Genomic DNA, 115,018 nt, shown 5'->3' with positions numbered 1-115,018 from the left:
AGCACGCGCGTCGTGTCGGCCGTGTCCCGCACGGGAACCTGGCGCGCGCGGGTCTCCGGCAGGACCGTCACATCGCGGAGCTGCTCACCCGTACGTTTGAACAGGTGTTGAAAAACTGTGCCACCCGTGGTGGCCACCACGCTGACGACACCGGCACCGATGACCGTGCCGTATACACCGAGTTTGCCCGCGAGCAGCGCGGCGATCACCGCCGCCAGTGCACTACCGGACACTTGTGCGACGCTCAGATCAATCCGCTTACCCTGGGGTTTTGCCTCACTTTCGGGTTTGTCGTCCATCTCCAGCCCCTGTTGGTCCCTTCGGTACCTCTTGTAGTCAGAAGAGACATTCGAGCCTAACGAACAGTTCCGAATCAGGCGATTGTGTGAACCTCACCACCCACGGGTAGGCGCTCCGCCACAAGGGGCGCATTTCAACTCCCTTGTCGTGGGTGAACTTCACTGGCGCGCCGATCCACCCCCAGTGGCCCGAATGGAGTACTGTGACGAGCCCTGGCCCCAATATCCCGTCCGGACCGCCCGGAACGAACCGGACCCAACGGGAGGGGCCCGGGCGGCTCTGGCCCCGTCAACTCGGCAATGTTGTGGCAGGCTGCTACCCGGGCAGGCCACACTCGACTAGCGGAAGCAGCGACGCAGGTGACGTCGGCAGGCACCACCCGGGAGGTCCCCATGCCCGAACTGCGTGTCGTGGCAGTCTCCAACGACGGCACACGGCTGGTGCTCAAGGCTGCGGACAGCACGGAGTACACGCTTCCCATCGACGAGCGGCTGCGTGCCGCCGTGCGCAACGATCGTGCGCGTCTCGGCCAGATCGAGATCGAAGTGGAGAGCCACCTCCGCCCCCGCGACATCCAGGCCCGTATCCGGGCCGGTGCGTCGGCGGAGGAAGTCGCGCAGCTCGCGGGCATTCCCGTGGAACGGGTCCGGCGCTTCGAGGGCCCCGTCCTCGCCGAGCGCGCCTTTATGGCGGAGCGGGCCCGTAAGACGCCCGTACGCCGGCCCGGCGAGAACACCGGCCCGCCGCTCGGCGAGGCCGTGGCGGAGCGGCTCCTGCTGTGCGGTGCCGACAAGGACACCGCCCAGTGGGACTCCTGGCGCCGCGACGACGGCACGTGGGAGGTCCTGCTCGTCTACCGCGCCGCCGGTGAGCCGCGCGCGGCCAGCTGGACCTACGACCCGCCGCGCCGGATCGTTCAGGCGCTGGACGACGAGGCCCGGGCGCTCATCGGCGAGACCGACGACACGCCCGAGCCGAGTTTCCCGTTCGTGCCGCGCATCGCACGGCTGCCGCGCGACCGGCCGCTGGACCGTTCCCTGGACCGGGAGCGGCAGACGTCCGCCCCCTCCACCGATCCGGAGGCGTCCTCCGAGGAGGCGCCGGCGGAGGAGCCCGCCAAGGAGCGGGACTCGCTGACGAGCCTGCTCGAAGCGGTGCCCAGCTTCCGGGGCGACATGGTCGTGCCGGACACCGCCTCCACGGCTCCGATCCCCGCCCCGTCCTGCGACACGCCCGGCGACGAAGCGGATTCCGTGGAACCGCCGGCCCCTGCGGCCAGTGCGGGGTCCGCCTACGCCGATGTGCTCATGCCACGCTCGGTGGCGGGCCACCGCGACCGCCTCATCGGCACCACGGACCGTCAGGCCGAGGCGGACGGCGTCCGTCCCGGCCGCCGCGCGGCGGTCCCGAGCTGGGACGAGATCGTCTTCGGCACCCGCCGCAAGAAACAGGACTAGCCGGCGCTGACGTGCCCTCACGCGCCGGACGGCTCCAGGGAGTCGTCCGGCGCGTGAGGTTCTCTTCCGGCAGCCCGTCAGCCCGGCTGCGGACCCGTCGCCACCGGACGTGCCGGATCGGACGACCATTCGCTCCACGAACCCACGTACAGGCTCGCCGGAATGCCCGCGATCGCCAGCGCCAGCACCTCGTGCGCCGCGGAGACCCCCGAGCCGCAGTAGACGCCCACCTCGACACCGTCCGACGCGCCCAGGCCGGCGAACCGCGCCGCGAGCTCCCCGGCGGGCAGGAAGCACCCGTCCGCGGTCACATTGTCGGTCGTGGGCGCGGAGACGGCCCCGGGGATGTGCCCGGCCACCGCGTCGAGCGGCTCGACCTCGCCCCGGTACCGCTCCCCCGCCCGGGCGTCCAGCAGCAGCCCCCGGCGCGCCAGTTCGGCAGCGCCGTCCGCGTCGAGCAGCGGCAGCGCCCCCGGGGCCGGGACGAAGTCGCCCTCCGTCACGGGCGGCACCTCCGGCGTCAACCGCCCGCCCGACGCCGTCCACGCGGCGAGCCCGCCGTCGAGGACCCGTACGTCCGGGTGGCCCGCCCAGCGCAGCATCCACCAGGCGCGGGCGGCGGCCCAGCCCAGCCCGTCGTCGTAGACGACGACCGGGTGGTCAAAGCGGACCCCGGCACGCCGCATCGCCGCGCCGAACACCGCGTCGTCCGGCAGCGGGTGACGGCCCTTCGGCCCCGCGGGAGCGGCGAGCGCGCTCTCCAGGTCCACGTAGACCGCGCCGGGCAGGTGCCCGGCCTCGTACTGCGGCAGGCCGGGCGGGCCCCCGGGCCGGTAGCGAACGTCAAGGAGCGTCGGCGGTCGTTCGCCGTCCGACACGCTCGCCCATTGCTGTGCGGTGATGATGGCATCCATGCCCCCATCCTGGCGTAGTCGGCATTGCGCCGAACGGCCCCCTGGCCAGACGCCACGATGCTGATCGATACTGGACGGCAATGACGCGGGCAGGGAAGCGGAACGCGAAAGCGGGCATTCTCCTGCGGGAACCCAGGAAGTCCGGCGCGGCCGGGGGGCGTCTCACGACAGGTGGTGCAAACATCTGGTCGGGCACCGCCCTGTACCACCCCCCGAGCGCCCGGAGCGGGACGCGCGGCCACCACGAGGGTCCGAGGAGACGACTGACGATGACCGAGGTATGGGGATCCTCCGAGACCGGCGAGGAGGAGACCCGGCACGACACACCGGGCACTCCCTGCTGGACGAGTCTCCTGGTGCACGACCTGGAGGCGACCAAGGAGTTCTACGGCAGTCTGTTCGGCTGGACGTACTACAGCCCCGGTCCACGCCAGTTGGGGCCGTACGTCCGAGCCACGCTCGACGGCCGCAATGTGGCGGGGATCGGCGAGCTGCCGGCCGATCGTCAACTTCCCAACGCGTGGACCACCTATCTGGCGAGCGACGACGCGGACGTGTGCGCGGAGTGGATCCGCTGCTCCGGTGGCACGGTCGGGGTGGGGCCGCTGGCGGCCGAGGAGGCGGGACGCCTGGTGCTGGCCACGGACCCGGCGGGGGCGCCCTTCGGCGTCTGGCAGGGGAAGCGGCTGCTGGGTCCCCGCCCGACGGGCACGCCCGGCACCGAGGGCACCCCGGTCTGGCACGAACTGGTGACCCATGACGCGGCCGCGGTGCTGAAGTTCTACCGCGCCCTCTTCGGCTACGAGACGAAGGTGGCCGGAGCCGTGGACTGCGATGTGTTCACGCTGCACGTCGACGGCCGTCCGGTCGCCTCGATCCGGGGTGCCGGGCCCTCGCTGCTCCACCCGCACTGGATGACGTACTTCGAGGTGGCGGACGTGGACGCCACCGTCCGGCGCGTCGCCGAGCTGGGCGGACGTGTGCTGAGCGGCCCGCGGGAGACGCCGGCCGGCCGGGCGGCGACGGTCGCCGACCCCGAGGGCGCGGCCTTCACCCTGCGGCGGACGGGCCGTTAGCGCGCCTCGTCTAGCCCTTCCTCGGGATCCACCGGCAGCACGTCGGGCGACAGCGCGGCGGCACGGGCGGCGGCGGCCGTCAGCCTGCGGCGGTGGTGGCGGCGGCACAGCACCTCGTAACCGACGACGGTCTCGGGCTGGTTGACGTCACCGACGACGACCTGCGCGCCCTCGACGACCATTTGTCCGCCGATCGTACGGGCGTTGTGCGTGGCCCGCGCCCCGCACCAGCACAGCGCCTCGACCTGCAGCACCTCGATGCGGTCGGCGAGCTCGACCAGCCGCTGGGAGCCGGGGAAGAGCTTGGTGCGGAAGTCGGTGGTGATGCCGAAGGCGAAGACGTCGAGTTCGAGGTCGTCGACGATCCGGGCCAGCTGGTCTATCTGCTCGGGGGTGAGGAACTGCGCCTCGTCCGCGATGACGTAGTCGGCGCGGCCGCCCGCCGAGAGGTGCCCGACGACGTGCGCGTAGAAGTCGAACCCCTCCCCCGCCTCGACGGAGTCGGTGACCAGGCCGAGCCGGGAGGACAGCTTGCCCTCGCCCGCGCGGTCGTTGCGGGTGAAGATCAGGCCCTGCAGGCCGCGGGCCGACCGGTTGTGCTCGATCTGCAGAGCGAGGGTGCTCTTTCCACAGTCCATGGTTCCGGAGAAGAACACCAGCTCGGGCATGGGAAAGCCAATGCCTTTCGTTCGTAGGGCGGAGTCGGGGAGATGCGCGAGGCGGTGTGTCAGGAGCGGACTTCGAGGAGCGGCACGAGCTGCTCGACGGGCGTCATGGAGCCGTGCAGTCCGACCATGGTCGACTCGTTCGGCTCGGTCTCGGTGGCGATGATCGCGACGTCGTCCCGGGCGGCGGCGACGACGTCGCCGATGCGCCCGTACACCCGGTCGTCGACGCCCTCGCCGGGCGGGCCGAACCAGCCGGCCTCGATCGCCTCGTCGCGCCCCGCGACCCACATCTGCTCGCCGAGCACCTCACGCCACACGGCCAGCACATCGGCCGCCGCGCCGGGCACGGCGTAGACGTGCCGGGCCCGGGCCTCGCCGCCCAGGAGCGCGACGCCGGCGCGCAGCTCCCAGTCCTCGTCGAAGTCGATGCGCGACTCCGGGTCGAACGGGATGTCGATCATGCCGTGGTCGGCGGTGACGTACAGGGCGGAGCGCGGCGGCAGCTGCTCGGCCAGGCGCTGGGCGAGCAGGTCCACGTACATCAGCTGGCCGCGCCACTCCTCGGAGTCCACGCCGAAGCGGTGGCCCTTGCCGTCGACCTCGCTGTAGTAGGTGTAGACGAGGGAGCGGTCGGCGGCGCCGAGCCGGTCGGCGGCCAGGTCCATCCGTTCCTCGCCGGAGAGCCGGCCGTGGAAGGTGCCGCCGCTCAGCGCGACCTTGGTCAGCGGGGTGTGCTGGAAGTCGGGGGCCGAGACCTGGCAGGTGGCGACCCCGGCGGCGTCCGCGAGCTGGAAGACGGTCGGGTAGGGCTGCCAGGCGTGCGGATCGGTCCACGGGCGCCAGCGCAGCTGGTTCATCAGCTGCCCGGTGGCGGGGTCGGCCACGGTGTAGCCGGCCAGGCCGTGGGCGCCGGGCGGCAGGCCCGTGCCGACCGAGGCGAGGGAGGTCGCCGTGGTCGAGGGGAAGCCCGCGGTCATGGGGGCGCCGGTGCCGTTCATCGAGCTCGGCAGCAGGGAGTGCAGGAACGGTGCCTCGGCGGGGTGGGCGCGCAGCAGCTCCCAGCCCAGGCCGTCGATCAGGAAGACGCACACGCGGTCGGCGGGCGCCAGCTCCATGCCGGAGCCGAGCCCGGGCACGCCCATGCCCGCCGCGACCGTGGGCAGCAGGTCGGCGAGCGAGCCGGTGCCGTAGCGGGGCAGCGGGGCGGAGCGGGGGTCGAGCGGGGCCGGATCGTGCCAGGCGGAGCCTGCGGCCGTGGGGCCCGGGGGGTATCCGGTCATCAGCGGGTGGTCGCCGCCGTGGCCGCGGTGGCTTCGGAGAGCGCCTGGGCGAAGGCGAGGGTCTGCCGCACGGTGTCCGGGCCGTCGCCGGCCTCGCTGACGCGCAGGCTCAGGTCGTCGGCCGTGGAGGAGCCGGTGTAGCCGTGGTCGGCGTCGCAGTTGGGGTCGCCGCAGGCGGCGGGCTCCAGGTCGATGCGGGAGACCGCGCCCCAGCCGATGGTCAGGACGACCTCGCGGGGCAGGGTGCCCGGGGTGTACGCCTCGGGGTTGGCGACGACGCGGCTGAGCACGACCGAGGAGATGCGGTCGAGCTTGACCGACTCGGTGGAGGTGGTGGCGTACGGGGACGGCGACGTGCCGTCGGCGGCCTGCTCGTCGGTGTGGCTGACGATGAATCGGGTGCCGGTCAGGACGAGGACCGTCACATGGCGGCGCACCTCGTTGGAGTCGAACGTCGTCTCCTGGTGCACCAGGTACGACACGACCGGCTCCCCGCCCACGGCGGCCTCCACCGCCTCGGCCACGAGGGCCGGGTAGTAGCCGCTGCGCTCGATGGCCGCGCGCAGCCCCTGGGTCGTCGTACCGGTCTTCGCCATACGCCCATCCTACGGGGCGTACGGGGCCCGTCTGCCGCCGATCCCCGGGCGGGGCGCTCAGTACGGGGGCAGGCTGCGCGGGCCGAGGTCGGTGCGGGCCGGCGGTGGGGCGAGCCGTATGGAGGCGCCCAGGACGTGCACGCCGTGCTGGGCGACGATCACCGGCTCGAGGTCGGCGCCCACGACCTCGGGGTGATCGTCGACCAGCCGGGACACCCGCAGCAGCAGCTCCTCCAGGGCGGGGGTGTCGACGGGCGTGGAGCCGCGCCAGCCGAACAGCAGGGGCGCGGTGCGGATCGAGCGGATGAGCTCGGCGGCGTCCCGGTCGGTGGCCGGTACGAGGCGGTGGGCGGTGTCGCCGAGCAGCAGGGACGGGGCGCCGGCCAGCCCGAAGGACAGCACGGCTCCGGCGGCCGGGTCGATGGTGGCCCGGACGACGGTGTCGACGCCGCGGGGGGCCATCGACTGCACGACGAGGCGGATCTCCTCGGGCTTGCCGAGCAGCTCGGTCAACTCGGCGTAGGCACTGCGCAGTTCGGCTTCGCCGCCGAGGTCGAGGCGGACTCCGCCGAGGTCGGCGCGGTGGCGCAGGTGGGGTGCGGTGGGCTTGAGGGCGACCGGGTAGCCCAGCCGGCCGGCGGCCCGGACGGCGCTGTCGGGGTCGGCGGCGGGCAGCGCGGGCAGCACGGCGATGCCGTAGCGGGCCAGGAGGCGCTGGGTGTCGGCGGCGGAGAGGGTCACGGCCCGGGGCGCCGTCGCGCCGTGCGCCTCGAGCAGCACGTCGATGTCGGCGGCGGCGCCCGCCTCGTCGATGTCGTCGTACTCGGGCACCCGGCCGGGGTCGGCGGCCTGCCGCCGCCACTGGGCGTACCGCACGGCCTCGGCGAGGGCGCGGACGGCCCGCTCGGCGGCCGGGTAGGCGGGGATGCGGACGGCGGGGGGCGTTTCGTCCGTGGGCCCGGGCGGGGTGGGGGGCCGGTGGGGCGGGGCGGCGAGGGCCTCGGCGAGGCCGGGGATCTCCAGGTGGACGACGGCCACCGGCTTGGCGGCCGGCGCGTCGGCGACCGCCTGGCGGAGGGCGTCCGCGAGGTCGGCGGCCGTGGCCTCGCCGACCCAGGGGATGGCGGTGACGACGACGGCGTCGCAGGCCCGGTCGGCGAGGGCCTCGGCCAGGGCGGCGCGGAAGTCCCGCGGTGCGGCGGCGGTGGTCAGGTCGCGCGGCATCAGCGGATGCAGCCCGTCGGTGAGGCAGGCGTCGTAGGTGAGGAGGGCGAGGGACGCGGAGTTGCCGAGGATGGCGACGCGGGGGCCGGCCGGCAGCGGCTGGGAGGCGAGGAGCAGGCCCGCGTCGGTCAGCTCGGTGACCGTGTCGACCCGGATGACGCCGGCCTGCCGCAGCAGGCCGGAGACGGTGGCGTCGGGGATGCGCGGGGCGGGCACGGCGTGCCCGGCCGGCGCGGCGGAGCCGTGGCGCGCGCCCTTGACCACGACGAGCGGCTTGCGGGCCGCCGTGCGCTTCGCCAGGCGGGCGAACTTCCGGGGATTGCCGATGGACTCCAGGTACATCAGGGCGACGTCGGTGTCCGGGTCGTCGTGCCAGTACTGCAGGAAGTCGTTGCCGGAGACGTCGGCGCGGTTGCCGGCGGAGACGAACGTGGAGATGCCGACCAGGCCGGCCGCGCGCCGGTGGAGCCCGCCCAGCAGGGCGATGCCGATCGCGCCGGACTGGCTGAAGAGCCCGACCCGGCCGGCGGCCGGCAGCTCGGGCGAGAGGGAGGCGTTGAGCCGGACGCCGTCGGCGGTGTTGATCAGGCCGAGGGCGTTGGGCCCGATGACGCGCATGCCGTACGAGCGGGCCTGGCGGACCAGCTCGCGCTGCCGCTCGCGGCCCTCGGCCCCGCTCTCGGCGTATCCGGCGGACAGCACGACCAGGCCCTGGACGCCGTGTTCGCCGCAGTCGGCGACGACCGAGGGCACCTGCTCGGCGGGCACGGCGATGACGGCGAGGTCCACGGGGTCCTCGATCGCGAGGACGGAGCGGTGGGCGGGGACGCCCTCGGGCTCGAGCACCGAAAGGTCCTCGGGGAAGGCCCGGTTGACCGCGTGCGTACGGCCGGTGAAGCCGCCGGCCAGGACGTTGCGCAGCACGGTGCGGCCCAGGCCGCCGGGCTCGCGGCCGGTGCCGACGACGGCGAGGGAGCCGGGGGCGAGCAGGCGCTGCACCGAGCGGGCCTCGGCGCGCTGTTCGCGGGCGCGCTGGACGGCGAGGGAGGCGTCGGTGGGTTCGAGGTCGAGCTCCAGGCGGACGACGCCGTCCTCGAAGCTGCGCTTCTGGGTGTAGCCGGCGTCCGTGAAGACTTTGATCATCTTGGTGTTGGCGGGCAGCACCTCGGCGGCGAAGCGCCGGATGGAGCGCTCGCGGGCGACGGCGGCGATGTGCTCGAGCAGGGCGGAGGCGACGCCGCGGCCCTGGTGGGCGTCCTGGACGAGGAAGGCGACCTCGGCCTCCTCGGCCGGGCCGGAGGCGGGCATGCCGTGGCCGTCGATGCGGTCGTAGCGGACGGTGGCGATGAATTCGCCGCCGACGGTCGCGGCCAGGCCCACGCGGTCGACGTAGTCGTGGTGGGTGAAGCGGTGCACGTCCCGGTCGGAGAGGCGGGGGTAGGGGGCGAAGAAGCGGTAGTACTTGGACTCGTCCGAGACCTGTTCGTAGAAGCTGACCAGGCGCTGGGCGTCGTCGGGCGTGATGGGGCGGATCTGGGCGGTGCCCCCGTCGCGCAGCACGACATCGGCTTCCCAGTGGGCCGGGTACGCATGCTCGGACGGCGTCTGCATGGGGCCAGCGTAAGGCCGTCCACCGACAGCGGGTGGTGGCGTGCGGCCCCTGGTCGCGGGCCGGACGGCCCCATCCGGGCCTGAGCGGTCGCGCGCAGGGGCATCGCGCGCCCCGTGCGACAATGGTCTAGACAACCAATATCGACTTGAAGGGCAACACCATGGTTGAGCGCCGCGTAAACGTCGGCTGGGCCGAGGGCCTGCACGCCCGGCCCGCGTCGATCTTCGTCCGTGCGGCGACGGCCGCCGGCGTCCCGGTGACGATCGCCAAGGCCGACGGCAACCCGGTCAACGCCGCGTCCATGCTCGCCGTGCTGGGTCTGGGCGCCCAGGGTGGCGAGGAGATCGTCCTCGCCACCGAGGCGGACGGTGCCGAGGCCGCGCTCGACCGTCTGGCCAAGCTGGTCGCCGAGGGGCTCGAGGAGCTTCCCGAGACCGTCTGATCCACCGGGCCCGCTCCGTATACCGCGGGTGTGTGCGACGGGGCCGCGGCGGCCGACTCGAGGCAGCCGCGGCCCCGTTGTCCGCGCCGCCCGCGTTGTCAGCGGGAATGCCCGTGAATTACCCGCCGCTATTCGCACACGGATAGCGGCTCATTGTTAAGAACGCGCGCCCGCCGTGTTGACGGATTGTTTCGGGCCCGGCATCCGGTTCGCGTCCGCGGGCCGCCACTGCCGGAATGTCCCGGGCGAACGGCCGGCCCGGGCGACGGCCAGGTTCCGCGCCCGCTCGGCGTCCCCGCGGGCCACCGCGTCCACCAGCGCCCCGCACGCCTGCCAGCTCTCCAGCGGCCGGACCGGCGGCTCGGCCGCGTACACCCAGGCGATCTTGCGCCGCAGCTGGGTGAGGAGCGCCGCCAGGCTGGGGCTGCCGGACGCCTGGGCGAGGGTCTCGTCGAACCACTCGCCCAGCGGACGCAATTCACTGGCGCGGCCCGTACGCGCGCGCTCCTGGCCGAGGCGGACCAGCCCCCGCAGGACCTTCAGATGAGCCTCGGTACGCCGCTGGGCGGCCCGGGCGGCGCCCAGCGGCTCCAGCAGGGCGCGGACGTCGAGCAGGTCGGCGGCCTCGCGCTCGGTGGGTTCGGCGACACAGGCGCCGGCATGCCGCCGGGTGGTCACGAAGCCCTCGGAGGCCAGGGTGCGCAGCGCTTCGCGCACCGGCACCCGGGAGACGCCGTAACGGCGTGCCAGGAGTTCCTCGATGAGCCTGCTGCCGGGTGGAAAGGTGCCGGAGACGATGTCGTCGCGGATCGCCGTGCACACGGCGTGCGCGGAAATACCGCCCCTCTTGTGCACTACCTCGTCATCGCCGTTCACGTACGGCCCCGCATGGGTGTACCTCCGACTTATGACTTAACCCCCGTGTATCACGGCCGATTGACGCCCGTTCAGTGACTCTATGGCAACCGGGTGGGATTTCCGATGGGTCCGCCGATTCATGGATATCTTTTGGCCAAACGCGAAGGCCCCGGCCGTGGGGCCGGGGCCTTGCGCGAAGAGTGGTGCCGCGACGCGTTCTACAGGCTGACGCCGTGGGCGCTCATGTAGGCGATCGGGTCGATGTCGGAGCCGTAGGTGGCGCCGGTGCGGGCCTCGAAGTGCAGGTGCGGGCCGGTGACGTTGCCGGTCGCGCCGGAGAGGCCGATCTGCTGGCCCGGGGTGACCGTCTGGCCGACGGAGACGTCGAGGGACGACAGGTGGGCGTACTGGGTGTACGTGCCGTCGTTGTGCTTGATGACGACGTTGTTGCCGTACGCGCCGCCCCAGCCGGCCTCGACGATGGTGCCGGCGGCGACCGAGCGGACCGAGGTGCCGGTCTCGGCGTGGATGTCGATGCCGGTGTGGCTGCCGGAGGACCACAGGCCGCTGGAGGCCTTGTAGGAGGTGGAGACGTAGGAGCTGTCGATCGGGCTCACGTACGTGCCCAGGCGCTTGCGCTCCTCGTCGCGGGCGGCGCGCTCCTTGGCGGCGCGCTCCTCCTCGATCTTGCGCTTGGCCTCTTCGGCGCGCTGCTTGGCCTCGGCGGCCTTCTGCTTGGCCGTGGCCTCGGCCTGGAGCCGGATGGCGGCCTCGTCGGCGGCGCTGCGCTGGGTCTCGGCCTGGGCGTCGACGTTGTCGGCCATGACGTCACCGATGACGATGGCCTGGGTCAGGCCGGTGTCCTCGGTGCGGTGGCCGTCGTCGGTGGAGGCGAAGGCCGGGGCGGCGACGCCGGCGACCACACCCGCGGCGGTGAGGGTGGCTATGCCCGCCACATTGGCGCTGACACGCGCGGCTCGACTCGGACGACGGTGCTTACCCATGCCTGGGCGATCCTTTCCTTCCTTCTCGCCTACCGGGTTAGCTGACGGGTTCGGAGCAGGAAGGTCTCCTACGGCTCCCTCGTGAAAGGGACCCGATTCACCCCAGGGACGTTTGGGTCCCCGGCTCCCCTTGGCTGGTGCCTCGGGGACTCGGCGATGGCTGCCCGGGACCGCGGTTGCGGCTCCGATCTGACGGACTGCCGCCCTGACGCTAATCCGCGTCGGATTCGAACGGCAAACAGAACGGGGCTTTTATGACCTACGCCACACGACCAACGTGCAACCACTGCATGAAATTGGACATAAGGGAGGCGCGTGTGCCTCATCGGGCTCACGCGCCTCTCTTGTCCGCTCATATCCGGCACGGAGTACGGGAATACGGCGGCTGAACCTCCGTCAGGCAGCTCCGTCCGTCAGGCGGGGATGACGGTCACCTCGCCGATGCCCAGCGCCTTGACCGGCTCGAGGATCTCGGCGGCGTCACCGACGAGGACGGTGACCATACGGTCGACCGGGAACGCGCTGACGACGGCCGCCGTGGCCTCCACCGTGCCGGTCTCCGCCAGGCGTTCGTACAGCCGCGCCTGGAAGTCGTCCGGCAGGTACTGCTCGACCTGGTCGGCGAGGGTGCCCGCGACGGCCGCCGCCGTCTCGTACTTCAGCGGTGCGACGCCGACCAGGTTCTGCACGGCGACGTCACGCTCGGCCTCCGTCAGGCCCTCCGCGGCCAGCGTCCGCAGCACCGTCCACAGGTCCTCGAGCGCCGGACCGGTGTTGGGGGTGTCCACGGAGCCGCTGATGGCGAGCATGCCCGTGCCCGTGGCGCCCTGGGCCGGGGGCACCGAGCGCAGCACCTGGCCGAAGGCGCGGACGCCGTAGGTGTAGCCCTTCTCCTCGCGCAGGACGCGGTCCAGTCGGGAGGTGAGGGTGCCGCCTAGGCAGTACGTGCCCAGCACCTGGGCGGGCCAGACGCGCTCGTGCCGGTCGGGTCCCGCGCGGCCGATGAGCAGCTGGGTCTGGACGGCGCCGGGGCGGTCCACGATCACGACGCGGCCGGTGTCGTCCGCGGTGACCGCGGGGACGGGCCGGGGCTCGGCGCTCGAGCCGGTCCAGGCGCCGAGGGACTCGGCGAGGGCCTGGTCGAGGTCGATGCCGGTGAAGTCGCCGACGATCACGGCCGTCGCCGTGGCGGGGCGGACGTGGTCCTCGTAGAAGGCGCGCACGGCGGCGGCGTCGATGCGCTTGACGGTCTCCTCGCTGCCCTGGCGGGGGCGGGAGAGCCGGGAGTCGGCCGGGAAGAGCTCGGCGGACAGCGCCATGGCGGCCCGGCGGGCGGGGTTGGCCAGCTCGTGCGGGATCTCGTCCAGCCGGTTGTTCACGAGGCGCTCGACCTCGTCGGCGGGGAAGGCCGGGGCGCGCAGGGCGTCGGCGAGCAGGCCGAGGGCCTTGGCCAGCCGGGAGGCCGGGACCTCCAGGGACAGGCGCACGGCGGGGTGGTCGGCGTGCGCGTCGAGGGTGGCGCCGCAGCGCTCCAGCTCGGCGGTGAAGTCCTCGGCGCTGAGCTTGTCGGTGCCCTCGGAGAAGGCACGCGCCATGATCGTGGCCAGCCCGTCCAGGCCCTCGGGCTCGGCCTCCAGGGGCGCGGCCAGGCTGATCTCGACGGCGACGACCTGCTGGCCGGGGCGGTGGCAGCGCAGCACGGTGAGGCCGTTGGACAGCCGGCTGCGGTCGGGGGCCGGGAACGCCCAGGGGGTGGCCTGCCCGGGCTTGGGCTGCGGGTGGAATTCCATCGTCGCGGTGGTGGTGCTGGCGGATGCGGCGTCGCTCACCGGTCCGTCTCCTCTTCGTTCTGGTCGGCGTCGCCGTCGGACTGGGGTGAGGTCGGCTCGTACACCAGCACGGCCCGGTTGGCGGGGTGCAGCCGGGCCTTGGCGACGGCCTGCACCTCCTCGGGGGTGACCTCCAGGACGCGCTGCACGGCGGTCAGGGCGAGCTGCGGGTCGTCGAAGAGGACGGCGAAGCGGCACAGTTCATCGGCCCGGCCGCTGACGGTGGCGAGCCGGTCCAGCCACTCGCGCTCCAGCTGGGCCTGGGCGCGCTCCATCTCCTGCGGGGTCGGCCCCTCGACGGCGAAGCGGGCCAGCTCCTCGTCGACGGCGGCCTCGATCGCGCTCACCTCGACGCCGCCGGACGCCTTGACGTCCAGCCAGCCGAGCGAGGGGGCGCCGGCCAGGCGCAGCAGGCCGAAGCCGGCGGCGACGGCCGTGCGGTCGTGGCGGACCAGACGGTTGTGCAGGCGGGAGGACTCGCCGCCGCCGAGGATGGTCAGGGCGATGTCGGCGGCGTCGGCCTCGCGGGTGCCGTCGTGCGGGAGGCGGTAGGCGGCCATCAGCGCACGGGAGGGCACCTCCTCGAGCAGGACCTGGCGCAGCTCCTCGCCGATGGTGTCGGGCAGGGAGCCGTCGCGCGGGGGCTGCTTGCCGTCGTGGGAGGGGATGGACCCGAAGTACTTCTCGATCCAGGCGAGCGTCCGCTCGGGGTCGATGTCGCCGACGACCGCGAGCACGGCGTTGCCGGGCGCGTAGTACGTGCGGAAGAAGGCGCGCGCGTCCTCCAGGGAGGCGGCGTCCAGGTCGGCCATGGAGCCGATCGGCGTGTGGTGGTACGGGTGGCCGTCGGGGTAGGCCATGGCCGTCAGCTTCTCGAAGGCTGTGCCGTAGGGCACATTGTCGTACCGCTGGCGGCGCTCGTTCTTGACGACGTCGCGCTGGTTCTCCATGGACTCGTCGTCGAGCGCGGTGAGCAGCGAGCCCATCCGGTCGGCTTCCAGCCACAGGGCCAGCTCCACCTGGTGGGCCGGCATGGTCTCGAAGTAATTGGTGCGCTCGAAGCTGGTGGTGCCGTTGAGCGAACCGCCGGCGCCCTGCACCAGCTCGAAGTGGCCATTGCCCTTGACCTGCGCCGAGCCCTGGAACATCAGGTGCTCGAAGAGGTGGGCGAGGCCCGTGCGGCCCTTGACCTCGTGCCGCGAGCCGACGTCGTACCAGAGGCAGACGGCCGCGACAGGGGTCAGATGGTCCTCGGAGAGCACGACCCGGAGGCCATTGGCCAGGCGGTGCTCGGTCGCTGTCAGGCCGCCGGAACCGGCCTGTTGCGTGGCCGTGTGACCCATGGGCATGTACGTCCCTTCGATCTCTTGAGATCTCGCGGTGCCTCGCGACGACTCGCGTGATGAACAGTGCTGTCACTGTATGCAAGCGCGCTGACATCTGGCGAAGTTCCCGACCGGTCGTACCCGTCCCGGACGGGTCGCGGTAGGGGTTGTCAGTGGAGCGGTCCACAATGGTCGGCGTCAGACCCGCCTCGGCAATCGATCGAAGGAGCAGCAGCCGCGATGGCCCGCCGCAGCACGAAGACCCCGCCGCCGGAAGAGTTCGAGGAGCGCATCCTCGACATCGACGTCGTCGACGAGATGCAGGGCTCCTTCCTCGAGTACGCCTACTCGGTCATCTATTCCCGGGCCCTGCCCGACGCCCGGGACGGTCTCAAGCCCGTCCAGCGCCGCATCCTGTTCCAGATGAACGACATGGGGCTGCGCCCCGAGCGTTCGTATGTGAAGTGCGCCCGGGTCGTCGGCGAGGTGATGGGAAAGCTCCACCCGCACGGCGACGCCTCGATCTACGACGCCCTGGTGCGCATGGCGCAGCCGTTCTCCATGCGGGTGCCGCTGGTGGACGGGCACGGCAACTTCGGCTCGCTCGGCAACGACGACCCGCCGGCGGCCATGCGGTACACCGAGGCCCGGATGGCGGCGGCGACGTCGCTGATGACGGAGTCGATCGACGAGGACACCGTCGACTTCGCGCCGAACTACGACGGCAGCGAGCGGGAGCCGGTCGCCCTCCCGGCCGCGTATCCGAACCTGCTGGTCAACGGCACGACCGGGATCGCGGTCGGCATGGCGACGAACATGCCGCCGCACAACCTCGGCGAGGTCATCGCCGCCGCCCGGCACCTGATCAAGCACCCGGGCGCCGATCTCGACACGCTGATGAAGTACATCCCGGGCCCCGACCTGCCCACGGGCGGCCGGATCGTCGGCCTGGGCGGGGTGCGCGACGCGTACGAGACGGGCCGCGGCACCTTCAAGATCCGGGCCACCGTCGCCGTGGAGAGCGTGACCGCCCGCCGCAAGGGCCTGGTGGTCACCGAGCTGCCCTTCACGGTCGGCCCGGAGAAGGTGATCTCCAAGATCAAGGACCTGGTCGGCGCGAAGAAGCTGCAGGGCATCGCCGATGTGAAGGACCTCACCGACCGCTCGCACGGCCTGCGTCTGGTCATCGAGATCAAGAACGGCTTCAACCCCGAGGCCGTGCTGGAGCAGCTGTACAAGCTGACGCCGATGGAGGAGTCCTTCGGCATCAACAACGTCGCGCTGGTGGACGGCCAGCCGCTGACGCTGGGCCTCAAGGAGCTGCTGGAGGTCTATGTCGACCACCGCTTCGAGGTGGTGCGCCGGCGCAGCGAGTTCAGGCGTGGCAAGCGGCAGGACCGGCTGCACCTGGTCGAGGGTCTGCTGGTGGCGCTCGTCGACATCGACGAGGTCATCCGAATCATTCGATCGAGTGAGAACGCGGCGGCGGCGAAGGCGTCACTCGTGGAGCGCTTCTCGCTCTCCGAGGTGCAGACGCAGTACATCCTCGACACCCCGCTGCGCCGCCTGACGAAGTTCGACCGGATCGAGCTGGAGTCCGAGCGGGACAAGCTCAACAAGGAGATCGAGGAGCTCACCCGGATCCTGGAGTCCGACACCGAGCTCCGCAAGCTCGTCTCGTCCGAACTGGCGGACGTGGCGAAGAAGTTCGGCACCGACCGGCGCACGGTGCTGCTGGAGTCGGCGGGCGCCCCGGCCTCCGCGGTTCCGCTGCAGGTCGCGGACGACCCGTGCCGGGTGCTGCTCTCCTCCACCGGGCTGCTGGCCCGTACGGCCACGGGTGAGCCGTTCCCGCCGGGGGCGGGCGAGACCAAGCGCGTCAAGCACGACGTGATCGTCTCGGCGGTGCCGGCGACGGCCCTGGGCGAGGTGGGCGCGGTCACGTCGGCCGGGCGGCTGCTGCGGCTGCGGGTGATCGACCTGCCGCAGCTGCCGGAGACGGCGGCCGCCCCGAACCTGTCGGGTGGCGCCCCGGTCCCGGAGTTCCTGTCCCTGGCGGACGGCGAGCGGGTGGTCTGCCTGACGACGCTGGACGAGTCCTCGCCGGGCCTGGCGATCGGCACGGAGCAGGGCGTCGTCAAGCGCGTGGTCCCCGACTATCCGGCCAACAAGGACGAGTTGGAGGTCATCTCCCTCAAGGACGGCGACGCGATCGTCGGCGCGGTCGAGCTGCGGACGGGCGAGGAGGACCTGGTCTTCGTCACCGACGACGCCCAGCTGCTGCGCTACCAGGCGTCCCAGGTGCGCCCGCAGGGGCGGCCGGCGGGTGGCATGGCGGGCATCAAGCTGTCGTCCGGCGCCAAGGTCATCTCGTTCACGGCCGTCGACCCGGCGGAGGACGCGGTGGTCTTCACGGTGGCCGGGGCCCGCGGCGGTCTGCCGGGGGCGGCGTCGGAGGCGACGGCGAAGCTGACGCCGTTCGACCAGTACCCGCGCAAGGGCCGGGCGACGGGCGGCGTGCGCTGCCAGCGGTTCCTCAAGGGCGAGGACTGCCTGGTCCTGGCCTGGGCGGGCGCCGCCCCGGCCCGCGCCGCGGCCGCGAACGGCACGCCCGTCGAGCTGCCGGCGGCCGACCCGCGCCGTGACGGTTCGGGCACGCCGCTGCCCAAGGCGGTGGCCTCGGTGGCGGGGCCGGTGTAGGTCGCGGGCCCGGTGCGCGGTCCGGGCCGGCCCGCCGGCCGGCTCAGGACTGCGCGTACCGCAGGACGCCCCACATGCTGTGGTCGGCGTCCTCCCCCTCGGCGGGCGGGTCGGTGTCCCGGCAGGCGTCGAGCCGGTCCCGCAGGGACCGGGCGTCGATGCCGCTGCCGATCATGACGAGCTGGGTGGCGCGCTTCTCGGAGCGCGCCCATGGCGAGGGGTAGAAGCGCAGGAAGTCGCCGACGGCGTGGACCGCGTACTTGTTCCTGTGCCCGGCCACGCCGAAGTGGACGAAGCCCTTGATGCGGTAGAGCCCCTCGGGCCTGCTGTCGAGGAATTCCATCAGCCGGCGCGGGTGCATGGGGTCGTCGGATATGAACTCCACGCTCTCGTACGCGGCGTGCAGGTGGCCGTGGTGGTCGTCCTCCTCGTCCCCCGCGCACAGGTCCTCGAAGGACAGCTGGCGGATCGCCTCGTTCCGTTCCTCCCGGGGCTTGCGGTCGAACAGCAGGTCCGGGTCGACGCGCCCGTAGGACGCGCTCACGACGGGCGTACCGGGGGCGAGCTCCGCGAGCGTCGCGGTGAGGCCCTCGCGTGCCTCGTCCCCGATCCGGTCGGCCTTGTTGAGGACCACGAGGTCGGCGATGGCCACATGCCGGTCGATCTCCGGGTGGCGCGCCCGGGTGGCGGAGTACTCGGCGGCGTCGATCACCTCGACCAGGCCGCCGTAGACGATGGCCTTGTTGTCGCTGGCCAGGATCATCCGGATGATCTCCTGCGGCTCGGCGAGCCCGCTGGCCTCGATGACGATGACGTCGATCCGGGCCGCCGGGCGGGCCAGCCGGTCCAGGAAGCCGTCCAGCTCGCTGGTGTCGACGGCGCAGCACAGACAGCCGTTGCCGAGGGAGACCATGGAGTCGACCTGTCCGGCGACGTTCATGGCGTCGATCTCGATGCTGCCGAAGTCATTGACGATCGCCCCGATCCGGCTGCCCCCGCTCCGCCCGAGAAGGTGGTTGAGCAGGGTCGTCTTGCCGGAGCCCAGAAAGCCGGCGAGGACGATGACCGGGATCTGTCGCTTGGCCAAGGGAGGCGCCTCCATCGTCGGGCGGGCGGGTCGTTCGCCCGCCCCAGGATAGGGGCGCGTGACCCACCGGCCCCGGGCGCCCGTCCCGCCGCACCCGCTCGGCGCGGTTCCGCGCGCGACACCGTCACCGGTCAGGTTAGGCTTACCTACGTGAGCACGTGCGCGACTGCCTCCCGCCTGTTGACCGAGCCGCTGGCCGGCACCGCCGCGACCGCGCGGACGTGGCTGCTGATCGAGCAGCCCGGCCCGTGGGGCAGCGACGCCCTCACCTCCAGCCATCTCGACCCCGCCGTCGGCCGCGCCCTGGAGCGGGCGGCCGCGGGCACCGGCGTACGCGTCGCGCTGATCCGCCGCCCGGGACGGCACGCGGACTGCCACGGGCCGTCCGCGCAGCAGGTCTTCGTCGCGCACACCGCGCCGGGCCGCTCCTGGATCCGTACGACCGTGCTCCCCGACCCCGCGGCGCTGCTGGAGCTGGACCTCGCGGCGCTGGGCGCGGGCGAGCACGCCGGGCTGTGGGAGGAGTACGACGGCGATCCGCTCGCCGTGGTGTGCACCAACGGCAAGCGCGACCGCTGCTGTGCGCTCCTGGGGCGTCCCCTCGCCGCGGAGCTGGCCGCCGCGGGCGGTAACGAGGTCTGGGAGGTCACCCATATAGGTGGTCACCGCTTCGCGCCGACCCTGTTCGTGCTGCCCTACGGCTACACCTACGGGCGGGCCACCGCACAGGCCGTCAAGGAGGCGCTGGAGGCGGCGCGCGACGGCCGCGTCGCCACCGCCAACTGCCGGGGCCGCTCGGCGTGGGAGCGCCCCGGCCAGGCCGCCGAGCTGGCGGTGCGGGCCCTGACCGGCGAGGAGGGCGCGGACGCCCTGGACGTCACCGCGACCGAGGGAGCGGCGCCCCGCTGGACGGTGACCGTCTCGCACACCGACGGGCGTGCCTGGCGGGTCGAGGTCGGCCAGGGCGCGGCGGAGCCGCCCCGCCCCGAGACCTGTGGCATGGCGCTCGGTACGCCCTCCCGCATGGACGTGTCCGCCATCACCGCACTGTCGTGAACCGCGGGCTCCGCGGCCCGCGGAGCCGTCAGCCCTTCTTCTTCACGTTCTTCACGAACTCGGTGGTGTAGGTCTTGCCGAGGTCCACCGAGGCGCTCTTGAGGTTGGGGTTGAAGGACTTGAGGACCTCCAGGACCGTCTTGGGCCCGTCGGCGGGCATCACGCCGTCCTTGGTGAACATGGGCAGGGTGTTCTCGATGGCCTTCGCGTAGAGCTCCTTGCCGCCCTTGGCGTAGTCGGCGGGCATCTGCTCCATGATCTCCTCGGGCGTGTGCTCGGACATCCACTTCAGGGTCCTGACCATGGCGTTGGCGAGCTTCTGCACGGTCTCCTTGTGGCTGTTGACCCACTCGGTGTTCATGTACAGGCTCGACGCGGGGTAGAGACCGCCGAGCGCGGCTCTGGACCCCTCGGGGGTCCGCATGTCGACGAGCACCTTGCCGAGGTCCTTGGCGAGGATCTGGGCGACGGTCGGGTCGGTGGTCATGCCGCCGTCGATGGCCCCCTTCTCGAGGGCGGAGATGAAGGTCTGGCCGGCGCCGACGGCGACGGGCGTGAAGTCGCTGACCTGGACGCCGTTCTTGACCGCCAGGTACTTCGTCAGGAAGTCGGTGGAGGAGCCGAGCCCGGTGACGCCGAGCTTCTTGCCCTTGAAGTCCTTGGGCGAGGCGAGGCCGGACGCGGCCTGCTTGGAGACGATCTCCACCTCGCCCGGCGTCTGGGCCAGCTGGACCACGGACTCCACCTGCTTGCCCTTGACCTGCAGGTCGAGCGTGTGGTCGTAGAAGCCGACGACTCCCTGGACGTCGCCGGAGACCAGCGCGGTGGTGGCCTGCACGCCCGCGGGCTCGCTCAGGAGCTTGACCCGCACGCCTTCCTTCTCGAAGTAGCCCAGTCGCTGGGTGAGCACCGCGGGCAGGTAGATGACCTTGTCCAGGCCGCCGACCATGATCTTGACGGTGTCGCCCTCGAGCGATTCGCTCCCCGCGTTGCCGGCCGAGGAGTCGTCGGCGCATCCGGAGAGGGACAGGCACATCACCCCCGCGACGGCCATTGCGGAGACCTTGGCGATCTTGCCGAACGTACGCATGATCCGTTCCTTACGGTGGAGTGGGGGGTGAGGGTCGGGTGGTGGGGAGGGTCAGCGCTCGCCGCCGCGCGCGGCGGGCTTCCAGCGGAAGAGCCGCTTCTCCAGGAAGGTCAGCAGCCCCTCGGCGAGGAGGGCGACGACGGCGAGGATGACCATCGCCGCGTACACGCCGGCCGAGTTGAACGTGCCCTGGGACTGGGCGACGAGCAGGCCGATGCCCTTCTCCGCGCCGATGAACTCACCGACGATGGCTCCGATGAGGGCGAAGCCGAAGCTGACGTGCAGGCTGGTGAAGATCCAGGAGGTGGCGGAGGGGACGACGACCTGGAGCGTCACCCGCCGGTTGCTGGCGCCCAGGATGCGGGCGTTGGAGACGAGATTGCGGTCCACTTCGCGGGCGCCCTGGAAGGCGTTGAAGAAGACGGGGAAGAAGACCAGGACCACGGCCGAGGCGACCTTGGAGGCGGGGCCCAGGCCGAACCAGATCAGGAAGATCGGTGCCAGGACGATCCTGGGCACCGCGTTGAGGACCTTGATGTACGGGCCGAAGACATCGGCGAGGAAGGGCACGCGGCCCAGCACGATGCCCAGCACCACGCCGGCGCTCACGCCGACGCCCCAGCCGATCAGGGCCTCGTAGAGCGTGTACCAGACCTGTTCGCCGAGCGAGCCCTGGGTGGTGCCGTGCATCGTCCACTGCGCGATCTGGTCCCAGATCTTCGAGGGCATCGAGAAGTTGAAGGGGTCGATGGTCTTGGTGCGGGCCATGACCTCCCAGGCGGTCAGCAGTGCGACGAGCAGCAGCACGCGGGCGCCGAGGACGGCGAACCGGCGCTTGCGCGCGGCCTTCGCCCGGCTCTCGGTCCGGTTCTTGCCCACCTTCAGTGCGGTGGTGGCAACAAGTGACTCGGCGGACTCAAGCGACACGTGAGGCACCCCTCTCGCGGGTGATGCGGACTTCCTCGCCGAGGGAGGACCAGATTTCCCGGTAGATCTCGATGAACTGCGGCTCCAGGCGCACGGATTCGACCTTGCGCGGCCGGGGAAGGTCCACCGGGAAGACCTGCTTGACGGTGGCCGGGCCGGCGGTCATCACCACGACCTTGTCGGCGAGCGCGATGGCCTCCTCCAGGTCGTGGGTGACGAAGACGACGGAGGCGGCGGAGGTGGCGCCGGAGGCGGTGCCGCCGCCCCACAGCTCCAGCAGCTCGTCCGACATCAGCGCCCTGGTCTGCACGTCGAGCGCCGAGAACGGCTCGTCCATGAGGAGGATCTCCGGCTCGTTGACGAAGGTCTGCGCCAGCGCCACGCGCTTGCGCTGACCTCCGGAGAGCTGATGCGGATAGCGGTCCTCGAACGCGGCGAGCCCCACCCGTCCGAGCCAGTCGCGGGCCCGCTCGCGCGCCTGCGCCTTGGGCACGCCGCGGAAGCGTGGCCCGGCCATGACGTTGGAGAGCACCGTGCGCCAGGGGAAGACGGCGTCCTGCTGGAAGACGAAGCCGACGTCGGGCCTGATGCCGCTCACCGCCTCGCCGCCGACGAGGACTTCGCCCTCGGTGGGCTCCTCCAGGCCGCTGACCAGGGTGAGCGTCGTGGACTTCCCGCATCCGGTCGGGCCGACGACCGCGACGAACTCGCCCCGGGCCACGGTGAGATCGAGGTCCCTCACGGCCGTGTGCGCCGCCCCCGAGGGCGTGCGGAACACCTTGCTCGCACCCCGCAGTTCGATGGCCGCCACACCACCCGAGGGCGCGTCCGGGGAGGTATCACGTGGGGTGCCGCTGTTCATCCGTCCGCCTCCGGTGCCCGGGTCTTCGGTGTTCGGCCCCGCGGTCCGGTGCGGGGCAACCGGTGCTGGAGGTTAGGAGTGGCGCAGGCCACAGGGGCAGTCTTGTGAGCGCTGTGCGGCTTGAGCGCACGAAGCCTGTTCTGCTCGTTTTGCTCGCGATAGAACAACAAATACGACACGGGGGCGACACAAGAGGCCATCGTCCGGCTACGTTCGGTTCACATCGACGGCGTTCGTGATCATGCAGCGGTCTTGTGTGCTGGTGGCGGGCCGCCGTTCGTCGGTGACGGGCGTTCGCGCCGGCCGGCGGCCCCGGACGACGAACCGAAGACGAAAGGGACACGCATGCGCCTTTGGTGGCCCCGGCGCGTCTTCGCGCAGGTCCTCTCCGTCCAGCTCCTGATCACCACGGGCGTCATCGCCCTCACCGCCGGGCTCTTCCTGCGGCCGCTGGGCGCCCAGCTCGACGAGCAGGCCGAGCACCGGGCGCTGGCCATCGCCCAGGCCACCGCCGCCCAGCCCGGCATCGCCCACGACGTCCTCGCCGGCCGGCCCGTCCCCGACGGCCCGGTCCAGGTGGCCGCCGAGCGCATCCGCCGGGCCACGGACGCCAGTTACGTCGTGGTCGTCGACACCCAGGGCATCCGCCACTCCCACACCACGCCCGCCGAGATCGGCCGGCACGTCAGCACCGACCCCGGCGCCGCCCTGAGCGGGCACGAGTGGACGGGCATCGAGAACGGCACCCTCGGCCGCTCCGCCCGCGGCAAGGTGCCCCTGCGCGACGGCGAGGGAGCCATCGTCGGCGCCGTCTCCGTCGGCATCGCCTACGACGACGTACGCGACGTGTTGCTGCACGCCCTGCCCGGACTGCTCGTGTACGCCGGTGCCGCGCTCGCGGCCGGCGCGCTGGCGGCCTTCGCCGTCTCGCTGCGGCTGCGCAAGCGCACCCACGGCATCGAACTCTCCGAGATCTCCGCGCTCCTCGACGAGCGCGAGGCGATCCTGCACGGCATCCGCGAGGGCGTCGTCGCGCTCGACCGGCGCGGCCGCGTACGGCTGGTCAACGACGAGGCCCAGCGCCTGCTCGGCCTCGGGCCGGACGCCATCGGGCAGCCGCTGGACGCGGTCCTGCCGCCCGGCCGGACCACGGACGTCCTGGCGGGGCGCGTGACGGGCACGGACCTGCTGACCGTCCGGGACGGCCGGGTGCTGGTCGCCAACCGGATGGACACCGCCGACGGCGGCACCGTGGCCACGCTCCGCGACCGTACGGAACTGGAGCAGCTCGGCCGGGAACTGGACGGTACGCGCGGGCTGACCGAGGCCCTGCGCGCCCAGGACCACGAGCACGCCAACCGGCTGCACACCATCGTCGGGCTGCTGGAGCTGGAACTGTACGAGGAGGCCGTCGAGTTCGTGGCGGAAGTGACGGGTGCCCACCGGGCCACCGCCGAGCAGGTGACCGAGCGGGTGCACGAACCGCTGGTCAGCGCGCTGCTGGTGGGCAAGAGCGCGGTCGCGGCGGAACGCGGCGTGGCCCTGCGGGTCAGCGATCGCACGCACCTGCCCGACGGGGTGGTGGACCCGCGGGACCTGGTCACCGTCCTCGGCAACCTCGTCGACAACGCGCTCGACGCGGCCGGCCGGCACCGCGCGGACGCGTTCGTGGAGGTCGACGTGCGCACGGTGGGCACCACGGCCGTGGTGAGCGTCTCGGACAACGGCCCCGGCGTGCCGGCCGAGGCGCGGGAGCTGGTGTTCGCCGACGGCTGGTCCACCAAGAAGGCCGAGTCCCCGCACCGGCCCCGGGGCCTGGGCCTCTCGCTCGTGCGGCGGCTGGCCGAACGGTACGGCGGCTCGGCCCGGGTGACGGAACGGGAAGGCGGTGGAGCGGTGTTCACGGTGGAACTGCCGGAGGCGCTGCGTCCGGCGGGCCGGGCACCGCACGCCTCACGATCCCTCGAAGGAGTGAGCAGGTGATCGAGGTCATGGTCGTGGACGACGACTTCCGCGTCGCCGAGATCAACGCGGCGTACGTGGCCCGCGTGCCCGGCTTCCGGGTACGGGCCACCGCCCACAACGCGGCGCAGGCACTGGCGCTGCTGGAGCGCGGCGGCATCGATCTGATGCTGCTCGACCACTATCTGCCCGACGAGACCGGCCTGTCGCTCATCCGCCGCGTCCGGCAGCTGGGCCATCACACGGACGTCATCATGGTCACCGCCGCCCGCGACATCACGACCGTACGCACGGCGATGCGCTACGGCGCCCTGCAGTATCTGGTGAAGCCGTTCTCCTTCGCGGGCCTGCGGGTGAAGCTGGAGGCGTACGCGCGGCTGCGCCGGACGTTCGAGGGCGCCGAGGAGGCGGAGCAGGACCAGGTCGACCGGATCTTCGGCGCCCTGCGCACGGCCTCGGCCGCCACGCCCCTGCCCAAGGGCCACTCGGCGCCGACCGCCGAGCTGATCCGGCGGGTCCTGTCGGACGCGGCGCGGCCCCTGTCGGCGCACGAGGTGGCGCAGCGGTCGGGGCTGAGCCGGTCGACGGCCCAGCGGTATCTCAAACGGCTGGAGGAGTCGGGCCGGCTCAGCCTGACGCTCAAGTACGGCGAAACGGGCCGCCCGGAGCACCGCTACGCCTGGTCGGGGCGTAACTGACCGCTTCCGGGCGGCGATCGGTCAGATACGGGCGCAGCTCACGATCTGTATGCCCCGGTTGCAGGCGTGGATCGTCGCGAAGCACTTGTTGCTGAACGTTCCCGTGGAACCGTCCGAGAATCTGCAGCGCACCGGCTCGTACACCGTGGCGCAGACGTCCGGACATGTCGTGGCCACCGCGATCTCCGGGGCCTGCGGGGCGGCGTGGGCGGGGGCGCTGAAGGTGAGGGCTGCCGCGCAGGTCAGCAGGAGGGTGGCGAACGGTGCGGCAAGCTTGCGCATGAGTGACTCCTTCGCTGGGTGTGCCACACGTCTATCACCGGCTTTCTCCCGGGCGTAAGCCGGTGGCCGGGCTTCCGCCCGCCCGGAACCGGCCATACCGTGCCCGCCGCCGTGCGGCACCGCCGTCCCCGGCTCAGGCGGCCCCGGCGCCGGTGAGGGAGCGCACCTCGGCTTCCGCGTAGCCGGCCTCGTCGGCGGGTTCGGGCGAGGTGACGGTGCCGAGCCAGCCGGCGAGGAAACCCAGTGGCACGGAGACCAGGCCCGGGTTCTCCAGGGGGAAGAGCCGGAAGTCGGCGCCGGGGAAGATCGCGTCGGGGGTGCCGGAGACGACCGGGGAGAGAAGGACGAGCGCTACGGCGGGGATCAGCCCGCCGTAGACCGACCAGACGGCGCCCCGGGTGGTGAATCGGCCCCAGAAGAGCGAGTAGAGCAGCACCGGGAGGTTGGCCGAGGCGGCGACGGCGAAGGCGAGGCCGACCAGGAAGGCGACGTTGAGGTTCTGGGCGAGCAGCCCGAGCCCGATGGCGACCAGTCCGGTGCCGGCCGCGGCCAGCCGCGCGACGGCGACTTCGCCGCGGGGGCCGCGGCCCGGCCGGGCGCGGCGCGTCGGGGCCGTACGGCTCGCGCGGCGGCTCAGCGTGGCGTAGAGGTCATGCGCGACCGAGGCGGAGGAGGCCAGGGTGACCCCGGCGACGACGGCGAGGATGGTGGCGAAGGCGATGGCGGCGACCACGGCGAACAGGATCGTTCCTCCGGTGGAGCCGGCGCCGCCGCCCAGCTCCAGGGCGAGCAGGGGCACGGCCGTGTTCCCGGCCGGGCCGCTCGCGCGCACCGCGTCGCTGCCGAGCACCGCCGCCGCGCCGAAGCCGAGGACGATGGTCATCAGGTAGAAGCCGCCGATGAGGGCGATGGACCAGACGACCGACCGGCGCGCGGCGCGGGCGGTGGGCACGGTGTAGAAGCGCGCGAGGATGTGCGGCAGCCCCGCGGTGCCCAGCACGAGCGCGAGACCGAGGCTGATGAAGTCCAGCCGGGAGGTCAGGTCGTGGCCGTACTTCAGGCCGGGCGCGAGGAAGTCACGGCCGTGGCCGCTGCGGTCGGCCGCCGTGGTGAGCAGTGCGCCGACGTCGCCGTGGAAGCGGACGAGCACGAGGACGGTCAGCGCGATCGTGCCGCCCGTCAGCAGCACGGCCTTGACGATCTGGATCCAGGTGGTGGCCCGCATTCCGCCGAGCGTGACGTAGACGACCATCAGGGCGCCGACGACGACCACCGTCCAGCCGCGGGCCCGCTCGCCGGTGCCGCCCAGCAGCAGGGCCACCAGGCTGCCCGCGCCGACCATCTGGGCCACGAGGTAGAGGACGGAGACGGTGATGGAGGAGATGCCGGCGGCGGTACGCACCGGGCGCTCGCGCAGCCGGGCGACCAGTACGTCGGCGAGGGTGAACCGGCCGCAGTTGCGGACGAGTTCGGCGACGAGGAACAGCACGACGAGCCAGGCGACGAGAAAGCCGACAGAGTAGAGCATTCCGTCGTAGCCGTAGAGGGCGATGAGGCCGGAGATACCGAGGAAGGAAGCGGCGGACATATAGTCGCCGGCGATGGCGAAACCGTTCTCCAGGGGCGAGAAGAGCCGTCCTCCCGCGTAGAACTCCTCGGGCGAGCCCTGCCGTTCACGCCCCGCCCAGGTGGCGATGGCGAGCGTGCCGAGGACGACGGCACAGAAGAGGAGGAGCGCGAGGCCCTGATGGGAGCCGGTCACCGGGTCTCACCCCGGCCCCGCTCCGGGCCGCTCTCGCCCGCCGGGCCGGCGGTGAGCGCGAGCCGCCGCTCCCGCCCGCCGCCCTGCAGTGTCTCCAGGGTGACCGCCCAGCGCAGTTCCATCGCCGCCGGGTCACGGCGCAGCCGGGCGTGGCGGGCATAGGCCCAGGTCAGCAGGAAGGTCGTGGCGAACTGGGCGAGACCTGCGACCATCGCCACATTGAGCGCGCCGGCCACGGGCCGGGCCATCATCCGCGGCGCGGCGGTCGCCGCCAGCACATACGCCAGGTACCAGCCGAGGAACGCGGCGGTCGCGGGAAAGACGAAGCGGCGGTAGCGGCGGCGCACTTCCCGGAACGCCGCGCTGCGCTGGACCTCCCGGTAGATGCCGGCCGCGTCCCGTGCCCGCTCCGCCCCGGCCGTCCGCTGAACCGTTACACCAGCGCGCCCGTCGCTCTCTCTCACAGAACTCTCCTTGGTCGCCGACCCCGTTGGCCGCGTGCCCAAGAATGGACAGACCGGAAAGATCCAGCCCCGCGCACGAGCGGACGTTCACACCATCGGGTGATGGCGTGCGCCGCTGCGGCGCGGGGCCGGGGAGGCTGTGGGAAGAGGCGGGGAAAGGGGGGAAAGGCAGGAGGGGACGGTCAGGCGTCGATGCGCGAGCGGTCCAGCGTGGCGGCGGAGTTGGTGATGAACTCCTTGCGCGGCGCCACCTCGTTGCCCATCAGCAGGTCGAAGGCGCGCTCCGCGGCCTCCAGGTCGCTGATGTTGATCCGCCGCAGGGTGCGGTGGCGCGGGTCCATCGTGGTCTCCGCGAGCTGGTCGGCGTCCATCTCACCGAGACCCTTGTACCGCTGGATGCCCTCCTTGTAGGGAACGCCCTTGCGGTCCAGCTCCAGCAGCGTCTGCCGCAGCTCGCTGTCGGAGTAGGTGTAGATGTACTTGTCCTGCCCCTTCTTGGGGCGGGTGAGCTCCACCCGGTGCAGCGGGGGCACCGCCGAGAAGACCCGGCCCTCCTCCACCATCGGCCGCATGTAGCGCTGGAACAGCGTGAGCAGCAGGCAGCGGATGTGCGCGCCGTCCACATCGGCGTCGGCGAGGAAGATGACCTTCCCGTACCGCGCGGCGTCGATGTCGAAGGTACGGCCCGAACCGGCTCCTATCACCTGGATGATCGCGCCGCACTCGGCGTTCTTGAGCATGTCGGAGACCGACGACTTCTGGACATTGAGAATCTTGCCGCGGATCGGCAGCAGCGCCTGGAATTCGGAGTTCCGCGCGAGCTTCGCGGTGCCGAGCGCCGAGTCGCCCTCGACGATGAACAGCTCGCTGCGCTCGACGTCGTCGCTGCGGCAGTCGGCGAGCTTGGCCGGCAGCGAGGAGGACTCCAGCGCCGTCTTCCGCCGCTGGGCCTCCTTGTGCTGGCGGGCCGCGATGCGGGTGCGGGCGGCGGCCACCACCTTCTCCAGCACGGCCCGGGCCTGCTGCTTGGCGTCGCGCTTGGTGGAGGTCAGGAAGGCCTTGAGCTCCTTCGCGACGACGTTGGCCACGATCCGGGAGGCGGCCGAGGTGCCCAGCACCTCCTTGGTCTGCCCCTCGAACTGCGGCTCCGCCAGCCGTACGGTCACGACCGCCGTGAGCCCCTCCATGGCGTCGTCCTTGACGACGTCGTCCTCGGCGACCCGCAGCAGCTTGGTCGAGCGCAGCGCCTCGTTGACGGTCTTGGTGATCGACCGCTCGAATCCGGCCACGTGCGTGCCGCCCTTGGGGGTGGCGATGATGTTGACGAAGGACTTCACCGTGGCGTCGTAGCCCGTGCCCCAGCGCAGCGCGATGTCCACGCCGAGCTCACGGGTGACCTCGGTGGGGGTCATGTGGCCGCGGTCGTCGAGGACCGGCACGGTCTCCTTGAAGGTGCCCTGGCCGCTCAGCCGCAGCACGTCGCAGACGGCCTTGTCCTGGGCGAGGTACTCGCAGAACTCGCTGATGCCGCCGTCGTAGCGGAAGGTCTCCTCGGTGCTCTCCTGGCCGTCGAGACCGCGCTCGTCCCGGACGACGATCGTCAGGCCCGGCACCAGGAACGCCGTCTGCCGGGCACGGCCGTAGAGGTTCTCCAGGGAGAGCTTGGCGTCCTTGAGGAAGATCTGCCGGTCCGCCCAGTACCGCACGCGGGTGCCGGTGCGGGTCTTGGGGACCTTCTTGCCCTTGAGGAGGCCGTTGGCCGGGTCGAAGGGGGCGTCCGGGCCGGACTCGGTGAAGATGCCGGGGACACCGCGGCGGAAGCTGATCGAGTGCGTCCGGCTGTTCCGGTCGACCTCGACGTCCAGCCGCGACGACAGCGCGTTGACGACGGAGGCGCCGACGCCGTGCAGACCGCCGGAGGCGGCGTACGAACCGCCGCCGAACTTGCCGCCCGCGTGCAGCTTGGTCATCACGACCTCGACGCCGGACAGGCCGGTCTTGGGCTCGACGTCCACGGGGATGCCGCGGCCGTTGTCCCGGACCTCCACCGAGCCGTCCTCGTGGAGGATCACCTCGATGCGGTCGCAGTAGCCGCCCAGGGCCTCGTCGACGGAGTTGTCGATGATCTCCCAGAGGCAGTGCATCAGGCCACGGCTGTCCGTCGACCCGATGTACATGCCGGGCCGCTTGCGGACGGCTTCCAGGCCCTCGAGGACGAGCAGGTGCCGCGCGGTGTAGTTGGATCCGTCCCGGTCTGCCCCGGTCAGCAATGCGGTGGACGGCACGGACGTCTCGGCGGTCACGCGGTTCGCTCCTCGCTGAATTTCTTGTCTGCCCCGACTGCGGGCACATGGGTGGCTCGGTTGCCGTTCAGAGGGTACCGAGGCCTGGTAGAGCCTTTGTGCCGCCACCCTCGGGAACAACCGCCCTCATCGAGATTAGATCACGTGTTCGATACCCCGATGGGGTGACGTGCACATCACGTTCCCTTCGAGGCATGAACCATTTAGGCTCCGGGCACGTCCTCAAGAACAACCCGGCAAGCCGGCCGGGAGGACGATCCCCCAGCGACGTGAAACCGTAAGCCCACGCAATACGGCTCATTCGCCGCCAAACGTCAAGATCCGGCTCACTCGGAAGGAAGTTTCGAGGAAAAGCCACGAGCGGGAACGTTTTCGGCCTGGTTGGATGTTGACCCTGGTACGACAGCTCGTCGAGCTAGAGAAGAGGCGACGTGACTACTGTTCTGACCCCCGCGAGCCCGCTGACGGCCGCTGACCGCTGCGACCGGTGCGGCGCTCAGGCTTACCTGCGCGTCGTTCTCATGAGCGGCGGTGAACTGCTCTTCTGCGCCCACCACGGCCGCAAGTTCGAGCCAGAACTCAAGAAGATCGCCGCGGAGATACAGGACGAGACGGAGCGGCTCACCGCCGTCCCGGCGTCCGCGTCCGATGAGGACCGCTGAGTCCGCAGCGGAACGCTGACACATCGCATCCCACGACGAGCGAGGTCCCGCCATCCAGGGCTGGACAGCCGCGGGCGGCTCCCCCACCGGGGAGGCCGCCCGCTCTCGTACCCTCCTCCGACCACGGACGGTCGCAGCGCCCCGGGCTGGCTCATTTCGCTCCCCGGTGATGGGGCCGCAGCGCCGCGTGCGGCTGCCGGACCGGCGGCGCGCTGGGCTGTGAGGTGGCCGGCGGAAGAGGCGGCTGCCGCGCCGGAGGAGCCTTCTCCGGCAGGGCGTCGGCGCTGTGCGCCCGCACCAGTGCGGCCACCGCCGAGATCCGCGTATAGACGCCCGGACGCCCCGGCTGGGCACAGCCGCTCCCCCAGGACACCAGCCCCACCAGGCGCCCCCGTGCCACCAGCGGTCCCCCGCTGTCGCCCTGACAGGCGTCCCGCCCGCCCAGCGGCAGTCCGCCGCAGAGCATCGTCGCGGGCTGGTACGTGCCCTCCGGCCCGCCCGGATATGCCTGCCGGCACAGCGCGTCGGCCAGCACGAGCACCCGGGCACCCCGCAGCGTCTGCGCATAGGTGCCGTTGCCGGTCAGATCACCCCAGCCGTAGACGCCGGCCGCCGTACCCGGCTCGTACGCCGCGTCGCCCGTCGGCGCCATGGGGATCGCGCGCGCGGCCGGCACCGGCTCCGCCAGGGTGAGGACGGCCACGTCCCCGGCGTTGGTCTCCATGTTGAAATCCGGATTGACCCAGACGGCGCGGACCGGCATCTCCGTGCCCGCACTGCCGCGCAGATCGTCCCGCCCGGTGATCACCCGCAGGTCCCTGGCCTCCGCCACATCGACCCCGAGCACCTCACGGCTCAGACAGTGCGCGGCGGTCACAACCGTTGTACGGCCCACCAGGGCCCCGCCGCAGAAGTGCCCGGACCGTACGCCGCCGAACCGGTCCCGGCTCGCCAGAGCCACCATCCAGGGCGCGTCGGACACCTTCACGACCTGACCCCCGACGACCCCGCGGTCCACCGCCCGTACCGGCGGGCCGGGGACCGCCGCCAACAGCAGCACGACGGCCGCGGCCAGCGGGTACCTCAGGGCGCGCATACACACTCTCCCGACACAGCGGAGTTATTTGCCTACCCAGCGTCACCCCGGAAGAGCGTCCGCGCATCCGGAAGCCCTAGGGCCCGGCCCCTCCGAAGAGGAACCGGGCCCTTAAAGGATCGACTGTCATCGACCGTCGCGGTGGGTGATGCCCCAGGATCAGTCGAGGTAGTCGCGCAGAACCTGCGAGCGCGACGGGTGACGCAGCTTCGACATGGTCTTGGACTCGATCTGACGGATCCGCTCACGCGTGACACCGTAGACCTTGCCGATCTCGTCGAGGGTCTTGGGCTGACCGTCGGTGAGACCGAAGCGCATGGAGACCACGCCCGCCTCACGCTCGCTGAGCGTGTCCAGGACGGAGTGCAGCTGCTCCTGCAGAAGCGTGAAGCTGACCGCGTCGGCCGGCACGACCGCCTCGGAGTCCTCGATGAGGTCACCGAACTCGCTGTCGCCGTCCTCACCCAGGGGGGTGTGGAGGGAGATCGGCTCACGGCCGTACTTCTGGACCTCGATGACCTTTTCGGGGGTCATGTCGAGCTCCTTGGCCAGCTCCTCCGGGGTGGGCTCACGGCCCAGGTCCTGGAGCATCTGGCGCTGGACGCGCGCGAGCTTGTTGATGACCTCGACCATGTGCACCGGGATACGGATGGTGCGGGCCTGGTCGGCCATCGCGCGGGTGATGGCCTGGCGGATCCACCAGGTCGCATACGTGGAGAACTTGTAGCCCTTGGTGTAGTCGAACTTCTCCACCGCGCGGATCAGACCGAGGTTGCCCTCCTGGATCAGGTCCAGGAAGAGCATGCCGCGGCCGGTGTAGCGCTTGGCCAGGGAGACCACCAGACGGAGGTTGGCCTCCAGCAGGTGGTTCTTGGCGCGCCGGCCGTCCTCGGCGATGATCTCCAGCTCGCGCTTGAGCTTCGGGGCCAGCTTGTCGGAGTTCGCCAGCTTGTCCTCGGCGAACAGACCGGCCTCGATGCGCTTGGCGAGCTCGACCTCCTGCTCGGCGTTGAGCAGGGGGACCTTGCCGATCTGCTTCAGGTAGTCCTTGACCGGGTCGGCGGTGGCACCGGCCACCGCGACCTGCTGCGCGGGAGCGTCGTCCTCGTCCTCGTCGGACAGGACGAAGCCCTTGGTCTCGCCGCTCTCGTCCTCGTCGTCACCCTTGCCCGGGGTGGGAGTCTCTTCGAGAAGCTCGTCCTCGAGGATCTCGTCGGCGTCCTTCTTGGCGGCGGTCTTCTTGGCCGTCGTCTTCTTGGCGGTGGCCTTCTTGGCCACCGTCTTCTTGGCGACCGCCTTCTTGGCGGCGGTCTTCTTGGCGGGCGCCACGGCCTCGTCGCCCTCGGCGTCGTACGCGCCCTGGGCGGACGTGCCGGACGTCGAGGAAGACGACTGCCGGGCCGTGACCGTCTTGGAGGAAACGGCCTTGGTGGCGGTGCGCTTCGCCGGGCTCTTCGCTGCGACGCTCTTGCGGGTGCGCTTGGGCGCCTCTGCGGCACTGACCATCAGCGTCACACCCTCCTCGTCGAGGACCTGGTTGAGGCTGCGCAGAACGTTCTTCCACTGGGTTGGCGGAATCTGGTCAGCCTCGAAGGCCCGACGCACGTCGTCGCCGGCGATCTGCCCCTCGGCCTTTCCCTGCTCGATGAGCGCCATCAGAGACTCGGATTCGGCGATCTCCGGCGGGAGCGTACGGGATGTGCTGGCCGACACGAACAACCTCTCGGAACGATGGAAACGGCTTCCGGCCCCGGCCGGCCCTGGAGGGGCGACCGGTTCCGACGACCGTCGGCAAAGGATGAACCGACGGCGCGGGCGATAGTGCAGAGCAACACAGCACCTCGAACGAGGCCTGTATTCCCTCCGCAGCCACCACCTCTTTAGTCATCGCGCTGCCTCAAGGAGCGTTACGCCCAATCCTCGTGGCCCGAGTCACACCGCATAACGGAGTGAATAGCCACTGAAGTGGACAGATCGCCGACTCGGTCGCCGTCTGCGGCCGCGCGGAACGGCCCATCCGGCTCGCGCGTACGGCCGTACGCGCGCGCTGGACGAGCGGTCCCGCACGTACCGCCCCCGTCCGGTGCCCCGCCGTGCTCAGTGCTCGCGGGGCGCGGGCACCACGCGCTCGACCTCCGGGTGGGCGACGAGCAGTTGCCGCATCGCCGCCTCGGCGCCGGCGGCGTCGCCCGCGGCCACGGCGTCGACGATCCGCAGGTGCTGGCCGACGCCCGCCTCGGAGGGGCGGTCGCAGCCGCCGGCCGAGGCGCCGGAGACGTGCAGGGCCGCGGAGACGATGCCCGAGAGGTGCTCGAGCATCCGGTTGCCCGCGACCTGCAGGAGGAGGGAGTGGAACTCGGCGTCGGCGCGGGCGAAGGTGAGGGAGTCGCCCTGGGCGAGGGCATGACCCATGATCTCGGCCATGTCGGCGAGCCGCTGCTGGACGTCCTCGCGGCCGTGGCCCGCGGCCAGCCGGGCGGCCAGCGGCTCGATGGTCCAGCGCAGCTCGCAGAGCTCACGGCGCTGGTCCTCGCGCTGCGGCCCGAAGGCCCGCCATTCGATGATGTCGGGGTCGAGCAGGTTCCAGTCGCTGACGGGGCGGACGCGGGTTCCGACGTTGGGCCGGGCGCTGACCAGGCCCTTGGCCTCGAGGACGCGCAGGGATTCGCGGACGACGGTGCGGGAGACCTCGAAGCGCTGTCCGATCTCCTCCGGGACCAGCGGGCGGTCGGCGCCCAGGTCACCGGAGACGATCATCTGGCCCAGCTGCTGTACGAGCTGGCCGTGCAGCCCGCGGCCACGGCTGCCGGCGGCGCGGCGGCCGGCGCGGCTCAGCTCCGCCTCGCCGTCCCAGGCGGGCGAGGCGACGCGGTCGGGCCCGGGGCCCTCCGCGTAGGAGTAGCGGTCTAGCTCGCCCGGGCCGGCGAGGCCGGAGTCGGCGGGGCGAGCCGCGGTCATCATGGTGTGCGCAAGGGTACTCACGCTTCCTTTGTCGGCGACACCTCGAAGCCCCTTGAGGTCTTTGGTGAAAAGCACACGAAAGGGTGATCGCCCATTACCTCGCAATTGACGTCCAAACGGACAGAATCGGGCACCCTGCGAGAACGGGGGGTTGCGCAGCGTAATGGCCGTGGGTGTTTTTCTCCCACCCCTTCCGACCGATTGTCACTCTGCGTTCGCTGCCGCCCGGCATGGCGCAATAGCACAGCCATCACCTCGGCCGGCCACGGAACACGGTGAGGACGTAGGCGCCGAGCAGCCCCGTCAGCGCCAGGGCCAGGGCCCAGCCGATGGGCTGCGACATCAGCCGCAGCGCTGCGGAGATTCCGGCATCGAGACCTGACGGCCACTGCACCACGGCCGCCGAGCGCAGCCGTTCCGGAAGCCCGATCAGCGAACGGGCGGCCGGCCGCGAGAGCAGTCCGCCCAGGACCGGCACCACCAGCGTGGGCACCGCCAGCACCGCCACCAGCCCCAGGGCGGTGGACCGGAAGAGACCCGCGGCGAGCAGCCCCGCCCAGGCGCATCCGAGGCTCAGCCCGCTCCAGCCGGCGAGCGCGGTGGCCCAGCCGTCGGGGAAGAGGGCCACGGAACGGCCGAAGAGGAGCCGCAGGACGGCGCCGTCGAGGACGAGGCACGCGAGGGCCAGAAGCAGCGCGGCCACGGCCGAGACGGCGAGCTTGGCCCCCAGCAGGCCGAGGCGGCGTGGCACGGTGCCCTGGTCGGGCGCGAGCGCCGGATAACGGAACTCCTGACCGAAGGCGAGCGCCCCGAGCAGCCCGGCGGCGAACGCGGCCGGGGGCAGCGGCAGCCAGACCGGCCAGCCCGTGAGCATCCGCAGGGCCGGAGGGGCACCGGTCCGGGCGAGCAGGACGGAGGCGACCAGCGAGGCGGCGAGGGCGGCGGCGGCCACGTTCCAGGTGGTCCTGATGCCCGTGGCCCGGCGCAGCTCGTAGCGCAGGGGCCAGGCGGGGCCGGGCGCGGTGAGGCGGCCGCTGAGGCCGGTGCGGGCGGCGGGCACGGGCTGCGGAGCGCTCTCGTCCGGCTCACCGGCCTCCGGTTCCGGGGCGTCGGTGCGCCGGCCGTCGGCGCGCTGCAGGGGGGTGACGGGCCCGGTGTCGCCGCTCTCCTCGGTCAGACGGTGCACGAGGATGCCGTGGCGGTAGGCGGTCTCGCCCACGGCCGCGCAGCTGCTGCCGTAGACGGAGATGCGGCTGCCGCCTTCGTGCACCACCTCGATCGGAGGGCCGCCCGTCACTTCGCTCTCCTTGTCGGCCTCCGCGGCGAGGACGTGGGCGAGGCGGTTCGCCAGCGGTGACCGGACGGCGACGCGGGGGCGCAGCCGGCAGCCGGCGAAGGCGGCGGCCTCCTGGTCGGCGATGAGGCGGCCCTGGTCGATGGTGACCACCCGGTCTGCGATGCGGCCGGCTTCCTTGGCGTCGCGGGAGGTGACGAGCACGGCGCCGCCCTGGGCGGCGTAGCCGCGCAGCAGTCCGTGGAGCCAGGCGGTCTCGCGGGGGGAGAGCCCCTCGGCGGGGTCGTCGAGGACGAGCGTGTGGGGGTCGCCGAGCAGGGCCGCGGCGAGGCCGAGGCGGCGGTCCATACCGAGCGAGAAGTCACCGAGGCGCTGGTCGGCGAGGCCGCTGAGGCCGACGACCTCCAGGACGTCGTCGGCGCGCTCGGCGGGGACCCCGGCGGCCGCGCTGAGCATCCGCAGGTGGCCTCGGGCGGTGCGGGCGGGGTGGCCGGGGACGTCGCCGAGCAGGACGCCGATCTCGCGGGTGGGGTGGGGGATCCGGTCCAGGGTGCGACCGCGGAAGAGGGCGACGCCGCGGCCCGGGTCGAGGCGCAGCATCAGGCGCAGGGCGGTGGTCTTGCCCGCTCCGGGCTCGCCGAGCAGGACGGTGACGCGCCCGGGGCGGGCCTCGAAGGTGAGGTCGTCGACGACGGGAGGCTGTTGGCGGCGGGGGACGCTGGTCAGTCCGATGGCCTGAATCATGGCTTCACTCGCGGGACGGCGGGACCGTACCGCAGCACCGTAACCCGATATGTCCTATTTGCTACGCAACGTAGACACCTTCAGGCACGCGTGTCACATCCGTGCGGGCGAGTCCTTACGGGCCGGACCCACGAGCCCCCGCCCCCGCCCGCCCGGCCCCCACTAGGCCTCGGGCCGGAGCATGGGCGGGTTGAGCAGAGTGGCCCCGCCCGCCCGGAAGAGTTGCGCCGGGCGCCCTCCCTGGCGTGTCGTCGTCCCGCCCGTCGGCACCAGGAACCCTGGCGTACCGGTGACCTTGCGGTGGAAGTTGCGGGGGTCCAGCGCCACGCCCCACACCGCTTCGTAGACCCTGCGCAGCTCCCCGACGGTGAACTCCTGAGGGCAGAAGGCGGTGGCCAGCGAGGAGTACTCGATCTTGGAACGAGCGCGCTCGACGCCGTCCGCGAGGATGCGGGCGTGGTCGAAGGCCAGCGGCGCGGCCTGCTCGTCCTCGCGGCCGTAGCCGACCTCCTGGTCCAGCAGATCCTCCACCGGCGCCCAGCGCACACTGCGCGCGTCGCCACCCGGGCGCGGGGCGGGCAGATCGGGCGCGAGCGCCAGATGCGCGACGCTCACCACCCGCATGCGCGGGTCGCGCTTGGGGTCGCCATAGGTGGCGAGCTGCTCGAGGTGCGCGGCGTTGGCGATCGCGGGCGCCGCGGGGTCGTGCGCGTGCAGCCCGGTCTCCTCGGCCAGCTCGCGCGCCGCCGCCGTCGCCAGGTCCTCGTCGCCCCGCACGAACCCGCCGGGCAACGCCCAGCGGCCCTGGTACGGCGGCTCGCCACGCCGTACGGCCAGCGCACACAGCGCGTGCCGCCGCACGGTGAGCACGACCAGGTCGACGGTGACTGCGAAGGGCGGGAAAGCCGACGGGTCGTAGGGCATGACGCGATCATAGTCGTCTTCCTGACGATAAACAGGCTCTTGGCCGCTGCCCACCAGGGGGCTGTCGGACGACCTCACACGCATGACGCTCACGCCCCCAACTGCAGGCCATCGGCGGCCTCCTCGACCATGCCCAGTCCGAGCCGGCTGATCCGCACAGCGAACGGCTGCTCCGCGACGCGGAGCCCGGTGAAGCGCAGCTCGCCCAGCGGCGCGGTGCGCGGCGGCCGGACCGCCACACCGCCCGCCGGAACATCGGGGCGCACCCCCGCGAGCGCGGTGAGCAGCTGGACCGCACCGGCCGCCGCGACGGCCGCGGGCCGGCATGCCGCGGGATGCGGCAGGGGCGCGCTGCCGGTGGTGCGCTGCTCCCCGGCGTACATCTCGGGCAGCCGGTGGCCGAAGGCCTCGGCGGCGTCCAACGCCCCGCGCAGCAGCCCGCCCGCTTCCTTCTCATAGCCGGCCACCACCAGCCCGGCCACGGCGACGGCCGTCTCATGGACGCGCACGGCCCCGCTGCGGTGCCCGAACGGATTGTGCCCGGGCTCCTTGGCCCCCAGGCTGCGCAGTCCCCAGCCGGAGTCGAGCGCGGGGCCGCCCAGGAGCCGGGCCAGCTGCTCGGTCTGCACCCTGTCCAGCAGCCCCGCGGCGTAAGTGCCCCCGCCGAGCAGGCCCGTGTCGAGCAGGTGGGCGGCGGCGCTGCCGAGGTGAGGTATCCGCCGGCCGTCGGGCGTGCGCGCCGCCACGGGCCGGCCACCGCCCAGGTCGTCGGTCCAGAAGTCCTCCCGGAAGCGGCGGCGCAGACCGGCCGCCCACTCCCGCAGACCCCCCGCTCCGGGGCGGCCGTAGGACTCGAGCAGGTCGGCGCCGAGCAGAGCGGCCCGGTGCGCGTGCGCCTGGACCTCGCAGCGGTAGGGGCCTCCCGGCGCCGGGTCCGGGAGGTACACCCCCTCCCGGACCGCGGCCCGCAGCCACTCCAGACACCCCTCGGCCGCCGGCAGCAGCCCCTCCGCCTCCTGGTCGGCCAGGCCCCAGCGCCTGGCCTCCGCGAGGACGACGGGGAACAGCAGCGTCGCCTCGACGCCCGTACAGCCGGGCGGCAGGTGAGCGCCCGAGTGCCGCAGCGCACCGGGAATGCGGCCGCGGTCGGGCCCCGGCCCGGACAGCTGCGTACGGGCCAGGGTGCGCAGCGTGCCCGCGGCCAGCCGGACCCCCAGCGGCAGCGTCATGCGGGCGGCCCACAGCGCCTCGGCGGGGGCGAGCTGACCACAGCGCCAGGGGATGCCGGCCGCGAGATGGACATCGCCCGGATGCCCGGGGTCGCGTACGAGCAGGGCTCGGAGGTCGGCGAGGCTCGCCGCCAGCAGCGCGGCGGCCCGTGGATCGTCCCCGTCGGCCTCCGCGTCGCCCCAGGGAGGCGGCGCCCCGCCCCGGCCGTGGGCGGCCGGTTCGGGCGTGCGGGGCCTGCCCGGCAGCTCCGGCCGGACCCGCAGTTCGATGCTCCGGCTGCCGCCGGGGGGCAGCTGCATCTCCCAGCACAGCAGCCCGGCCGAGGCGAGCACGTCCCCCGGCGGGGGGTCGGCCGTGACCACCGCGTGCATGCCGGGGGCCGACCAGCGCAGCCCGGAGGCGTGCACGGCGGCCGGGATCTCGGGCCCGGCGCGTCCCGCGGCGATCGCGCCCAGCTCGGCCAGGTCCGTGCCCAGGGACACCTCGACCACCAGTCGCAGCTCCTGTACGGCCGCGCTGCGCACGGTGATCCGCTCGATGCCCTCGGCGTCCCGCACGCGCTCGACGGTCACGGCCGGGTCGGGTCCGGCCTCGGCGGGGGTCCGTACCGTGCCGACGAAGCGGGCCCGGTCCGCGCTGAGCAGGCGCCCCTGGACGGGCACCGGCTCGGCGCCGGAGACCTTCACCCGGCACCTCGCCAGCAGCCGGCGCCCGCTCCGGTAGAACCCCTCGAGCCCGGCGCCGGTGAGCTGCCCGTGCTCCCCGGAGATGGCGAGGGCGGGCAGGGCGACGCAGATCAGCGCCTGGTGCACGGGTTGCGGAGCGTGGACCCGCCCGGCCGGGGGGCGCCGTTGCTCGGGTGGGCGGTGGATCGAAGGACCGTTGGGGGCAATGCCTTGCACGTGTCTGCGCTCCCTGGGGGCATCACGGACCTGGACGACCGACAACGAGTGCGGGCCACTCAGGTGAACGGCGGCGGACCCACCGAGGTCACGGGGGCCCGCTCGTGGCGAACCTCACTGCCTTCCGCGCACCCCCCGTTGTCCCGCGCGCCGCCGCGTGCGCGCCTTCCCCGCCGGCCCGTTCGCACCGGCGGCTCCTTGCGGACGGCTCTTTGCCCCCGCCCCGCCGGGGGCGGCCGGGCTGTTTCCGCGCCGGCGTGGTCGGGTCGCAGAGGCGGTGGCCTGGGCGCGGAGCGCCTCGTCCGCCGCCTGCGCGTCGCCGGGCTCCCCCGCCCCCTTCGCCTTCTCCGGTGCGCCGGCGGAGGCCGTCGGCGCCGAGGTCCCGGGCCGGTCATCTTGGGTGCCGGCTTGGGTGCCGGCGGTACGGTGGTCGCCCGCGCGCTCGGCGCGCTCGCCGCGCAGGCAGCGACGCAGGAGCTCGGGGTCCATGCCGTCATTGCAGGCACGGTGCAGCAGCTGGGCGAAGAGGTACTCGGGGTCGGCGCTCAGGGCCCGGCTGAGGGCGACCCGGGCCTCGGGGTGGTCACCAGTGGACCAGGCGACCCAGCCCGCGAGGGTGAGTGGTGCCGCCGCGTGTTCGATGTAAGGCCCCACACAGCGCCGGGCGAGGGCCCGCCAGACGCGCAGCGCCGCCGGGGCCTGCGGCCCTTCCATCCACTCCGCCGCGCGGTCGCGGGTGGTGCGGTCCTGGAGGCCGAGGACGATGGCCGCCGCCTCGTCGGACGCCAGGAGTGCGTCGTCCCTGGCGTCGGCCTCGGGCCGGCAGGAGGCGGGTGGTGCCGCGTGGAACCGCTCCATGACCAGGCGGGCGAGGTCGAGGGTCTCGTGGCGGACCATCTCGCAGTCCGTGCCCCGGAGAATGCGCGGGATGAGGTCCGCGGCGGCCGCGTCGAGCGCCGATTCCTGTTCCTCGGCCCGCCGGCCGGTGATCGGCGCGTAGCGGGACTCCATGTCGCGCAGCGTTCCGCGCACCTGGATGCCGGCGTAGGCGGCCGCGGCGGCCATGACCGAGGTGCCGGGCATGGCCAGGGGCGTGCCGTCCGGCGGGCAGCAGCGCTCGTCGGGGCAGCAGTAGGACCAGAAGCGGCCGCCGGAGATGCACAGGGCCTCGTACACGGGCACGTCCAGCCCGCCGCACGCCAGGCGCAGGCTCTGGGCGAGCGGGCGGAGCCTTTCCATCACCTGCCGTGCGCTCTCCTCCTTCGCCGGGTCCTGGCACAGGAACAGGACGATGCCGTCGGGCCGGGAGCCCCGCTTGCCGCAGCCCGCGACGAGCGTTTCGGCGAGCTGGTCGCTGACGTCGGTCCATTCCTCCGCGTTGTCCGGGATGCCGAGCCTGAGCCGGCCGCCGAAGCGGCCGCGCTCGCCGTGCAGAGCCAGCATCACTACGGAATCGGTGGGGTGAAATCCCATCAAGTACGGGAGTGCGTCGGCGAGTTCGGCCGGGCTGCGGAGGGTGATCTGGGCCTCCTGCCGGGATTCCCACGCGGGCGTCGAGGTGGCGGACGAGGCGGATGTGCGGGCGGATTCATCGTGCTGCGTCATGGCCCGAGAGTCCCGCGGGTCCGGGAGAGCCCGCCAGCCCTGTGGATAACTCCAGGAATATTGTCGTACTAACTCTGTGGATAACTTCCTGACCGGGTTTTCCACAGGCGTCGCCGCCCATTCGCGCTTTGTCAGTGCCCTCGTGTTGCATGGGGCCATGACCAACGAAGCCCTCCGCACCTCGGCGGACACCGTTCTCGCCCGTCTCGTCGGAGACACCACGGGCACGGCGAGACTGCGCGAGGACCAGTGGCGCGCGATCGAGGCCCTCGTCGCCGACCGCCGCCGCGCGCTGGTCGTGCAGCGCACCGGCTGGGGCAAGTCCGCGGTGTACTTCGTCGCGACCGCGCTGCTGCGCGAGCGCGGCGCGGGCCCGACGGTGATCGTTTCCCCGCTGCTCGCCCTCATGCGCAACCAGGTGGACGCGGCCGCCCGGGCGGGCATCCACGCCCGCACGATCAACTCCTCCAACACCGAGGAGTGGGAGACCGTGCAGGCCGAGGTGGCGGCGGGTGAGGTCGACGTCCTGCTGGTGAGCCCCGAGCGGCTCAACAATCCCGACTTCCGCGACCAGGTGCTGCCCAAGCTCGCCGCCGCCACCGGCCTGCTGGTCGTCGACGAGGCGCACTGCATCTCCGACTGGGGTCACGACTTCCGCCCGGACTACCGACGGCTGCGCACCATGCTGGCCGACCTGCCGCCGGGTGTGCCCGTGCTCGCGACCACCGCCACGGCCAACGCCCGCGTCACCGCCGACGTCGCCGAACAGCTGGGCACGGGCGAGGGCGCGGAAGAGGCGCTCGTCCTGCGCGGCCCGCTGGACCGGGAGAGCCTGAGCCTGAGCGTGCTGAGCCTGCCGGACGCCGCCCACCGCCTGGCCTGGCTCGCCGACCACCTCGACGACCTCCCGGGCTCCGGGATCATCTACACCCTGACCGTCGCGGCGGCCGAGGAGGTGACGGCCTTCCTGCGCCGGCGCGGGCACACCGTGGCCTCGTACACCGGCAAGACGGAGAACGCCGACCGGCAGCAGGCGGAGGAGGACCTGCTCGCCAACCGCGTCAAGGCACTGGTCGCCACCTCCGCCCTGGGCATGGGTTTCGACAAGCCCGACCTCGGCTTCGTGGTCCACCTGGGCTCGCCCTCCTCCCCCATCGCCTACTACCAGCAGGTGGGCCGCGCCGGTCGTGGTGTGCAGCACGCCGAGGTGCTGTTGCTGCCGGGCCGCGAGGACGAGGCGATCTGGAAGTACTTCGCCTCGCTGGCGTTCCCGCCCGAGGAGCAGGTCCGCCGCACCCTCGACGTGCTGGCCGCCGCCGGGCGCCCCGTGTCGCTGCCCGCTCTGGAGCCCCAGGTGGAGCTGCGACGCTCCCGGCTGGAGACCATGCTCAAGGTCCTCGACGTGGACGGGGCCGTCCACCGGGTACGGGGCGGCTGGACCTCGACGGGCGAACCATGGGTGTACGACGCCGAGCGGTACGCGTGGGTCGCGCGTCAGCGCGAGGCGGAGCAGCAGGCGATGCGCGAGTACGCCACGACCACGCAGTGCAGGATGGAGTTCCTGCGGCGCCAACTGGACGACGAGCAGGCCGCCCCGTGCGGCCGGTGCGACAACTGCGCGGCTCCCCGGTTCACGGCGGATGTGTCCTCCGGCGCGCTGGACGCCTCCCGTGGCGAACTGGGCCGTCCCGGCGTGGAGGTGGAGCCACGACGGATGTGGCCGACCGGCATGCCTGCCGTCGGCGTGGACCTCAAGGGCCGTATTCCGGTGGGCGAGCAGGCCGCTCCCGGCCGGGCGCTCGGGCGGCTCTCCGACATCGGCTGGGGCAACCGGCTGCGTCCCCTGCTCTCCCCCCAAGCTCCGGACGAAGAGATTCCGGACGATGTGGCGGATGCCGTGGTCACCGTACTGGCCGACTGGGCCCGGGGGCCCGGCGGTTGGGCGTCGGGGGCACCGGACGCCCCCGCCCGACCGGTCGGCGTCGTCACCATCGCCTCCCGCACCCGGCCACGCCTGATCGGCTCCTTGGGCGAGCGCATCGCCCGGATCGGCCGCATGCCGCTCCTCGGCACGGTCGAGTACCGGCACGGGGAGGCGGACACGCGGGTGCCGCGCACCAACAGCGCACAGCGGCTGCGGGCGTTGGACGGGGCCCTGACCGTCCCTCCGCCGCTCGCCGAGGCGCTGGCCTCGGCCGGCGGTCCGGTGCTGCTCGTGGACGACCTGGCGGATACGGGCTGGACGCTCGCCGTGGCCGCGCGGCTGCTGCGGCGCTCCGGAGCCGAAGAGGTGTTCCCGTTGGTCCTGGCCGTCCAGGGGTGAGCGGGGGCGGGTAGGGGAGGCGAAGGGGAATTAGTCGACGGACCGCCGGATACCGGTCACTGGCGCCAATTGATCGTTGCCGCACGGCCGATGCGGCCGCGAGAATTGGACCGACTCCCCACTCCCGCCCGTCGGCGGCCTGCCGGGACCGCCGTCGTGGCGTGCCGCCCTGCCTGCCCTCGCCCGGACCAGCGGGCGTGCAGACGAAGGGAGAATCATGACCTTCGGCTCCGCATCGCCGCCGTCCGCCGGCTCCGCCACCCGCCTGGGCAGGCTCCTCGAGCCCGCTGAGTGGGTCGCGTCCGGCGTCCCCCCGCTACGCAGACCGCGCGAAGTCGTCACCGGCCTGTACTCCAGACACCGGCCGACTCCGCCCACGGTTGTCGTCGCCGTTTTCCATCCGGACGAACGGCTCGCGGCAAGCGCCTCTTTCACCCGGCGGGCCGTGCGGGAGGGTGCCACCGACGGCTGGGAGTTGCGCAACGCGCTTCTCTCGCAGCTCCGCCTGGTGATCCCGCACGACCTGCGCAGACGCACTCCGGCCCGTACGGCCGTACTGCTCTACTGCCGTGAGGGCGAGGCCCATTGGACCAAGGAGGACGGCGCCTGGATGTGGGGGCTACGGGACGCCTGCACGCTGCACGGGCTGCGCTGCGGTGCCTACATCACGCTCACCGGAGCCGGCTGGCACGTCCTGGGTGAGGGTCGCACAGGGCGCTACCCCCGCTCCCCCGCCCTGCCGATCGTGCCGATCGGCTTCGGCGGCGGGGCCCCCGAAGCGCATCTCCGCACGGCAGCCCGGTGACGCGTCAGGACGCGGCGGCCGGCACTCCCTCGCGGGAGCGGACGGCCACCGCGATCACCCGTCAGGCGCTCGCGGGCAGAAGGGCGTTGACGCGCTGCGGGTCACCGCAGACGATCAGCAGCGCGCCCGCGCGGGCCACGGCCGCGGGAAGCGCACCGGCCACTGCCGCGTCCGAGCCGCCGTTGACGGCGAGGACCACGACGGGGCGCGGCGAGATCCGGCCGGCGTCGGCGGCCGCGTAGAAGACGTCCTCCGCGGCGTCGTGCTGCGCCCAGTAGGACGCCTCGCCGAAGGACAGCTCGTGCGCGGCCCAGGGGTGTGCCTCACCGGTGGTGAGGACCAGGACCTCGCCGGGGGCCCGGCCGGTGTCGAGCAGCAGGTCGACGGCCTCGTCCGCGGCGTCCAGGGCGCCCTGCGCGGAGGCGGGGATCAGCTGGATCTGCGGCGTGGCCGCCTTCGCGCCAGCCGCCGCGGCGCGCGGGGCGGGAACGGGACCGCTGCGCGGACCGGGGCTGCCGGACCGCGTCGGAGCCGGGCGGGGACCAGGGACAGGGCGGGGGGTCATCGCGGGGCGGCCGGCGGCCGGAACTGCGCGGGGACCCGGGACACTCTCGTGAATCTGAGGCTCCTCGGGGATGAGAGGCATGAAGTGATGTTTATCAAACGCCGGTGCGAGTCGCGTCGGCGGGTGGCGGTTCGGGCCACTCAGAAGTCGAAGCCGAGCTGGCCTCCGGCCTCCAATGCCACGTTTTCGGGGGTGATGCGGGTCCGCTTGAGGTGCTGCCACCGGGGCAGCGCGTCCAGGTAGGACCAGGACAGCCGGTGGTGCGGGGTCGGGCCCAGCTCCTCCAGGGCGGCGCGGTGCACCGGCGAGGGGTATCCGGCGTTGTCGCAGAACCCGAAGTCGGCGTGGCTCGCGCCCAGTTCGGCCATCATCGTGTCGCGCCGCACCTTGGCGATCACGGAGGCCGCCGCCACGGCCACACAGGACTGGTCGCCCTTGATGACCGTACGGACCTTCCATGGATCGCCGAGGTAGTCGTGCTTGCCGTCGAGGATCACCGCCTCCGGCCGCACGGGCAACGCCTCCAGGGCGCGCGTCGCGGCCAGCCGCAGCGCCGCCGTCATGCCCAGCTCGTCGATCTCCTGCGGGGAGGAGTGCCCCAGGGCGTAGGCCGTGACCCACGTCTCCAGGAGCTCGGCGAGCGCGGTGCGCCGCTTGAGGGTCATCAGCTTGGAGTCGGTGAGGCCCTCGGGTGGACGGCGCAGGCCGGTGACGGCCGCGCACACGGTGACGGGTCCGGCCCAGGCGCCCCGGCCGACCTCGTCCACACCGGCGACGATCTTTGCTCCTGTCGTCGCTCGGAGCGAGCGCTCGACGCTGTGGGTAGGCGGTTGGTAGGGCATGGCGCCTGTAAGGTTACGCCCCCGCGGCCGGCGTGTCCCGCCCCGCCCCCACTCCTCGTCCTCCGGTCAGCGCGCGGCCTGGGGCAGCCAGTCGGGAAGCGCCTCGGTGTGCCGCAGCCAGTCGGCCGGCGGAGCACCTCGTTCCGCGGCGGCGACCACTCCGCCCGCGATGGCGGAGGTGGTGTCCACATCGCCGCCGGCCTGCGCCGTCGTCCAGAACGCCTCCTCGAACGAGTCGAGATGGCGGGCGGCTGCCCACAGCGCGAACGGCACGGTGTCGTGCGCGCTGGTGCGGCGGCCGCAGCCCAGGACGGCGGCGACGGTGGTCGCGTCGCCGTAGTCGAGCATGTCGCGGGCGCGGCGCAGCCCCGCCTGCACCGCACTGCGCGGCACGAGCGCGATCACGCCGTCCAGCAGGGCCTCGGGCGTGACGGAGCCGGCCGGGCCGGCGGCGATGGCGGAGGCGGCGGCCACGGCCATGCTTCCGGCGACCGCTTCGCGGTGCTGGTGGGTGGTGTAGGCCGAGATCTCCGCCTGGTGGGTCGCCTGCTCGGGGTCGTCGGCGTACCAGGCGCCGAGCGGGGCGATGCGCATGGCCGCGCCGTTGCCCCAGGACCCCTGCCCCTTGAACAGGGAGGAGGCCAGCTCCCGCCAGTCGCCGCCTTCCCTGACCAGGCGCAGCATGCGGTTGACCGCCGGGCCGTAGCCGCGGTCGAAGTCGTGGTGCTCGGCGAAGGAGCGCGCCAGGGCATCCTGGTCGATGCGGCCATGTTCGGCGAGCACGGCCAGTACGGAGCAGGCCATCTCGGTGTCGTCGGTCCACTGCCAGGGTGCGGGCGGCAGCTCGCGGCGCTTGAGCGAGGGATAGTTGGCGGGGACGAAGAACTGGGAGCCGAGGGCGTCACCCACGGCCAGCCCTCGCAGGCTCGCCAGGGCTCGGGGGAATCGGTCAGCTGTCATCGCTGCGAACTCTAACCGGTGAAGCCATACGATTCGGGGGTGCACCAGCGGTCGAACGGCCGGTCCAGGTGATACCTGCCGTCCGGTCCGAGCAGCAGCATGCGCGTCTCACCGTTGCCCGGGTTCGACAGGCATTCGAATTCGGCGACGGTCCAGTGCAGCCACCTCATGCAGAACAGCCGCATGGTCAGGCCGTGCGTGACGAGCAGGACGTTCGGCGGGTGCCCGGGGTCGTCGAAGCTGCGCCACAGGCTCTCCAGGAAGGAGCCGACCCGGTCGTAGACGTCGGCGCCGGACTCGCCCTGCGCGAAGCGGTAGAAGAAGTGGCCGTAGGCGTCCCGGTATGCCTTCTGGCGGCGGACGTCCTCCCGTTCCTGCCAGTTTCCCCAGTCCTGCTCCCTCAGGCGCGGCTCCTCCCGGACGCGGACCCGGCTCGGGTCCAGGCCGAGGGCGTGGAAGGTCTGATGGGTGCGGCGGTAGGGCGAGACGTAAGCGGAGACCCGTTCGTCCCCGAACACCTCCCGCAGGCGGGCCCCGGCTTCCTCGGCCTGCTTGCGGCCGGTCGCCGTCAGCGACAGGGCATGGTCGGGCTCGCGTTCGTAGACGGTGTCGTCGACATTGCCTTCGGACTCTCCATGGCGGAGGAGGACGATACGCCGGGGCCGGGCCATGTCGTCAACACTAGTTCGAGCCGACAGCGGACGCCTCGTCGCCCCGGGTGAGCAGCGCACGGCCAGCGCGTATTTCGCACCGGCGCCCGGTGAAGCGACGGCGCAGCGCCCGGTCGTGGGAGACGATCACCAGGGCCCCGGGCCACGCGTCCAGGGCCTGTTCCAGCTGCTCGACCAGGCCGAGGGCGAGGTGGTTGGCGGGCTCGTCGAGCAGCAGCAGGTCCGCGGGGCGGGCCAGCAGCCGGGCGAGGGCAAGGCGGCGGCGCTGTCCGGCCGAGAGCGATCCGACGGGCACATGGAGGTCGCGTTCGCGGAAGAGGCCATAGGACAGCAGGAGCGCCTCCTGCTCCTCGACCGTACCCGGCAGCCCGCGGCGGAAGGCCTCCAGCAGCCGCTCAGCGGGCCGGCTCACGGGAATCTCCTGGGCGAGGTAGCCGATGCGGCCGCTCCTGCGGACCGTGCCGGTCTCAGGTTGGGCAACCCCCGCCATCAGGCGCAGCAGCGTCGATTTCCCGGCGCCGTTGGGCCCGTGCACCAGCAGTCGCTCGCCCGCCCGCACCTCGAGCGCGTCGACGGCGAGCCGGTCGCCGACGCGTACGCCGTCGAGCGCCACGAGGGCCCCGCCGGCGGTGCCCACCGTCGGCCGGGCGGCGAAGCGCAGGGGTTCCGGCGGGCGCGGCACGGGGTTCTCGCGCAGTCTGCGGAGCCGTTCCCGGGCATTGCGCACGCGGCTGGAGACCGAGGACTGCACGCGTCCCTTGTCCCGGTCGTAGGCCATCTTGTTGCCGTCCTTGATGGCGCGCCCCGGGGCGACGCTCCGGGCGGTGGTCTCCGCGGTCTCGGTGAGCGCTTCGGTCTCCGCGCACCACCGCTCGTACGCCTCTTCCCACCGCCGGCGGGCCGCGGCGCGTTCGGCGAGGAAGCCGGCGTAGCCGCCGCCGTAGCGGACCAGGGTCCGCCTTTCGGCGTCGAGCTCGACCACGGCTGTGGCGACGCGTTCGAGGAAGACCCGGTCGTGGGAGACGGCCACCACCGTGCCGCGGTGGGCTCGCAGGGTCTCCTCCAGCCAGGCAAGGGCCGCGCCGTCGAGGTGGTTGGTGGGTTCGTCCAGCAGCATGACCTCGGGCGCGGCGGCGAGGGTACAGGCCAGGCCGAGCCGGGCCTGTTCGCCGCCCGAAAGGCTGCCCAGGCGGCGGTCCCGCGCGAGATGACCGACGCCCAGGCCGTGCAGGGCCTTGTCGACCCGGGCATCGGCCTCGTAACCGCCCCGGGCCTCGAAGGCCGTAAGCAGCTCCCCGTACTCCGAGAGCGTGCCGGGCCCGGCGGTGGCCAGCACGGCCTCCAGGTCGCGCAGGCGGCCCTCCATGGTGCGCAGTTCGTCGAGGGCGACGTCGATCGCCTGGGCGATGGTGCTGTCCGGGGGCAGGTCGGGGGTCTGCCCGAGGTAGCCGATGCCGCCGTCGGCCAAGGTCACCACCGTGCCGTCATCAGGCCGCTCGGCTCCGGCCAGGAGCTTCAGCAGGGTGGACTTTCCGGCGCCGTTCTCCCCGACGACGCCGACTCGTTCACCCGCCCGTACCGAGAGGGACACACCATCGAGGAGGAGACGGTCGCCGCGGGAGAGGGACACGTCGCGCAGGGAGAGCTGGGCAGGCATGGGCGGGACCTCCGCATACGAGCAGGCGAACAGTCAGCAAACGCAACCGCTGTTGCGTTACGCTCAGCATGACAGAGTCCGCCCGCTTAACGCAACAGGAGTTGCAGTTGCCTTCGGAGACCTCTTCCCCCAGCACCCCGGGCACCGTGCGCCCCGGCGGGCGCACCGCCCGCACCCGCGCCGCCGTACGCGACGCCGTCCTCACCGGGCTCTCCGAGCACGGCTACCCGGGACTGAGCGTCGAGTACGTCGCCGAGCACTCCGGCGTGCACAAGACCACGCTCTACCGCCGCTGGGGCAGCGTCGAAGGACTGGTGGCGGACGCCCTCCACCTCGCGGGCGAGGACAGCTGGACCCCTCCGGACACCGGCTCCCTACGGGGCGACCTGCTGGCCCTGGCCCATGAGGTCGTCGACACCTTCGCCGACCCGGCGGCCGCGGCCGCCCCCGCCGCCTTCATCGGCGCCGCTTTCCAGTCCGAACGCGCCGCACAAGCGCTGAGCCGCTTCTACGCCGAGCGCTTCGGGCGCTGTGCGCCACTGATCGAGCGGGCCGTCGAGCGCGGCGAGGCGCCGCCGGGCACCGACGCGGGCGCCGTGGCGCGCGGAGTGTCCGCGCCCTTGTTCTTCCGGCTGTTCATCACGCACGAACCCGTCGACGCGGCCGTCGCGGAGCAGGCCGCCGACAGTGTGCTCGCCGGGGTCCGGGCAGGGGTCTACGCCCCGGCGACCTGAGACAGAACCTGCCGCCGCGCACCGGCCCGGGAGTGCCCCGGGCCGGCCGTCACACCGTCCATGCCTGCTCTATCTCCACGACGTCACCGGTGATCGACGCGACGTCGGCCTCGGTCTGCGCCCGCAGCCCGAGCCGCTCCACGCGATCGGCACGGTATTTCCCGTGCTCGGCCTCGGAGTTCCACATCGACAGCACGAGAAACTCCTGGCCGGGCGCTTCACCGAAGACGCCGCGCAGCATTCCGGGAGAGCCGGCCATCGCCGGATTCCACACCTTCTCCTGCATCAGCGTGAAGTGCTCGACCCGGCTCTCACGGACCCGGCAGTGGGCGAAGCGCACGACGTCCGCATCCGTGAACTGCGGCCGGAATCCCACCTTCACATCGAAGCGATGCTCGAAAAGCCGCACCTGGGTGTTCCTGAACGTGCCGACCTGCGACGCCGCCAGCCTGTCGTGCGAGCGCGCCATGAAGGAGTCGTAGAACGCCCGGCTCTCCCAGAAGCCGAAGAGGTGCACCACATCAGGGCGCGCCCGGCTCCAGCCTCCCCCCTGCCCCCGGAACCCGGGCTCACCGAGCAACCCCGCCCACTTCCGCTGCCCCCGCTCGAACCCGCGGCGGTCCACCACGGTGCAGCGAATCCACTTGACCAGCACAGACCCATCGTACGGCTCAGGCAGTGGCCTGGGTCACGTACCGGAGGAGTACACGCGGGCGAGCGTCGAGGAGTCCGCCGCGTCCAGCTCGATCCGGAACTCGCTCCGCAACACCTCGGCCAACTCCTCCACCCCGACCACCCGTTGTTCCATCGAGCCGTCATGGTGCGCGGTCGCGAGCGTCGTGCCCACGAACATCCGCCGTAGGTCAGGCTCCGTCTGCTGGATGATCGGCCGGGAGACGAACGGCGAACGGGGGTGCGTCGAGGTGTAGTGGTTCATCAGGACGTAGTCGATCGGAAAACGGTCCTCCGGACCGACGGCGTAAAGGTCGCGCCAACCGTCCGGCCGGCGCGTGCGCAGAACGTAGACGTCCTTCTCTTCACGCCCGATTCCAAACCACCATTTCCCCTGCCCGGCTTCCGCCCCCTCCCTCAGGGGCAGCGGTTCCAGCAGGCCCTCACCGCCGAACCCGACGTCGCACAGCCACTCCTCACCGTCGGCCTCCACCTTCAGGGCCATGTGCGTGACCGGACGCAGAGTCTCGCTGCCCGCGCGCACCCGCGCGCCGAGCCCCGAGACGGAGAACCCGATGCGTTCGAGAGCAGCGGCCAGCAGGGAGTTCTGTTCGTAGCAGTAGCCGCCGCGCCGCTGCGCCACCATCTTGTCCTGCAGCGCCTTGATGTCCAGCAGCACCGGGCGGCCGAGGATCACCTCGAGATTCTCGAAGGGAATCGCCGCCACATGCCTGCGGTGCACCGCCCGCAGCGTCTCCAGATCCGGCCGGAGGGGCCCCTCCCAGCCGATCCGGGCCAGATAGGCATCGAGGTCCAATTCCTCACCGGACCATATGGAATTACTCATTCCCTACACCGCCTTCCAGTTGATCACCGCACCAGTATTCACGCCTCCGCAGTGAGCCGGATATGCAGTGAGCCGGATACGCCGATGGGGGAGCCGGCACAAAGCCGGCTCCCCCATCAGTCATAAGACGATCAGCTGCAGCCGCTGGTCGAACCGCAGCCCTCGCACAGGTAGCAGCTGCCCGCACGGCGCATCTTCGTGCCGCAGGAGAAGCACAGCGGCGCGTCCGCGTTCAGGCCGAGCTGCATCTCCACCAGTTCGGTGGAGTTGTGCACCTGCTTGGGGGCCGGTGCCGCGGCGGGCTGGGCCGGGACGTCGGGCTTGGGGGCCTCGACGTGGCGCGGCGCGGACTGGGCGAGGCCCTCCACATCGACCTCGTCGTCGGCCGCCTCGTACGACCCGGTGTCCAGGTGACGCTGACGCTCCTCGGCGGAGTGGATGCCCAGCGCCGAGCGCGTCTCGAAGGGCAGGAAGTCCAGCGCCAGGCGGCGGAAGATGTAGTCGACGATCGACTGCGCCATCCGCACGTCCGGGTCGTCCGTCATGCCGGCCGGCTCGAAGCGCATGTTGGTGAACTTCGAGACGTAGGTCTCCAGCGGCACGCCGTACTGCAGACCGACCGAGACGGCGATCGAGAAGGCGTCCATCATGCCCGCGAGGGTCGAGCCCTGCTTGGACATCTTCAGGAAGACCTCGCCCAGACCGTCGTCCGGGTAGGAGTTGGCGGTCATGTAGCCCTCGGCACCGCCCACCGTGAAGGAGGTGGTGATGCCCGGACGGCCCTTGGGCAGGCGCTTGCGGACCGGGCGGTACTCGACGACCTTCTCCGCGGCGGCGGGCGCGGCGGCCTCGGGGGCCTTGGCCTGCTCCTTCTTCTTGGCGGAGAGCGGCTGACCGACCTTGCAGTTGTCGCGGTAGATCGCGAGCGCCTTCAGACCGAGCTTCCAGCCCTCGAAGTAGACCTCCTCGACCTCCTCGACGGTGGCCGACTCGGGCAGGTTCACGGTCTTGGAGATGGCACCCGACAGGAACGGCTGCGCGGCCGCCATCATGCGCACGTGGCCCATGGCGGAGATCGCGCGCTCACCCATGGCGCAGTCGAAAACCTCGTAGTGCTCGGCCTTCAGACCCGGGGCGTCGATCACGTTGCCGTGGTCGGCGATGTGCGCGACGATCGCCTCGACCTGCTCCGGCTGGTAGCCCAGGCGCTTGAGCGCCTTGGGCACCGTGTTGTTCACGATCTGCATCGAGCCGCCGCCGACGAGCTTCTTGAACTTGACCAGGGCCAGGTCCGGCTCGACGCCCGTGGTGTCGCAGTCCATCATCAGGCCGATGGTGCCCGTGGGGGCGAGCACCGACGCCTGGGCGTTGCGGAAGCCGTTCTTCTCGCCGAGACGGATGACGTCCTGCCACGCCTCGGTCGCCGCGGCCCAGACCGGGGTGTCCAGGTCGTCCATGCGCAGGGCGGCGCCGTTGGCGTCGGCGTGCTGCTTCATGACGCGCTTGTGGGCGTCGGCGTTGCGGGCGTAGCCGTCGTACGGGCCGACGACGGCGGCCAGCTCGGCGGAGCGCTTGTAGGAGGTGCCGGTCATCAGCGAGGTGATGGCACCGGCGAGGGCGCGGCCGCCGTCGCTGTCGTAGGCGTGACCGGTGGCCATCAGCAGGGCGCCGAGGTTGGCGTAGCCGATGCCCAGCTGACGGTAGGCGCGGGTGGTCTCGCCGATCTTCTCGGTCGGGAAGTCGGCGAAGCAGATGGAGATGTCCATCGCCGTGATCACGAGCTCGACGACCTTGGCGAAGCGCTCGGCGTCGAACGACTGGTTGCCCTGGTCGTCGTCGCGCAGGAACTTCATGAGGTTGAGCGAGGCGAGGTTGCACGAGGAGTTGTCCAGGTGCATGTACTCGCTGCACGGGTTGGACGCGGTGATGCGGCCCGACTCCGGCGAGGTGTGCCAGTGGTTGATCGTGTCGTCGTACTGGATGCCCGGGTCGGCGCAGGCCCAGGCCGCCTCGGCCATCTTGCGGAAGAGGCCCTTGGCGTCGACCTCCTCGATGACCTCGCCGGTCATCCGGGCGCGCAGACCGAACTTCGAGCCGCTCTCGACGGCCTTCATGAACTCGTCGTTGACGCGGACGGAGTTGTTGGCGTTCTGGTACTGGACGGAGGTGATGTCATCGCCGCCCAGGTCCATGTCGAAGCCGGCGTCGCGCAGGGCGCGGACCTTCTCCTCCTCCTTCACCTTGGTCTCGATGAAGGCCTCGACGTCCGGGTGGTCGACGTCGAGCACGACCATCTTCGCCGCACGGCGGGTGGCGCCGCCCGACTTGATCGTTCCGGCGGAGGCGTCGGCGCCGCGCATGAAGGAGACGGGACCGGAGGCGTTGCCGCCGGAGGAGAGCAGCTCCTTGGAGGAGCGGATGCGGGAGAGGTTCAGGCCGGCGCCGGAGCCGCCCTTGAAGATCATCCCCTCTTCCTTGTACCAGTCGAGGATCGACTCCATGGAGTCGTCGACGGAGAGGATGAAGCAGGCCGAGACCTGCTGCGGCTGCTTGGTGCCGACGTTGAACCAGACCGGCGAGTTGAAGCTGAAGACCTGGTGCAGGAGCGCGTAGGTGAGCTCGTGGTCGAAGATCTCGGCGTCCGCGGGAGAGGCGAAGTAACCGTGCTCCTCGCCGGCCGCGCGGTAGGTCTTCACGACGCGGTCGATGAGCTGGCGGAGGCTGGACTCGCGCTCGGGGGAGCCGGTCGCGCCACGGAAGTACTTGCTGGTGACGATGTTGACCGCGTTCACCGACCAGAAGTCGGGGAACTCCACGCCGCGCTGCTCGAAGTTGATCGAGCCGTCGCGCCAGTTGGTCATGACGACGTCACGACGCTCCCAGACCACCTCGTCGTACGGGTGCACGCCGGGGGTCGTGTGGATGCGTTCGATGCGCAGACCTTTGCCGCCCTTGTTTCCCTTGGAGCGGGAACCTCGTGCCGGGCCGCTCGTCGTCTCGGTCATGCCGCCTCCCTCTACGGGCAAAACGCCCTAATGCGCCTAATTCTTCCGGGGCGCGATGTGTTCTGTCACCCGACTGCGCTCAGCGCGCCGGGCAGGTCTGATTGCGGCCGCTCAGTCGACGGCCACGGCGGGCGCCGGGACTTCGGCGCCGGCGGCGGGACCGCCCGGGTCCGCCGCGGATGCGTCCTCGGCCTCGGCGCGACGGACACCGTCGCGCAGTTCCGCGACGGCGGCCTCGAAGTCCTCGAGCGAGTCGAACGCCTGGTACACGGACGCGAACCGCAGATACGCCACGAGGTCGAGATCCTTGAGGGGACCGAGTATGGCGAGTCCGACGTCGTGCGTGGAGAGCTCGGCGCTGCCCGTGGCGCGCACCGCCTCCTCGACCCGCTGGCCCAGCTGGGCGAGGGCGTCCTCGGTGACCGGGCGCCCCTGGCACGCCTTGCGCACTCCGGAGATCACCTTGTTGCGGCTGAAGGGCTCGGTGACCCCGCTCCGCTTGATCACCATGAGTGACGCGGTCTCCACGGTCGTGAACCGACGGGAGCAGTCGGGGCACTGGCGGCGCCTGCGGATCGAACAACCGTCATCGGTGGTCCGGCTGTCGACGACGCGACTGTCGGGGTGCCTGCAGAAGGGGCAGTGCATGGCTCTCCACCCTCCTTCACCCTCGAGAAACCTCGAAAAAACTGTGCACGATCTCCGGCCACGGCGGGCCCCTCGGGGGGCTCGCGCCGAGCAGCCCCCAGCATAGGCGATGGCCACGTCCGCGGATGACCGGGAGGGGCCGTCGACCACAACTTGTGGGTAGCCGTCGCCATCAAACCACTAGATCTGGTGCCGGGCGGCCAAGCCTGACCATCGCGTGTCGCGCCGTGAGCGCCGGGCGGGACCCCACGGAAGGGCCCCGAGGGCAGCCTCAGGGGAGCCCGGATGTCACACTGGCACCACGGCGCGGCAACCCCGCGCGGTACCGGACGAGCCCTCCCGACCGGCTACTGTCCGTCTCGTACGGACGTCGGCACGGCCCGGGCGACTCAGCACCGAAGAGTACCGTAATGGGGCGAATTGATCTCCGTCCGTACACCCTCCCACCTGATCACGTCAGCCGATCTGCGATATTTCACTCGAACGTGTGTTTGGCGCAACCTTTCGAAAGCAACTACCGTTGTCCAGCTAGGGAGAACATCTCGAGAGGGGCCGACGTGACCACCACCGCAGACAGCGCCACCATCACCGCCCAGGACCGCTCCCAGAACCGACTCGACCAGGCACACCCCATGAACGACGCAGCCATGAACACCGAGGGGCAGAAGCCGGCCCGCTCGCTTCCGGGGCGGCCCCCCGGCATCCGGGCGGACAGCTCCGGGCTCACCGACCGGCAGCGCCGCGTGATCGAGGTGATCCGGGACTCCGTCCAGCGCCGTGGGTACCCACCCTCCATGCGCGAGATCGGCCAGGCGGTGGGGCTCTCCAGCACGTCCTCCGTCGCCCACCAGCTCATGGCCCTCGAGCGGAAGGGCTTCCTGCGCAGGGACCCCCATCGCCCCCGGGCCTACGAGGTGCGCGGTTCCGATCAGCCGAGCACCCAGCCCACCGACACCACCGGCAAGCCCGCCGCCTCCTACGTTCCCCTGGTCGGCCGGATCGCCGCCGGTGGCCCGATCCTGGCCGAGGAGTCGGTGGAGGACGTCTTCCCCCTCCCCCGTCAACTGGTGGGCGACGGCGAGCTGTTCGTCCTGAAGGTCGTCGGCGACTCCATGGTCGAAGCCGCGATCTGTGACGGCGACTGGGTGACGGTGCGCCGCCAGCCCGTCGCGGAGAACGGCGACATCGTGGCCGCCATGCTCGACGGCGAAGCCACCGTCAAGCGCTTCAAGCGCGAGGACGGCCACGTCTGGCTGCTCCCCCACAACGCCGCCTACCAGCCGATTCCCGGCGACGAGGCCACCATCCTGGGCAAGGTTGTGGCGGTGCTGCGGCGGGTGTGAAGCCCCGCGCCGAAAGGCCGGGCCCCGGAACCACTGCGCCGGTTCCGGGGCTCTTCTTTTCTCCGCAGCCGTAGTGCCCCTAGTGCTCGTCGTACCCCTAGTGCCCCTCCGCCTTCGCCGCCGCGTCGATCGCGGACAGGGAGCGGCGCACCTGGTTACGGTCCGTGGTGTACCAGAAGTCCGGCATCGAGGCCCGCAGGAACGAGCCGTAGCGGGCCGTCGCCAGCCGGGGGTCGAGCACCGCGACCACACCCCGGTCCCCCGACGCGCGCACCAGCCGCCCGGCCCCCTGGGCCATCAGCAGAGCCGCGTGTGTCGCGGCCACAGCCATGAAGCCGTTGCCGCCCGCGTCCTCCACCGCACGCTGCCGGGCGCTCATGAGCGGATCGTCCGGCCGGGGGAAGGGCACCCGGTCCATGACGACGAGCTGGCAGCTCGGGCCGGGGACGTCCACCCCCTGCCACAGCGACAGGGTGCCGAACAGGCACGTACGGGTGTCCCCGGCGAAGGTGCGGATCAGCTCGCCCAGCGTCTCCTCGCCCTGCAGCAGGATCGGCATGTCGAGCCGGCCGCGCAGCTCCTCGGCCGCGGCCTGGGCCGCCCGCATCGAGGAGAACAGGCCGAGGGTGCGGCCCCCGGCGGCCTCGATGAGCTCCGCCAGCTCGTCGAGCATGTCCGTCCGGCTGCCCTCCCGCCCCGGCTGGGCGAGGTGCTTGGCGACGTACAGAATGCCCTGCTTCGGATAGTCGAACGGCGATCCGACATCGACGCCCTTCCACTCCGGACAGTCCTCCCCCTCGACGCCCTCCGGCGCGAGGCCGAGCGAGGCGCCGACGCCGTTGAAGTCACCGCCCAGCTTGAGGGTGGCCGAGGTGAGGACCACCGAACGCTCGCTGAAGAGCTTCTCCCGCAGCAGCCCGGAGACCGACAGCGGTGCGACCCGCAGCGAGGCCCCGAAGCGGTCGTGGCGCTCGTACCAGACGACGTCGTACTCCGAGCCCTCCACGATGCGCTCGGCGACCGCGTGGATGTTCTCCACGGAGGCGAGGGCCTGCTTGCGGACGGCGTCCTCGTCCTGGACGGACTTGTCGCGGGTGTTGCCGAGGGCGGTGATGACCGTACGCGCGGCGTCACGCAGGGCCATCAGGCAGTAGCCGAGGTCCTCCGGGATCTCCTCCAGCCGGCCGGGCAGGGCCAGCTCCATCAGACGCTCGAAGCTCTCGGACGCCGTCTGCAGCGCGTCCGCCGCCTTCTCGTCGACGAGCTTGGCCGCCCGCCGCACCGCCCGGTTGACCTGGCCCGGGGTGAGCTCGCCCGTGGCGACCCCGGTGACGCGGGAGACCAGCTCATGGGCCTCGTCGACGATCAGCACCTCGTGGCTGGGCAGGACCGGCGCGCCCTCGATGGCGTCGATGGCGAGCAGCGCGTGGTTGGTGACGACGACGTCGGCGAGCTTGGCGCGCTCGCGGGCCGCCTCGGCGAAGCACTCGGCGCCGTACGCGCACTTCGAGGCGCCCAGGCACTCGCGGGAGGTGACGGACACCTGCGACCACGCGCGGTCGGAGACGCCGGGGGTGAGGTCGTCGCGGTCGCCGGTCTCGGTCTCGTCCGACCAGTCGCGCAGCCGCAGCAGGTCCTTGCCCAGCTTGCTGGAGGGTGCCGCCGCCTCGAAGGGGTCGAAGAGCCCCTCCTCCTCTTCCTGCGGCACGCCCTCATGGAGCCGGTGGAGACAGAGGTAGTTGGAGCGGCCCTTGAGCATGGCGAACTCCGGGCGCCGGCGCAGCTGCGGGTGCAGGGCGTCAACCGTCCGCGGAAGATCGCGCTCGACGAGCTGGCGCTGGAGCGCGAGCGTGGCCGTCGCGACGACCACCCGCTCGCCGTGCGCCAGGGCCGGCACGAGGTAGCCGAGCGACTTTCCGGTGCCGGTGCCGGCCTGCACGAGCAGGTGGGAACCGCCGTCGATGGCCGCGGCGACGGCTTCGGCCATGGCGACCTGTCCGGGCCGCTCGGTGCCGCCGACGGCGGTGACGGCGGCGTGCAGCAGGTCGGTGAGGGAGGGCGAGGAGGTGGCAGTCATAGCGTTGCCAGCCTACGGTGCGGCACTGACATCGCGGGCCGTGATGGCGTTCCCGGTGGCCGGCCGACAGCCGACGGCGGACCGTACGGGCACCCTCGCCCGGCACACCGGCAGTGCCTCCGGTGACGGCTACAGCACAGCGCGCAGCGCACGGTCGCGCATCATCAGCGCCGCGCGCTTGTCGGGCAGCTCCACCTCGCCGGTCAGCCGGAAGCCCGCACCGAGGAAGGCCGCCGCGGACGGGGTGTTGCGCAGGTCCGGTTCCCCGACGACGCGGCCGCAGGAGGGGCGCCGGTCCAGGACGAGGTCGGCCACGGTGCGCAGCAGGAGGGTGCCCAGCCCCCTGCCCCTGTCGGCGATTCTGCCGATGAGGAAGTGGATTCCGGTGTCGTGCGGACGGGCCGGATAGTGGCGGGCCAGCGGGTCGAGGTCGGCGCGGTAGAGCTCCCAGTAGCTCATGGGGACGCCGGCGAGCACCCCGAGGCAGGGAACGCTGCGCCCGTCGCCGTCGAGCTGGCCGAGGAGGTGGGCCTCGGTGACGGCCTCATTCCCGGCCAGGCCCCAGAACGCCGCGACTGCCGGATCGTTCATCCACTGCGTGAGCAGCCGAAGGTCGCGCTCGATGCGGACCGGTACGAGCTGGAACGGCCCTACCTCCGTGCTGACGGGGCCCCAGTCGGCGAGGCCGTCCAGGAGATCGGTTCCGGGCGGCGAGCCCGGCGCCGGGGGGCTCCCCGGAGGGTCGAAGGCGATGAACTCGATGATTTCCTGGGTCAGTCGCAGGTCGAGCGTGTCGGCGCTGTCCTCGCTGTGGAGGCCGGGAATCGGATCGGTCAGCGGGTCGAAGGGCAGCGCGCCCCAGCCGTCGTTCCGCTCCGCCCATTCGGCGCCCGTCCCGTTCGTCCTGTTCATCCCGCTCGCACCGTCCATCGCGTTCATCCCGCGGCCGGGGCAAGGGGGTTGGCGACGGTGACGTACACGGACTGGGTGTCCACCGGTCCGACGAGTTCGTCGAGCCCGCGCAACCTGGTCAGCATGTTGGCCTTGCAGCGGAGGGTGGGCGCCTGCAGGAGGTGCTCGGGGAGGCTGGAGCGGGTCGGCGAGGGGCCGGTGGCGGCTTCCTTGAGGAAGCGGCGGAGCGCGGCGAGCAGGATCTGTTCGTCGGCCAGGCGCTGGGAGCCGAACGCGCCGATGAGTCCGAGGACGTTGTTGATGCCGAGGTAGTACAGAAACCGTTCGTCAGCGACCTCGTCGGTCACGAAGGTGTCGCTCTCCTGCCCGATTCCGGGGAGCCGCTGGCCGAGCGCGGCGCGGTGGGACTCGCGGAAGTAGTAGCCCTGGTTGTCGCGGAAGCGCCCGCCGACCGGCCAGCCGTCGGGATCCAGCAGGACGAGGGTGTTCTGCTGGTGTGCCTCCAGGGCGATGCCCGCCTCGCCGTCGAGCCAGAGCAAGGGCCGTACGACGGCGTCCAGATAGCGCAGGAACCACTCGGCGGCGACGGCACCGGTGGGCCGGCCGGTGCGGAACGCGAGCCGGCCGATGGTGTCGGCGAGGCGGGAGCAGACGGCCGGTTGTCCGGCCGGCCCCTGCCGGCCGGGCCAGGGCCGGGGCGAGACGAGCCCCGCGACGCACACGGCGTCGTCGCCGGGGCCGAAGGGGTTGTGCCGGATGACGACGTCGACGCCGGGCAGCGGGGAGCCGTCGGGGGCGTCGACGGCCAGCCAGGCGGGGTCGCGGACGATGTCGAAGCCGAGGCCGCCGGGGCAGGCGGCCCGCCACCGCTCGGCGAGGCCGCCGCGCAGCAGCCGGTGCACCTCGACGCCGCGGCACAGCTCCTTGCGGAGGTTCTCACGGCGCGAGTTGGTGATGCGCAGGCCGAGGGAGAGCTTCAGCATGGCGGGGGCGCCGGGCCGGTGCACGGTACGGACCGACGAGGTGGGGTACCAGGGTTCACCGCGGGCGCCGAGGTCGTGGAGCAGTCCGGCTTCGAAGAGCGCGGCCACGGCCGGGCGGTGGTGGAGGTCCCGCGCCTGCCATGGGTGCACGGGCAGGGCCACCGTGTCGACCGGAAGCTCCAGTTCCAGGCCGGGGCCGGCGAGCCGGGCGGCCAGGGTGGGGGCCTCGACGGCACGGCCGCGCTCGGTCCAGGCCGAGTCCGTGGCGAGGACGGAGCGGTGGACGGCCAGCCAGTGCAGGGGGAAGCGGCCGCGCAGCTCCGGGGAGTAGTCGAACGTTTCGGCATCGGAGAGCCCTTCGCGGCTCTTGGGCGCGGGGTGCAGGGGGTGCCCGAGGAGCAGGGACTGCTCGCTGTAGAGGAAGAGGTCCCCGCCGTCCGGGTCGGCGGGGCGTTCGCGGCGGGCCGTGAGGAACGTGGCGGTGCGGCGCGCGGAGTCGGCGACGCGCGCGACGAGTTCGGCCCCGTCCTGCGTGGGGGGCCGGCCGGTCTGCGCGGCCCGGTGGGCGGCTTCGCGGCCGAGCAGGGCTGCCAGGGTGACGGCGTCGAAGGCGGGGGCGTCGTCGGGCCCGCCGGTGAGGGTGACCCGGCCGAAGCGGTGCCAGCCGGTGGCGGACCAGTAGTGCACGGGGACGGTCAGGGGGATGCCGCTGGCGTTGAGCGGCAGGTAGAGGATGTCGCCGTGGGGCCGGGGGATGTCGTGTTCGCGCACCCAGCAGCGCAGCAGGTTCTCCACGGCGGCAGCGTCCGCGGCGGCGTGCGGGTCGGGGTGGTCCAGCGGGTCGGTGACGCCGCCGGTGCCGGGGGCCGGCGCCTCGCCGCGCGGGCCGCCCGGGCGGGGCACCGCCGGGGACCGGTCCGGGCCGGCGGGGGAGGCGTCGGCGTGGAGGGGTGCGTTCATGCGGTGTGCGGCGGGCATGTCACGGCGTTCCGGCCGGGGATGCGGCGCCTTCCTCCTTCGGCGTGCTCGGGGTGGGCTTCGGCGTTTTCGGGGTCGCCTTCGGCGTTCTCGGGGTGGGGATCCGGCGGGCGGTGCGGGAGACCGTGGCGATGGCGTCGGACAGCCGGTCGAGGACGGCTTCGGTCTGTTCGTCCGTGATGGTGAGCGACGGCAGCAGGCGGATCACGCTGGAGTGGCGGCCGCCCACGGCGACGATCAGCCCCCGCCGCAGGCATTCCTCCTGCACGGCGGCGGCGAGCGCCGGGCTCGCGGAGAGCGGGCCGAGGGCCGCGGCGGCGCGGCCGGTGCCCATGGCGGCGATGTCCAGCTCGCCACAGAGACCGGGGTCGCATACGCCCTGGTCCCCCGCCCCGGGGTCGTAGCCGCCCGCCCCGGCGTCGTACGCGCCACCCTCCTCCGCCAGCGGATCGACGAACTCGATGCCGATCATCAGCCCTCTGCCGCGTACCTCACCGACGCACTCGTGCTCCCGGGCCAGGGGCCGCAGGCGTTCCAGCATGCGCGCGCCGAGCAGGCCGGCGCGCTCGGCCAGGGCGTTCTCCCTGATGTGGCGCAGGGTCGCGGCACCGGCGGCCATGGCGAGCTGGTTGCCGCGGAAGGTGCTCGCGGGCTCGCCGGACCGCCCGGTGTCGAGGTCTTCGTGGTGGACGACGACGGCGAGCGGCAGGCTGCCGCCGATGGCCTTGGACAGGACCATCACGTCCGGGACGATCCCGCTGTGCTCGACGGCCCAGAAGGCGCCCGTCCGGCCGGCTCCCGTCTGCGTCTCGTCGGCGATGAGGGGGATGGCGCGGGCGGCCGTGATCTCGCGCATGCCCCGGAGCCAGCCGTCGGGCGCCGGGAGGATCCCGCCCCCGTCCTGCACCGGTTCGACGATCAGCCCGGCCGGCTCCCCCGCGCCGTCGTCCAGCAGGGTCTCGGTCCAGCGCACCGACAACTGCTCACCGGCCTCGCCGCCGACCCCGAACGGGCAGCGGTAGTCCTGCGGGAACGGCAGCCGCGTCGCCCGCGTCCCCCACGCGGCGCCGGAGTCCGGCAGTCCGTGGCAGGCTCCGGAGAAGGCCAGCAGCCCCTCGCGGCCGGTCGCGGCCCGCACGAGCCGGAAGGCTGCCTCCGTCGCGTCGGTGTCGGCCGGTCCGCAGAAGCGGATACGGGCGGTGTCGGCCAGGCCGCGCGGCAGCGTCGCGAACAGCTCGCCGGTGAAGTCGTCCTCCACCGGGGTGGCCAGGTCCAGTGCGTGCAGCGGAGCACCGGAGTCGAGGACGCGGCGGATGGCTTCGAGCACCACCGGATGGTTGTGGCCGAGCGTCAGGGTGCCCGCCCCCGAGACACAGTCGAGGTAGCGGCGGCCGTCGGCACCCTCGATCGTCAGCCCCCGGGCGCGCACCGGCACGACGGGCAGCGACCGGGCGTACGTACGAGCCGCGCTCTCGCGCGACGACTGTCGCCGCGCGATGCCCTCGTGGGCCGGCGGCGGCGTCACGGACGGCGCCCGCAGCGGTGGTCGGGTCGGGGCCATGGCGCGGGTACCTCCTCCTGCGGCTGAACGATGGTCGGGCGTCCCCCGTACGTACCAACGACGCCGAGAGCTGCGGATCACGGCCCGGGCTCAAGATCCTTCGTTCCGGAACCATGGACCCGCCCATGACCGTCTCCCCCGGCACCGGCATAGTGGGGCCCTGCCCCGCCGGGGCAGTGCATGACAAGTTCACGACATACCGTGCGGATAGCGGACATTCGCCGAGAGCGGATGCAGATCAACAGGGGGAGCCCACTCCATGCCATCGAAACGCCGGCCGGCCCTGGCGGCCGCCGCCCTCGCCGCCGCGCTGGCGCTGACCGCCACCGCGTGCGGCCCGTCCGAGGACAAGGCCACGGGCGAAGCCAAGCCCAGCGCGGCCGCGGGCCAGAAGGGCGACGACTTCCCCAGCCTGCCCAAGGGGATCCCCACCCAGGATCTGGAGAAGTGGAAGCAGAAGTGGAAGGACGGGGCCTGGAAGAACTGGGACAAGGAGCAGTGGCTTCGTGAAGCCCGCGACTTCATCAACCCCATCATCGAGGGCCACTGGAAGCCCGACAAGATGAAGGACGCGCGCCCCAGCGACAAGACGCTCGCCACCCAGGGCGCGCCCGGTACGGTGCCGGGCAGCGGCGCCAGCGACCAGGGCGTCACGGACCCCGAGCCGCGGCCGGTCAAGGCCAAGGCCGTCGGCCTGCCGTACCACAACAACGCCGCTCCGGTGGGCAAGGTCTTCTTCGACAGCCCCGAGGGCCACATGGTCTGCTCGGCAACGGTCGTCAAGGACCCGGCACACCCCGGCAAGTCGAACATGGTGTGGACCGCGGGCCACTGCGTGCACGCCGGCAAGAAGGGCGGCTGGTACCGCAACATCGCCTTCGTGCCGTCGTACAACGACAAGGGCCTGCCCGCCTCGCAGGTCAACAGCGCACCGGTGACGGACGTCGCCCCGTACGGCGTGTGGTGGGCGGACTGGGCGCAGACGTCCTCGCAGTGGATCACGCAGGGCGCCGAGACCGGTGGCGCGGGTGCCCCCTACGACTTCGCCGTGCTGCACGTGAAGTCCGAGAACGGCAGCGGCAAGTCGCTCGAGGAGACGGTGGGCAACGCCCTCACCGTCGACTTCAGCACCCCGCAGGTGAAGTCCATCCAGAGCATGGGCGCCTGGGGCTACCCGGCCGCGCCGCCCTTCGACGGCCAGAAGATGTACGACTGTGTCGACAGGCCGGGCCGTCTGACCGTCGAGCCCTCGCAGCCGACGATGTACCGCATCGGCTGCACGATGACCGGTGGTTCGTCGGGCGGCGGCTGGTTCGCCAAGGGCCCCGACGGCAAGGCCGTGCTGATCTCCAACACGTCGATCGGCCCGTCCAACAGCACCTGGCTGGCGGGCCCGCGCCTGGGTCCGGAGGCCAAGGGCGTCTACGACGCGCTCAGCCAGAAGTTCGCGAACAAGCGCTAGCGAGCACCGCGACAGCGGTGGAACGCACCAAGGCCCGCCCCGACGTCGTCGGGGCGGGCCTTCGCGTGCGTACGGTCAGGAACGTACCGCGGGTGCGTACCTCTGGAGCTCCGCGGCGAGCTCCTCGTGCACCCGGGCCTTGACCAGGGTGCCCTCCGGGGTGTGCTCCTCGGAGATCACCTCGCCGTCGGCGTGGGCCCGCGCGACCAGGGCACCGTGCGTGTACGGCACGAGCGCCTCGATCTCCACGGCGGGCCGCGGCAGCTCGGCGTCGATCAGGGCCAGCAGCTCCTCGATGCCCGCGCCGGTCCGCGCGGATACCGCGATCGAGTGCTTCTCGACGCGCAGCAGCCGCTGCAGCACGAGCGGGTCGGCCGCGTCCGCCTTGTTGATCACGACGATCTCGGGCACGTCGAGCGCGCCCACATCGCGGATCACCTCGCGCACGGCGGCCAGCTGCTCCTCCGGCGCCGGGTGCGAGCCGTCCACCACGTGCAGGATCAGGTCGGAGTCACCGACCTCCTCCATGGTGGAGCGGAACGCCTCGACGAGGTGGTGCGGCAGGTGCCGGACGAACCCGACGGTGTCGGCGAGGGTGTAGAGCCGCCCGGAGGGCGTCTCGGCCCGGCGCACGGTCGGGTCGAGGGTGGCGAACAGGGAGTTCTCCACCAGCACGCCCGCGCCCGTGAGCCGGTTGAGCAGCGAGGACTTTCCGGCGTTGGTGTAGCCGGCGATGGCCACCGAGGGGACCTTGTTGCGACGGCGCTCCTGGCGCTTGATGTCGCGGCCGGTCTTCATCTCCGCGATCTCCCGGCGCATCTTCGCCATCTTCTCGCGGATCCGCCGCCGGTCCGTCTCGATCTTGGTCTCACCGGGGCCACGCGTGGCCATGCCGCCGCCGGACGAACCGGATCCACCGCCACCCATCTGCCGGGACAGCGACTGACCCCAGCCGCGCAGCCGGGGCAGCATGTACTGCATCTGGGCCAGCGAGACCTGGGCCTTGCCCTCGCGGGACTTGGCGTGCTGGGCGAAGATGTCGAGGATCAGGGCGGTCCGGTCGACCACCTTGACCTTGACGACGTCCTCGAGGTGGATGAGCTGGCCGGGGCTGAGCTCACCGTCGCACACCACGGTGTCGGCGCCGGTCTCCAGGACGATGTCCCGCAGCTCCTGGGCCTTGCCCGAGCCGATGTAGGTCGCCGGGTCCGGCTTGTCGCGCCGCTGGATGACACCGTCGAGCACCATGGCGCCCGCGGTCTCGGCGAGCGCGGCCAGCTCCGCGAGGGAGTTCTCGGCGTCCCGCACCGTGCCGGACGTCCAGACGCCCACCAGCACCACGCGCTCCAGGCGCAGCTGCCGGTACTCGACCTCGGTGACGTCCTCCAGCTCGGTGGAGAGACCCGCCACCCGTCGCAGGGCCGCGCGCTCGGAGCGGTCGTACTGCTCGCCGTCGCGCTCCCCGTCGATCTCGTGGCTCCAGGCGACGTCCTCTTCCATCAGGGCGTCGGCCCGAAGGCTCTCCGGGAGGCTCTGCCGGTCCTGCCGGTCCTGGGGAAAGGAAGAAGAGGAGGTCATTTGATCCTTACGTCGTGGGTTCTGCCTGCCCCCGCACCGGGGGTCTCAGGGTCGACAACGTCCGGCGCGCCCCGGAGATTCCCGGGCCGGCGGCCTCGCCGACCCGGGAATCGTCCCACGGCCGTGCCGCGTCGTCACGCGGGTTTCGCCGCGGTCTTCCAGTCGGGGTGCCCGGGCATGGGCGGCGTCTTCTGCCCGTACAGCCAGGGCCTGAGGAAGGCGGACTGGTCCCGGCCGGAGACCTCGGTGGCCAGCGCGACGAAGTCGGCGGTGGACGCCGTGGAGTCGCGGTGCCGCTGGACCCACGCGCGTTCCAGCCGGTCGAATGCAGGGGCGCCGATGCGCTGGCGGAGGGCGTAGAGGACCAGTGCGCCGCCGTCGTAGACGACCGGCCGGAAGATGCTGATCTTCTTGCCGGGGACGGGCGCGAGGGGGGCGGCGGGCGGGCCGCCGTCGGCGCGCATCCGGTCGGAGAGCTCGTAGGCGGCGCGCATGCGGTCCACCAGCTTGCGGCCGGACCTCTCCTCGGCGTACTGCGCCTCGTACCAGGTGGCGTGGCCTTCGTTGAGCCACAGGTCGGACCACACGCGCGGGCTGACGCTGTCGCCGAACCACTGGTGGGAGAGTTCGTGGACCATCACGGACTCGATGTACCAGGCGGGGAAGCCGGGCTTGGTGAAGATGTCGCGTTCGAAGAGGGACAGGGTCTGGGTCTCGAGCTCGAATCCGGTGGAGGCATCGGCGATGAGGACCCCGTAGCTCTCGAAGGGGTAGTGGCCCACCTTCTTCTCCATCCAGGCGATGTGGTCCGGCGTCCTGGCCGTCCACTTCTCCAGCTCCTTCCGGTCGGCCGCCGGCACCACGTCCCGCAGTTTCAGGCCGCCCGGCCCGCTGCGTTCGGGCACGGCGGAGCGGCCGATGGCGACCTGGGCGAGCTCGGTGGCCATCGGGTGCAGCGTCCGGTACGTCCAGGTGGTGTTCGCCCCGGAGGTCTGGCGCCCGGCGGACAGCCCGTTGGCGACGACGGTCAGCTCCTTGGGCGCGGTCACCCGGAAGGTGAACATCGCCTTGTCGGAGGGGTGGTCGTTGCCGGGGAAGACACGGTGGCCGGCGTCGGCCTGGTTGGCCATGACCAGTCCGTCGCCCGTGGGCACCCAGCCCCCTTCGTGCTCACCCCGTGGGTCGCTGGTGTGGCGGACGGTGACGGTGAACGACCCTCCGGAGGGCACCGCGCGCGCGGGAGTGACGACGACGTCCTCGCCGGCGGTGGCGAACTGAGCGGCCGCGCCGTTGACCTCGATCGCGCTGATCGTGCCGTGGGTGAAGTCCAGGTTGAACCGTTCCAGGGGCGCGGTGGCCCGGGCGACGATTCTGGTCACCGCGTCGAGCGGCTGGTTGTTGGCGCGGTAGCCGAAGGAGATGTCGTAGGCGGCGACGTCGTAGCCGGGGTTGCCCAGGTGCGGGAAGAGCCGGTCGCCGACGCCCAGCGCCCCGGGGGCCGGCGGTGCGGCGGCCCCGAGGACCAGGGCGGCTGCTGCGACGACAAGGGCGGCCCGGCGGCGCGCGGACCGCCGGCGCCGGGAGGAACGCTCCGGTGAGTGCGACATGCGTCCACCGCTATCAGCGCCCGGCCGCCGACCGGTGGCGGCGCGGCGCCGCCCCACCCGTACGAGCGTCTCGGATGGTGGTACGAGTGTCGTATCACCCGTACGGGCACGGTCTCCCCCGCGGATCCGCGCCCTCGCGGCTAGAGCGGCGCCGCGGCCACCGAGCGGCCCGCCCGCGCGACGTCGTAGACCCCCGGCACCCGGCGCATCGCCCGCATCAGCTCCGGCAGCCGCCCGGCGTCCGGCAGCTGAAGGGTGTACGTGTGGCGCACCCGCTGCTCGTGCGGTGGCTCGACGGCGGCGGAGACGACGGCGGCGCCCGCGGCCGCGATGACCTCGGTCAGATCGGCGAGCAGGTGCGGCCGGCTGAACGACTCGGCCCGCAAGGTGACCCGGTAGTCGCCGGTGCCCGCGCCGTCCGGGCTGCTGCGCCAGTGCACCTCCACCGGTTTGCGGCCCGAGGTGACCATCCGGTCCACCACCGGGCACGGTGCGCGGTGCACGGTCACCGTGCCCCCGCGCACGGTGAAGCCGGTGACCTCGTCGGGCGGTACGGGCGTACAGCAGCCCGCCAACCGCACGCTCGGGGCCACCGGGCCGCTGCTCCCGGCGACGACCGCGACCGGCCCGTGCGGGGCCGCCGCGGCGGTCCGGGGGGCGGTCCTCGGGGGGCCGGGGGCGGGGGGCGCGGGCGGTGCGGGCGCGGCGGGCTCCTGCGGCGGATGGGTGGCCAGCCAGCGGCCGATGGCGATGCGGGCGGCGGGCGTACGGGCGTGCTCGAGCCAGTCGGGCGAGGGCCCGGAGGCGGCGTCGGCGGACATCAGCAGGTGCAGGGTGTCGCCGTCGCGCAGCACCGTGCTCAGGGTGGCCAGCCGGCCGTTGACGCGCGCCCCGATGCAGTGGTGCGCGCCGTCGCCGTACTGGGCGTAGGCCGCGTCGACGCAGCTGGAGCCGGCCGGCAGGCCGATCGTGCCGCCGTCGGCGCGGAAGACGGTCACCTCGCGGTCCTGGGCCAGCTCGTCGCGGAGGGAGGTCCAGAAGGTGTCGGGGTCGGGGGTGGCGCGCTGCCACTCCAGCAGCCGGGAGAGCCAGCCGGGGCGGGTGGGGTCGGCACGCTCCCCGTCGGCGGTGTCGGGCGCCTCGGGGGCGGCGTAGGGGTTGCCGAGGGCGATGACACCGGCTTCGGCCACGCGGTGCATCTGGTGCGTGCGGATGAGGACTTCGGCGGCCTGCCCGCCCTCACCGGCGATGGCGGTGTGCAGGGACTGGTAGAGGTTGAACTTGGGTACGGCGATGAAGTCCTTGAACTCCGAGATGAACGGCGTGAAGCAGGTGTGCAGTTCACCGAGGACCGCGTAGCAGTCGGCGTCCTCCGCCACCAGGACGAGCAGCCTGCCCAGGTCCGAGCCGGTCAGCTCGCCGCGCTTGAGGCGCACCCGGTGCACGGAGACGAAGTGCCGCCGCCGGACGATCACTTCGCCGGCGATGCCCGCCTCGCGCAGGACCGCCCGTACGCTCGCCGCGGTCGCCTCCAGCGGGTCGGGGCGGCCGGCGTGGGCGAGGACGAAGTCACGGGTGCGCGCGTACTCCTCGGGGTGGAGGATCGCGAAGACCAGGTCCTCCAGCTCGGTCTTGAGCGCCTGGACGCCCAGCCGCTCGGCGAGCGGGATCAGCACATCGCGGGTGACCTTGGCGATCCGGGCCTGTTTCTCGGGGCGCATGACGTTGAGGGTGCGCATGTTGTGCAGCCGGTCGGCGAGCTTGATGGACATCACGCGGACGTCGTTGCCGGTGGCGACGAGCATCTTGCGGAAGGTCTCGGGCTCGGCCGCGGTGCCGTAGTCGACCTTCTCCAGCTTGGTGACGCCGTCGACCAGGAAGCGGACCTCCTCGCCGAACTGCTCCCGTACTTGATCGAGCGTCACCTCGGTGTCCTCGACCGTGTCGTGCAGCAGCGAGGCGGTCAAGGTGGTGGTCTCGGCGCCCAGTTCGGCGAGGATCAGGGTGACGGCGAGGGGGTGGGTGATGTACGGCTCGCCGCTCTTGCGCGTCTGACCGCGGTGGGAGGACTCGGCGAGGACGTAGGCCCGGCGCAGGATGTCGAGATCGGCGCCGGGGTGGTGGGCGCGGTGGACCTTGGCGACGTGGTCGATGGCATCAGGGAGCCGGCCGCGGGCCCCGGAGCCGCTGAGCGCAGCACGCCCGAGCCGTCTCAGGTCGATGCGGCGGCCGCGCCTGCGGCCTGGAGCACCGGTGTTCGTGGCCTCTGCGCTCATGGGCACCTCCGGCAGCGTCGACCGGTGGTCGGCTCACGCCGCCAGACCGGTGCTTGATGCTACCGAGCCCATCACGCACCGCTCACCCCCTCTCGCCCAGAGTGAAACGGATCACCCATTCGAGGGAGCCCGGCGGGTGTGTCGGGACGGGGGTGGTGGTGCGGTGGTGTCAGGCGGTGACGGTGGCGAACCAGGAGGCGTCCAGGACGCCCTCGGCGACGATGACGGCCGGTCCGGTCATCTCGACGGCGCCGTCCGGGCTCTCACTGATGACCAGGCGCCCGCCGGGCACGTCGACGGTGTACGTGACGGGGTGCCCGAGGACGGCCGGGTCGGCGCCGTCCCGCCGGGCGGCCGCGACCATGACGGCGCAGGCGCCCGTTCCGCAGGAACGGGTCTCGCCGGAGCCGCGCTCGTGGACCCGCATGGCGACGTGGCGCGGGCCGCGGTCGACGACGAACTCGACGTTCGTGCCGTCCGGGTAGGCGGCCGCGGGGCTCACGGCGGGGGCGGTGAACAGATCTCCGGCGTCGGAGAGGTCGCCCACGAAGGAGACGGCGTGCGGGTTGCCCATGTTGACGTTGCGCGCGGGCCAGCTGCGCTCGCCGACAGCGACGGTGACCTCGCCGCCGGGCAGCACGGCCCGGCCCATGGCCGTGGTGATCTCGCCCGGCTCGCCGTCCGGGCCCGCCTTGGCGATGTGGGCGCGGCGGATGCCGGCCCGGGTGGCGATCGCGACGTCGCCCTCCCCGGCGAGGCCCGCCCGCTGGAGGTAGCGCGCGAAGACGCGGACGCCGTTGCCGCACATCTCCGCGATGCTGCCGTCGGCGTTGCGGTAGTCCATGAACCACTCGGCCTCGGCGGCCATCGCCCGCGCCTCGGGGTGCGCGGCGGAGCGCACGACGCGCAGCACGCCGTCCGCGCCGATGCCTGCCCGTCGGTCGCACAGACGCGCGACGGCGGTGGGGGACAGCTCGATCAGGCCGTCGTGGTCGGGGATGATCACGAAGTCGTTCTCGGTGCCGTGACCCTTGAGGAAGGCGATCTGCGCGGTGCTCACCCTTCGATGGTACGGGTGAGCTGTGACAACACCTCCGGCCGGGCCCCGGCTCAGCGCAGGCGGGCCACGCGCCAGACGGCGAGGACGACCACGACGATCACGACGGCCGTGTACGCGGCGACGTACCGCCAGTCGGGGCGGCGACCGGAGCCGCGCGGTGGCAGGCCGGGCCAGGTGTAGCCCACGCGGCGGGCGGCCATGACGCCCCAGCCGGCGGCGCAGCAGCTGAGGAGCAGGCCGAGCATGGCGACGACGGGGCCGCCGTCCCCGAACTCGAAGGCGAGCGGGAAGGCGAACATCAGCGAGCCGATGGCGGCGAGCATCACGATCGGAGCGAGCTGCCAGGCGCGCAGCCGACGCTCCGGGCGCAGCTCGCGGAACGACGCGGGCGCCGTGCTGTCGGCCGTGGTCCCTTCGGTGTCCTCGGGGCCGTCCGGGGTCAGGCCCGTCGGTTCTCCTCCGGTCACCGCCGGGAGGTGCCCCCTGCGCGGCGGCTGCTGCTGCGGTCTGTCACGAGGGCCGGCCTCCATCGCCACGCGCCCTCCCAACCCGGACTTCACGGCTCGATCGAAGCTCGATGATGGCACGCCGAATGATGCCTGCACGGCACACGGAGCGTCCCGATGCCATCACGTGATCAGGCTGTAATCGCCCGTTCGACCAACGCCAGCGCTCGGCCGGGCAGTTCCGCCCGCTGGTCGGCCGCTCCGCTCAGCCAGTGCACGCGTGAATCCCGCCGGAACCACGAGTCCTGGCGGCGCGCGAAGCGCTTGGTGGCCCGCACGGTCTCGGCCCGGGCGGCCTCCTCGGTGCATTCCCCCGCGAGGAAGTCGAGCACCTGCTGGTAGCCGAGCGCGCGTGATGCCGTGCGCCCGTCGCGCAGCCCTTCGCGCTCCAGCGCGCGGACCTCGTCGACGAGCCCCTCCTCCCACATGCGGTCCACCCGGACGGTGATCCGCTCGTCGAGCTCGGGGCGCTCGACGTCCACACCGATCTGCAGGGCGTCGTACACCGGCTCCTCGCCGGGCAGGTTGGCCGTGAAGGGGCGGCCGGTGAGCTCGATGACCTCCAGGGCGCGCACGATGCGCCGGCCGTTGCCGGGCAGGATCGCGCGGGCGGCGTCCGGGTCGGCGGCGGCGAGCCGGGCGTGCAGCGCCCCGGGCCCCTGCTCGGCCAGCTCGGCCTCCAGCCGGGCCCGTACGGCGGGGTCGGTGCCGGGGAAGTCCATGGCGTCGATGGTGCCCTTGATGTAGAGCCCGGAGCCTCCGACGAGCACCGGGGTGCGGCCCTCGGCGAGCAGCCGGTCGATCTCCGCCCGGGCCAGCCGCTGGTACTCGGCGACGCTCGCGGCCTCCGTGACGTCCCAGATGTCGAGCAGATGGTGGGGCACACCGTGGCGCTCCGCCATCGTGAGCTTGGCGGTGCCGATGTCCATGCCCCGGTAGAGCTGCATGGAGTCGGCGTTGATGACCTCGCCGCCCAGGTGCTGGGCGAGGGCGACGCCGAGATCGGACTTGCCGGCTGCGGTGGGGCCGACGACGGCGATGACCCGAGGTGCGGGAGCTGCGTTTCTCACCCGATCAGTGTCCCAAACCTCGGGCGCGCCCCACGAACGAGCGACGTGACGCGACGCCGACGGGTTCGTTGCCTGTTGCGAGGTTCCGAGAGCCGGTTCGCGGACCGGTGTCCGCAAGCGGCGCCATGGGACGCCCCGGACGACGCGGGATTTCGCTCACACCAGTAAGGTAATGGAGTAGATATGGGCGTGTTTTCAAGGTTTCTCCGTAAGTCGTCCTCGACGTCAACGGAAGAGGCCGCGACTGCCACTCTGACGACGGAATCCACCGACGCCGCCGAGACGGCCGAGGTGAAGCCGGAGGAGGAGGCGGCTGAGGCCAAGGCCGAGGACACCGCGGACGAGACGGCTGAGGGAGTCGATATTCCCAAGCAGCAGTCCGCGGAGAAGGCGGCCGACAGCGAGGCCGGTGAGGGCGCCCGCAAGTAAGTTTTGGCAAGGTAGGACGAGGGGCGGTCACCATGGGCCTGATGGACAATCTCAAGGCCAAGCTCGGCCCGCTGAAGGGCAAGGTCGGCGACCTCGCGCAGCAGCACGAGGGCAAGATCGAACACGGGCTGGAGAAGGCCGCGCAGGTGGTCGATTCAAAGACCAAGGGCAAGTACAGCAGCCAGATCCGGACCGGCACGAGCAAGGCCAAGGACGCGCTCGGCCGTCTCGCGGACAGCGCCGAGAAGGACGGGAAGGGCGGCGGTACGGACTCCAGGACTCCCTGACACCTCGTCCTGATCCCTCGCCGGCGACCGGCCGTGGAGCCCGCTCCACGGCCGTCGCCGTGCCGGGCCGGCAGGGCCTGCCGGGCGCTGTGCGCGCCGGCCGCGGCCCCCGTACGACCGGCCCTGTGCGTCGCGGCTACGACCAGCTGGCGACGAAGTACCCCACCCCGTAGGGCGCGTCCTCGTAGAGCAGCGCCCCGCGCAGTCCCGCGCCCTCGCCCGCGCCCGCCAGCACCTGCCAGGGGGCCCGTCCTGCGGCCTTCAGCGCGTAAGCCAGCTCCGCGTCCAGCGCGGCCAGCGTGGCGGTGTCGGCGGCGCCCAGCGCCCGGGCCGCACCGGCGTCGAAGGGCTCGGCCCGCTCGTCCAGGTAGCCGGGAGCCTTCAGGGTCCGGCAGGCACTGCCGTCGCCCATCACCAGGAACGCGACCCGCTCGGCGGCGCCGGCCAGCTCGCGCCCGGCAGCCAGGCAGCGCCCGGTCTCCAGCTCCTCCCCCACGCCCAGGCCCTGGACGGGCGATGCCGCCCATCCCGTGCGCTCCAGCAGCCAGGCCGCCACGGCCAGGGACTGCGGCAGTTCGCGCTCGTCGGCGGGGCCGCCCTGCCCGAGCCGTACGTCGACGTCCACGCCGAGGCCGCGGAAGGAGCCGGGGGTGCCCTGGGGGTACGGGCCGCGGTCCACCGGTCCGGCGGGGCCGAGGACGACCAGCAGGTCGGGGCGGGCGGCCGCCAGTACGGCCACGGCGTCGAGGCAGGCGGCCCGCAGGGCGTCCAGTTCGGGTGCGGCCCCGGCGGCCACCTCGGGAACGAGGAGCGGCGGGCAGGGGCATACGGCAGCGGCGACGAGCATGGCGGGAACGATACGCCCCGCCGTGCGCCCGCTGCTCGAGCGGGCCCGCGGCGGGGCGGAAGTTCGGCCGGCTCGCACCGGCCGGGGCGGCGTCAGTCGCCGCAGCAGCCCTGGGCGGCCGGGGCGGGCATCGGCGCGGGCGCGCCGATCGTCGGGATGCCGAGCATGACGCCAGCGGGCTTGGCGGCCGCGGCGGCGGTGCGCTTCTCCCACGCGTCGCCGGCGCGCGTGCGGCGCACGGCCTTGGCGGGGCCCTCGGCCAGCAGGTGGTGCGGGGCGGCGTAGGTGATCTCGACGGTCACCACGTCGCCCGGTCGGACCGGCTCGTCGGGCTGGGTGCTGTGCTGGTCGTTCAGTCCTCGCAGGCTCGGATTGAAATGCACCAGGCGGTTGTCGGGGGCACGGCCGGACAGGCGGCGCGTGGCGCCGTCCTTGCGGCCCTCGCCCTCGGCGACCATGACCTCCAGGGTGCGGCCGACCTGCTTCTTGTTCTCGTCCCAGGAGATCTCCTCCTGGAGGGCCACCAGACGCTCGTAGCGCGCCTGCACGACCTCCTTGGGGATCTGGCCCTCCATGGTCGCCGCCGGGGTGCCCGGGCGCTTGGAGTACTGGAACGTGAAGGCGTTCGCGAAGCGGGCCTCGCGGACCACGTGCATGGTCTGCTCGAAGTCCTCCTCGGTCTCGCCGGGGAAGCCCACGATGATGTCGGTGGAGATGGCGGCGTCCGGCATGGCGGCGCGCACCTTCTCGATGATGCCCAGGAAGCGCTCCTGGCGGTACGAGCGGCGCATCGCCTTGAGGACCGTGTCCGAGCCGGACTGCAGCGGCATGTGCAGCTGGTGCATCACGTTCGGCGTCTCGGCCATCGCGGCGATGACGTCGTCGGTGAAGTCACGCGGGTGCGGGGAGGTGAAGCGGACCCGCTCCAGGCCCTCGATCTTCCCGCAGGCGCGCAGCAGCTTGGAGAAGGCCTCGCGGTCGCCGATGTCGGAGCCGTAGGCGTTCACGTTCTGGCCGAGCAGGGTGATCTCGCTGACGCCCTCGGAGACGAGCGCCTCGACCTCGGCCAGGATGTCGCCGGGGCGGCGGTCCTTCTCCTTGCCGCGCAGGGCGGGGACGATGCAGAAGGTGCAGGTGTTGTTGCAGCCGACGGAGATGGAGACCCAGGCCGCGTACGCGCTCTCGCGGCGCGTCGGCAGCGTCGAGGGGAACGCCTCGAGCGACTCGGCGATCTCGACCTGCGCCTCTTCCTGGACGCGGGCGCGCTCCAGCAGGACCGGCAGCTTGCCGATGTTGTGCGTGCCGAAGACGACGTCGACCCAGGGGGCCCGCTTGACGATCGTGTCGCGGTCCTTCTGGGCGAGGCAGCCGCCGACGGCGATCTGCATGCCGGGCCGCTTCGTCTTCATCGGGGCCAGCCGGCCGAGGTTGCCGTACAGCTTGTTGTCGGCGTTCTCCCGCACCGCGCAGGTGTTGAAGACGACGACGTCGGCGTCACCCTCGGCGTGGCCTTCGGGGGCGCGGACATAGCCCGCGTCCTCCAGGAGGCCGGACAGCCGCTCGGAGTCATGGACGTTCATCTGGCACCCGTAGGTGCGCACCTCGTAGGTCTTCGCACTCATCTCAATCGACCAGGGTACGTGGTCGCCCGGACACCCCGCCTCCTCCTTCGCCCCCGCCCGCCCTCTGGCCGCCCCTCTCCTCCCCTGTCGTCGGCCCTCCCCTTCTCCCTTCCTCCAGCCGCTCCCACCTGCGCTCATCCCCGTGGCCGCCGTCACGCCCGGGCCGAAGCCTGGTCCGCGGCGGACCTGGCTGGCAGGATCCCGCCCATGGCCCCCCGACTCCCGAGCTCCGGCAGGCGCCGCACCGCGCAGGCGGGCGCGGCGGCCGCTGCCGTGCTCGCGCTGCTCATGTGGTGGCTGCTGCCGATGGACCAGGGCCCCTCCCCCAGTGGCCGGATCTCGATGGCGACGGGGGTACCGAGCGGGGTGTACGCGAAGTACGGAGACCTTCTCAAGGAGGACCTGGCACAGGATCTGCCGGCCCTGGACGTGCGGCTCAGGCGCAGCCACGGTTCGCTGGACAATCTGCGGCAGCTCACGAGCGGCAAGGCCGACTTCACTCTGGCCACCGCGGACGCGGTGGCCACCTATCGCGAGGACCGCCGGCCGGGCGCGGAGCGGCTGCGCGCGTGTGCGCGGCTGTACGACGACTACATGCAGCTGGTGGTGCGCAAGGACTCGCCCGTCCGCTCGACGCGGGACCTCAAGGGGCTGCGGGTCGGGGTGGGGGCGGACGGGTCGGGCGTGCAGCTGATCACCCGGCGCCTGCTGAAGGCCGCCGGGCTGGACTACGAGGGGGACGTCACACCGGTGCGGGTCGGCATCGACCGGATGCCGGGACTGCTGGAGGAGGGGGAGCTCGACGCGTTCTTCTGGTCCGGCGGGCTGCCCACCAACGCCGTGCAGTCCCTGGGGCGGCGGCTGCCCATCCGGCTGGTGCAGCTCGGCGACCTCATCGGCCCTCTGCACGCCATGGGCGAGGAGGCGCGTTTCTACCGGGCGGCGATGATGCCGGCGGACGCCTATCCGGAGCTGCGTGCCACCGAGGTCGTCAAGACGATCGCGGTCGCCAACCTCCTGGTCACGCTGGACGACACCGACGCCGATCTCACGGAGAGCATCACCCGCACGGTGATAAGGAGCCGCGACCGCATCGGCACGCGGGTGCACGCCGCGCAGAAAGTGGACCTCCGCACGGCGATCTTCACCAACCCGCTGCCGCTGCACGCGGGTGCCCGCCGCTATTACGTGTCAGTCAAGCCCTGAAACCTGGCTTCGGGGGCGAAAGTCAGCCCTTGTGCCGGGCGGCCCGGGCTCCGTCGCGCGGCACGGCGATCGTCGCGCGCAGTCCGGTGGGCTCGTTCGGTTCGTAGGTGAGCGTGGCGCCCGACGCGGCGAGCAGGGCCCGCGAGATGGACAGGCCGAGGCCGGAGCCTGAGACGTTCTGGTGGCGGCTGCTGCGCCAGAAGCGGTCGCCGACGCGGGTGAGTTCCTCCTCCGTCAGCCCAGGGCCGCCGTCGGCGACGGCGATGTGGACGCGGTCGCCGACCACCTCGACGGTGACCTCGACGCGGGCGTGCTCGGGCGTGAACTTCAACGCGTTGTCCACGACGGCGTCCAGGGCGCTGGAGAGGGCGATGGGGTCGGCCCAGCCGGTCGCGGCGGCCGGCCCCCGGTAGGTGAGGGGAACGCCCTCGCGGTCGGCGACCGGGGACCAGGCGCCCACCCGGTCGGTGACGATCTCGGCTATGTCGGTCAGCTGCGGGTCGCCGGAGTCGTGTTCGGCCAGTGCCAGGTCCAGCAGGTCGTCCAGGACCCGGGCCAGCCGCTTGCCCTCGGCCTGGACGGAGGTGACCTCCTCGTGCCCGTCGGGGAGGTCCAGGGCCAGCAGGTCGATGCGCAGCAGCAGGGCGGAGAGGGGGTTGCGCAGTTGGTGCGAGGCGTCGGCGACGAAGGCCCGCTGCTGCTCCAGCACGTTCTCTACGTTGTCGGCCATCTCGTTGAAGGAGCGTGCGAGGCGACGCAGCTCGGGCGGGCCGCTGTCGGCGACGACGCGCGAGTTCATCCGGCCGGTGGCTATGTCGTGGGCGGCGACGTCGAGGGTGCGCACGGGCCTGAGCACCCAGCCGGTGAGGCGGAAGGCCGCCAGGACGGCGACCAGCATGGCCGCGGTCTCGCCCGCCGCGAGCAGCAGCCATTCGTGCAGGATGCGGGAGCGCAGCTGCCCGGTGGGCGATTCGGTGACGACGACCGCGACGACGTCACCGTCGCGGATGACGGGCGAGGCGACGGTCAGCCGGCTGCGCAGCCAGGGCCAGACCTGGCCGGGGTCGCGGCTGCGGCGTCCGGCGAGGGCCTCCTGGAAGGCCCGCTTGGCATCCCCTTCCAGCGGGAGCGCCCAATGGGCGGGGGCCAGGGCCATGGGCTTGCCGTCGCGGTAGAAGATGCCGGCTCTTATGCCGTAGAGGTCCTCGTACCGGGCGAGCTCGGAACGCAGGGTGATCAGGCGTCCGTCCGCCTCGTCGGCCGGTTCGAAGGGCCGGGCGGTGACGTACTGGGCGAGGGAGGCGAAGCGCGCGGTGTCGTCGATGCGGTCGACGACGACCTCCTGCTGTTGCACGGTGGCCATGCCGGCGGCGAGCGGGAAGCCCAGGGCCAGCAGGACACCCGCCATGAGGACGAGGAGCAGCGGAAGGAGTCGGGTGCGCACAGGCTCGTACTGCCCTCACGCCGGGAGGACGATTTTGTAACCGACGCCGCGCACCGTCTCGATGAGCGCGGGCATCCGCAGCTTGGAACGGAGCGAGGCGATGTGCACCTCCAGGGTGCGCCCGGTCCCTTCCCAACTGGTCTGCCACACCTCACTGATGATCTGTTCGCGGCGGAAGACCACGCCGGGGCGCTGCGCGAGCAGCGCCAGCAGGTCGAATTCCTTGCGGGTGAGCGGTATGGCGTTGCCGTCCACGCACACCTTGCGGTTGGGCACCTCGATGGTGAGGGGGCCCAGGAACAGCGCGTGCGGACCGACGGGGTCGTGCGGCTGTCCCGGTGCGCCCTCCGAGGGGGGCGTGCGCCGGGCGACCGCGTGGATGCGGGCGAGCAGCTCGCCGGTGTCGTAGGGCTTGACGACGTAGTCGTCGGCGCCGAGGTTGAGGCCGTGGATCTTCGAGCGGGTGTCGGACCGGGCGGTCACCATGATCACGGGGGTGGTGGTGCGCTTGCGTATCTTGCCGCAGACCTCGAAGCCGTCCTGGTCGGGCAGTCCGAGGTCGAGCAGCACGACGCCGAAGGGCGCGCCCTCGTCCGGCAGGAGCGCCTGAAGGGCCTCCTCGCCGCTGCGGGCGTGGGTGACGTCGAACCCGTGCCGGGCCAGCACGGCCGACAGGGCCGCGGCGACATGGTCGTCGTCCTCCACGAGCAGCAGTCTCATCGGCCCCCTCCGGGCGCTGGTGTGGCAACACCGCATCCACGCTGATGGAAGCCGGGCGCGTCAAGAGGTTCCCGTCCTTCTGATGCCTTCCGTTATGCACCCGGTACGCCCGCGCGATGTCGGTGCGGCTGTTGACGCAGAGTGTCCGTTTGAGGCCGGATCGTTATGCTCAATTTCAGCTCAGATGTAATGACGCTGGTCGTTGCGGCTCATTAGGGTCCTCTCCAATCGAGGAGGACGGAGCGAGGAACGCCGATGAGCGAGGTATCGGTGACCAAGGACGTGGCGCCCGCCGCGGACGCACTGGTCGTCCTGAACAAGGTCAACAAACACTTCGGCGCGCTGCATGTGCTCCAGGACATCGACCTGACGATCGCGCGTGGCGAGGTCGTGGTCGTCATCGGGCCGTCGGGGTCCGGCAAGTCGACGCTGTGCCGCACGATCAACCGGCTGGAGACGACGGATACGGGTTCGATCACCATCGACGGGAAGCCACTGCCCCAGGAGGGCAAGGAGCTGGCGCGACTGCGCGCGGACGTCGGGATGGTCTTCCAGTCCTTCAATCTCTTCGCGCACAAGACCGTGCTGGAGAACGTGACGCTGGGGCAGGTGAAGGTCCGCAAGAAGGACCGCAAGGAGGCCGAGACCAAGGCCCGGGCGCTGCTCGACCGGGTCGGGGTGGGCGCGCAGGCGGACAAGTACCCGGCGCAGCTCTCCGGCGGCCAGCAGCAGCGGGTGGCGATCGCCCGTGCGCTGGCCATGGACCCGAAGGTGATGCTCTTCGACGAGCCGACCTCGGCGCTCGACCCGGAGATGATCAACGAGGTGCTGGAGGTCATGCAGCAGCTCGCCCGGGACGGCATGACGATGGTCGTCGTCACGCACGAGATGGGCTTCGCGCGTTCGGCCGCGAACCGCGTGGTCTTCATGGCGGACGGCCGGATCGTCGAAGAAGCCCAGCCGGACCAGTTCTTCAACAACCCGCGCAGCGACCGGGCGAAGGACTTCCTGTCGAAGATCCTGCATCACTGAACCGGCCGGAGTGAGGGGCCGGGCCGCTGCGGCCCCCCTCCTCCGTCTCTTCCCCCGCTGCTTCTTCACCGCTGCTTTCCCCCGCCACCCGACGCCCCGCAGACGCAGGCGCAGGCGCAGACGCAAAGGATGTTCCTCATGAAGCTCCGCAACACCGCTGCGGCGGCCGCCGTGGTGCTCGCGCTGGTCGCGACCGCGACCGCCTGCGGCAAGTCCGGCAGCCCCGACGACGCCAAGGACGGCGACAAGGCCAGCGGCGGCACGTCTGCGGCCGCGCTCCCGCAGTGGAAGGTGAACACCGCCGCCGACGTGAAGGACTCGCCCGTCTTCGAGAAGATCAAGGGCAAGGAGATCACGATCGGCACCAAGGCCGATCAGCCCGGCCTCGGCTACGAGAATCCCGGCACCAAGAAGCGCACCGGCTTCGACGTGGAGATCGCCCGCATGATCGCGGCCGACCTCGGCTTCGACGAGGCGCACATCAAGTTCAAGACCGTGCCCTCCGAGGCGCGTGAGACGCAGATCGCCAGTGGCGGCGTCGACCTGTACGTCGGCACGTACACGATCAACGACGAGCGCAAGAAGCAGGTCGGCTTCGCGGGCCCGTACTACGAGGCGGGCCAGGACCTGCTCGTCAAGGCGGACAGCACCATCAAGGGTCCCGAGGACCTCAAGGGCAAGAAGGTCTGCTCGGCGACCGGTTCCACGCCGCTCAAGCGGATCAAGGAGCCCAAGTACGACGTCGCCGAGGCCAAGGCGCAGCAGGGCTACCAGTTGTGCGTGCAGGACCTGGTCAACGGCTCGGTCGACGCGGTCACCACGGACGACTCGATCCTCAAGGGCTACGCGGCCGAGAACCAGGGCGCCCTGAAGGTCGTCGGCAACCCCTTCTCCAAGGAGCCGTACGGCATCGGCCTGAAGAAGGAGGACACCGCGCTGCGCGAGGCGGTCAACAAGGCCATCGAGGCGCACGTGCAGAACGGCGACTGGAAGAAGGCCTACGACGCCACGCTGGGCAAGTCCGGCACGTCCGCGACCCCGCCCGCCGTCCAGCGCTACTGACCGGCGATCGGTGCCGTATGACCGCCACGCGATTCCCGGAGAAATGACTTGAACGTTCTGTCGGACAACTTCGCGATGTTCCGCGAAGGTTTCCTCGGCACCGTCGAACTAACAGCGCTCAGCGCGCTGCTCGCCCTGGTGCTGGGCACCCTCGTCGCGGCGTTCCGCGTCTCTCCGGTGCCCGCGCTGCGCGCCTTCGGCACCGCATGGGTGACGCTGCTGCGCAACACCCCGCTGGTGCTGCTGTTCCTGGCCGTCACCCTGGGGCTGCCGGCGCTCGGCCTGAAGGGCTGGGACTCCTTCTGGCTCGCCGTGATGGCCCTGGGGTGCTACACCTCGGCGTTCATCTGCGAGGCCATCAGGTCCGGCATCAACACGGTGCCGGTGGGCCAGGCGGAGGCGGCCCGCTCGATCGGGATGACCTTCAACCAGACCCTGGGCCAGATAATCCTGCCGCAGGCCGCCCGCACGGCGATCCCGCCCATCGGCAGCCTGATGATCGCGCTGGCCAAGAACACGGCGATCGCCTCGGGCTTCAACGTGACCGAGCTCGGTTCCGTGCAGAAGACCCTCAACGCGGCGTCGGGCTACAACATTTACGTGATCTTCCTGTGGATCGCGGTCTGCTACATCATCATCACGTTCACGATCAGCGGCCTCTTCCGGCTGCTGGAGAACCGTCTGGCGGTGGCCCGATGAGCGGCAGCGTCCTCTACGACGTCCCCGGGCCCCGGGCGCGGACCCGCAACCGGGTCTACGGCGTCGTCTCCATAGCCGCCATCGTCGGCCTGCTCGCCTTCATCGTCTACAAGCTGGACGAGACCGGTCAGTTCCAGGCCGGGCTGTGGGACGACTACGAGTACGCCGACACCCAGCAGCGCATCGTCGACGGCCTGCTGACGACCTTGAAGACCTTCGCCATCGCGGCGGTCCTCTCGCTGGTGCTGGGCACGGTGCTGGCCACAGCCAGGCTCTCCGACCACAAGCCCGTGCGGTGGGCGGCCACGGTGGCCGTGGAGTTCTTCCGGGCCATGCCGCTGCTCATCATGATCTTCCTGCTGTACGCGGCGGTGTTCACCTCCGACCCGATGTGGGCGCTGGTGATCGGCCTGACGCTCTACAACGGCTCGGTGCAGGCGGAGATCTTCCGCTCCGGCATCAACGCCGTGCCCAAGGGGCAGAGCGAGGCGGCGTACGCCATCGGTCTGCGCAAGACGCAGGTGATGACGACCGTCCTCGTGCCGCAGGCGGTCCGGTCGATGCTGCCGTCGATCATCAGCCAGCTCGTGGTGACCCTGAAGGACACCTCGCTCGGGTTCATCATCCTGTACGAGGAGCTGCTGTTCGTCGGTAAGGCGTTCGCCCAGCAGACCCCGCCCGTCAACGGCGTCTACGCCTTCATCCCGATGGTGATCGTCTTCGGTTCGATCTACATCCTGCTGTGTCTGGCGTTGTCCTCCCTCGCCACCTGGGTCGAACGGCGCTCGAAGCGCTCGCGCAAGGGCACGCCTCCGCCGATGGACACCACCGCGGTGCTCACGGGCGAACAGGCGCACAACACTGGCCCCGGCGCCGCCGGCGCGGGCTGACCCAAGCTCCTCCGCTCCTGCCGTGCATGACGCCCCGTCGGCCCTGAAGGCCGGCGGGGCGCACGCGTCCGGCGCGCCGTGGCGAGACCGCTGATCGCTTGACGCAAGCACCGGCAATGGGTTGCATACGTTCTGTGATCGCGCATTTTCCCCCTGCCAGTCCCCGTACGTCCCGTAAGCACCACGCGCGCGAGGCGCTGACCGCCGTCCGCCCCGGGGGCAGGGGAGCCGTGCCGTGGACCCGGTGATCGTCGTCGGGGCCGGCCCGGTCGGGCTCACCCTGGCCCTGGCCCTGGCCCGGTACGAGGTGCCGGTCACCGTCCTGGACGAGGCGCCGCCCGAGAGCCTGGGGCAGGAGGACCGCCGCCTGGCGCGTACGGCCGTACTGCGGCCGGAGACCGCCGCCCTGCTGGAGCGGCTCGGGTGCGCCACGACGGAGGGCACCCGGTGGACGGGCTGGCGCACGATGCGCCGCCGCGCCGAGGTGGCACGGGTGCGGTTCGCCGCGCCGCCCGGCAGCGTGAAGGCCGGGGAGGAAGAGGAGCCCGGGACAGCCGAGAACCCCGGGGCCGACGAGGACAGGGGTGCCCCGGGCACCACGGACGTCACGGGCGTCACCGGCGTCACCGGAGAAGAACCGTCTCCCCTGCACCTGCCCCAGTACGCCCTGACCCGGGAGTTGCGTGCCGCGCTCGGCCATGAGGCGGACGTCCGGATCATCCAGAACAGCCGGCTGACCGTCCTGAAACAGGACTCCTCCGGCGTCACCGCGCACACCAGCGGCGACAATGGCACGCTCTGGCGCGCCAGTTATCTTGTCGGCTGCGACGGCGCCCGCTCCGTGGTGCGCAAACTGCTCGGTGCGCGCTTCCCGGGCCGTACGGCCGTCGAACGGTACGCGGTCGCCGCGCTGCGCGCCGAACTGCCGTGGCCGGGCGAGGCCCTGCTGCACCGGTCGCCGCCGCGCGGCGGCGAGGTGACGGCCCGTCCCCTCCCCGACGGCGTGTGGCGGCTCGACTGGCCGCTGCCGCCCGACGGCCAACTGGTCACCCCCGACGCCCTGCTCGCCCGGGTGCGCGACGCGCTGTCCCTGTGGTGCGGGGAAGTACCGGCGTACGACCTGCTGGACACCGGTGTGCACGCCGTGCACCACCGCCTCGCGCGCCGCTGGCGCAGCGGGCGCGCCTTCCTCGCCGGGGATGCCGCCCATCTGCTCGGGGCGCTGGGCACGCAGGGGCTCGACGAGGGGCTGCGGGACGCGGAGAATCTCGCCTGGAAGCTCGCCCTGGCCTGGCATCACGGCGCCTCGGACGTCCTGCTCGACAGCTACCAGGCGGAGCGGCGGGAGGCGATCGCGGCCCGGCTGCGCGCCGCCGACCGGACCTTGCCGACCGTGCGCGGGGAGGGCGGCTGGCGCACGGTGCGGCGCACCGTGCTGCCGGGCGCGGCGCGCAGCCACGATCTGCTGCTGACCGATGGCCACTTGGGGCGCGGAATGCTGGCCGCGCCCCACGTTCACTCCCGTACGCCCCTGGCCCCGGCCGGGCCGCCCGCCGGCTCGGTCCTGGTGGGTACGGCCGTGGGAGCGCCGGTCGTCGATGTGCCGGTGACGGCGCCCGACGGATCGGAGACGGGGCTGCGCGACCGGCTGGGCGGTGACCTGCTGGTGGTGCTCGTCGCGCCGGGTACGGGCGTATGGGAGCGTCGGCACTGGCTGGGCGCCGGGCTCATGCCCCGGCTGGCGGCCGCCGTCTCGGCGCTGCCCATGCGGGCGGAGCTTCTGGTGACGGAGGGTTACCCGGGGGCGGACGCGCACACGGTGCTGGTGGTGCGTCCGGACGGCCATCTGGTGGCGGCCCTCGCGGGGGTGCGGCCCGCGGAGCTGTACGCGTGCGCGGACGCGGCGCGGGGCGGGGCGACCGCGACCGCGGTCACGGCTCCGGAGGGCACGGGACGCTCCGGCAACGCCATCAGTGAGGCTACGGCCAACCGTTGACCGGCCTGGACCGTCATGGTTCACTCCGGAACGTGACGGACAGTGGAGCGCGTTTCTGGCGGAGGGTCCACCTGGACCTTCTCCGCTATGCGGGCTGCGTCTGTCGTCCGTCCTGTTGATCCGCTTCCTTTCCCGCGCGGTCGTGCGTCGAACGCCCCGCGCGCTCCTTCGCGATCATTCAGGACGGTCCCCTGTGTCTTCCCCCGCGCACGCCTCCGCCGCCTCCGCCATCTCTTCCGGCATCCCGGCTCCCACGGCCGCGACGTCCGCCGCACCGGGCGCTCCTTCGGAGGCCGATCTCCTCGACTTCGTCCGCCGGACGGCGGCCGACGCACAGCTCGTCGGCTCACTGCCCCTCGATCCCCAGGGCCGCACGTGGATCCGGCTGGAGGGGCCGAGCGGCAGTGAGGCGTGGCTGATCAGCTGGCCGCCGGGCAGCGGCACCGGCTGGCACGACCACGGCGGCTCGCGCGGCGCCTTCGCCGCGGCGGCCGGCCGTCTCACCGAACAGTCGCTCGCCGCGCGCCTGCCCACCGAGGGCTGGACGCTGTTGGAACTGGCGGACGGCATCGACCGCGAACGGCAGCTGACGGACGGTGGCGGGCGTGCCTTCGGCCCGCACCATGTGCATCAGGTCTTCAATGCCTCGTCGGAGCGGCACGCGGTATCCGTGCACGCCTACTACCCGCCGCTGCCGTTGATGCGGCGCTACAGCCGCAGCGGCCGGGTGCTGCGGCTCCAGCAGGTCGAGTGGCCGCAGGAGTGGGCGTGAGGGTCGAGGAGCTGCTGGCCGCCGCCCGCGCGGGCCTCGACCGTCTGAGCCCCGCCGAGGCGGCCGCCGTCCAGGCCTCCGGTGGGCTGCTGGTCGACATTCGTTACGCGGCACTGCGCGAGCGCGACGGGACGGTCCCGGGGGCGCTCGTGGTGGAGCGCAACGAGCTGGAATGGCGCCTGGATCCGGCCTGCGAGCATCGCGCGGCGCAGGCCACCAGTCATGATCTGCGGGTGGTCGTGATGTGCGACGAGGGTTACGCGTCGTCGCTGGCGGCCGCTTCCCTGCGCCTGCTGGGGCTGCACCGTGCGACGGACCTGGTGGGCGGCTTCCAGGCGTGGCGGGCGGCGGGGCTGCCGGTGCGCCCCTGAGCCCGGCGGCTGCCCGCTCTCCCGTCTGCCCGTGGGGCGGCCGGCCCGGCGCTACGTCTCCGGCAGGTAGGCGTCGAGCAGTTCGGGGTCGTCGCCCTCCTCCTCCAGCGCGCGGCGCACCACGCGCAGGGCGAGGCCCTCGGAGTAGCCCTTGCGGGCCAGCATCCCGGCGAGGCGGCGCAGCCGCTTCTCCCGGTCCAGGCCACGGGTCGACCGCAGCTTGCGCTCGACCAGCTCGCGGGCCGTGCGCTCCTCCTGCTCCGAGTCGAGCCGGCCGACGGCCTCGTCGATCAACTCGGCGTCCACGCCCCTGGTGCGCAGCTCGCGCGCCAGGGCACGGCGGGCCAGGCCCCGGCCGCGGTGCCGGGACTCCACCCAAGCGTCGGCGAACGCCCCGTCGTCGATCAGGCCCACGTCCTCGAACCGCGACAGCACCTCCGCCGCGACCTCGTCCGCTATCCCCCGCTTGGCCAGCGCGTCGGCGAGCTGCTTACGGGTCCGCGGGGATCCGGTGAGCAGGCGCAGGCAGATCGCCCGCGCCTGCTCCTCCGGCGACGGTGGCGCTCCACCCCCGGCCCTCGACGGGGAGGGGGCGCCACCGCCCGTACGGTCGCCCGCGTGCGGCTCGCCGGGCCCGGGCCACTCGCTTCGCCGCGTCATCGCTAGCTCTTGGCCGCGGCCTTGGCCGCCTTCCCCGCGGACTTGGCCGGGGCGGGCACCGACTTGGCCGGCTCGACGGAGGCGGCTCCGGCCGCGTCCGCACCGGGCTCGGCGGCCGGGGACTCGGGCTTGACGCCCACGCCCAGCTTGTCCTTGATCTTCTTCTCGATCTCGTTGGCGAGGTCGGGGTTGTCCTTGAGGAAGTTGCGGGCGTTCTCCTTGCCCTGGCCGAGCTGGTCGCCCTCGTACGTGTACCAGGCGCCGGCCTTGCGGATGAAGCCGTGCTCCACGCCCATGTCGATCAGGCCGCCCTCGCGGCTGATGCCCTGGCCGTAGAGGATGTCGAACTCGGCCTGCTTGAAGGGCGGCGAGACCTTGTTCTTCACGACCTTCACGCGGGTGCGGTTGCCGACCGCTTCCGTGCCGTCCTTGAGGGTCTCGATGCGGCGGATGTCCAGACGCACGGAGGCGTAGAACTTCAGGGCCCGGCCACCGGTCGTCGTCTCCGGGGAGCCGAACATGACGCCGATCTTCTCGCGGAGCTGGTTGATGAAGATCGCGGTGGTCTTGGACTGGTTGAGCGCGCTGGTGATCTTGCGCAGGGCCTGGCTCATCAGCCGGGCCTGGAGACCGACGTGCGAGTCGCCCATCTCGCCCTCGATCTCCGCGCGCGGCACCAGGGCGGCGACGGAGTCGATGACGATCAGGTCGAGGGCACCGGAGCGGACCAGCATGTCCACGATCTCCAGCGCCTGCTCGCCGGTGTCCGGCTGGGAGAGGATGAGGTTGTCGGTGTCGACGCCCAAGGCGCGGGCGTACTCAGGGTCGAGGGCGTGCTCCGCGTCGACGAAGGCGACGGTGCCGCCGGCCTTCTGCGCGTTGGCCACGGCGTGCAGGGTGAGGGTGGTCTTACCGGAGGACTCCGGTCCGTAGACCTCCACCACGCGGCCGCGCGGCAGTCCGCCGACGCCGAGGGCGACGTCGAGAGCGGTCGACCCGGTGGGGATGACCTCAATCGGCTCGTTCGGCCGGTCGCCCAGGCGCATCACGGCGCCCTTGCCGAATTGCCGTTCAATCTGTGCGAGCGCGGCGTCCAGCGCCTTCTCGCGGTCGGTGCCTGCCATGGGTTCCACCCGGTTTGCTTGAGTCGATCGCTTCACGTCCACGACGCTAACGCCTGCCACTGACAATGCGCCCGGGCGTCGCCCCGGCCTGTGGATAACTCGGCTCCGTGGGCCCGGGACACCAATAAGAATGGATGTTCGATTTTGCTGTCAAGCGAGCCACACCGCCCGCGCGGCGGGCCCCGACCGGCCGGAATCAGCGCCTGCGCACGGCCCTCGCCAGCCGGGCGAGGAGGGAGGGCCGGCCTCCCGCCGCCCGTCGGCCGGGGCCGCGCGGCTCGCCGGCCCCCGCGGTGACCTCGTACCGCTTCACGTACACGCTCAGGAACGCCTGCAGCGTCGCCGTCGCCGGGATGGCGATCAGGGCACCCACCGCGCCGAGCAGCGCGGCGCCCGCGACCACCGAGCCGAAGGCGACGGCCGGGTGGATGTTGACCGTCCTGGCGGTGATGCGCGGCTGCAGCACATAGTTCTCGAACTGCTGGTAGACCACGACGAAGCCGAACACCCACACCGCGTACCAGGGGTCCACGGTGAAGGCGAGCAGGATCGGCAGGGCGCCCGCCAGGTAGGTGCCGATGGTCGGGATGAACTGCGAGACCAGACCCACCCAGACGGCGAGGGCCGGGGCGTAGGGCACGTTCAGGATTTCCAGCAGGACGTAGTGCGCCACGCCGGAGATCAGCGCCATCAGGGCGCGCGAGTAGATGTAGCCGCCGGTCTTGGCGACCGCGATCTCCCAGGCCCGCAACACCTCGGCCTGCCGGTTCGGCGGCAGCAGGGAGCACAGGGTGCGGCGCAGCCGGGGTCCGTCGGCCGCGAAGTAGAACGAGAAGAGCACCACGGTCAGCAGCTGGAAGAGCCCGCCGAGGACGGTGGCCGAGACGTCCAGCACGCCGCTGGCGCTGTTGCGCACGTACTTCTGCAGCCAGTCCGAGTGCAGGACGCTCTCCTGGATCTCGACCCGGGAGAGGGTGGTGCCGAACGTCCGGTTGGCCCACTTGATCACGGAGTCCAGGTAGGAGGGGAAGTTCTCCACCATGGTCTGGATCTGCCCGGCGAGCATCGACCCCAGGAGGGTGAAGAAGCCGACGAAGACGACGGTCACCCCGAGGAACATCAGTCCCGTCCCGATACCCCGGCGCACGCCCCGCGCGGCCATGCGATCCACGGCCGGCTCGATGGCCAGTGCGAGGAAGAACGCGATGAGGATGTTGACGAAGAGGCCGATGAGCTGGTGGAACGCCCAGCTGGCCAGCTGGAAGCAGGCGATCAGGGCCAGCGTGACCACCACCGCCCGGGGCAGCCAGCGGGGCATGCGCGTGCCGTCGCCGGGCCGGGGCGGTCGGGGGCTGTCCGGGGCGGGGTCGTCTGCTGCCACGGAGCAAGTGTGGCCTATCGGACCAAATGAGGAACGGACCGCGCGGCGGCATCCGGCCGGTCGGTCCGTCGGGGCTGGGTCGGCGCGTCGGTACCTGTCAGCGCCTGTTAGCGCCTGTCAGTACTTGCCAGTACTCGTCAGTACTTGTCGCCGTTTCTCAGCGTTTGTCTTCAGGAATCTCCATCGCTCTGCACACTCCACGCCAGACGTCCTTGGCGTTCCAGCCGGCGTCCAGCGCCTGGTGCACGGTCCTTCCGCCGAGTTCGGACATCACATGATCGCGCGCGAAGGAGTCGGCGTACACCGCGCCGAAATAGTCCGCCATCCGCTGCCAGAAGACCGTCAACCGCATGGTCCAAGTATCCCGCCCCTGAGAGTGCAGCCGCGCACGAGCCGCTGACCGGGGCCGCCGCGCGCCCTACGGTCTTGTTCATGGCCCCATCCGGAGCATCCGCTGTCGCCCGCGCCGAACACTTCGTCTGGCTCACCGCCCGCGTCCTGGAGCAGCGCAGATTCGCCTACCACTTCCTCGGTGGCAGCGCTGACGCCGTCGAGGCGGCCCTGGCACCGTACGAGGGCGACGACGGAGGCTTCGGACATGCCCTGGAGCCGGATCTGCGCGGCCCGGTCAGCCAGCCCCTGCACACCGCGCACGCGCTGCGCGTGCTGGACGAGATCGGCCGCTGCCGTGATCGCCGTGTGGAGCGGCTGTGCCGCTATCTGACGGCGGTCTCCACCCCGGACGGCGCGCTGCCGGCGCTGCACCCCTCGCTGCGCGGCTATCCGGCCGCCCCCTGGATCCCGGTCGTGGACGATCCGCCGAGCGACCTGCTGGCCACCGGGCCCGTAGTGGGTCTGCTGCACCGCAACGAGGTGTGGCACGCGTGGCTGTTCCGGGCCACCGACTTCTGCTGGGCGGCGGTCGACGCCCTCGGCGCGGGGGCGCGGACGCATCCGTACGAGGTCGAGGCGGCCGTCGCCTTCCTCGACGGGGTGCCGGACCGGCGGCGCGCCGAGGCGGCGGCCGAGCGGCTCGGGCGGACGGTGCGGGAGCAGCGGCTGGCCGTCCTGGACCCCGCGCGGGCGGCCGACCACCCGGTGCCGGAGGGGTACGCGCCGGGCGAGCACCACTTCCCGCACGACTTCGCCCGGACCCCCCGCTCCGTGGCCCGGCCCTGGTTCACCGACGCCGAGCTGGCCAGGTCGCTTGAGTTCCTCGCCGGCGCGCAGGAAGAGGACGGGGGCTGGCCGATCCGCTGGCGGGCGTGGGCGCCGGGCACGGTGCTGGAGTGCCGGCCGATGGTGACCATCGACGCGCTGCTGACGCTGCGGGCCTACGGCCACCCCGTCCAGCCCTCCCAGCAGGCCTGAAAACCGCCCCTGACCTGCTCGTCCGGGGCATTGTCAGTGGCGCGGTGCACGATGGGGTGCATGGCGGACGACACGGCAGCTGCGACAGCGGGGGACCCGGCCTCGGCCCTCGCCATGTTCTCCCCCGCGACCCGCGCCTGGTTCACGGGTGCCTTCACCGCGCCCACGGCGGCCCAGGCCGGAGCCTGGCGGGCGATCGACGAGGGCTCGGACGTGCTGGTCGTCGCGCCGACGGGCTCCGGCAAGACGCTGGCCGCCTTCCTCGCCTCCCTGGACCGGCTGGCCGGCTCGCCACCGCCCGCCGAGCGCGCCAAGCGCTGCCGGGTGCTGTACGTCTCCCCGCTCAAGGCCCTGGCCGTGGACGTCGAGCGCAATCTGCGCAGCCCGCTCACCGGCATCCGTCAGGAGTCGGTGCGGCTGGGGCTGCCCGAGCCGGAGATCCGCGTCGGCATCCGCTCCGGTGACACCCCCGCCGCCGAGCGCCGCGCGCTGGTCACCCGCCCGCCGGACATTCTGATCACCACGCCCGAGTCGCTGTTCCTGATGCTGACCTCCGCCGCGCGGGAGTCGCTCACAGGCGTGGAAACGGTGATCCTGGACGAGGTGCACGCCGTCGCCGGGACCAAGCGCGGCGCGCACCTGGCCCTGTCCCTGGAGCGCCTGGACACCCTGCTCGCCCGCCCCGCCCGGCGCATCGGCCTGTCCGCGACGGTGCGGCCGGTGGACGAGGTGGCGCGGTATCTCTCGCCGCAGCGCAAGGTGGAGATCGTCCAGCCGTCGTCCGGCAAGGAGTTCGACCTGTCGGTCGTCGTGCCGGTCGAGGACCTGGGCGAGCTCGGCGGCTCACCGGTGCAGGAGGGCGGCGACGGCAAGGAGAGACCGTCGATCTGGCCGCACGTCGAGGAGCGCATCGCCGATCTCGTGCAGGCCCACCGCTCCACGATCGTCTTCGCCAATTCGCGCCGTCTCGCCGAGCGGTTGTGCAACCGCCTCAACGAGATCGCCTACGAGCGGGCCACGGGCGAACCGCTGCCCAAGCACCACTCCCCCGCCGAGCTGATGGGCGGCTCGGGTCCGGCCAAGGGGGCGCCCCCGGTCATCGCCCGGGCGCACCACGGCTCGGTCTCCAAGGAGCAGCGGGCCCTGGTGGAGGAGGACCTCAAGGCGGGGCGGCTGCCGGCCGTCGTCGCCACCTCCAGCCTGGAGCTGGGCATCGACATGGGCGCCGTCGATCTGGTCGTCCAGGTCGAGTCACCGCCGTCTGTCGCCTCCGGTCTGCAGCGGGTTGGCCGCGCCGGTCACCAGGTCGGCGCCGTGTCGACCGGCGTCGTCTTCCCCAAGTACCGGGGTGACCTGGTGCAGGCGGCCGTCGTGACGGAACGCATGCGGCAGGGGGCCATCGAGTCGCTGCGCGTGCCGGCCAATCCGCTGGACGTGCTCGCGCAGCAGATCGTCGCCATGGTGTCCATGGACACCTGGGACGTGGAGGAGCTGCTGGCCGTGGTGCGGCGCGCGGCGCCCTTCGCGTCACTGCCGGAGTCCGCCTACTCCGGGGTCCTCGACATGCTCGCCGGCCGCTACCCCTCCGACGCCTTCGCGGAGTTGCGGCCGCGCCTGGTCTGGGACCGCACGGCCGGGACGCTCTCGGGGCGCCCGGGGGCGCAGCGGCTCGCCGTCACCTCCGGCGGCACCATCCCCGACCGCGGCCTCTTCGGCGTCTTCCTGGCCGGCGCGGACCCCAAGAAGGGCGGCGGCCGGGTCGGGGAGCTGGACGAGGAGATGGTCTACGAGTCGCGGGTCGGCGATGTCTTCACCCTCGGCACCACGTCCTGGCGGATCGAGGACATCACCCGCGACCGCGTCCTGGTCACCCCGGCCCCCGGCACGCCCGGCCGGCTGCCGTTCTGGAAGGGCGACCAGCTGGGCCGCCCCCTCGAACTGGGGCGGGCCCTGGGCGCGTTCCTGCGCGAGATCGGCGGCCTGGCGCCCGAGGCGGCCCGCGAGCGGCTCACCGCCGCCGGCCTCGACCGCTGGGCGGCCGACAACGTGCTGTCCTACCTGGACGAACAGCGCCGCGCCTGCGGCCATGTGCCCGACGACCGGACGATCGTCGTCGAGCGCTTCCGCGACGAGCTGGGCGACTGGAGGGTCGTCGTCCACTCGCCCTTCGGCGCCCAGGTGCACGCTCCCTGGGCGCTGGCCCTCGGTGCCCGGCTCACCGAGCGGTACGGCATGGACACCCAGGTGATGCACGCCGACGACGGCATTGTGCTGCGCCTGCCGGACGCCGATCTGCTGGGCCTGGACCTGCTCGACACCGAGCCGGCCCGGCAGGGCACGCAGTACGACAGCGAGCAGTCCCCCGTCGGTGCCGCCGATGTCACCTTCGACAAGGGCGAGGTCGACCGGATCGTCACCGACCAGGTCGGCTCCTCGGCCCTGTTCGCCGCCCGTTTCCGGGAGTGTGCCGCGCGCGCCCTGCTGCTGCCGCGGCGCGATCCCGGCAAGCGCACCCCGCTGTGGCAGCAGCGCCAGCGGGCCTCCCAGCTCCTGCAGGTCGCGGGCGAGTTCGGCTCGTTCCCGATCGTGCTGGAGGCGGTGCGCGAATGCCTTCAGGACGTCTTCGACGTCCCCGGCCTGACCGAGCTGATGGGGGACGTCGAGGCCCGCCGGGTGCGGCTGGTCGAGGTGACCACGCCCGAGCCGTCCCCGTTCGCCCGCTCCCTGCTGTTCGGCTATGTCGCCCAGTTCCTGTACGAGGGCGACTCCCCGCTCGCCGAGCGCCGGGCCGCCGCGCTCTCCCTGGACTCCCGGCTGCTGGCCGAGCTGCTGGGCCAGGCCGAGCTGCGCGAGCTGCTCGACCCCGAAGTCCTCACCGAGCTGGAGCGCGAGCTGCAGTGGCTGACCGAGGACCGCAGGGTCAAGGACGTCGAGGGCGTCGCCGACCTGCTGCGGCTCCTCGGCCCGCTCACCGGCGCCGAGCTGGCCGAGCGCGGCGCCGAGCCGCAGTGGGCGAAGGAGCTGTCCGAGGCGCGCCGCGCCATCCGGGTCCGCATCGCCGGCCAGGACCACTGGGCAGCCGTCGAGGACGCCGGGCGGCTGCGCGACGCCCTGGGCACGGCCCTGCCCGTAGGGGTGCCCGAGGCCTTCACCGAGCCCGTCAAGGACCCGCTCGGCGACCTCCTGGCCCGCTTCGCCCGCACCCACGGCCCGTTCACCTCGGCCCAGGCCGCCGCCCGCTTCGGCCTCGGCACGGCGGTGACCGACGGCGCGCTGCACCGCCTGACGGCCGGCGGCCGCATCGTCCAGGGCGAGTTCCACCCCGCCGGCATCGGCCAGGAGTGGTGCGACGCGACCGTCCTGCGCAGGCTGCGCCGCCGTTCCCTGGCCGCCCTGCGGCACGAACTGGAGCCGGTGCCGCCCGCCACGCTGGCCGCGTTCCTCCCCGCCTGGCAGCACATCGGCGCCCACAGCCTGCGCGGCATCGACGGACTGCTGCGTGCCGTGGAGCAGTTGCAGGGCGCCTCGGTGCCCGCCTCCGCCCTGGAAAAGCTCGTCCTGCCCGCCCGCGTGAAGGACTACTCCCCCGCCCTGCTCGACGAACTCACCGCCTCGGGTGAGGTCGTCTGGGCCGGGGCCGGCGCGCTGCCCGGCAAGGACGGCTGGGTCTCGCTGCTGCTCGCCGACGCGGCCCCGCTGCTCCTGCCCGCGCCGCACCCGCTGGAGCTCTCGCCCGTGCACGAGGCCGTGCTCGAGGCCCTCTCGGGCGGCTACGGACTGTTCTTCCGTCAGATCGCCGAGCGGGTCCGCGCCGCCGATCCGGCCATGGGCGAATCGGCGGGCAGCGACGCACTGATCGCCGACGCCGTCTGGGACCTCGCCTGGTCGGGCCGGCTCACCAATGACACCCTCGCGCCCCTGCGTTCGCTCCTCGGCTCCGGCCGGACGGCCGGTTCCACCGCCCATCGCGCCAAGCGGGCCGTGCCGCGCGGCCGTTATGGCGCTTTCACGGGCCGGCCGGGTCTGACCGGCCTGACGGCCCGGAGTGCCGCCTCCCGCAGTGGCCCCCCGACGGTCGCGGGCCGCTGGTCGCTGTTGCCGCAGCGCGAGGCGGACACCACCCACCGGGCCCACGCCCTGGCCCGGACCCTCCTCGACCGGCACGGCGTGGTGACCCGGGGAGCCGTCGCCGCGGAGGGCGTGGAGGGCGGTTTCTCCGCCGCCTACCGCGTGCTCTCCGCCTTCGAGGAGAGCGGGCAGGCCCGCCGCGGCTATGTCGTCGAGGGGCTGGGCGCCGCGCAGTTCGCCATGGACGGCGCCGTCGACCGGCTGCGTGCCGCCGGCACGGCCCGTGAGCGGTCCGGCGGTGCGCCCGTCGCCCCCTGGGACGCCCGCCCCGCCGCCGCACAGCCCGCCCGCCGGGCCGTCCTGCTCGCGGCCGCCGACCCGGCCAACGCCTACGGCGCCGCCCTGCCCTGGCCCGAGCCGCCCGTCGACGCGGCCGCCCACAAGCCCGGCCGCAAGGCCGGCTCCCTGGTCGTCCTCCTCGACGGCGCCCTGGCGCTCTACATGGAACGGGGCGGCAAGACCCTGCTGGCCTGGCCGCAGCAGGAGGGCTCCGACACCGCGAGCGGCGACGACCCCGGGCTGCGCGAGGCGGCGGCCGCGCTCGCCGACGCGGCCCGCGCCGGCGCCCTGGGCACCGTCACCGTCGAGCGTGTCAACGGCTCCCCGGCCCTGTCCTCGCCCCTGGGCCCCCTCCTGGAGTCCGTGGGCTTCCACGCCACCCCGCGAGGGCTGCGCCTGCGGGCCCCCTGAGCGAGGCCACATGATGGCCGTAGGCCGGAAGGAGACGCCCGATGCCCGAAGGGGACACCATCTGGCGCACCGCGCGGGGCCTGCACGACGCCCTCGCGGGCGAGACGCTGGTCCGCTCCGACCTGCGCGTGCCGAAGCTCGCGACCGTCGACCTCACCGGCCGCACCGTCCTCGAGATCGTCCCGCGCGGCAAGCACCTGCTCATGCGCGTCGAGGGGGGCCTCACCCTCCACTCCCACCTCGGCATGGACGGCTCCTGGCGGATCCAGGCCCCCGGCCGGCGCCCCGGCGGAGGGCCGCAGCACCAGATCCGCGCCGTCCTCGCCACCGCCGGCCACACCGCCGTCGGCTACCGCCTGCCCGTCCTGGACCTGCTGCGCACCACTGACGAGTCCACCGTCGTCGGTCACCTCGGCCCGGACCTGCTGGGCCCCGACTGGGACGCCGAGGAGGCGGTCCGCCGCCTGCTCGCCGACCCCGGCCGCACCATCGGCGAGGCCCTCCTCGACCAGCGCAATCTCGCGGGCATCGGCAATGTCTACAAATCCGAGATCTGCTTCATGCTGCGGGTGACCCCCTGGCTGCCCATCGCCGCCTTCCCCGGCCCGGAGCACCTGGTGGCCCTCGCCAGAAAGCTGCTGGAGGCCAACAAGTCGCGTGCCTTCCGCATCACCACGGCCGACGCCCGTCCCGACCGCCGCCTATGGGTCTACGGCCGGGCCGACAAGCCCTGCCGGCGCTGCGGCACCCCGGTGCTCACCGCCGACCAGGGCCCGGCGGGCCAGGAGCGGACCACGTTCTGGTGCCCCCACTGCCAAGCCGGCCCTTCACCACCGGCCGTCCGGCCCACCGGCCGGTACCAGCCCCCCACTGGGCCGAACGGGTGAGGAGAAGAGGGCTGCTCCCGCTCACCCCGTCCCGGCCGGGCCCTGCCCGCCGCCCCGGCGCCACCGCCGCCGCCGTACGCCCCCCGCACCCGTCCTGCGGTCCCTCGGCACACAGTGCACCGGCAGCAGGCTCAGCCCCCATCCCCCGGTCGCGACGAGCCCCTCCAGAAAACCCGCCCGCCCCGGCTGGAGCAGCAGCCGGAAAACGGCCCAGCACCACACCCCGCCCACCAGGAGCGCGAGCACCCACCCGACGGGGCCCGGGCGCCGGCGCACCGGGACGTCGCTGCGGACCATGGCTGCCTCCTTCGGGGCCGACACCGCGAGCCACCCGGCAGGAGCCTGCGAGGGCCCTCAGCCGGCGTTCTCGCCGCGGGCCCGGGCGAGCTCCCGCTCGAGCTCCGCGATCTCGCGGTCGCGCCGGTGCACCTCGACGATCACCCGCTGCTCCCCCTCGTGAACGCCCTCCTGGTACACCGCCCGCACGAAAGCGCCGGCAGTGGCCTGGTCGAGGTCCGCCACCACCATCAGCTCATTCGTGTAGCGGATCACCGGGTGCTCGCTCATGTCCCCAGGAGACCCCGCAGGGACCGCCCGCGCCACCCGTGACGCCTCGGTCCCCGGCAGGCGGACGGGCAGGGGCGTCAGGCGGCCGGGGAGGGAAGCGTCAGGCGTTCTCCGCCTGGAACATCCAGTGGTGCTTCTCCAGGTCGCCCGTGAGCCCGATGAGGATGTCCTGGGTGACCGGGTCCGGGTCGGCCGTCTCCTGGATGCGTGCCCGCATCCTGGTGATCACGGCGCCGAGCGCCCCGACCAGGGTCCGTACCGCGTCCGTGTCCTTGGTCCAGCCGCCCCCGACCGGGTCGATGCCGCTGGTCTTCGCCACCGTCTCGGCCCGCCCGTCCGGGGCGATGCCCAGCGCCGAGGCCCGCTCGGCCACGGTGTCGGCGTGCACGCGGGCGCTCGCCACCACCTCGTCGAGCTGGAGGTGGACCGAGCGGAAGCGCGGACCCACCACATTCCAGTGGACCTGCTTGGCCACGAGCGAGAGGTCGACGAGATCGACGAGCGCGCCCTGGAGCGCGTCACCGACGGTCTTGCGGTCCTGTTCGGACAGAGGGCTCTTCACGACAGACATCCGCTTTCCTCCTGTTCAAGGCATTGCTTCGGTTACTCCGCGTTTTCCGCCACGCCACCACGATGGCATGGCGTGGGAATCACGGCACATGGGTGCCGTTGCGGCCGGAAAACGCGGAGATCCCGGTCAGAACTTCTGACCGGGATCCCGAACGTGAAACACATGCCTTCAGGCTCTTGTCAGCCCTTCTCAGGCCGCGACCACATCCACGGCCTCCGCAGGGGCCTTGATGGTCACGCGCTCCCCCGGAACGCCCGTCACGGACGTTACGGACACCGAATTGAACATCGGCCGCATCGGCGCGGGTACCGGCTCGCTCGCCGCCGCCGACTGCGCCAGCTCGGCGAGCGACAGCTCGTCACTCACCTCGCGCATGACCTCGGACATCCGTACGTCCAGAGCGTCGCAGATTGCGGAGAGAAGCTCGGAGGACGCCTCTTTCTGCCCGCGCTCGACCTCGGAGAGATAACCGAGTGAGACCCGGGCGGAGGAGGAGACCTCGCGCAGAGTGCGGCCCTGGCGTTGGCGCTGCCGACGCAGCACGTCACCCAGCAGGCGACGGAGCAGAATCATCGGTGGCTCCCTCCTTGGACCGCGAATCCGGTTCCTTCACGCCCCACCGTACCGCCTCGGGGTGCGGCCGTGCGGGGAGCTATGTCGTGTTCACTCAGGGCTGCAAACATCAATTCCCCCCGTTGTGTTCCGTATCCTTTGCCCCCGCGTTCCCTGTCAGTTCGCGCAGGAGCAGCGCGAGGACCGCCCGTACGCTTCCGGCCCGGACGGCCGCCCGGTCGCCGTCGAGCGACAGCCGCCGTACGTGATCCGTGCCGTCCGGCCCCGCCACGGCGACGAAGACCGTGCCGACGGACTGGCCGTCCTGTTCGTCGGGACCGGCGACCCCCGTCGTCGCGATCCCCCAGTCGGCGCCCAGCAGGTCCCGGACGCCTCGTGCCATCTGGCGGGCCACATCGGCGTCGACGGCGCCCCGCTCCTCGAGCAGCGGGCCGTCCACGCCCAGGACGTCGCGCTTGACGTCGGTGGCGTAAGCGGTGACCGAGCCGCGTACGGTGCGGGAGGCCCCGGGCGCCTCGGTCAGCCAGGCGACGGCCAGGCCGCCCGTGAGCGACTCGGCGGCGGCCACCGTGTGGCCCCGCTCCCGCAGCGCCGACAGCACCTCGGCGGCGCCGGCGCCACCCGTCACGGTCATCGCGCGGACTCCCGGGAGCGTCCGGCCCTGCGCATCTGGACGGCCTGCTTGACGTAGTCGAGGCCGGTCAGGACGGTCAACGCGACGGCGACCGCCATCACCCAGAAGCGCAAGGTGGCCAGCGGCCCGGTGAGCGCCAGGATGTACATCCCGACGCCGACGCCCTGCGCGAGCGTCTTCATCTTGCCGCCGCGGCTGGCCGGGATGACGCCGTGCCTGATGACCCAGAACCGCATCAGCGTGATGCCGATCTCGCGGAAGAGGATCACGCCCGTGACCCACCACGGCAGGTCGTCCAGGGCGGACAGGCAGATCAGCGCCGCACCCATGATCGCCTTGTCGGCGATCGGGTCGGCGATCTTGCCGAAGTCGGTGACCAGGTTGTACGCCCGCGCCAGATGGCCGTCGAAGAGATCGGTGATCATGGCGACGGCGAAGGCGGCCCAGGCGAAGGAGCGCCAGGCCGGGTCATAGCCGCCGTTGTGGAGCATCAACAAGACGAACCCGGGCACCAGGAGCAGGCGCACCATGGTGAGGATATTGGCGATGTTCCACAACCGGGCCGGGCCCACGCCCGTCGCCGGAGCCGGACCTCCTGCGGCGGAGGCCGGGAGTCCGCTCATCTGCCCGCCTCCTCGGTACACCCGCCCTCGATTCCGAGCGGCTCGGCGACGAGGTCGACGCCCTCGCTCGCCACCACCTTCGCCACGACCATACGGCCGGGCGCCGGCGCCTGAACGTCATCGGACCAGGTGAGCCGCACCTGACCGTCGGTCTCGGGCGCCTGGTGCGCCGCGCGGCCGATCACGCCGTCCTCGTCGTCGACACGGTCGACCAGTACTTCGATCGTCTCACCGATCCGCTCCTCCGCGCGCTGCGCGGTGAGCTCCTCGGCCAGCCGCGAGACGCGGGCCAGCCGCTCGGCGACGACGTCGGGGGCGAGCTTGTTCTCGTACGTGGCCGCCTCGGTGCCGTCCTCGTCGGAGTAGCCGAAGACGCCGATGGCGTCCAGGCGGGCCCCGGTCAGGAAGCGCTCCAGCTCGGCGACGTCCTCCTCGCTCTCGCCGGGGAAGCCGACGATGAAGTTGGAGCGGGCGCCGGCCTGCGGCGCCTTGGACCGGATCGTGTCGAGCAGCTCGAGGAAGCGGTCGGTGTCGCCGAAGCGGCGCATGGCGCGCAGCACGCCGGGCGCCGAGTGCTGGAAGGAGAGGTCGAAGTAGGGCACGACCTTGTCCGTCGAGGTCAGCACGTCGATCAGGCCCGGTCGCATCTCGGCCGGCTGGAGGTAGCTGACCCGGATCCGCTCCAGGCCGGGGACGGCCGCGAGCTCGGGCAGCAGCGTCTCCAGCAGGCGGATGTCGCCGAGGTCCTTGCCGTAGGAGGTGTTGTTCTCGGAGACCAGCATGACCTCCTTCACGCCCTGCTCGGCCAGCCAGCGCGTCTCGCCCAGCACGTCGGAGGGGCGGCGGGAGATGAAGGAGCCCCGGAACGAGGGAATGGCGCAGAAGGAGCACCGCCGGTCGCAGCCGGAGGCGAGCTTCACGGAGGCGACGGGGCTGGCCCCGAGCCGGCGGCGCAGCGGGGCGCGCGGCCCGGAGGCCGGCGCCAGGCCCTCCGGCAGGTCGGCGGGCGGGGTGTCCTGGGCGTGGCCGGGGAGGGCGACGTCGGACGCCTGCTGGCGTTCGGCGGGGCTGATCGGCAGCAGCTTGCGCCGGTCGCGCGGGGTGTGGGAGGCGTGGACGCCGCCGGAGAGGATGGTCTGGAGGCGGTCGGAGATGTCGGCGTAGTCGTCGAAGCCGAGCACGCCGTCGGCTTCCGGCAGCGCCTCGGCGAGCTCCTTGCCGTATCTCTCGGCCATGCAGCCCACGGCCACGACGGCCTGGGTCCGGCCATGGTCCTTGAGGTCGTTGGCCTCGAGGAGGGCATCGACGGAGTCCTTCTTGGCGGCCTCGACGAAACCACAGGTGTTGACGACGGCCACATCGGCATCGGCGGCGTCCTCGACGAGGTCCCAGCCATCCGCCGCCAAGCGGCCTGCCAGCTCCTCCGAGTCCACCTCGTTACGGGCGCAGCCAAGTGTGACAAGAGCGACGGTACGGCGTTCGGGCATAGGGCTCAGCCTACTTTGTCCCGGCGCCGCATCCGTTGCCGAGTGGCCGGCGGACGCGGAGAGCCTGATCACCCGGTGGCTCTCCGCGCCCGCCGGCGCGGCTGCTCTGCGCGGCCCGCGGCGGCCTCCCGCCGCCTGTGGCGGCCGGCGCCCGCCCGGGGGCCGGTCAGCCCGCCGAGGGGTCGCCCCTGGTGTAGCTCAGGCGCTGGACCTGGCCGTCGTCGCCCAGGTTCTTGACCTCCTTGCCGTTCACGAACAGTTGCACGGCCCCGGCGTTGCCCAGCACCAGGTCGATGCGTTTGCTGTCGGTGAACGTCTTGGAGGCGCCCTGCTTGAGCACGCCTTCCTCGAGGAGCTTGCCGTTGTGGTCCTTGGCGGACATCCAGGTCTGGCCGTTCTCGGCGGTGAGCTTGACGGTGACCTTGTTGGCCGGAACGCCGGCGATGGCGCTGGCGGACGCCTCGGCCTTGGGGTCGGACGACGCCTTGCCGGAGCCGGCCTTGCTCGCCGCCGGTGACGGTTTGCTGGTGGCCGGGTCGGCCGAGACCGGCCCGCTCTTCGAGCCGCCGCTGAAGAGCGTGAAGCCGACGAAGCCGACGACCGCCACGATCGCGGCGACCATGGCGGCCGTCCAGTTGGGTCGTCGCGGCTCGGGCCGGATGCGCTCGGCCTCGAAGAGCGGGGCCGCGGGCGTGGGTGCGGGGCGTCCGCCGTGCTCGGCGTCGTACTGCGCGACGAGCGGGGCGGGGTCGACGCCGACGGCACGCGCCAGGGTGCGGATGTGCCCACGGGCGTAGACCCGTCCGCCGCAGCGGGTGAAATCGTTCTGCTCGATCGTGTGGATGATCGGGATGCGTACGCGGGTGCTCGAACTGACTTCTTCCACGGTCAGTCCGGCATCGATACGGGCCTGCTGAAGGGATCGTCCGACGGAGGGCCGGTCATCCTCTGATTCTGATGACTCTGAAGAGTTGCCGATGGACACGTGGGCGCCTTTCGAGCGTGCAGCCACCTGCTGGAGATTCAGTCTAGGGGGGATGCGAAACGGTCGGGCAAGCGGGAAGCCGGACTTTGTAGGCCATCAGAATGCTCTCTGGTAACGCCGGTGGCACATCGCCCCTCCCCCCTCGCTCAACTCCGCTCGGGCCCGAGAGAAACGGTTGGTCAGGGATCTTTTCCAGCTGCTACGGCTGGTCCTCCCCGCGGATGATCGCGAGGACCCCGTCCAGCTCGTCGGGCTTCACCAGGACGTCGCGGGCCTTGGAACCCTCGCTGGGCCCCACGATGCCGCGCGACTCCATCAGGTCCATGAGCCTTCCCGCCTTGGCGAATCCCACACGCAATTTCCGCTGCAGCATCGAGGTCGACCCGAACTGGGTGGAGACGACCAGTTCGGCCGCCTGGCACAGCAGGTCCAGGTCGTCGCCGATCTCCTCGTCGATCTCCTTCTTCTTCGACGTGCCGACGGTGACGTCGTCGCGGAAGACCGGCGCCATCTGGTCCTTGCAGTGCTTGACGATGGCCGCGACCTCGGCCTCCGTCACAAAGGCGCCCTGCATGCGGATGGGCTTGTTGGCCCCCATCGGCAGGAAGAGGCCGTCGCCCTTGCCGATGAGCTTCTCGGCGCCGGGCTGGTCGAGGATGACCCGGCTGTCGGCGAGCGAGGAGGTGGCGAAGGCGAGCCGGGAGGGGACATTCGCCTTGATCAGACCCGTGACGACGTCGACGGACGGTCGCTGGGTGGCGAGCACGAGGTGGATGCCGGCGGCGCGCGCGAGCTGGGTGATCCGCACGATCGAGTCCTCGACGTCGCGCGGGGCCACCATCATCAGGTCGGCGAGCTCGTCCACGATGACCAGCAGATACGGGTAGGGCGACAGCTCCCGGCCGCTGCCCTCGGGCGGCTTGACCTTCCCCGCGCGCACGGCGGCGTTGAAGTCGTCGATGTGCCGGAAGCCGTAGGCGGCCAGGTCGTCGTAGCGCAGGTCCATCTCGCGCACGACCCACTGCAGGGCTTCGGCGGCCCGCTTGGGGTTGGTGATGATCGGCGTGATCAAGTGCGGGATGCCCTCGTAGGCGGTCAGCTCGACGCGCTTGGGGTCGACCAGCACCATCCGTACGTCCTCGGGGGTGGCGCGCACCATCACCGAGGTGATCAGGCAGTTGATGCAGGACGACTTTCCGGAGCCGGTGGCGCCGGCCACCAGGACGTGCGGCATCTTCGTCAGGTTGGCCATCACATAGCCCCCCTCGACGTCCTTGCCGAGCGCGACGAGCATCGGGTGCTCGTCGCCGGCCGCGTCCGCCAGCCGCAGCACGTCCCCGAGGTTGACCATCTCACGGTCGGTGTTCGGGATCTCGATGCCCACGGCGGACTTGCCGGGGATCGGGCTGATGATCCGTACGTCCGGGCTGGCGACGGCGTAGGCGATGTTCTTGGTGAGGGCGGTGATCCGCTCGACCTTGACGGCCGGGCCCAGCTCGACCTCGTAGCGCGTGACCGTCGGGCCCCGGGTGAAGCCGGTGACGGCGGCGTCGACCTTGAACTCGGCGAAGACGTTGGTCAGCGAGGCCACTATGGCGTCGTTGGCGGCGCTGCGGGTCTTGCCCGGTCCGCCGCGCTCGAGCAGCCCGAGGGAGGGCAGCGAGTAGGTGATGTCCCCGGCGAGCTGGAGCTGCTCGGCCCGCGCGGGCAGGCCGCCGGCCGGCTCGGGGGCGGGCTTGGTCAGGTCCGGTACGACGCCGGGCGTGGCCTCCGCGGCCCGTGCGCCCTTTCCGGTCTGCCCGGTCTTCGCGGCCTTCCCGGCACCGCGCGCGGTCGGCACGGCGCCGTCCGGGCGGTCGTTCCCCGACGGCACGCCGCTGCCGAGGTCGGCGACGAGCGGGGTGGGCGGGATGCCGTGCAGGACGGCACCGTCGAGGGAGGCGGCGGCAGCGGCGGCGAGGTCCACCGCGTCCGGCTCGCGGTCGGCGGGGGGCTCCACGGCCTTGCGGCGCGAGGTGCGGCGCTTGTCCAGCGCCTCTTCCTCGGCACGCCCGGGATCGGCCGCGGCGGCGGCACGGCGGGGCCTGCGGGCGGGCGGCGCCTCGCGCCACTCCTCGCCGTACTCCGCGTAGTCGTCGTCGCCGTCACGCGGTCCGTACTCGTGCGGGTGCGGCTCGATGACGCCGAGCCGGATGCCGAGCTGCCGCAGCCGCCGGGGGATGGCGTTGACCGGCGTCGCGGTGACCACCAGCAGGCCGAAGACCGTGAGCAGGAACAGCAGCGGTACGGACAGGACTTCGCCGACGGTGACGAGCAGGGGCTTGGCGGCGGCCCAGCCGATCATCCCTCCGGCGTCCTGCAGCGCCTGCGAGCCGTCCCCGCGCCCGGGTGCGCCACAGGCCACGTGGACCTGGCCGAGGACGCCGATGACCAGCGCGGACAGGCCGATGACGATCCGTCCGTTGGCCTCGGGCCGCTCGGGGTGGCGGAACAGCCGCATCGCGATGACGGCGAGGAGTATCGGTACGACCAGGTCCAGGCGGCCGAAGGCGCCGGTGACGAGCATCCGGATGAGGTCGCCCACGGGACCGTCGAGGCTGGACCAGGTGCCGGCGGCCACCACGAGGGCCGCGCCCAGGAGCAGCAGGGCGAGCCCGTCCTTGCGGTGCGCCGGGTCCAGGCCCTTGGCGCCGCGGCCGACCCCGCGGAAGAGGCCGCCGGCGCCGTGCGCCAGGCCGCGGCCGACGCGGCGGGCTCCGCCGGCTCGCTTGGGGGCCGCCTTGGCGGCCGGCTTCCTGGCGGGGGCCTTGCGCGCGGGCCGGGCCGGTGTCTTCTTCGCGGGTGCCTTCTTGGCAGCGCCCCCGGGCCGTCCGGCGCGCTGCTTCGAGTTGCCCGCCGTGCTCTGGGAACCCTTGCCGGACGTACGTGAGGCCATGGTGCCGAGATTACCGTTGTCCGACGTGCGGTACACGTGGGGCCGGGCGTTCACCCATTCGTGTCGCGGTGCTGTGGTGAAGCGGGTGACGCGGTGTCAAAGGGTGGTCAGCTCGGGGAGGGAAGCGGGCTCGCGCCGCTTCCCGTGCCCGGCTCCAGCGCGTCCAGCGCGCGCCGCAGCCCGGTGAGCTTGCGCTCCAGATGGGCCGCGGTGGCCACCGCGGCCGCGTCGGCGGACTCGTCGAGCTGCTTGGAGAGCGCCTCGGCCTGCTCCTCGACGGCCGCGAGCCGTGCGGAGAGCTCGGCGAGCAGCCCGGCGGGCTCCTGGGGCTCGATGGCCCCGCTCCGGCCGGACTGGCCGCTCTCCAGTTGCAGGCGCAACAGGGCGGCCTGCTCGCGCAGCTGGCAGTTCTTCATGTACAGCTCGACGAAGACCGAGACCTTGGCGCGCAGCACCCACGGGTCGAACGGCTTGGAGATGTAGTCGACCGCGCCCGCCGCGTAGCCGCGGAAGGTGTGGTGCGGACCGTGGTTGATGGCGGTGAGGAAGATGATCGGGATGTCCCGGGTCCGCTCCCGCCGCTTGATGTGCGCGGCGGTCTCGAACCCGTCCATGCCGGGCATCTGAACGTCCAGCAGGATCACCGCGAAGTCGTCCGTCAGCAGCGCCTTGAGCGCTTCCTCCCCTGACGATGCCCGTACCAGTGTCTGATCGAGCGCCGAGAGGATCGCCTCCAGCGCCAGCAGATTTTCCGGCCGGTCATCGACCAGGAGGATCTTGGCCTTCTGCACCATGGCCCGTCCTCCTCGCCCCGGCAGTGCACCGGGCGCCGCCCCAGGGGACGACTCCCTTGCGCCGCCCGTCCTTGTGCCGGTCATGGTAGCCGCACCCCGCCTGTCGCCACACCCTGTCACCGCGATGTCACTGTGCACGTAGCAGAAACGCGGTGGGGGACCAGAAGGTTCCCCGAATACCGCGGTCCCACACGTCTTTGGCCACACTCAGTCAGCAGACAGTCAAATAGTGAACGAGATTCCGTCACTCTGCGCGCATCCACTGCTCCATCACCGTCAGAAGATGATCCGTATCGACTGGTTTGGTGACATAGTCGGACGCTCCGGCATCGATGCTCTTCTCCCGGTCGCCCTTCATCGCCTTCGCCGTGAGCGCGATGATCGGCAGCCCCGCGAACTGCGGCATCCTGCGGATCGCCGCCGTCGTGGCGTAGCCGTCCATCTCCGGCATCATGATGTCCATCAGGACCACCACGACGTCGTCGTGCTGCTCCAGGACCTCGATCCCCTCGCGCCCGTTCTCGGCGTAGAGCACCGACAGGCCATGCTGTTCCAGCACGCTGGTGAGGGCGAAGACGTTGCGGATGTCGTCGTCGACGATCAGCACCTTCTCGCCCTGGAAGGCGCCCTTGAAGCCGCTGTGCGCCTCCTCCGCGTGACGATGCGCCTCGCTCAGCCAGGGCTCCGCCGGCGCGATCTCGCCCGCGCGCGCCCCCTGGGCACCCGGCGCCCCGGGCTCGTCCTGCCCGGCCGCCCCTGCCAGGGCCGCCATCTGCCCGGCGGCCTGGGCGGCCCGGCGGCGGCGCAGGAAGAGCCCGGCGGCCTGGCGCGCGGGCGAGACGTCGCCCTCGGTGGTCGCGTCGCCGGACGCCCTCAGCGGCGCGCCCGGCGTCCGGCCGTCCGCCTCCAGCTGCGGGTAGCCCTGCGGCGGCAGCTCGCCGGGGTTGAGCGGCAGGTAGAGCGTGAAGGTCGAGCCCCGGCCGGGCTCACTGGCCGCGTCGATCTCGCCGCCGAGCAGCCGCGCGATCTCCCGGCTGATGGACAGCCCCAGGCCCGTACCGCCGTACTTGCGGCTGGTCGTGCCGTCGGCCTGCTTGAACGCCTCGAAGATGACCCGCATCTTGCTCTGTGCGATGCCGATGCCGGTGTCCGTCACCGAGAAGGCGATCATGTCGGCGTCGGCGTCGCGCAGCGAGCCCGCCTCCAGCAGCTGCTCCCGGATGCTGTCCGGCACGTCCGCGCCGGCCGGCCGGATGACCAGCTCCACCGCGCCGGTGTCCGTGAACTTCACCGCGTTCGACAGCAGGTTGCGCAGCACCTGCAGCAGCCGCTGCTCGTCGGTGTGGAGCGTGGCCGGCAGCTCCGGCGAGACCCGCACCGAGAAGTCCAGGCCCTTCTCCGCCGTCAGCGGCCGGAAGGTGGCCTCCACGTAGTCCACGAGCTGGACCAGGGCGATCCGGCTCGGGCTGACGTCCATCTTGCCCGCCTCCACCTTGGACAGGTCCAGGATGTCGTTGATCAGCTGCAGCAGATCGGAGCCCGCGCCGTGGATCGTCTCGGCGAACTCCACCTGCTTGGGCGAGAGGTTGCCCTCCGCGTTGTCGGCGAGCAGCTTGGCCAGGATCAGCAGCGAGTTGAGCGGGGTCCGCAGCTCGTGCGACATGTTGGCGAGGAACTCGGACTTGTAGCGCATCGAGACCGCGAGCTGCTCGGCCCGCTCCTCGAGCACCTGCCGGGCCTCCTCGATCTCGGTGTTCTTGACCTCGATGTCGCGGTTCTGCCGGGCCAGCCGGTCGGACTTCTCCTCCAGCTCGGCGTTGGAGATCTCCAGCGCCTTCTGCCGGTTCTCCAGCTCCGCCGAGCGCTCGCGCAGCTGCTCGGTCAGCTCCTGCGACTGCTTGAGCAGCATCTCCGTCTTGGTGTTGACGCTGATGGTGTTGACGCTGGTGCCGATCATCTCGGCGATCTGGTTCAGGAAGTCCTTCTGGATCTGCGCGAACGGCTGGAAGGACGCCAGCTCGATCACGCCGAGGATCTGGCCCTCGAACAGCACCGGCAGCACGATCACATGGGCCGGAGGCGCCTCGCCCAGGCCGGAGGCGATCTTCAGATAGCCCGGCGGGACGTTCTCCACCAGGATCGTGCGCTTCTCCTTCGCCGCCGTGCCGATGAGCGACTCACCGGGCCGGAAGGACGTGGGCATCGAGCCCATCGAGTAGCCGTACGAGCCGAGCATCCGCAGCTCGTACGCCTCGTCGTCGCCCTCCGTCTCCTGCGGGCCCGTGGGCATCGCCAGGAAGAAGGCGCCGTGCTGCGCGGAGACCACGGGCGTCAGCTCGCTCATGATGAGCCCGGCGACGTCCTCCAGGTCGCGCCGGCCCTGCATCAGGCCGGAGATCCGGGCGAGGTTGCCCTTGAGCCAGTCCTGCTCCTTGTTGGCCAGGGTCGTCTCGCGCAGGTTGGCGATCATCGTGTTGATGTTGTCCTGGAGCTCCAGGATCTCGCCCGCCGCATCCACGTCGATCTTGAGATTGAGGTCGCCGCGGGTCACCGCGGTGGCGACCTCCGCGATGGCCCGGACCTGCCGGGTCAGGTTGCCCGCCATCTCGTTCACCGACTCTGTGAGGTCGCGCCACGTGCCGTCCACGTCGCGTACCCGAGCCTGACCCCCCAGTTGACCCTCGGTACCTACCTCGCGGGCCACCCGGGTCACCTGGTCGGCGAAGGAGGACAGCTGGTCGACCATCGTGTTGATGGTCGTCTTCAGCTGGAGGATCTCGCCCCGCGCATCGATGTCGATCTTCTTGGTCAGGTCGCCCTGGGCGATGGCGGTCGTCACCATCGCGATGTTGCGCACCTGCCCGGTGAGGTTGGACGCCATCGAGTTCACGGACTCGGTGAGGTCCTTCCACGTGCCGCTGACGCCCGGCACCCGCGCCTGGCCGCCCAGGATGCCGTCGGTGCCCACCTCACGGGCCACCCGCGTGACCTCGTCCGCGAACGACGACAGCGTCGTCACCATGATGTTGACGGTGTCGGCCAGCTGCGCGACCTCGCCGCGCGCCTCGACCGTGACCTTCTTCGTCAGGTCGCCGTTGGCGACCGCGGTGGCCACCTGCGAGATGTTACGGACCTGACTGGTCAGGTTGTTGGCCATCAGGTTGACGTTGTCGCTGAGGTCCTTCCAGATGCCGGTGACGTCGCGCACCCGCGCCTGGCCGCCCAGCTGCCCCTCCGTGCCCACCTCACGGGCCACCCGCGTGACCTGCTCGGCGAAGTCCGACAGCTGGTCCACCATCGTGTTCACCGTGGTGACGAGCTCGAGGATCTCGCCCTTCGCGTCGACGGTGATCTTCTTGGAGAGATCGCCCTTGGCGACCGCCGTGGTCACCTCGGCGATGTTGCGTACCTGCGACGTCAGGTTGTTGGCCATGAAGTTGACCGACTGCGTGAGGTCCTTCCAGGTGCCCGAGACACCCTGCACCTCCGCCTGGCCGCCCAGGATGCCCTCGGTGCCCACCTCGCGGGCCACGCGCGTGACCTGGTCGGCGAACGAGGAGAGCTGGTCCACCATCGTGTTGAGGGTGTTCTTCAGCTCCAGGATCTCGCCCCGGGCATCCACATCGATCTTCTGCGACAGATCACCGCGCGCCACCGCCGTGGCGACCTGCGCGATGTTACGGACCTGAGTGGTCAGGTTGCCGGCCATGCCGTTGACCGAGTCGGTGAGGTCACGCCACACGCCAGCCACACCCGGCACCTGGGCCTGACCGCCGAGCCGGCCGTCCGTACCCACCTCGCGGGCCACCCGGGTCACCTGCTCGGCGAAGGCGGAGAGCTGGTCGACCATCGTGTTGATGGTGTTCTTCAGCTCCAGGATCTCGCCCCGGGCATCCACATCGATCTTCTGCGACAGATCACCGCGCGCCACCGCCGTGGTCACCTGCGCGATCTGCCGCACCTGCGAAGTCAGGTTGCCGGCCATGAAGTTGACCGAGTCGGTCAACTCCTTCCAGGTGCCGCTGACGCCGTCCACCCGGGCCTGGCCGCCGAGCCGCCCCTCCGTGCCCACGTCCCGCGCCATCCGCGTGACCTGGTCGGCGAAGGACGACAGCTGGTCCACCATCGTGTTCACGGTGTTCTTCAACTGCAGCATCTCGCCGGACACATCGACGGTGACCTTCTGCGACAGGTCGCCGTTGGCGACCGCCGTCGTCACCTGCGCGATGTTACGGACCTGGCCGGTGAGGTTCCGGAAGGCCGTGTTCACCGAATCGGTGAGGTCCTTCCACGTACCCGCCGCACCCGGCACCTGCGCCTGACCGCCGAGCTCACCCTCGACACCGATCTCCCGTGCCACGCGCGTGACTTCGGCACCGAACGCCTGGAGCTGGTCCACCATCCCGTTGACGGTGTTCTTCAGCTCCAGCATCTCGCCGGCCGCGTCGACGGTGACCTTCAGCCCCAGATCGCCGTTGGCGACCGCTGTCGTCACCAACGCGATATCACGGACCTGGCCGGTGAGATTACGGAAGGCCGTGTTCACCGAATCGGTGAGGTCCTTCCACGTACCCGCCGCACCCGGCACCTGCGCCTGACCGCTCAGCCGGCCCTCGGCACCGACCTCGCTGGCCACACGCGTGACCTCGTCCGCGAACGTCCGCAGCGTCTCCGTCATCTGATTGACGGTCTCGGCCAGCTGCGCCACCTCGCCGCGCGCGCTCACCGTGACCTTCTGCGACAGGTCGCCGTTGGCGACGGCCGTCGTGACCTGCGCGATCCCGCGCACCTGCGCCGTGAGGTTGCCGGCCATGAGGTTCACCGAATCGGTGAGGTCCTTCCAGACCCCCGCGACACCCGGCACCTGCGCCTGACCGCCCAGCTCGCCCTCCGTACCCACCTCCCGGGCCACCCGCGTGACCTCGGAGGCGAACGAGGACAGCTGATCCACCATCGTATTGACGGTGTTCTTCAGCTCCAGCATCTCCCCGGCCACATGAACGGTGACCTTCCGGGAGAGATCGCCCTTGGCGACCGCGGTCGTCACCAACGCGATATCACGCACTTGAGCGGTGAGCCGGGACGCCATCGTGTTGACGGAGTCCGTCAGGTCCTTCCACGAACCGGACATTCCGCGCACCCGGGCCTGGCCGCCCAGCTTGCCCTCGGTGCCCACCTCGCTCGCCACCCGCGTCACCTCGTCGGTGAACGCCGACAGCTGGTCCACGAGCCCGTTGACCGTACGCCCGACCTTGAGGAACTCACCCCGCAGCGGATGCGCCGCCCCGTCGGCCCCCAGGGAGCGCAGATCCATCCGCTGCTCCAGATCGCCCTCGGCGACCGCCGACAGCACCCGGCCCACCTCGGACACCGGCCGCACCAGATCGTCCACCAGGGCGTTCGACGCGTCGATCGCCGCCGCCCAGGCCCCTTCGCAGGCCCCGACCTCCAGCCGCTCCGCGAGCTTGCCCTCACGGCCGACCACCCGGCGCACCCGCGCCAGCTCGCCCGTGAGCTGCAGATTGCGGTCCGCCACCTCATTGAAGACCGCGGCGATCTCGGCCATCACGCCGTCGCCGGAGACCGTCAGCCGCTTGCGCAGATTCCCGTCCCGCATCGCCTCCAGAGCCGACCGCAGCCGGTTCAGGGCAGCCGTGTCCACTTCGGTCGTCCCGTTGGTCCGGGACCGTCCGCCCTTCGCGCGCGTGCTCACGCCCCGCGCCGCTGCGCCAGACTCCACCGTGTCCCTCCCGCTGGGTCGATCATCATCGTCGGGCTTCCGCTTCAAGCTTTCCCAGTGTTTCACCCCGGCCCAACCAGGCCATAACAGTCGGCAGCATCGCACACGGTCCACCGGCACCCCCAAGGTGGAATCCCTGTGCACCGGGATCCGCGCACACAGCGGAGGTAAGTAACCTGGCAACCGGCCAGGGCAACGGAGGGGCGCTGCACATGTGTGAGCAGATCGCCGAGACATTTACGAGGAGACCTGTGATCACCGCGCGGGCTGCCGCCACCTTCGAGCCGGTCGGCCGCTCGGTCGCCGCCGCCCGGGCCTTCGTCCGGGACACCCTCCAGGGCTGGGGCTTCCCCGATGTCATCGACGACGCCGTCGTCCTGACCAGCGAACTCGTCACCAACGCCGTCGTCCACGCCGGCACGGCCGCCGACGTTCTGTGCATGCGCATGCCCACCGGTGTACGCGTCGAGGTCGCCGACCGCTACCCCGAGCGCGAGCTGCCCGTGCAGAGCCCGGCCCGCCAGTTCGGCGGCGTCGACCGCGAGGGCGGCCGCGGCCTGCTGCTGTGCGCCGCCCTCGCCGCCCGCTGGGGCGTCGAGTACAGCGCGACCCGCAAGACGGTCTGGTTCCGCCTCGAGCTGCCCGACCGCCCCGCGGGCACCCGCTCCGCCGGCCCCGCCCTGCCCGCCGAGGCCCTTCCGGTCGCCGACGCCCGCGTGCGCGTCGCCGTCATCCAGATCGACCGCACCGGCGGCATCAGCGCCTGGAACGACGACGCCCACGAACTCTTCGGCTTCGCCGCCGACCAGATCATGGGCAAGCCCCTCACCGACCTCGCGGCCTGGCCGCACACCCCCGGCACCTCCACCGGCATCGCCGAGGCCCTGCGCCTGTCCCGCTGGGAGGGCTCCTACGGGATAAGGGGCGCCGACGGGAAGATCATCCCCGTCTACGCCTCCCACCTGCGCGTCCGCGACACCGCCGGCTCCCCCTCGACCGTCTGCCTGCTCGTACGGGACGAGGAGCGCGCCGTCCTGCAGAGCCCGCCCCGCTCCCCGGCCCCCGACGCGGCCGCCACCGAGCGGGGCTCGGCGACCGACCCCTTCGAGGTCTTCATCGGCTCCCCCGCCCCCGACGACCTCGACGGACTCCTCCAGCGCACGGTCGAGCGCGCCCGCGACATGCTCGACGGCGACTCCGCCTACCTCCTGCTCGCCACCGACGACGAGACGGAACTGGAGGTACGCGCCTCCACCGGCCTGCCCTCCACCCGCCAGCGCTTCGCCCGCGTCCCCGTCGAGGCGGGCACGGGCCGCTACGGCTCCGCCCGGATGCCGGCCGTCCACGACGACCTCAGCGCCGTACCGGGCGCCGTCCCCCTCCTCGCCGACACCGGAATGCGCTCGGTCGTCACCGTGCCGCTCAAGGTCGAGGGCCGCCTCACCGGCTCCCTGGGCGTCGCCGCCGAATCCCCGCGCCGCTACGGCAACGAAGAGGCCCTGCGCCTGCAGTTCGCCGCCGACCGCATCGCCCTCGCCGTCGAGTCCGCCCGCCTGGGCGAGCTGGAACGGCTGCGCCGCGGCTCCCTCTCCTTCCTCGTCGAGGCATCCGACCTGCTCGCCGGCACCCTCGACCGCGACCAGACCCTGGCCCTCATGGCCCAGATGACCGTCCCGACCCTGGCCACCTGGTGCGCGGTCTACACGATCGCCGACCAGAGCTCGGAGCCGGAGCTGTCCTACGTCCTGCACGAGGACGAGGACCGCATCGACGGCCTCAAGGCCCTGCTGTCCAAGGTCGCCCCGCCCGACCCGGTCCCCACCCCCGGCGCCCGCGTCTGGACCGCGCCCGCCGAGGCCGCCCACTCCGCCGCGCTGCGCACCTCCCTGCGCAGCCTCGGCCTCGCCGACGCCACCGGCCGCGTCCCCGGCCCGGGCACCTCGCTCGCCACGGCGGCGGCCGTCGGCGGCGAAACGGTCGTGCTGCCCCTGGTGGCCCGCAACCGCGTCATCGGCATGCTCACCCTCGGCAAGCCCACCGACGACCACTTCCGCCAGGAGATCCTCGAACTCGCCGAGGACCTCTCCCGCCGCGCCGCCCTCGCCCTGGACAACGCCCGCCTCTACAGCGAGCGCACGGCCATCAGCCAGAGCCTCCAGCGCAGTCTGCTCCCGCCGGAGCTCCCGGAGGTCCCCGGAGTGGAGGTCGAGGTCATCTACCGCGCCGCCGGCGAGGGCAACGAGGTCGGCGGCGACTTCTACGACCTCTTCCCCATCCGCGACGGCGCCTACGGCTTCGCCATCGGCGACGTCTGCGGTACGGGCCCGGAGGCGGCGGCCGTCACCGGCCTGGCCCGCCACGCGCTGCGCCTGCTCGCCCGCGAGGGCTTCGGCGGCCCGGCGGTCCTCGAGCGGCTCAACGCCGCCATCCTCGACGAGGGCGCCCGCAGCCGCTTCCTCACCCTCCTCTACGGCGAGCTGTGGCCCCAGCACGACGGCAGCGCGATCCTCAAGGTCGTGTGCGCCGGCCACCCCCTGCCGCTGCGCCTGCGCCAGGACGGCACCGTCGAGCCGGCCGCGGACCCGCAGCCGCTCCTGGGCGTCATGGACGACCTGGAGCTGTACGAGCAGACCGTGACCCTGGACCCGGGCGATGTGCTGCTGTGCGTCACCGACGGCGTCACCGAGCGCCGCGAGGGCACGCGCATGCTGGGCGACGACGGCCTGACGGACGTCCTGACGACCTGCACGGGCCTGACGGCGGGCGCGGTGGCGGCCCGGGTCCTGCGCGCGGTCGAACGTTTCGCCGCGGAGCCCGCCTCCGACGACATGGCCATCCTCGCCATGCGGGTGCCGGAACCTCAGGACTCCTGAGGCCCCCGGGGAAAGAGAAGGCCCCCGGGAAACGAGAAAGGCCCCCGCCGACTGGCGGGGGCCTTTCTCTTGTGGAGCCCCAAAACGGAATCGAACCGTTGACCTTCTCCTTACCATGGAGACGCTCTGCCGACTGAGCTATTGGGGCCGGCAACGAGATAAAGCATACCCGATGTTCGGACACGCTTTTGACCATCAGGCGGCCGCCACGGGCAACAACCCTCCGAGCGCGTTGCACACCGCCACCAGCCGGTGCAGTTCGCGCGGCGACATCCCCGCCTGTACGGGCAGGGCAAGGCATTCGCCGGCGGCCCGCTCGGTCTCGGGCAGCCACAACTCCCGCCGGAACGCGGGAAGTCGGTGCACCGGCGTCTGCACGGGCACCCGGCATCCGATCCCCCGCCCCCTGAGCGCACGGGCGAAGGCGTCCCGGTCGGGACGGCCGTTGCCGGGCACCCGTACGACGTAGGACCGGTAGCGGTGCACGGCTCCAGGCGCCACGGCCGGCGTCACGACTCCGGAGAGGCGGGCATCGAGGTAGGCGGCGTGGGCCCGGCGCCGCAGCACGGCGTCGTCGGACTCGGGCTCGGGCTCGGATTCGTGCGGCGCATGCTCGATCAGCCGCAATCCGCGCTCGTCGGCGACGGCTTGAAGCGCCGCCAGGTCGGCGGGATGACCGAAGAGGTGTACGGGCACGATGGCGGCGGTACGCGAGGTGACGGCGCCGGCCACGGAAGCGGGGTCGAGGCAGAAGCTGTACGGATCGATGTCGGCGAACACCGGCCGGGCACCCACGTCCCGTACCGCCTCGGCGGGCCCGGCCGTGGCGTACGACGGCACGATGACCTCGTCGCCGGATCCCACACCTGCCGCCCTGAGCAACTCCACTGTCCCCATGCCGCGGATGGTGCCCAGGGGACGTTAACGAGGCATGACGCCGCACAGTTCATCGTGAAAACAAAAAAGCTCTGACGCATGAACCGGAGTTCATACATCAGAGCTTTTTTGAATAATTGTTCGGCGGCGTCCTACTCTCCCACAGGGTCCCCCCTGCAGTACCATCGGCGCTGAAAGGCTTAGCTTCCGGGTTCGGAATGTAACCGGGCGTTTCCCTAACGCTATGACCACCGAAACACTATGAAGTTAACCAACCCGGCATGGACACAGGTCGTTACTTCAGAACCTACACAGTGGACGCGAGCAACTGAGGACAAGCCCTCGGCCTATTAGTACCAGTCAGCTCCAACCGTTACCGGTCTTCCACACCTGGCCTATCAACC

At 72.1% G+C, this 115,018-nt stretch carries 91 protein-coding genes, 1 tRNA gene, 1 rRNA gene, 1 pseudogene and 1 riboswitch (1 of these 95 cut by a window edge); of the genes and pseudogenes, 28 read left to right on the top strand and 66 right to left on the bottom strand.

The genetic code is table 11. The features are described from left to right. Positions 1–233 carry the 5' end (the start) of a hypothetical protein gene (locus tag ABZ956_RS20605; protein ID WP_361895396.1) on the bottom strand. Its footprint begins 700 nt before the window's first position, so 233 of the gene's 933 nt are visible here — the first part of the coding sequence; it begins with the start codon at positions 231–233; its stop codon lies off the left edge, out of view. Positions 234–659: 426 nt separating this feature from the next. Here ABZ956_RS20605 and sepH point away from each other — a divergent pair, with 426 nt between their 5' ends. Continuing rightward, positions 660–1,757: a septation protein SepH gene (sepH, locus tag ABZ956_RS20600; protein ID WP_361895393.1), complete on the top strand. Its 1,098-nt coding sequence runs from the start codon at positions 660–662 to the stop codon at positions 1,755–1,757. Positions 1,758–1,834: 77 nt separating this feature from the next. Here the strand turns inward: sepH and ABZ956_RS20595 are convergent, their stop codons facing one another. Continuing rightward, the gene (locus ABZ956_RS20595) at positions 1,835–2,671 is read right to left on the bottom strand and encodes a sulfurtransferase (RefSeq protein ID WP_361895390.1); all 837 of its coding nucleotides are present in this window, start codon (positions 2,669–2,671) and stop codon (positions 1,835–1,837) included. A gap of 269 nt (positions 2,672–2,940) precedes the next feature. Between ABZ956_RS20595 and ABZ956_RS20590 the strand changes: the two genes are divergently transcribed. After that, the gene (locus ABZ956_RS20590) at positions 2,941–3,747 is read left to right on the top strand and encodes a VOC family protein (protein WP_361895387.1); all 807 of its coding nucleotides are present in this window, start codon (positions 2,941–2,943) and stop codon (positions 3,745–3,747) included. Here ABZ956_RS20590 and ABZ956_RS20585 read toward each other — a convergent pair. The 4 genes from ABZ956_RS20585 to ABZ956_RS20570 are packed head-to-tail and all read right to left on the bottom strand — an operon-like array spanning position 3,744 to position 9,126. Next, entirely contained in the window at positions 3,744–4,415 is a 672-nt protein-coding gene (locus ABZ956_RS20585) for a thymidine kinase (protein WP_361895384.1), read from the bottom strand. The two genes, ABZ956_RS20590 and ABZ956_RS20585, sit on opposite strands and share 4 nt — an antisense overlap. Before the next feature lie 59 nt (positions 4,416–4,474). After that, positions 4,475–5,695 (bottom strand): nucleotide pyrophosphatase/phosphodiesterase family protein, encoded by a 1,221-nt coding sequence (locus ABZ956_RS20580; protein ID WP_361895382.1) that lies wholly within the window; start codon positions 5,693–5,695, stop codon positions 4,475–4,477. Further along, on the bottom strand, positions 5,695–6,291 hold the full coding sequence (locus ABZ956_RS20575; RefSeq protein WP_361895379.1) for a DUF5998 family protein: 597 nt from the start codon (positions 6,289–6,291) through the stop codon (positions 5,695–5,697). The genes ABZ956_RS20580 and ABZ956_RS20575 overlap by 1 nt, the downstream gene beginning before the upstream one ends. A gap of 57 nt (positions 6,292–6,348) precedes the next feature. After that, entirely contained in the window at positions 6,349–9,126 is a 2,778-nt protein-coding gene (locus ABZ956_RS20570; protein ID WP_361895377.1) for a GNAT family N-acetyltransferase, read from the bottom strand. A gap of 161 nt (positions 9,127–9,287) precedes the next feature. On the opposite strand from ABZ956_RS20570, the gene ABZ956_RS20565 reads away from it, so the two are divergent. Further along, positions 9,288–9,569 (top strand): HPr family phosphocarrier protein, encoded by a 282-nt coding sequence (locus ABZ956_RS20565; protein ID WP_071964671.1) that lies wholly within the window; start codon positions 9,288–9,290, stop codon positions 9,567–9,569. 156 nt (positions 9,570–9,725) lie between these two features. Here ABZ956_RS20565 and ABZ956_RS20560 read toward each other — a convergent pair whose 3' ends face one another. The 4 genes from ABZ956_RS20560 to ABZ956_RS20545 all read right to left on the bottom strand — a co-directional run bounded on the left by ABZ956_RS20560 (position 9,726) and on the right by ABZ956_RS20545 (position 14,603). Continuing rightward, entirely contained in the window at positions 9,726–10,406 is a 681-nt protein-coding gene (locus tag ABZ956_RS20560) for a GntR family transcriptional regulator (protein WP_361895523.1), read from the bottom strand. 239 nt (positions 10,407–10,645) lie between these two features. Next, positions 10,646–11,431 carry a peptidoglycan DD-metalloendopeptidase family protein gene (locus tag ABZ956_RS20555; RefSeq protein WP_361895374.1) on the bottom strand — a complete coding sequence of 262 codons (786 nt, stop codon included), beginning with the start codon at positions 11,429–11,431 and terminating at the stop codon, positions 10,646–10,648. Between the two features lie 11 nt (positions 11,432–11,442). Further along, a riboswitch (cyclic di-AMP (ydaO/yuaA leader) is annotated at positions 11,443–11,597 on the bottom strand. 247 nt (positions 11,598–11,844) lie between these two features. After that, a complete protein-coding gene (locus ABZ956_RS20550; RefSeq protein ID WP_361895520.1) occupies positions 11,845–13,221 on the bottom strand; it encodes a pitrilysin family protein in 1,377 nt (458 codons plus the stop codon). Between the two features lie 35 nt (positions 13,222–13,256). Further along, entirely contained in the window at positions 13,257–14,603 is a 1,347-nt protein-coding gene (locus ABZ956_RS20545; RefSeq protein ID WP_361895518.1) for a pitrilysin family protein, read from the bottom strand. A 222-nt stretch (positions 14,604–14,825) separates the two neighbouring features. Between ABZ956_RS20545 and ABZ956_RS20540 the strand changes: the two genes are divergently transcribed. Beyond that, positions 14,826–17,285, top strand: coding sequence for a DNA topoisomerase IV subunit A (locus ABZ956_RS20540; RefSeq protein ID WP_361895371.1), 2,460 nt, complete (start codon positions 14,826–14,828; stop codon positions 17,283–17,285). 43 nt (positions 17,286–17,328) lie between these two features. On the opposite strand, the gene ABZ956_RS20535 is transcribed toward ABZ956_RS20540, so the two are convergent. Next, positions 17,329–18,372: a GTP-binding protein gene (locus tag ABZ956_RS20535; RefSeq protein WP_361895369.1), complete on the bottom strand. Its 1,044-nt coding sequence runs from the start codon at positions 18,370–18,372 to the stop codon at positions 17,329–17,331. A gap of 150 nt (positions 18,373–18,522) precedes the next feature. Between ABZ956_RS20535 and ABZ956_RS20530 the strand changes: the two genes are divergently transcribed. After that, positions 18,523–19,428 carry a sucrase ferredoxin gene (locus ABZ956_RS20530; protein WP_361895366.1) on the top strand — a complete coding sequence of 302 codons (906 nt, stop codon included), beginning with the start codon at positions 18,523–18,525 and terminating at the stop codon, positions 19,426–19,428. 28 nt (positions 19,429–19,456) lie between these two features. Here ABZ956_RS20530 and ABZ956_RS20525 read toward each other — a convergent pair whose 3' ends face one another. The 3 genes from ABZ956_RS20525 to ABZ956_RS20515 are packed head-to-tail and all read right to left on the bottom strand — an operon-like array spanning position 19,457 to position 22,307. Next, entirely contained in the window at positions 19,457–20,518 is a 1,062-nt protein-coding gene (locus ABZ956_RS20525) for an ABC transporter substrate-binding protein (RefSeq protein ID WP_361895363.1), read from the bottom strand. 51 nt (positions 20,519–20,569) lie between these two features. Next, complete coding sequence (locus tag ABZ956_RS20520; RefSeq protein WP_361895360.1) at positions 20,570–21,445, bottom strand: ABC transporter permease; 876 nt, start codon at positions 21,443–21,445, stop codon at positions 20,570–20,572. Then, positions 21,435–22,307: an ABC transporter ATP-binding protein gene (locus ABZ956_RS20515; RefSeq protein ID WP_361895357.1), complete on the bottom strand. Its 873-nt coding sequence runs from the start codon at positions 22,305–22,307 to the stop codon at positions 21,435–21,437. The genes ABZ956_RS20520 and ABZ956_RS20515 overlap by 11 nt, the downstream gene beginning before the upstream one ends. Positions 22,308–22,652: 345 nt before the next feature. Here ABZ956_RS20515 and ABZ956_RS20510 point away from each other — a divergent pair, with 345 nt between their 5' ends. Together ABZ956_RS20510 and ABZ956_RS20505 are read left to right on the top strand one after the other, a co-directional pair. Further along, positions 22,653–24,290 carry a sensor histidine kinase gene (locus tag ABZ956_RS20510; RefSeq protein WP_361895354.1) on the top strand — a complete coding sequence of 546 codons (1,638 nt, stop codon included), beginning with the start codon at positions 22,653–22,655 and terminating at the stop codon, positions 24,288–24,290. Next, positions 24,287–24,967, top strand: coding sequence for a response regulator (locus ABZ956_RS20505; RefSeq protein ID WP_361895351.1), 681 nt, complete (start codon positions 24,287–24,289; stop codon positions 24,965–24,967). The genes ABZ956_RS20510 and ABZ956_RS20505 overlap by 4 nt, the downstream gene beginning before the upstream one ends. A 21-nt stretch (positions 24,968–24,988) precedes the next feature. On the opposite strand, the gene ABZ956_RS20500 is transcribed toward ABZ956_RS20505, so the two are convergent. The 4 genes from ABZ956_RS20500 to ABZ956_RS20485 all read right to left on the bottom strand — a co-directional run bounded on the left by ABZ956_RS20500 (position 24,989) and on the right by ABZ956_RS20485 (position 29,778). Further along, entirely contained in the window at positions 24,989–25,249 is a 261-nt protein-coding gene (locus ABZ956_RS20500) for a hypothetical protein (RefSeq protein ID WP_361895348.1), read from the bottom strand. A 133-nt stretch (positions 25,250–25,382) separates the two neighbouring features. Further along, positions 25,383–27,011 (bottom strand): cation acetate symporter, encoded by a 1,629-nt coding sequence (locus tag ABZ956_RS20495; RefSeq protein WP_361895345.1) that lies wholly within the window; start codon positions 27,009–27,011, stop codon positions 25,383–25,385. Beyond that, positions 27,008–27,475 carry a DUF485 domain-containing protein gene (locus ABZ956_RS20490; RefSeq protein ID WP_361895342.1) on the bottom strand — a complete coding sequence of 156 codons (468 nt, stop codon included), beginning with the start codon at positions 27,473–27,475 and terminating at the stop codon, positions 27,008–27,010. The genes ABZ956_RS20495 and ABZ956_RS20490 overlap by 4 nt, the downstream gene beginning before the upstream one ends. A gap of 182 nt (positions 27,476–27,657) precedes the next feature. After that, a complete protein-coding gene (locus ABZ956_RS20485) occupies positions 27,658–29,778 on the bottom strand; it encodes a DNA topoisomerase IV subunit B (protein ID WP_361895339.1) in 2,121 nt (706 codons plus the stop codon). 431 nt (positions 29,779–30,209) lie between these two features. On the opposite strand from ABZ956_RS20485, the gene ABZ956_RS20480 reads away from it, so the two are divergent. After that, positions 30,210–30,440, top strand: coding sequence for a hypothetical protein (locus tag ABZ956_RS20480; RefSeq protein ID WP_071961820.1), 231 nt, complete (start codon positions 30,210–30,212; stop codon positions 30,438–30,440). A gap of 151 nt (positions 30,441–30,591) precedes the next feature. Here ABZ956_RS20480 and ABZ956_RS20475 read toward each other — a convergent pair whose 3' ends face one another. The 7 genes from ABZ956_RS20475 to ABZ956_RS20445 form a co-directional block, all read right to left on the bottom strand. Then, the gene (locus ABZ956_RS20475; RefSeq protein WP_361895336.1) at positions 30,592–31,536 is read right to left on the bottom strand and encodes a serine protease; all 945 of its coding nucleotides are present in this window, start codon (positions 31,534–31,536) and stop codon (positions 30,592–30,594) included. A 159-nt stretch (positions 31,537–31,695) separates the two neighbouring features. Further along, positions 31,696–33,249, bottom strand: a complete 1,554-nt coding sequence (locus ABZ956_RS20470; protein WP_361895333.1) for an RNA polymerase sigma factor — start codon at positions 33,247–33,249, stop codon at positions 31,696–31,698. 384 nt (positions 33,250–33,633) lie between these two features. After that, the gene (locus ABZ956_RS20465; RefSeq protein ID WP_361895330.1) at positions 33,634–34,572 is read right to left on the bottom strand and encodes an FCD domain-containing protein; all 939 of its coding nucleotides are present in this window, start codon (positions 34,570–34,572) and stop codon (positions 33,634–33,636) included. Positions 34,573–34,747: 175 nt separating this feature from the next. Further along, positions 34,748–36,535, bottom strand: coding sequence for an ATP-binding cassette domain-containing protein (locus tag ABZ956_RS20460; RefSeq protein ID WP_361895327.1), 1,788 nt, complete (start codon positions 36,533–36,535; stop codon positions 34,748–34,750). A gap of 162 nt (positions 36,536–36,697) precedes the next feature. Then, positions 36,698–37,459 carry an NUDIX hydrolase gene (locus ABZ956_RS20455; RefSeq protein WP_361895324.1) on the bottom strand — a complete coding sequence of 254 codons (762 nt, stop codon included), beginning with the start codon at positions 37,457–37,459 and terminating at the stop codon, positions 36,698–36,700. Positions 37,460–37,548: 89 nt separating this feature from the next. Beyond that, positions 37,549–39,501, bottom strand: a complete 1,953-nt coding sequence (locus tag ABZ956_RS20450; RefSeq protein ID WP_361895321.1) for a glycogen debranching N-terminal domain-containing protein — start codon at positions 39,499–39,501, stop codon at positions 37,549–37,551. A 204-nt stretch (positions 39,502–39,705) separates the two neighbouring features. Next, complete coding sequence (locus ABZ956_RS20445; RefSeq protein ID WP_361895318.1) at positions 39,706–41,196, bottom strand: DUF4192 family protein; 1,491 nt, start codon at positions 41,194–41,196, stop codon at positions 39,706–39,708. Positions 41,197–41,353: 157 nt separating this feature from the next. Here ABZ956_RS20445 and ABZ956_RS20440 point away from each other — a divergent pair, with 157 nt between their 5' ends. Next, positions 41,354–43,519 (top strand): RecQ family ATP-dependent DNA helicase, encoded by a 2,166-nt coding sequence (locus ABZ956_RS20440; RefSeq protein ID WP_361895315.1) that lies wholly within the window; start codon positions 41,354–41,356, stop codon positions 43,517–43,519. 217 nt (positions 43,520–43,736) lie between these two features. Then, entirely contained in the window at positions 43,737–44,324 is a 588-nt protein-coding gene (locus tag ABZ956_RS20435; RefSeq protein ID WP_361895312.1) for a hypothetical protein, read from the top strand. 61 nt (positions 44,325–44,385) lie between these two features. Here ABZ956_RS20435 and ABZ956_RS20430 read toward each other — a convergent pair whose 3' ends face one another. From ABZ956_RS20430 to abc-f, 5 genes are all read right to left on the bottom strand, one after another. After that, positions 44,386–44,970 carry a hypothetical protein gene (locus ABZ956_RS20430; protein ID WP_361895309.1) on the bottom strand — a complete coding sequence of 195 codons (585 nt, stop codon included), beginning with the start codon at positions 44,968–44,970 and terminating at the stop codon, positions 44,386–44,388. A gap of 59 nt (positions 44,971–45,029) precedes the next feature. Next, the gene (locus ABZ956_RS20425) at positions 45,030–45,731 is read right to left on the bottom strand and encodes a ribonuclease HII (protein ID WP_361895305.1); all 702 of its coding nucleotides are present in this window, start codon (positions 45,729–45,731) and stop codon (positions 45,030–45,032) included. A gap of 66 nt (positions 45,732–45,797) precedes the next feature. Then, positions 45,798–46,691: an ADP-ribosylglycohydrolase family protein gene (locus ABZ956_RS20420; RefSeq protein WP_361895303.1), complete on the bottom strand. Its 894-nt coding sequence runs from the start codon at positions 46,689–46,691 to the stop codon at positions 45,798–45,800. An 11-nt stretch (positions 46,692–46,702) separates the two neighbouring features. Then, on the bottom strand, positions 46,703–47,362 hold the full coding sequence (locus tag ABZ956_RS20415) for a histidine phosphatase family protein (RefSeq protein ID WP_361895300.1): 660 nt from the start codon (positions 47,360–47,362) through the stop codon (positions 46,703–46,705). Between the two features lie 10 nt (positions 47,363–47,372). Next, positions 47,373–49,019: a ribosomal protection-like ABC-F family protein gene (gene abc-f, locus ABZ956_RS20410; RefSeq protein WP_361895297.1), complete on the bottom strand. Its 1,647-nt coding sequence runs from the start codon at positions 49,017–49,019 to the stop codon at positions 47,373–47,375. Between the two features lie 68 nt (positions 49,020–49,087). On the opposite strand from abc-f, the gene ABZ956_RS20405 reads away from it, so the two are divergent. Then, positions 49,088–49,753, top strand: coding sequence for a TetR/AcrR family transcriptional regulator (locus ABZ956_RS20405; RefSeq protein WP_361895294.1), 666 nt, complete (start codon positions 49,088–49,090; stop codon positions 49,751–49,753). Positions 49,754–49,802: 49 nt separating this feature from the next. On the opposite strand, the gene ABZ956_RS20400 is transcribed toward ABZ956_RS20405, so the two are convergent. The 4 genes from ABZ956_RS20400 to nrdR all read right to left on the bottom strand — a co-directional run bounded on the left by ABZ956_RS20400 (position 49,803) and on the right by nrdR (position 54,925). After that, on the bottom strand, positions 49,803–50,408 hold the full coding sequence (locus ABZ956_RS20400) for a YdbC family protein (RefSeq protein ID WP_361895292.1): 606 nt from the start codon (positions 50,406–50,408) through the stop codon (positions 49,803–49,805). Positions 50,409–50,441: 33 nt separating this feature from the next. Further along, entirely contained in the window at positions 50,442–51,242 is an 801-nt protein-coding gene (locus ABZ956_RS20395; protein WP_361895289.1) for an arylamine N-acetyltransferase, read from the bottom strand. A 161-nt stretch (positions 51,243–51,403) separates the two neighbouring features. Beyond that, positions 51,404–54,277 (bottom strand): vitamin B12-dependent ribonucleotide reductase, encoded by a 2,874-nt coding sequence (locus tag ABZ956_RS20390; protein WP_361895287.1) that lies wholly within the window; start codon positions 54,275–54,277, stop codon positions 51,404–51,406. A gap of 111 nt (positions 54,278–54,388) precedes the next feature. After that, positions 54,389–54,925, bottom strand: a complete 537-nt coding sequence (gene nrdR, locus ABZ956_RS20385; protein WP_071961840.1) for a transcriptional regulator NrdR — start codon at positions 54,923–54,925, stop codon at positions 54,389–54,391. A 557-nt stretch (positions 54,926–55,482) separates the two neighbouring features. Between nrdR and lexA the strand changes: the two genes are divergently transcribed. Then, positions 55,483–56,268, top strand: coding sequence for a transcriptional repressor LexA (gene lexA / locus ABZ956_RS20380; RefSeq protein ID WP_071961841.1), 786 nt, complete (start codon positions 55,483–55,485; stop codon positions 56,266–56,268). 97 nt (positions 56,269–56,365) lie between these two features. Here the strand turns inward: lexA and ABZ956_RS20375 are convergent, their stop codons facing one another. The 4 genes from ABZ956_RS20375 to ABZ956_RS20360 form a co-directional block, all read right to left on the bottom strand. Continuing rightward, a complete protein-coding gene (locus tag ABZ956_RS20375; protein ID WP_361895282.1) occupies positions 56,366–58,345 on the bottom strand; it encodes an ATP-dependent DNA helicase in 1,980 nt (659 codons plus the stop codon). 129 nt (positions 58,346–58,474) lie between these two features. Further along, positions 58,475–59,257 (bottom strand): GNAT family N-acetyltransferase, encoded by a 783-nt coding sequence (locus tag ABZ956_RS20370; protein WP_361895279.1) that lies wholly within the window; start codon positions 59,255–59,257, stop codon positions 58,475–58,477. A 23-nt stretch (positions 59,258–59,280) separates the two neighbouring features. Then, on the bottom strand, positions 59,281–61,200 hold the full coding sequence (locus ABZ956_RS20365; RefSeq protein ID WP_361895276.1) for an IucA/IucC family protein: 1,920 nt from the start codon (positions 61,198–61,200) through the stop codon (positions 59,281–59,283). Positions 61,201–61,219: 19 nt separating this feature from the next. Further along, positions 61,220–62,779, bottom strand: coding sequence for an aminotransferase class III-fold pyridoxal phosphate-dependent enzyme (locus tag ABZ956_RS20360; RefSeq protein ID WP_361895273.1), 1,560 nt, complete (start codon positions 62,777–62,779; stop codon positions 61,220–61,222). Positions 62,780–63,038: 259 nt separating this feature from the next. Here ABZ956_RS20360 and ABZ956_RS20355 point away from each other — a divergent pair, with 259 nt between their 5' ends. Continuing rightward, positions 63,039–64,241 (top strand): hypothetical protein, encoded by a 1,203-nt coding sequence (locus ABZ956_RS20355; protein WP_361895270.1) that lies wholly within the window; start codon positions 63,039–63,041, stop codon positions 64,239–64,241. 75 nt (positions 64,242–64,316) lie between these two features. On the opposite strand, the gene hflX is transcribed toward ABZ956_RS20355, so the two are convergent. The 6 genes from hflX to miaA all read right to left on the bottom strand — a co-directional run bounded on the left by hflX (position 64,317) and on the right by miaA (position 72,338). Further along, complete coding sequence (gene hflX, locus ABZ956_RS20350; protein ID WP_361895267.1) at positions 64,317–65,819, bottom strand: GTPase HflX; 1,503 nt, start codon at positions 65,817–65,819, stop codon at positions 64,317–64,319. Between the two features lie 134 nt (positions 65,820–65,953). Next, on the bottom strand, positions 65,954–67,426 hold the full coding sequence (locus tag ABZ956_RS20345; RefSeq protein WP_361895264.1) for a M1 family metallopeptidase: 1,473 nt from the start codon (positions 67,424–67,426) through the stop codon (positions 65,954–65,956). A gap of 140 nt (positions 67,427–67,566) precedes the next feature. Further along, complete coding sequence (locus ABZ956_RS20340) at positions 67,567–69,702, bottom strand: HD domain-containing protein (RefSeq protein WP_361895262.1); 2,136 nt, start codon at positions 69,700–69,702, stop codon at positions 67,567–67,569. A gap of 169 nt (positions 69,703–69,871) precedes the next feature. Further along, entirely contained in the window at positions 69,872–70,762 is an 891-nt protein-coding gene (gene dapF, locus ABZ956_RS20335; protein WP_361895259.1) for a diaminopimelate epimerase, read from the bottom strand. Between the two features lie 50 nt (positions 70,763–70,812). Then, positions 70,813–71,292 carry a hypothetical protein gene (locus ABZ956_RS20330; protein ID WP_361895515.1) on the bottom strand — a complete coding sequence of 160 codons (480 nt, stop codon included), beginning with the start codon at positions 71,290–71,292 and terminating at the stop codon, positions 70,813–70,815. A gap of 107 nt (positions 71,293–71,399) precedes the next feature. After that, on the bottom strand, positions 71,400–72,338 hold the full coding sequence (gene miaA, locus ABZ956_RS20325) for a tRNA (adenosine(37)-N6)-dimethylallyltransferase MiaA (RefSeq protein ID WP_361895256.1): 939 nt from the start codon (positions 72,336–72,338) through the stop codon (positions 71,400–71,402). Positions 72,339–72,521: 183 nt separating this feature from the next. On the opposite strand from miaA, the gene ABZ956_RS20320 reads away from it, so the two are divergent. After that, the gene (locus ABZ956_RS20320) at positions 72,522–72,767 is read left to right on the top strand and encodes a hypothetical protein (RefSeq protein ID WP_361895253.1); all 246 of its coding nucleotides are present in this window, start codon (positions 72,522–72,524) and stop codon (positions 72,765–72,767) included. Positions 72,768–72,799: 32 nt separating this feature from the next. Next, a complete protein-coding gene (locus tag ABZ956_RS20315; RefSeq protein WP_361895250.1) occupies positions 72,800–73,054 on the top strand; it encodes an antitoxin in 255 nt (84 codons plus the stop codon). A 136-nt stretch (positions 73,055–73,190) separates the two neighbouring features. Here ABZ956_RS20315 and ABZ956_RS20310 read toward each other — a convergent pair whose 3' ends face one another. Further along, positions 73,191–73,901 carry a class III extradiol dioxygenase subunit B-like domain-containing protein gene (locus ABZ956_RS20310; RefSeq protein WP_361895247.1) on the bottom strand — a complete coding sequence of 237 codons (711 nt, stop codon included), beginning with the start codon at positions 73,899–73,901 and terminating at the stop codon, positions 73,191–73,193. A gap of 92 nt (positions 73,902–73,993) precedes the next feature. Then, complete coding sequence (miaB, locus tag ABZ956_RS20305; RefSeq protein ID WP_361895244.1) at positions 73,994–75,523, bottom strand: tRNA (N6-isopentenyl adenosine(37)-C2)-methylthiotransferase MiaB; 1,530 nt, start codon at positions 75,521–75,523, stop codon at positions 73,994–73,996. Positions 75,524–75,730: 207 nt separating this feature from the next. Here miaB and ABZ956_RS20300 point away from each other — a divergent pair, with 207 nt between their 5' ends. Next, entirely contained in the window at positions 75,731–76,729 is a 999-nt protein-coding gene (locus ABZ956_RS20300; RefSeq protein WP_361895241.1) for a TAXI family TRAP transporter solute-binding subunit, read from the top strand. A gap of 22 nt (positions 76,730–76,751) precedes the next feature. Here the strand turns inward: ABZ956_RS20300 and ABZ956_RS20295 are convergent, their stop codons facing one another. Together ABZ956_RS20295 and ABZ956_RS20290 are read right to left on the bottom strand one after the other, a co-directional pair. Beyond that, positions 76,752–78,173 carry a HAMP domain-containing sensor histidine kinase gene (locus ABZ956_RS20295; RefSeq protein WP_361895239.1) on the bottom strand — a complete coding sequence of 474 codons (1,422 nt, stop codon included), beginning with the start codon at positions 78,171–78,173 and terminating at the stop codon, positions 76,752–76,754. Positions 78,174–78,188: 15 nt separating this feature from the next. Next, the gene (locus ABZ956_RS20290) at positions 78,189–78,893 is read right to left on the bottom strand and encodes a response regulator transcription factor (protein WP_361895237.1); all 705 of its coding nucleotides are present in this window, start codon (positions 78,891–78,893) and stop codon (positions 78,189–78,191) included. Positions 78,894–79,148: 255 nt separating this feature from the next. Between ABZ956_RS20290 and ABZ956_RS20285 the strand changes: the two genes are divergently transcribed. From ABZ956_RS20285 to ABZ956_RS20250, 8 genes are all read left to right on the top strand, one after another. Further along, on the top strand, positions 79,149–79,925 hold the full coding sequence (locus ABZ956_RS20285) for an amino acid ABC transporter ATP-binding protein (protein ID WP_361895234.1): 777 nt from the start codon (positions 79,149–79,151) through the stop codon (positions 79,923–79,925). Positions 79,926–80,063: 138 nt separating this feature from the next. Continuing rightward, entirely contained in the window at positions 80,064–80,987 is a 924-nt protein-coding gene (locus tag ABZ956_RS20280; protein WP_361895232.1) for a glutamate ABC transporter substrate-binding protein, read from the top strand. A 48-nt stretch (positions 80,988–81,035) separates the two neighbouring features. Then, positions 81,036–81,686 carry an amino acid ABC transporter permease gene (locus ABZ956_RS20275; RefSeq protein ID WP_361895230.1) on the top strand — a complete coding sequence of 217 codons (651 nt, stop codon included), beginning with the start codon at positions 81,036–81,038 and terminating at the stop codon, positions 81,684–81,686. Continuing rightward, entirely contained in the window at positions 81,683–82,576 is an 894-nt protein-coding gene (locus ABZ956_RS20270; RefSeq protein WP_361895227.1) for an amino acid ABC transporter permease, read from the top strand. The genes ABZ956_RS20275 and ABZ956_RS20270 overlap by 4 nt, the downstream gene beginning before the upstream one ends. A 235-nt stretch (positions 82,577–82,811) precedes the next feature. Next, positions 82,812–84,572 (top strand): FAD-dependent monooxygenase, encoded by a 1,761-nt coding sequence (locus ABZ956_RS20265; RefSeq protein ID WP_361895225.1) that lies wholly within the window; start codon positions 82,812–82,814, stop codon positions 84,570–84,572. A gap of 32 nt (positions 84,573–84,604) precedes the next feature. Then, positions 84,605–84,691, top strand: coding sequence for a putative leader peptide (locus ABZ956_RS20260; protein ID WP_361895513.1), 87 nt, complete (start codon positions 84,605–84,607; stop codon positions 84,689–84,691). Between the two features lie 110 nt (positions 84,692–84,801). Beyond that, on the top strand, positions 84,802–85,344 hold the full coding sequence (locus ABZ956_RS20255; protein WP_361895510.1) for a cysteine dioxygenase: 543 nt from the start codon (positions 84,802–84,804) through the stop codon (positions 85,342–85,344). After that, complete coding sequence (locus ABZ956_RS20250) at positions 85,341–85,715, top strand: rhodanese-like domain-containing protein (protein WP_361895222.1); 375 nt, start codon at positions 85,341–85,343, stop codon at positions 85,713–85,715. Before ABZ956_RS20255 ends, ABZ956_RS20250 begins: the two co-directional genes overlap by 4 nt. A gap of 135 nt (positions 85,716–85,850) precedes the next feature. On the opposite strand, the pseudogene recX reads toward ABZ956_RS20250, so the two are convergent. From recX to ABZ956_RS20230, 4 genes and pseudogenes are all read right to left on the bottom strand, one after another. Beyond that, positions 85,851–86,459 (bottom strand): annotated as a pseudogene (gene recX, locus ABZ956_RS20245) (recombination regulator RecX); the annotation flags it as partial. Then, positions 86,378–87,499, bottom strand: coding sequence for a recombinase RecA (gene recA / locus ABZ956_RS20240; protein ID WP_361895219.1), 1,122 nt, complete (start codon positions 87,497–87,499; stop codon positions 86,378–86,380). The pseudogene recX and the gene recA, both read right to left, overlap by 82 nt. Before the next feature lie 196 nt (positions 87,500–87,695). Then, positions 87,696–88,880 carry an AI-2E family transporter gene (locus ABZ956_RS20235; protein WP_361895216.1) on the bottom strand — a complete coding sequence of 395 codons (1,185 nt, stop codon included), beginning with the start codon at positions 88,878–88,880 and terminating at the stop codon, positions 87,696–87,698. Positions 88,881–89,037: 157 nt separating this feature from the next. Next, complete coding sequence (locus ABZ956_RS20230) at positions 89,038–89,232, bottom strand: DUF3046 domain-containing protein (RefSeq protein WP_361895213.1); 195 nt, start codon at positions 89,230–89,232, stop codon at positions 89,038–89,040. A gap of 80 nt (positions 89,233–89,312) precedes the next feature. Here ABZ956_RS20230 and ABZ956_RS20225 point away from each other — a divergent pair, with 80 nt between their 5' ends. From ABZ956_RS20225 to ABZ956_RS20215, 3 genes are read left to right on the top strand one after another with little or no spacing between them, the layout of a single operon-like run. After that, positions 89,313–90,251 carry a hypothetical protein gene (locus tag ABZ956_RS20225; protein ID WP_361895211.1) on the top strand — a complete coding sequence of 313 codons (939 nt, stop codon included), beginning with the start codon at positions 89,313–89,315 and terminating at the stop codon, positions 90,249–90,251. A gap of 60 nt (positions 90,252–90,311) precedes the next feature. Beyond that, a complete protein-coding gene (locus tag ABZ956_RS20220; protein WP_361895208.1) occupies positions 90,312–95,069 on the top strand; it encodes an ATP-dependent helicase in 4,758 nt (1,585 codons plus the stop codon). A gap of 41 nt (positions 95,070–95,110) precedes the next feature. After that, positions 95,111–95,956, top strand: coding sequence for a DNA-formamidopyrimidine glycosylase family protein (locus tag ABZ956_RS20215; protein ID WP_361895205.1), 846 nt, complete (start codon positions 95,111–95,113; stop codon positions 95,954–95,956). Positions 95,957–95,977: 21 nt separating this feature from the next. Here the strand turns inward: ABZ956_RS20215 and ABZ956_RS20210 are convergent, their stop codons facing one another. From ABZ956_RS20210 to ABZ956_RS20160, 11 genes are all read right to left on the bottom strand, one after another. Continuing rightward, entirely contained in the window at positions 95,978–96,253 is a 276-nt protein-coding gene (locus tag ABZ956_RS20210) for a hypothetical protein (RefSeq protein WP_361895202.1), read from the bottom strand. Positions 96,254–96,310: 57 nt separating this feature from the next. Continuing rightward, on the bottom strand, positions 96,311–96,523 hold the full coding sequence (locus ABZ956_RS20205; RefSeq protein ID WP_361895199.1) for a hypothetical protein: 213 nt from the start codon (positions 96,521–96,523) through the stop codon (positions 96,311–96,313). Positions 96,524–96,623: 100 nt separating this feature from the next. Further along, positions 96,624–97,094 carry a DNA starvation/stationary phase protection protein gene (locus ABZ956_RS20200; protein ID WP_361895196.1) on the bottom strand — a complete coding sequence of 157 codons (471 nt, stop codon included), beginning with the start codon at positions 97,092–97,094 and terminating at the stop codon, positions 96,624–96,626. A 189-nt stretch (positions 97,095–97,283) separates the two neighbouring features. Further along, the gene (locus tag ABZ956_RS20195; RefSeq protein ID WP_086566431.1) at positions 97,284–97,667 is read right to left on the bottom strand and encodes a helix-turn-helix transcriptional regulator; all 384 of its coding nucleotides are present in this window, start codon (positions 97,665–97,667) and stop codon (positions 97,284–97,286) included. A gap of 109 nt (positions 97,668–97,776) precedes the next feature. Continuing rightward, complete coding sequence (locus ABZ956_RS20190; protein ID WP_361895193.1) at positions 97,777–98,301, bottom strand: CinA family protein; 525 nt, start codon at positions 98,299–98,301, stop codon at positions 97,777–97,779. Then, complete coding sequence (gene pgsA / locus ABZ956_RS20185; RefSeq protein ID WP_361895190.1) at positions 98,298–98,924, bottom strand: CDP-diacylglycerol--glycerol-3-phosphate 3-phosphatidyltransferase; 627 nt, start codon at positions 98,922–98,924, stop codon at positions 98,298–98,300. Before pgsA ends, ABZ956_RS20190 begins: the two co-directional genes overlap by 4 nt. Continuing rightward, positions 98,921–100,411, bottom strand: a complete 1,491-nt coding sequence (gene rimO / locus ABZ956_RS20180) for a 30S ribosomal protein S12 methylthiotransferase RimO (protein ID WP_361895187.1) — start codon at positions 100,409–100,411, stop codon at positions 98,921–98,923. The genes pgsA and rimO overlap by 4 nt, the downstream gene beginning before the upstream one ends. A 166-nt stretch (positions 100,412–100,577) precedes the next feature. Beyond that, on the bottom strand, positions 100,578–101,396 hold the full coding sequence (locus ABZ956_RS20175; RefSeq protein ID WP_361895184.1) for a RodZ domain-containing protein: 819 nt from the start codon (positions 101,394–101,396) through the stop codon (positions 100,578–100,580). Between the two features lie 199 nt (positions 101,397–101,595). Then, a complete protein-coding gene (locus tag ABZ956_RS20170) occupies positions 101,596–104,331 on the bottom strand; it encodes a DNA translocase FtsK (protein ID WP_361895181.1) in 2,736 nt (911 codons plus the stop codon). Between the two features lie 107 nt (positions 104,332–104,438). Further along, positions 104,439–105,125 carry a response regulator gene (locus ABZ956_RS20165; protein ID WP_360910838.1) on the bottom strand — a complete coding sequence of 229 codons (687 nt, stop codon included), beginning with the start codon at positions 105,123–105,125 and terminating at the stop codon, positions 104,439–104,441. A 244-nt stretch (positions 105,126–105,369) separates the two neighbouring features. Next, positions 105,370–110,865, bottom strand: a complete 5,496-nt coding sequence (locus ABZ956_RS20160) for a HAMP domain-containing protein (RefSeq protein ID WP_361895178.1) — start codon at positions 110,863–110,865, stop codon at positions 105,370–105,372. 212 nt (positions 110,866–111,077) lie between these two features. Between ABZ956_RS20160 and ABZ956_RS20155 the strand changes: the two genes are divergently transcribed. Further along, on the top strand, positions 111,078–113,738 hold the full coding sequence (locus ABZ956_RS20155) for a SpoIIE family protein phosphatase (protein WP_361895175.1): 2,661 nt from the start codon (positions 111,078–111,080) through the stop codon (positions 113,736–113,738). A 72-nt stretch (positions 113,739–113,810) separates the two neighbouring features. On the opposite strand, the gene ABZ956_RS20150 is transcribed toward ABZ956_RS20155, so the two are convergent. The 3 genes from ABZ956_RS20150 to rrf all read right to left on the bottom strand — a co-directional run bounded on the left by ABZ956_RS20150 (position 113,811) and on the right by rrf (position 114,870). Beyond that, positions 113,811–113,886 (bottom strand) — tRNA-Thr (locus ABZ956_RS20150). Positions 113,887–113,933: 47 nt separating this feature from the next. Continuing rightward, complete coding sequence (locus ABZ956_RS20145; protein WP_361895172.1) at positions 113,934–114,635, bottom strand: DegT/DnrJ/EryC1/StrS family aminotransferase; 702 nt, start codon at positions 114,633–114,635, stop codon at positions 113,934–113,936. Positions 114,636–114,753: 118 nt separating this feature from the next. Further along, positions 114,754–114,870 (bottom strand): 5S ribosomal RNA (rrf, locus tag ABZ956_RS20140). Positions 114,871–115,018: the final 148 nt, after the last annotated feature.

The organism is Streptomyces sp. NPDC046261, assembly GCF_040646235.1.
In the GTDB taxonomy this organism is placed as follows: Bacteria; Actinomycetota; Actinomycetes; order Streptomycetales; family Streptomycetaceae; genus Streptomyces.
The sequence above is the reverse complement of the archived record's forward strand: the minus strand, read 5'-3'. Positions and strand labels throughout refer to the sequence as shown.

Excerpts from the sequence above, each read along its gene's own strand:
- ABZ956_RS20595 (WP_361895390.1), bottom strand. The coding sequence starts at position 2,671 with ATGGATGCCATCATCACCGCACAGCAATGGGCGAGCGTGTCGGACGGC.
- ABZ956_RS20590 (WP_361895387.1), top strand. The coding sequence starts at position 2,941 with ATGACCGAGGTATGGGGATCCTCCGAGACCGGCGAGGAGGAGACCCGG.
- ABZ956_RS20585 (WP_361895384.1), bottom strand. The coding sequence starts at position 4,415 with ATGCCCGAGCTGGTGTTCTTCTCCGGAACCATGGACTGTGGAAAGAGC.
- ABZ956_RS20580 (WP_361895382.1), bottom strand. The coding sequence starts at position 5,695 with ATGACCGGATACCCCCCGGGCCCCACGGCCGCAGGCTCCGCCTGGCAC.
- ABZ956_RS20575 (WP_361895379.1), bottom strand. The coding sequence starts at position 6,291 with ATGGCGAAGACCGGTACGACGACCCAGGGGCTGCGCGCGGCCATCGAG.
- ABZ956_RS20570 (WP_361895377.1), bottom strand. The coding sequence starts at position 9,126 with ATGCAGACGCCGTCCGAGCATGCGTACCCGGCCCACTGGGAAGCCGAT.
- ABZ956_RS20565 (WP_071964671.1), top strand. The coding sequence starts at position 9,288 with ATGGTTGAGCGCCGCGTAAACGTCGGCTGGGCCGAGGGCCTGCACGCC.
- ABZ956_RS20555 (WP_361895374.1), bottom strand. The coding sequence starts at position 11,431 with ATGGGTAAGCACCGTCGTCCGAGTCGAGCCGCGCGTGTCAGCGCCAAT.
- ABZ956_RS20550 (WP_361895520.1), bottom strand. The coding sequence starts at position 13,221 with ATGGAATTCCACCCGCAGCCCAAGCCCGGGCAGGCCACCCCCTGGGCG.
- ABZ956_RS20545 (WP_361895518.1), bottom strand. The coding sequence starts at position 14,603 with ATGGGTCACACGGCCACGCAACAGGCCGGTTCCGGCGGCCTGACAGCG.
- ABZ956_RS20540 (WP_361895371.1), top strand. The coding sequence starts at position 14,826 with ATGGCCCGCCGCAGCACGAAGACCCCGCCGCCGGAAGAGTTCGAGGAG.
- ABZ956_RS20525 (WP_361895363.1), bottom strand. The coding sequence starts at position 20,518 with ATGCGTACGTTCGGCAAGATCGCCAAGGTCTCCGCAATGGCCGTCGCG.
- ABZ956_RS20515 (WP_361895357.1), bottom strand. The coding sequence starts at position 22,307 with ATGAACAGCGGCACCCCACGTGATACCTCCCCGGACGCGCCCTCGGGT.
- ABZ956_RS20510 (WP_361895354.1), top strand. The coding sequence starts at position 22,653 with ATGCGCCTTTGGTGGCCCCGGCGCGTCTTCGCGCAGGTCCTCTCCGTC.
- ABZ956_RS20500 (WP_361895348.1), bottom strand. The coding sequence starts at position 25,249 with ATGCGCAAGCTTGCCGCACCGTTCGCCACCCTCCTGCTGACCTGCGCG.
- ABZ956_RS20475 (WP_361895336.1), bottom strand. The coding sequence starts at position 31,536 with ATGCGCGCCCTGAGGTACCCGCTGGCCGCGGCCGTCGTGCTGCTGTTG.
- ABZ956_RS20460 (WP_361895327.1), bottom strand. The coding sequence starts at position 36,535 with ATGATTCAGGCCATCGGACTGACCAGCGTCCCCCGCCGCCAACAGCCT.
- ABZ956_RS20455 (WP_361895324.1), bottom strand. The coding sequence starts at position 37,459 with ATGCCCTACGACCCGTCGGCTTTCCCGCCCTTCGCAGTCACCGTCGAC.
- ABZ956_RS20445 (WP_361895318.1), bottom strand. The coding sequence starts at position 41,196 with ATGACGCAGCACGATGAATCCGCCCGCACATCCGCCTCGTCCGCCACC.
- ABZ956_RS20440 (WP_361895315.1), top strand. The coding sequence starts at position 41,354 with ATGACCAACGAAGCCCTCCGCACCTCGGCGGACACCGTTCTCGCCCGT.
- ABZ956_RS20435 (WP_361895312.1), top strand. The coding sequence starts at position 43,737 with ATGACCTTCGGCTCCGCATCGCCGCCGTCCGCCGGCTCCGCCACCCGC.
- ABZ956_RS20430 (WP_361895309.1), bottom strand. The coding sequence starts at position 44,970 with ATGCCTCTCATCCCCGAGGAGCCTCAGATTCACGAGAGTGTCCCGGGT.
- ABZ956_RS20425 (WP_361895305.1), bottom strand. The coding sequence starts at position 45,731 with ATGCCCTACCAACCGCCTACCCACAGCGTCGAGCGCTCGCTCCGAGCG.
- ABZ956_RS20420 (WP_361895303.1), bottom strand. The coding sequence starts at position 46,691 with ATGACAGCTGACCGATTCCCCCGAGCCCTGGCGAGCCTGCGAGGGCTG.
- ABZ956_RS20415 (WP_361895300.1), bottom strand. The coding sequence starts at position 47,362 with ATGGCCCGGCCCCGGCGTATCGTCCTCCTCCGCCATGGAGAGTCCGAA.
- abc-f (WP_361895297.1), bottom strand. The coding sequence starts at position 49,019 with ATGCCTGCCCAGCTCTCCCTGCGCGACGTGTCCCTCTCCCGCGGCGAC.
- ABZ956_RS20405 (WP_361895294.1), top strand. The coding sequence starts at position 49,088 with ATGACAGAGTCCGCCCGCTTAACGCAACAGGAGTTGCAGTTGCCTTCG.
- ABZ956_RS20390 (WP_361895287.1), bottom strand. The coding sequence starts at position 54,277 with ATGACCGAGACGACGAGCGGCCCGGCACGAGGTTCCCGCTCCAAGGGA.
- nrdR (WP_071961840.1), bottom strand. The coding sequence starts at position 54,925 with ATGCACTGCCCCTTCTGCAGGCACCCCGACAGTCGCGTCGTCGACAGC.
- ABZ956_RS20375 (WP_361895282.1), bottom strand. The coding sequence starts at position 58,345 with ATGACTGCCACCTCCTCGCCCTCCCTCACCGACCTGCTGCACGCCGCC.
- ABZ956_RS20370 (WP_361895279.1), bottom strand. The coding sequence starts at position 59,257 with ATGAACAGGACGAACGGGACGGGCGCCGAATGGGCGGAGCGGAACGAC.
- ABZ956_RS20365 (WP_361895276.1), bottom strand. The coding sequence starts at position 61,200 with ATGAACGCACCCCTCCACGCCGACGCCTCCCCCGCCGGCCCGGACCGG.
- ABZ956_RS20360 (WP_361895273.1), bottom strand. The coding sequence starts at position 62,779 with ATGGCCCCGACCCGACCACCGCTGCGGGCGCCGTCCGTGACGCCGCCG.
- ABZ956_RS20355 (WP_361895270.1), top strand. The coding sequence starts at position 63,039 with ATGCCATCGAAACGCCGGCCGGCCCTGGCGGCCGCCGCCCTCGCCGCC.
- hflX (WP_361895267.1), bottom strand. The coding sequence starts at position 65,819 with ATGACCTCCTCTTCTTCCTTTCCCCAGGACCGGCAGGACCGGCAGAGC.
- ABZ956_RS20345 (WP_361895264.1), bottom strand. The coding sequence starts at position 67,426 with ATGTCGCACTCACCGGAGCGTTCCTCCCGGCGCCGGCGGTCCGCGCGC.
- ABZ956_RS20340 (WP_361895262.1), bottom strand. The coding sequence starts at position 69,702 with ATGAGCGCAGAGGCCACGAACACCGGTGCTCCAGGCCGCAGGCGCGGC.
- ABZ956_RS20330 (WP_361895515.1), bottom strand. The coding sequence starts at position 71,292 with ATGGAGGCCGGCCCTCGTGACAGACCGCAGCAGCAGCCGCCGCGCAGG.
- ABZ956_RS20320 (WP_361895253.1), top strand. The coding sequence starts at position 72,522 with ATGGGCGTGTTTTCAAGGTTTCTCCGTAAGTCGTCCTCGACGTCAACG.
- ABZ956_RS20315 (WP_361895250.1), top strand. The coding sequence starts at position 72,800 with ATGGGCCTGATGGACAATCTCAAGGCCAAGCTCGGCCCGCTGAAGGGC.
- ABZ956_RS20310 (WP_361895247.1), bottom strand. The coding sequence starts at position 73,901 with ATGCTCGTCGCCGCTGCCGTATGCCCCTGCCCGCCGCTCCTCGTTCCC.
- miaB (WP_361895244.1), bottom strand. The coding sequence starts at position 75,523 with ATGAGTGCGAAGACCTACGAGGTGCGCACCTACGGGTGCCAGATGAAC.
- ABZ956_RS20300 (WP_361895241.1), top strand. The coding sequence starts at position 75,731 with ATGGCCCCCCGACTCCCGAGCTCCGGCAGGCGCCGCACCGCGCAGGCG.
- ABZ956_RS20290 (WP_361895237.1), bottom strand. The coding sequence starts at position 78,893 with ATGAGACTGCTGCTCGTGGAGGACGACGACCATGTCGCCGCGGCCCTG.
- ABZ956_RS20285 (WP_361895234.1), top strand. The coding sequence starts at position 79,149 with ATGAGCGAGGTATCGGTGACCAAGGACGTGGCGCCCGCCGCGGACGCA.
- ABZ956_RS20280 (WP_361895232.1), top strand. The coding sequence starts at position 80,064 with ATGAAGCTCCGCAACACCGCTGCGGCGGCCGCCGTGGTGCTCGCGCTG.
- ABZ956_RS20270 (WP_361895227.1), top strand. The coding sequence starts at position 81,683 with ATGAGCGGCAGCGTCCTCTACGACGTCCCCGGGCCCCGGGCGCGGACC.
- recA (WP_361895219.1), bottom strand. The coding sequence starts at position 87,499 with ATGGCAGGCACCGACCGCGAGAAGGCGCTGGACGCCGCGCTCGCACAG.
- ABZ956_RS20230 (WP_361895213.1), bottom strand. The coding sequence starts at position 89,232 with ATGCGGTTGACGGTCTTCTGGCAGCGGATGGCGGACTATTTCGGCGCG.
- ABZ956_RS20225 (WP_361895211.1), top strand. The coding sequence starts at position 89,313 with ATGGCCCCATCCGGAGCATCCGCTGTCGCCCGCGCCGAACACTTCGTC.
- ABZ956_RS20220 (WP_361895208.1), top strand. The coding sequence starts at position 90,312 with ATGGCGGACGACACGGCAGCTGCGACAGCGGGGGACCCGGCCTCGGCC.
- ABZ956_RS20215 (WP_361895205.1), top strand. The coding sequence starts at position 95,111 with ATGCCCGAAGGGGACACCATCTGGCGCACCGCGCGGGGCCTGCACGAC.
- ABZ956_RS20210 (WP_361895202.1), bottom strand. The coding sequence starts at position 96,253 with ATGGTCCGCAGCGACGTCCCGGTGCGCCGGCGCCCGGGCCCCGTCGGG.
- ABZ956_RS20205 (WP_361895199.1), bottom strand. The coding sequence starts at position 96,523 with ATGAGCGAGCACCCGGTGATCCGCTACACGAATGAGCTGATGGTGGTG.
- ABZ956_RS20200 (WP_361895196.1), bottom strand. The coding sequence starts at position 97,094 with ATGTCTGTCGTGAAGAGCCCTCTGTCCGAACAGGACCGCAAGACCGTC.
- ABZ956_RS20195 (WP_086566431.1), bottom strand. The coding sequence starts at position 97,667 with ATGATTCTGCTCCGTCGCCTGCTGGGTGACGTGCTGCGTCGGCAGCGC.
- ABZ956_RS20190 (WP_361895193.1), bottom strand. The coding sequence starts at position 98,301 with ATGACCGTGACGGGTGGCGCCGGCGCCGCCGAGGTGCTGTCGGCGCTG.
- pgsA (WP_361895190.1), bottom strand. The coding sequence starts at position 98,924 with ATGAGCGGACTCCCGGCCTCCGCCGCAGGAGGTCCGGCTCCGGCGACG.
- rimO (WP_361895187.1), bottom strand. The coding sequence starts at position 100,411 with ATGCCCGAACGCCGTACCGTCGCTCTTGTCACACTTGGCTGCGCCCGT.
- ABZ956_RS20170 (WP_361895181.1), bottom strand. The coding sequence starts at position 104,331 with ATGGCCTCACGTACGTCCGGCAAGGGTTCCCAGAGCACGGCGGGCAAC.
- ABZ956_RS20165 (WP_360910838.1), bottom strand. The coding sequence starts at position 105,125 with ATGGTGCAGAAGGCCAAGATCCTCCTGGTCGATGACCGGCCGGAAAAT.
- ABZ956_RS20155 (WP_361895175.1), top strand. The coding sequence starts at position 111,078 with ATGTGTGAGCAGATCGCCGAGACATTTACGAGGAGACCTGTGATCACC.
- ABZ956_RS20145 (WP_361895172.1), bottom strand. The coding sequence starts at position 114,635 with ATGGGGACAGTGGAGTTGCTCAGGGCGGCAGGTGTGGGATCCGGCGAC.